We start from the raw sequence: 95,675 nt of genomic DNA on the forward strand, positions 1-95,675 counted from the left end.
ACAAGCGGAGAACACCGTATAAGTAATTTTTTATTATGGCAAATAGCGTATGCAGAGCTGTACTTTACAGATGTACTTTGGCCAGACTTTAAAGAACATCATTTAGTAGACGCAATTAAAAATTATCAGAACAGAGAACGAAGATTTGGAAAAACTAGCGAACAACTCAACTAACACAACCAAGAGAACCATTACTTTTGGTTCCATTATCACAATATTTTTTCTTTTTACAAACTTAGTCGCTTTTGCGCAAGAGACATCTTATGAAGATGGTAAAAAGTATATATTGGGTGGTATAAAAATTACCGGCGTACAAAGCTATAATGAGCAAACTGTAAAAACTTTTACTGGCTTGCGCGTTGGTCAGCCATTAACGCTTCCAGGAGAAGAAATTAGTGCTGTTATTAATAAACTTTGGGGTCTAGAGCTTTTTAGCGATATTAATTTTTATATAACAGATATTAAAGGAGAAGAAGTTTTTCTAGAACTTAATATTGTTGAACGTCCAACTTTAACAGATGTTACTGTCTACGGGGTTAAAAAACGTAAGGTAGCAGATATTATAGATGATACAGATCTTAAGAAAGGAAAAAAAATTACTCAGAGTCTTATTAATAATACCGAGAACTACTTAAAGAATAAGTATAAAAAGCAAGGGTATTTAAATACCAAGGTTACTATTGCTACAGCAACAGATACAACTGAGAGCAACGCCAGAAAAATGGTTATCAATATTAAAAAAGGTGAAAAAGTAAAAATTAGTGATATTACTTTTGATGGTAACGATGCTTTAGGCGCAAAGAAGTTACAGAAATCTTTAAAGAAGACTAAGAAGAAGAAATTTTACCGTTTCTGGAAAAAATCTAAATATATAGAAGAGGATTATAATACAGATTTAACTTCTTTGGTAGAGAAGTATGCAGAAAGTGGTTACAGGGATGCAAGGATAGTTGCAGATACAATAACTAATGTTAATGATAATAATATTGCAATTAACATAAAAGTAGAAGAGGGTAAAAAGTATTACTTTGGTGATATAGATTTTGTTGGTAATACAGTATATCCAGACAGATTTTTAGAAAGAGCTTTGGGTATAAAAAAAGGTAGTACCTATAATGGTGTATTATTAAAGAAGAGAATTGCAGATAATACAAAACCAGATCCAGACGATTTAAGTAGTTTGTATCAAAACAACGGTTATATGTTTTCTAGTATTAATCCTGTAGAAATTTCTGCGGAAAATGATACTATTAATTTTGAAATAAGAATTATAGAAGGTAAAGAAACCTTTTTAGATCACGTAACTGTTACGGGTAATGATAAAACAAATGACCACGTAATTTTTAGAGAACTAAGAACACGTCCAGGTCAAAAATATAACAAAGCAAATATTATTAGAAGTATTAGAGAATTAGGTGCTTTAGGTTATTTTGATGCAGAAAGCATTAAGCCAGATGTACTTAACCCTAATCCAGATACAGGTACTGTAGATATTAACTATGGTGTATTAGAAGCAGGTTCTAGTCAAATAGAACTACAAGGTGGCTACGGTGGTGGTGGCTTTATTGGTACATTAGGTTTGTCTTTTAGTAACTTTTCTTTAAAGAATATTTTTAATAAAAAAGCATATACTCCGGTTCCAATGGGAGACGGACAAACATTTGCTATTAGATTGCAAGCTAGTAGAACTTATAGAGTGTATAGTTTAAACTTCTCTGAGCCTTGGTTGGGAGGTAAAAAGCCAGTGCAGTTTAATATGTCATTGTCTAGAACACAACAGTTTTCTTACGATTACCAAGAAAGAGAAGTAGATAAAGATAGGCAGTTTTCTATTTCTAGTATTTCTGTTGGTTTAGCAAAAAGATTAAAATGGCCAGATGATTTCTTTGTGGCATCTCACTCATTAGCATACCAGTTATACGATTTTAAAGATTATAATATTGGTTTGTTTAATTTTGGTAACGGTTCTGCAAATTCATTTTCTTATACATTTGGTTTGTCAAGAGAATCTTTGGCAGGTGGTAAAATATTTCCACGTGGCGGTTCTAGTTTTCAGTTAAAGTTAAAAGCAACTCCACCTTATTCTTTGTTTTCTAATAAAGACTATAAAGGTTTAAAGGCTGAAAGTGATGAGATACAGGATGCTCGTACAACTAGAGCATTAACTGCTTACGAGCAAACACGTTTAGAAAAAATAGAAGAAGATAGATTTAAGTGGTTAGAATTTTATAAAGCTAGTTTCAAAGGAGATTGGTATACAACACTTACAGGAGATTTAGTTTTACGTTCTAATGCGGAATTTGGTTTCTTAGGTAGCTATAATAATGATATTGGAGATGTGCCTTTTGAGCGTTATTTTGTAGGTGGTGATGGTCTGGGTAACTTTACCTTAGATGGTAGAGAAACAATACAATTAAGAGGTTATGAAAATCAATCTTTAACGCCAGTTATTGCAAGTACAAACGAGCAAGAAGGTGGTGTTGTGTATAATAAGTTCTCTATGGAGCTTAGATATCCTATAACATTAAAACCTTCTGCATCTATATATGCACTAGGATTTTTAGAAGGAGGTAACTCTTTTAGCAATTTTAATGAATTTAATCCGTTTGAGATAAAACGATCGGCCGGAGTAGGGTTGCGCATATTTATGCCAGCTTTTGGTTTATTGGGAATTGACTTTGGTTATGGGTTTGATAAGGATAACTTACCAACCTCTACTGAACCAAGTGGATGGCAAGTTCACTTCATCATTGGTCAGCAGTTTTAATTACAGAGAATATTTTCAATTTACCATATGTTAATGTGCTTATTTTTAGCTTGTTAGTATTTTTGGCACGATATTTTCTATGTATTAAAACAATAAACAAAATGAAAACAAAAGTTCTTTTAATTTTAACTACGTTGCTACTGTCAACTAGTATTTTTGCCCAAAGAGGTGTTAGGATCGCCTATGTAGATATGGAATACATTCTTGAGAATGTAGAAGAATACAGAGACGCTAACGAACAACTGGCTAGTAAAGTTGAAAAATGGAAACTGGAGATTGAAGGTGAAAAGAAAGAGATAAGTGAAATGCGACAAGCTTTACTTGCCGAAAAAGTATTATTAACGAATGAGTTAATAGAGGAGCGCGAGGAAGATATAGCATTACTTGAAAAAGAAATGTTACAATACCAGCAAGATAGGTTTGGGCCACAAGGAGACTTGGTTATGCAAAAACTTAGATTGGTACAGCCTATACAAGATCAAGTTTTTAACGAGGTGCAGCAAATTGGACAAAATAAAAATTACGATTTTATTTTTGATAAATCTGCAGATGTTGTAATGTTGTACGCAGAAAAACGAAATGACATAAGCGAATTGGTGCTTAGGGCTATTTCTAGAACTAGAAAAGTAAGTGCTCCTAAGAAAAATGCAAGAAGTAGGTTTGATGATGAGGAAGAAGAAAAACCTATTACTGAAGCATTAAAAGAAAGACAGGAGCAAGCTAAAGCTGCAGATGCAACTAGAGCTAAAAGCGCCGAAGAGAAAAGAGCAGAACAGCTAAAGATGCGTGAAGAACGTAAAAAGGCTTACGAAGCTAGAAGAAAAAAATTATTAGAGGAAAAGGCAGCTAAACAGAAAAAGACCAAAGAAGAAAAGGACGATAATTAGAAAAAGTCTATACACTAAAATTAACTAAATACTTAAAATTAACATTCAATTACTATTATGAAACACTTAAAGAAAATAGCAGTAGCATTAGTATTATTTGTATCTGCAACGTCATTTGTAAACGCACAAGCAAAAGTTGCTCACATTAATGTTCAGCAGTTATTACAAGAGATGCCTTCAATGAAGCAAGCAGATGCAGAATTAAAAAAGTTGAACGAAACTCTAGGTGCAGATATACAAGCAAGTATGACTGAAGCTAGGAATAAAGCGACACAGTATCAAAATGAAGCTCCTTCTAAGACTGCAGAAGAAAATGCAAAAAGAGAACAAGAGATAATGACATACCAAAAAACAATTCAAACTGCACAACAAGCTGCACAACAAGAATTGCAAAAAAAGCAACAAGAATTGTTAGCTCCTATTCAGGATTCTGCAATGAAAGCTATCGAAAAGGTTGCGGCTGCTCAAGGGTATGACTACGTTATGGATGCTAGCCCTGGAGCTGGTGTTTTAGTAGCAAAAGGAAAAGATCTTTTAGCTGACGTAAAAAAGGAATTAAAGTTCTAAGAAATTAAAAGTTTTTAATATTAAAAGGCTATGCAATTTGCATAGCCTTTTTTGTTTCTTTGCAGTATATTTAAGTTTTAATATAGAAATGAATAAGCATAGTAATCCTATTGGAATTTTTGACTCTGGAGTTGGTGGCACCTCTATTTGGAAAGAAATACATAAGTTACTTCCGTTAGAGAATACAATCTATTTGGCGGATAGTAGTAATGCTCCTTATGGTGAGAAATCTGCAGAGGATATTCTACAATTGAGTATTAAGAACACTGAGTTGCTCTTACGTTACAATTGCAAGCTTATTGTTGTGGCTTGCAATACGGCTACTACTAACGCAATTGAATATTTAAGAGCTACATATAAAGATGTCTCTTTTATTGGTATAGAGCCAGCAATAAAACCAGCAGTATTGCAATCTAATTCTAAAACTGTGGGTGTTTTAGCAACAAAAGGCACCTTGTCTAGTAGTTTGTTTCATAGTACCGTTAAAAACCACGCAGAGGGCATTAAAATCATTGAAAAAGAGGGTGTGGGTCTTGTGCCTTTAATAGAAGCAGGGAAGGCATCATCAAAAGAAATAAAAGAAGTGTTAATTGCTTTATTGGAGCCTATGTTAAGTCAGAATATAGATTATCTGGTTTTAGGTTGCACACATTACCCCTACTTAATACCGGTGCTTAAAGAATTGCTTCCTGCGCACGTAAATATTATAGATTCTGGAGAAGCTGTTGCAAAGCAAACAAAGGCAGTTCTAGTTAAGGATGCTATTTTGTTAACTAAAAATTTAAAACCAACACATCAATTTTATACAAATGCCGATGTTGTTATTTTAAAGTCTTTTTTAAAAGACGTAGGTGATAAGCTATGTGTTGATTTCCTAAATTTTTAAACTATAGTTAGCATCTACGTACATATGTAATGTATGTAAAATCTAGTTTGTGTTTATCATCTTTTGGGTGGTATTCTTCAAAAACAACTTCCCAATTATCTTTAGTTAACTCTGGAAAAAATGTATCGGCCTCAAACTTAGCGTGTACTCTAGTAAGTTCTACTTTGTGTGTATATTCTAGTGCAAGTTTATAAATTTCTCCACCACCAATAATATAGGCTAAGTCTTCCTTTTTTGTTAGTTCTAAGGCAGCTTCTAGAGAGTGTACAACAATGCAATTGTCAAAAGCTATAGCGTAACTTTTGTCTCTAGTAATAACAATATGTTTTCTATTTGGTAAAGGTTTAGGGAAGCTTTCAAACGTTTTTCTGCCCATAATTATAGTATGGCCAGTAGTTAATTTTTTAAAGCGCTTAAAATCGTCAGGTAAATGCCAAAGTAAGTCATTGTCTTTACCTAATGCATTATTTTCCGCTGCAGCAGCTATAGCTATTATTTTTTGCACCTTTTATTAGTTTAAATATTATATGGCTACTTTACCTTTAATATGAGGGTGAGGATCATAACCTTCCAATGTGAAATCGTCAAAAGTAAAATCAAAAATATTTTTTACGTCAGGATTTAAAATCATCTTAGGTAATGCTCTAGGTTCTCTGCTTAATTGTAATTCAACCTGTTCTAAATGGTTGTTGTATATATGAGCATCGCCAAAAGTGTGAATAAAATCACCAGCTTCATAACCGCAAACTTGCGCCATCATCATTGTAAACAAAGCATAAGAGGCTATATTAAAGGGAACACCTAAAAATATATCTGCGCTTCTTTGGTATAGTTGGCAAGACAATTTACCATCTGCTACATAAAATTGAAAAAACGCGTGACAAGGAGGAAGTGCAGCTTTTCCGTTTGCTACGTTTTCAGAAAAAGAAACAGAGGTATCTGGTAATACGCTAGGATTCCAGGCCGTAACCATCATTCTTCTGCTGTTAGGGTTGCTCTTTAGAGTTTCGACAACTTCTTTAATCTGATCTATATCTTCACTGTTCCAGTTACGCCATTGATGACCATAAACAGGACCTAAATCTCCGTTTTCATCTGCCCATTCATTCCAAATACGAACTCCGTTTTCTTGTAAATAAGCAATATTTGTATCGCCCTTTAAAAACCAAAGTAATTCGTATATGATAGATTTTAAATGTAGTTTTTTTGTGGTAACCATAGGAAAACCTTTGCTAAGGTCAAAACGCATTTGGTGTCCAAAAACACTTATTGTTCCAGTGCCAGTACGGTCGCCTTTTTGGTTTCCTGTTTCTTGTACGTGTTTAAGTAAGTCGTGATATTGTTTCATTTTAAAGCAGCATCTTTTTTCTGTTTAAAGTCAACAGAAATTGTTTAGTCTTATGTAAAAATAAGTAATAGCCTAATAAGTTTTGAATAATGATTTAATCATATATCCAAAACTTATTAACTAGTTTATAAATTTGTTCTGTTTTAGGTTGCTGTTAGCCTAATATCATACCTGCAATAGTAGCAGAAAGTAATGATGCTATAGAGCCACCTAATACTGCTTTAAGTCCAAGCTCTGATAATGTCTTTCTTTGACCTGGCGCTAAAGAGCCAATACCACCTATCTGTATGCCAATTGAAGCAAAATTTGCAAAACCACAAAGCATGTATGTTGCCATTAAAATAGACTTGTTATATGTGAAATGAGGATTTGCAACAACATTTTTAAGTTCTGCTAATTGTTTGTAACCAATAAATTCACTTGCAGCTAATTTTACACCTAGCAATTGTCCCATAAGCATGATGTCTTCTTTAGCAACGCCAATTAACCACATTAGTGGTGCAAAGGTGTAGCCTAGAATAAATTCTAAGGATAAGCTATCATACTGGGTGTTAGTAGAAATAATAGTATTTAAAGACGTAAAGTGCCAAGAGATATTTAGGGATTCAATTGTAATTCCGTCAAAACTTGCGGCACCACCTAAAATACCATTTATCATGGCTATAAGTGCAACAAAAACTAAGAGCATTGCACCAACGTTTACTGCTAATTTTAATCCTTCTGTTGTTCCATTTGCAATGGCGTCTAATATGTTAGCTCCAATTTTATCTTGTGAAACGTGAACATCTGTATCAACTTTTTCGGTCTGTGGGTATAGTATTTTTGAAATTACAATAGCACCGGGAGCGGCCATTACAGAAGCTGCTAATAAGTGCTTGGCAAATTCTAATCTTAGGGCAGGATCATTTCCTCCTAAGAATCCAATATAAGCTGCCAATACAGCGCCAGCTACAGTAGCCATACCACCAACCATTACCAGTAAAATTTCAGACTTATTCATTTTTTCTAAATAAGCCTTTATTAATAAAGGTGCTTCAGTCTGACCTAAAAATATGTTACCAGCAACAGATAGACTTTCTGCGCCAGATATACCCAGTGTTTTTGTTAGTAATTTTGCCAATGCTTTTACAACTCTCTGGATTATACCTAAGTAAAACAATACAGAGGTTAAGGCAGAGAAAAAGATAATTGTAGGTAGTACTTGAAAAGCGAAAATGAATCCAAATTTATCCATATCCGTTACTAAGCCTTCAAATAAAAACTTACTTCCCTTTGTGGTAAAATCAAGTATGCTCACAAACACTTTACCTACGCTATCAAAAACAATAGCGATAAATTCAATTTTTAGAACACCAATCGCAATAATTAACTGTAATCCCAGACCAATACCAACGGTTTTCCAGTTTATGGCTTTGCGGTTAGCGCTAAATAAAAAGGCTATTAGTATTAAAACAGCCATTCCTAAAAGGCCACGTAAAAGGCTAGTTATAGAAAAACCTTGGTTTTCTATAATTGGAGTTATTGTATTGTTAATTGCAGTTGCATCTATAGTTTGGGCAACTTCTTGTACAGGAATAGAATCTTGTGCTATAGATGGAAATATAACAAAAAAAGTAATAAGGAAAATCCAGTAACTTTTTTTCATAATAAGTTTTGTGTAAGTTGGTTATTTTCTTTTCGAGATTTCATCTCTAAGTTTTGCTGCTTTCTCATAGTCTTCATTAGCAACAGCTTTGTTTAATTCTTCGTGCAGTTCGTTAATGTTTAACTCTCTATACGCATCAGAAGGATTAGATTCTATCTCTACAGTTTCGCCTTCTTGTAGAATTTCATCAACCATAATACTATCATCTTTATCCGGGTCTTCGTCTTCTTCTTTAGAGGAGAACTTTAGGAAAATACCAGCTTTGTCTAGTATGGTTTTATATGTAAATATTGGAGCATCAAAACGAAGAGCTAATGCAATTGCGTCACTAGTTCTTGCGTCTATAATTTCTTCGACCATATCTCTTTCACATATAATACTAGAATAGAATACACCATCAACTAGTTTGTGTATAATTACCTGTTTTATAACAATGGCAAATCTATCTGAGAAATTCTTGAAAAGATCGTGTGTTAATGGTCTTGGTGGTTTAATTTCTTTCTCCAGGGCAATCGCTATAGATTGTGCTTCAAAAGCACCAATAACTATAGGTAATTTTCTATCGCCATCTACTTCATTTAATATAAGGGCATATGCGCCATTTTGCGTTTGGCTGTATGATATTCCTTTTATTTTTAGTCGTACTAAACTCATATAAACATTTAAAATTACTAAGGGCTGCTTAAATAAAAGGGATTTCCTTGTATTTAAACAGCCCTTTAGTATGGGCACAATTTATAAAAAATTAAGCGTTTTGAGCTTTAAATTCTTTTAATTTTTCTATTAGCTTAGGAACTACTTCAAAAGCATCGCCTACAATACCGTAATCTGCAGCTTTAAAGAAAGGTGCTTCTGGGTCTGTATTTATAACAACTTTTACTTTAGAAGCGCTTATGCCGGCTAGGTGTTGTATAGCTCCAGAGATACCAATTGCAATGTATAAATTACTTGCTACTGGTTTTCCTGTTTGACCTACGTGCTCACTATGAGGTCGCCATCCTAAATCCGAAACTGGTTTAGAACAAGCTGTTGCAGCGCCAAGTACGTCTGCTAATTCTTCTATCATTCCCCAATTTTCTGGACCTTTTAATCCTCTACCACCAGATACAACGATGTCTGCATCTGCGATAGTAGCTTTGCCAACAACTTTGTCTACTTCTATAGACTTAGTAGAAAAATCTGCGTCTGATAATGTCGGAGAAAAATCTTCTGCTGTAGCTGTAATGTTATTTTCAATAGCGCCAAAAGAATTGTTAGACACACCAATAACTTTAATATCTGTGTTAATAGTTGTGTGTGCAAAACCTTTATTGCTAAAAACTGTTCTCTTTACTTTAAAAGGAGATGTGCTATCTGGAGCAGTAACTACATTAGGAGTATAACCAGCTTTTAACTTTGCTGCTACTATTGGAGCTACATATTTACTATCTGTGCTAGAGCCAATTACAATAACTTTAGATCCTTCTTTAGCTGCTGCTTCAGTTATTGCGTGTGCAAAAGCTTTGGCGTTAAAAGTTTTAAGGTTATCGCTGCTAACATTTAATACTTTAGTAACACCATAGTTACCTAAAGTGTCGTTACTATCTGCGTTAAATGAGATGGCAGTAACTGTTGTACCTAATTGTTGTGCTACAGCGTAAGCATAAGAAGCTACTTCAAAAGCACTCTTTTTAAATTTTCCGTTTTCTGATTCTGTATATACTAAAACTGACATAATTAGATTGCTTTTGCTTCGTTATGTAATAAGTTTATTAACTCGTCTATGTTGTCCGCGTCTACCAGTTTTACAGCACCTTTAGCAGCAGGCTTGTCAAAACTAACATCGTTAGTCGCAGCTTCTGCTTCTGTTGGTTCTACAACTGTTAAAGCTTTTTTACGAGCCATCATAATACCTCTCATGTTAGGTATTCTTAAGTCGCTTTCTTCAACTAAACCTTTTTGTCCGCCTATAACTAAAGGTAATGATGTGCTAATTTTTTCCTTACCACCATCAATTTCTCTAGTAGCGGTAACAGTATCACCATCAATCTCTAAACTTGTACAAGTGTTTACAAAGTTCATATCTAATAAGGTAGCTATCATTCCAGGAACCATACCTCCATTATAATCTATAGACTCACGACCTGCAATAACAAGGTCGTAGCTTCCATTTTTAATTACTTCTGCTAATTGTTGTGCTACAAAAAAACCATCTGTAGGTTCTGCGTTAACACGTATAGCTTCATCAGCACCAATTGCTAATGCTTTTCTTATGGTAGGTTCAGTTGTTGCTCCTCCAACGTTTACAACGTGTACAGTTGCTCCTTGTTTTTCTTTAAACCACATTGCTCTTGTAAGACCAAACTCATCATTTGGATTAATTACAAATTGTACACCGTTTGTATCAAACTTAGTATCTCCTTCTGTAAAGTTAATTTTAGAAGTCGTGTCTGGTACGTTACTTATGCAGACTAATATTTTCATCTTTTATCAATTTTATAATAACTTCGCTAAGATACCATTTAATTTTATAATTTACTATGCATGCATAATAAATTTTATTGTTTTTTTGCCAGCATGTTAACTGTAATTGAAAGATTATTTCCTATTTTTGCTAGCGTTTTTATCATTATATTAATTTATTCCACGTAAATGAAAACATTACAGTTTAGAGAGGCTATTGCTGAGGCTATGTCTGAAGAGATGCGAAAAGATGAATCTATCTATTTGATGGGTGAAGAAGTAGCTGAGTATAATGGAGCTTACAAAGCATCTAAAGGTATGTTAGATGAATTTGGAGCTAAAAGAGTAATAGATACTCCAATTTCTGAATTAGGCTTTACTGGTATAGCTATTGGTTCTGCAATGAACGGAAATAGACCTATAGTGGAGTTTATGACATTTAACTTTGCTTTAGTTGGTATTGACCAAATAATTAGCAATGCTGCTAAAATTAGACAAATGTCTGGTGGGCAGTTTAATTGTCCAATTGTTTTTCGTGGACCTACAGGTTCTGCGGGACAATTAGGTGCTACGCACTCACAAGCTTTTGAGAGTTGGTTTGCTAACTGTCCTGGTTTAAAAGTTGTTGTGCCATCTAATCCAATGGATGCAAAAGGGTTGTTAAAAGCAGCTATACAAGATGATGATCCTGTTATTTTTATGGAGTCTGAACAAATGTATGGTGATAAAGGTGAAGTGCCAGAAGGTGAATATACATTACCTTTAGGTGTGGCTGATATTAAAAGAGAAGGTACAGATGTTACTATTGTTTCTTTTGGTAAAATTATAAAAGAAGCTTACACAGCTGCAGATGAGTTGGCAAAAGAAGGTATTAGTTGTGAAATTATAGATTTAAGAACTGTTAAGCCTTTAGATTACGACACCGTTTTAAAGTCGGTTAAAAAAACAAACAGATTAGTAGTTTTAGAAGAAGCTTGGCCTTTTGGTAACGTTGCTACTGAAATTACATACCATATACAGTCTCATGCATTTGATTATTTAGATGCACCTGTAGAAAGAATAAATACAGCAGATACACCTGCTCCTTATTCTCCTGTTTTATTAGAAGAATGGTTGCCTAACCATACTGATGTTATTAAGGCAGTTAAAAAAGTTTTATACAAATAAGAAACTAGATTTTTTATAAAGTATTTAAGCTTTGTCATTTATGACAAGGCTTTTTTCTTTTTTTTTAAATGTAGTTCGCTTTTAAGAATTTAATGCTATGAGGAAAATTTTTTTCGTGCTATTCTGTTTTGTTACGCTTGTAAACTTTGCACAGACAAAGGTTAGTGGTGTTGTTATAGATGAATTTGGGGAGCCAGTTGCATTCGCAAACGTACTATTTAAGAACTCCACTGAAGGTACAATTACTAATGATGATGGTCGCTTTTATATGGAGTCACCAAATAATCATAGTATTCTACAAATATCATTTGTTGGTTATGAAACTTTAAATATAACATTAGAGACAAAAGTTACTTATAAAATTGAAGCGACTTTAAAGGAGTCTGGGGAGGAATTAAACGAAGTTGTGATTTTTTCGGGCAAGCTTTCTAAAAAGAATAATCCAGCGATAGATATTCTTAAGAAAATATGGGCTAAAAAAAGAGAAAACGGTTTACGTAAATACAAGCAATACGAGTATGATAAATATGAGAAAGTAGAGTTTGATCTTAACACAATAGACAGTGCTTTAATTAAAAGTAAAATGTTTAAAGGTTTAGAGTTTGTGTTTAAAGATTTAGATACTTCTAGAGTAACTGGAAAAACATATTTACCTATTTTTTTAAACGAGACTTTTCATAAAGTAAATGGTGATAATGTTTTAGGGGTTAAAAAAGAAAAGTTACAAGGGAGTAAAAATTCTGGTTTTTCTAACAATCAAGCTATAACAGCATTTGTAGAAGATCTTTATACAGACTACGATATCTACAATAACTACTTAAAGTTTTTTGATAAGAGTTTTACTAGTCCCCTTTCTAAAACAGGAATAGATGTTTATAATTACGCTTTAGCAGACAGTGCTTTTATAGATAATAAGTGGTGTTACAATATTATTTATTACCCAAGACGTAAAAACGAACTTACGTTTAAAGGAGATTTTTGGGTAAACGATTCTACATACGCCATTAAAAAAATTAACCTAGAGGTTACAAAAAGTGCCAATATAAACTGGGTCAAAGAAATTTATATAGAACAGGAGTTTGATGTTGTGAACGATTCTGTTTTTCTTTTAAAAAGAGATTATATGTTAAGCGATTTTAGCCTTAACAAAAAAGAAAATTCTAAAGGTATTTATGGTAAGCGTACTACCATTTACAACAATTATAAGTTCGATAGTCCTAAGGAAAGAAAATTCTATAAAGATACAGGAGATGAATATAGTCCTGCTGCTTTTAGTAGGGATGATGATTTTTGGACAGAAAACAGGTTAGAAAGACTTAATAAGGATGAAAAAGGAGTTTATAAACTTTTAGACACCTTAAAGACAGTCCCCAAGTTTAATACGTATTATAATATAGTTAGTATTCTAGGATCTGGTTATGTAGAGATTGATAAATGGAACTTAGATATTGGTGATGTATATAGTGTTTTTGGTTACAATGATGCAGAAGGAGTACGTGTACGTGCAGGAGCCAGAACTTATTTTGGACAGAATGACCCTTGGCGAGTAGAGGGCTATTTGGCGTACGGTTTTGATGATGATAGAGTAAAACACGGTATTTCTGGTAAATGGCTGCTCGATAAAAAGAGTAGATTAATAGTTTCTGGTGGTCATAGACAAGATATAGAGCAATTGGGTTTAAGCTTAACTGCTACTAATGATGTATTGGGTAGGAGTATTGCATCTTCATCTGTATTTACTGTAGGTTCTAATGATAGGTTAACAAATATAGATTTATCGGCCTTTAGTTTAGAGGTAGAACCCATACACAATGTAAGGTTGCGTATGGGTAGTTCTTATAGAAAACTTAGCTCGGCCTTACCAGATGCTTTTAGCTTGGATTATGTAGATGCTGAATCGTTAACTGGGGTGTCATCAGAAATAAAACAATTAGATTTTACAACTACATTAATTTACACGCCAGGTAAGCGAACTATTGGTTATGGCGTAGAACGTAAAGATATTAATGACGAGTATAGTACTTTGTTATTTAATTACTCTAAAGGTTTTAAAGGACCAATGGAGAGCGATTTTGAATTTGATAAAGTACAGTTTTCTTATGGACAACCTTGGCAAATAGGTGGTTTTGGAAGGTTGTATAGCACAGTAGAAATAGGTAAAACCTTTGGTGAAGTTCCTCTAGGGTTATTAAATGTAATTCCGGGTAACCAAACTTTGTTTTCTATTTACAACACTTTTCCTAATCTAGATTTTTACGAGTTTGTGACAGATACATATGCATCTGTACATTTAGAACATAATTTTAACGGTAGAATTTTCTCTCGTATACCATTTATGAGAAAATTAAACTTACGTGAAATAGTAGGCTTAAGAGGTGTTTGGGGTGAGTTATCATCAGAAAACATTGCTTTAAATGCACCAACGAGTATTCCTTTAATAGCACCATCGGATGAAATGTATTGGGAATATTCTTTTGGTATAGGAAATATATTTAAGGTTCTACGAGTAGATTTTAACTTTAGAGGTAATTATTTTGATAATCCAAACGCAAGACCTTTTAGCGTAACTGGCTCTTTTGGATTTAATTTTTAATACTAAAGTTTCATTAATTTAAACTAAAAAAAACTTTCTGTTACTACAGATTACACTATTTTTGTATAATAATTTATAATAAGAATGACTAAACAAGGAAAAACATCTTTTGATGTATTAATAGAGATTCCAAAAGGAAGTAGAAATAAGTACGAATACGATTTTGATTTAAAAAAAATACGCTTTGATAGAATGTTGTTTTCTTCAATGATGTATCCTGCAGATTATGGTTTTATACCAGAAACATTGGCATTAGATGGTGATCCATTAGATGTGTTAGTTTTAGGTGGTGAGCCAACTTTTCCTATGTGTGTTGTAGAAGTAAAACCAATTGGGGTTTTTCATATGGCAGACGAAAAAGGTCCAGATGAGAAAGTTATCTGTGTGCCTGTATCAGATCCAATCTGGAATATATTAAATGACTTATCTGATATGAATCCACATCAGATAAAAGAAATAGAACATTTCTTTCAAGTTTATAAGGATTTAGAAAAGAAAAAAGTAGATGTAGGTGGTTGGGGAGATGCCAAAGAAGCTTACGCTATATTAGATAAATGTATAGAAAGATATAATGAAAGTGAATTTAAAGAAAAAGACGCTTTTAAGATATAACTAGTAAATCATCAATATTTTTATCAAAAACCCTTTCATATGACAAATATGAAAGGGTTTTTTTGTTAAGTTTCATTTTATTACATTTACTAGGCTAATAATTAAACAATAATAAAATATGGAGTCAATAATGATTTACGTGCCAATTATTTTGGCAGTATTAGGACTGGTTTATATGGTTATTAAACAATCCTGGGTTATGAAACAAGATGCCGGAGATGGTAAAATGAAAGAAATTTCGGATCACATCTACGAAGGTGCTTTAGCTTTTTTAAATGCTGAGTATAAACTTTTAGCAATTTTTGTGGTAATAGTAAGTATACTGCTTACCATAGTATCTGTAGTTGTGCCCACAACACATTGGCTTATAGTTATTGCTTTTATATTTGGAGCTGTATTTTCTGCATTTGCGGGTAATATAGGGATGAAAATAGCGACCAAAACAAATGTAAGAACAACACAAGCGGCGCGTACAAGTTTGCCAAAAGCACTAAAAGTTTCTTTTGGTGGTGGTACTGTAATGGGCTTAGGTGTTGCAGGTTTAGCTGTTCTAGGTTTAACGACATTCTTTATCGTTTTCTTTCATTTCTTTATGGGCGGACAATGGACTAATACTGGAGATATGACTATAGTATTAGAGACATTAGCAGGTTTTTCTTTAGGGGCAGAATCTATTGCCTTGTTTGCCCGTGTTGGTGGTGGTATTTATACAAAGGCTGCCGATGTTGGAGCCGATTTAGTTGGTAAAGTAGAAGCTGGTATACCTGAAGATGATCCACGTAATCCTGCCACTATAGCAGATAACGTTGGTGATAATGTAGGTGATGTTGCAGGTATGGGGGCCGATTTGTTCGGGTCTTATGTAGCAACAGTTTTGGCAGCAATGGTTCTTGGTAACTATGTAATTAAAGATATGGGTGGTGCAATACAAGATGCTTTTGGCGGTATTGGTCCAATTTTGTTACCAATGGCAATAGCTGGTGTAGGAATTATTATTTCTATTATTGGTACATTATTGGTAAAGATAAAAAGTAACGATGCTAAAGAGTCTCAGGTAATGGGAGCTTTAAATCTAGGGAACTGGACATCTATAGTTTTGGTAGCAGTTTCTTGTTATGGACTAGTTACTTGGATGCTTCCAGAGACAATGAAAATGGAATTCTTTGGTGAAGGTGTATTAGAAATTTCTGCAATGCGAGTTTTCTATGCTACCTTGGTTGGTTTAGTTGTTGGAGCCGTTATTTCATCGGTAACAGAATATTATACAGGATTGGGTAAAAAACCAATTCTAAAAATAGTACAACAATCTAGTACTGGCGCCGGAACAAACATTATAGCAGGTTTAGCAACAGGGATGATATCTACTTTTCCGTCGGTATTATTATTTGCGGGTGCTATTTGGGCTTCGTATGCTTTTGCTGGTTTCTATGGAGTGGCGTTAGCAGCTTCAGCTATGATGGCAACAACGGCTATGCAATTGGCTATTGATGCTTTTGGACCAATATCAGACAATGCGGGTGGTATTGCAGAAATGAGTGAGCAAGAACCTATTGTAAGAGAGCGTACAGATATATTGGATTCAGTTGGTAATACAACAGCAGCAACTGGTAAAGGTTTTGCTATTGCTTCTGCGGCACTAACCTCGTTAGCATTATTTGCTGCCTATGTAACATTTACAGGGATAGACGGAATTAATATTTTTAAAGCACCCGTTTTAGCAATGTTATTTGTTGGTGGTATGGTGCCAGTAGTATTTTCTGCCTTAGCAATGAATGCTGTAGGTAAAGCAGCTATGGAGATGGTACAAGAAGTACGCAGACAGTTTAGAGATATTCCAGGTATTATGGAAGGTACCGGAAAACCTGAATACGATAAATGTGTTGCAATTTCTACAAAAGCATCTTTAAGAGAAATGGTATTGCCAGGATTGTTAACTATAGGTTTTCCGTTAGTTATAGCTTTTGTTCCTATGATTTTTGGAATGAATAATATGGCTATTGCAGAAATGTTAGGTGGTTATATGGCTGGTGTTACCGTAAGTGGTGTGCTTTGGGCTATTTTTCAAAATAACGCTGGTGGTGCTTGGGATAATGCCAAAAAATCTTTTGAAGCTGGAGTAGAGATTAATGGGGAAATGACCTATAAAGGATCAGATGCGCATAAGGCAGCTGTCACTGGTGATACTGTTGGTGACCCCTTTAAAGATACCTCTGGCCCATCAATGAATATTTTAATAAAATTAACGTGTTTAATTGGTTTGGTTATAGCTCCTATTTTAGGCGGACATACAGCTGATGGTACAACGTCTAACGAACATCAAACTAAAAAAGAAATACAAGTAGAACTTGCAGTGACTAATATGACAGCAACTGTAGTTGCCAATACACTAACAGATAGTAAAGGTCATGTAGAGCGTAATGTTAAAGTGTTAAATGGTCTACAAGAAGAGCAAAAAGCTAAAATAGCAGTATTAGAAGATGGAAAAAACAGTACTGTAAATAGTATAAATAATGAAAAATCTAAATTTTTGAATTAAGAATTTTCGTTTTACTAAATGATAATACAAGCTTTTCTAAAAACAAAAAAACCACACTGTTAAGTGTGGTTTTTTACTTTAAATTATAATTTTTAAGGTTTAAATAAACCGTTTATTTCTGCATCAATTTTATTAATTACAAAACCTAAGTCTTCTGGGTTGTCTACAAAGTTTAAATTATCTACATCTATAATAAGTAAATTTCCTTTTTTGTATCCGTGCGCCCAAGCTTCGTAACGTTCGTTTAATCTACTTAAATAATCAATAGAGATTGTATTTTCATATTCTCTTCCTCTTTTGTGAATCTGACTCACTAAATTAGGAATAGAGCTACGCAAGTAAATTAATAAATCTGGTGGTTGCACTAAGCTTTCCATCAATTCAAAAAGACTAGCGTAATTACTAAAATCTCTGTTTGTCATTAAGCCCATTGCGTGTAGGTTGGGTGCAAAAATAAAGGCATCCTCATAAATGGTTCTGTCTTGTATAGTGTCTTCGCCACTTTCCCTAATTTGTAGAATTTGTCTAAATCTGCTATTTAAAAAGTAAATCTGCAAATTAAAACTCCAGCGTTCCATTTGGTTGTAAAAATCATCTAAATATGGATTGTCTACTACATCTTCAAAATTTGGTTGCCAATTAAAATGTTTGGCTAGCAATCTGGTTAGTGTTGTTTTGCCTGCACCTATGTTTCCTGCTACTGCAATATGCATCTTCTGTCTGTGTTTTTTAGTTTCTTATTAACCATAATAGGGGTCGCACAATATACAAGATAAGACTAGTATCTAAAAATGTTTATACCATTAAAGCAAAAAATTTTAGTGTTTATGACTCACCTCTTCTAATTCTACAAAGTTACAACGATAATATGGCCTATAAATGCATGTTTAATATCATTTTAATTAAAATTTAACAAAGGTCAATTAAACTATGTGTATAATTTAAAGTCTAAACCTTTGAAAACTAACTATCCGACTAGGATAAAAACCTATACATAATGAGAAATATTTTTTTAGCAATTTTTACTTTAGTGTGCATTATGTACACGGGTACTGCGCAAGACTTTCAAGGAAAGGCTATTTATGAGACAAAGATTACGGGAACTCAAGATTTTGGAGGTAGAGATATGCCAGAAGCTCGTAAAAAAGAAATTATGGAGCGTATGAAAAGCGCTATGGAAAAAACATACATTTTAACTTTTAATAGAACAGAGTCTTATTATGTAGAGGATGAAAAATTAGAAGCTCCAGGAGGAGGAGGCCCAGGATGGTTACGTTTTATGAGTGGTGGTAGTACAGGTAAATATTATAAAAATATAAAAAATCAGACCTATACGAACCAAATTGAAATGTATAGTAAGAATTTTTTAATTAAGGATGAGCTAAAAAAGCCAGACTGGAAAATGGGTTCTGAAACTAAAAAAATAGGAAATTATACAGCATATAAAGCAACACTTACAACACCTATAGATACCACAGGTATGGGTGCAATGTCTAAAATGTTTAGACGTGGAGGTAATGATGCCAATAGAACAGAACGTAAAATACCTACAGAAAAAACAGTAATTGCTTGGTATACATTAGATATTCCAATTAGTCAAGGACCTGCCGAGTATTGGGGGTTACCTGGTTTAATTTTAGAAGTAGAGCAAGAGAAGTCTACTTTAATTTGTTCTAAAATTATTATGAATGCAGAAGATGTTGTTGAGGTAAAAGCACCTGAAAAAGGAAAAGATATTAATCAGGCAGATTTTGATGCTTTGATGCTAAAAAAACGTCAAGAAATGATGCAGAATTTTCAACAAAGAGGCCGTGGAGGTAGAGGTCGTTAACCAATAGCAGTATTTAATAAATTTAGCAATGAACAAATTCATAAAAATATTTATGGTTATGGCTTTTTTAGGCTTAACCGGAGCTACTTACGCTCAAAAAGTTACTGTTACAGGTGTTGTTACAGATAGTCTTAATAATCCGTTAGAAATGGCAAATGTTGTCGCCATAAATAACGAAACAAAGGGGCTGGATGGTTTTGGAATTACCAATGAAAAAGGTATTTACAAAATGAATGTAAACGAAAATACCAAGTATAATATTAAGGTAAGTTACCTAGGTTATAAAACTAGAGAGATTGTTTTAGACACCAAAACAGGTGATATAACAAAAAACTTTATATTATTAGATGAGGCCGAAAGTTTAGACGGAGTAGAGATTACCTATGAGATGCCTGTAAGCGTTAAAGGTGATACTATAGAGTACAATGCAGATTCTTTTGCAACAGGAACAGAAAAGAAATTAGAAGATATTCTTAAAAACTTACCAGGAGTAGAGGTTAATGATGATGGTGAAATAGAAGTAGAGGGTAAAGCTGTTGGTAAAGTAATGGTAGAGGGTAAAGATTTTTTTGATGGTGATAGTAAGCTAGCTTCTAAAAATATACCTGCTAACGCGTTAGATAAAATTCAGGTTTTAAAGAACTATAATGAGGTAGGTCAATTAAAAGGTGTAACAGATAATCAAGATAGTTATGCAATTAACATCAAACTAAAAGAAGGAAAAAAGAACTTCTGGTTTGGAGAAATTACTGCTGGTGTTGGTAATGATGAGCGTTATATAGCGCATCCAAAATTGTTTTACTACAATCCAAATTATAGTATAAACCTAATTACTAATTTTAACAATATTGGTGAAGTAGCCTTTAGTCGTAGAGATTATTTTAGATTTACTGGAGGTTTTGGTGGTGGAGGTAGTTCTGGTAGCGGAACTAGTTTTGATGTTGGCTCTAGTGATATGGGCTTTTTAACAGTACAAAACAATAGAGCAAAAGAAATAAATTCAAAATTTGGTGCGGCTAACTTTAGCTATTCACCTAAAAAAACTTGGGATCTTAGTGGTTTTGCCATCTATTCTGGTAACAATACAGATATGCAACAAAACACATTTAGACAATACAAGTCTATTGCAGATGGTACACAACCTTCTCCAGATGAATCTACAGAAAGTTTTACCAACCAAAAGAGTGATCTTGCTTTGGTAAAATTTAGTTCTAGTTACAAGCCTAATGCAGATAACCATTTTGATTATGATATTTTTGGTAGAATATCTAGTCAAAAAGAAGTACAAGATTTATTTTCTACCTTAACTGGTAATATAGATGAGGTTCAAAAACAAGACCCTTATAGCATAAACCAAAATGCAAATTATTACTACACTTTAAATGCTAAAAATATCTTTGCAGTAGAAGCACAGTATTTAATACAGGAAGAAGATCCTTTTTACAATGCAGCTTTAGCGCAGAGTGACCAGTTTAGATTAGACGAGGTTTTAGGAATGGAACAAAATCAAGACGGTTTTGATGTTGTGCAAGACAAACTTGTAAAAACAAATAAGCTAGATGCCAAAATAGACTACTGGTATATTACAGGAGATAAGAGTAATGTAAAATTTACTTTGGGTTCTTTGTTAAGTACACAGAAGTTCAGTTCAGAAATTTTTCAGATACTGGATAACGGAAATAAATTTACATTAGATAATGCAGTTAGTTCTGTAGATAATGATGTTAAGTATAACTTTAGCGATGTTTATTTAGCTTTTGAATATAGAGTAAAAGCAGGTATTTTTACCTTTACTCCAGGAGTTTCTGTACATAACTACACTACAAAGAATGCACAATTAGGTTCTACTGTTACAGATGATTTTGTTCGTTTGTTACCAAACTTTACAACTAGAATGCAGTTAAAAAAGAGCGAGGATATCAACTTTAATTATAGAATGACAACTAGTTTTTCTGATGTTAACCAGTTTGCATCTTCTTTTGTAATGAACAATTACAATTCACTTTTTCAAGGAAATAGAGATTTAGAAAGTGCATTATCTCATAATTTATCTCTGCGTTACAACAACTTTAATATGTTTAATTTTAGTAATATTAGAGCATCTGTATCGTATAACAAAAGAGTAGATCAAGTACGTAACATATCAGACTTTTTAAATTACGCTAATCCAGATTTTCCTGCGACTTCTAATGAAGAGTTTATACAGACATCTAACAGAATATCGTCTCCATTTAACTCTAACTTTGCAGATGAAACTTTTTCTGCAAACGGATCTTTTGAGCGTACATTTGGTAAAATAAAAGGAGGTTTAGGGGCAACTATGAACTATTCTAAGTTTAACCAAATAGTAAATAACGAGCAAGCAGTGAACGAATCTTTTACAACAAGCTATAGAGGTAGTTTAGGAACTCGTTTTTTAAATGCGCCAAACATAGAGATTGGTTATAATTTATCAATTAATAATTATGAGCAACCAAATGGTTCTAGCATTAAATATTTTACACATAGACCAAGTGTAAAATTAGATGCATCATTTTTAAAGAGTTTTATATTTAATGCAGATTACTCGTACTACAATTATAAAAACGAGGTAGAATCGTTAAATACATATACTTTTATGGATGCTTCTTTGGGGTATCAAAAGAAAGATAGTCAGTGGGAGTATATTTTGGGAGTAACAAACTTATTTAATACAAAATCGTTAAATCAAGATAGTGACAATACCTTGTTTGTAAGCACAAGCGAGTATTTTATACAACCTAGATATGTAACTTTAAAAGTAAGATACAACTTATAATAGAACAGTATTTGTTATGTAGAGGCTATGGTTTACAAATTAATTTGTAGCCATAGCCTCTTATTTTTTCGTTAAAACTATTTTAGAACCAATCTAATTTTATACTTTTGCAGTCTAAATTAAGAGGAAGGATTTGACTGATTGCAACCTCGTATACTGACACTCAGTACTACAAAAAATGCTAAAACAGATTTAGTTGATTTTTTTTCAACGCCTTTTCCTGTTTTTTTGCAATCTATCTTACGGTTTCTCTACTAACAATAGAAGTATATAATTATGGCATATTTATTCACATCAGAATCTGTAAGTGAAGGACATCCAGATAAAATTGCAGACCAAATTAGCGATGCATTATTAGATAACTTTTTAGCTTTTGATCCAGAAAGTAAAGTAGCTTGCGAAACTTTAGTAACCACAGGGCAAGTAGTACTTGCTGGTGAGGTAAAGAGTAATACCTATGTAGATTTACAAAACATAGCACGCGAGGTTATAAATAACATTGGGTATACAAAAGGAGCATACCAATTTAGTGGTGATTCTTGTGGTGTTATTTCGTTAATTCACGAACAGTCACAAGACATTAACCAAGGTGTAGATCGTGGTTCTAAAGAAGAACAAGGCGCAGGAGACCAAGGTATGATGTTTGGTTACGCAAGTAAAGAAACAGAAAACTACATGCCATTGGCGTTAGATATTTCTCATAAAATATTACAAGAACTTGCAGCATTGCGTAGAGACGGCAAAGAGATCTCTTATTTACGTCCAGACGCTAAGGCCCAAGTAACCATAGAATATTCAGACGATAACATACCACAGCGTATAGATACTATTGTTGTGTCTACACAACATGACGATTTTAATGCAGACGATACTGTAATGTTGGCGCAAATAAAATCGGATATTCTAGCTATACTATTGCCAAAAGTAATAGCGAAGTTTCCAGAAAAAGTACAAGCATTATTTACAGATAAAATAGAATACCATATTAACCCAACAGGTAAGTTTGTAATCGGTGGTCCACACGGAGATACAGGTCTTACAGGCCGTAAAATTATTGTAGATACTTACGGTGGTAAAGGTGCTCACGGTGGTGGTGCATTTAGTGGTAAAGATCCAAGTAAAGTAGACCGTAGTGCAGCGTATGCAGCAAGACACGCAGCTAAAAATTTAGTAGCAGCAGGTATTGCAGACGAGATTTTAGTACAGGTAAGTTACGCTATAGGGGTAGTAAAACCAACGTCTATCTACGTAGATACATACGGTACATCTAAAGTAAATTTAACAGACGGAGAAATAGCTAAAAAAGTAGCGGAAATTTTTGATATGCGTCCTTTTGCAATAGAAGAACGTTTAAAATTAAGAAACCCTATTTATTTAGAAACTGCAGCTTATGGCCATATGGGTAAAGAACCAAAGATCATAACTAAGGTTTTTGAGTCTCCTTACAATGGTAGAGTAGAAAGAGAAGTAGAGCTTTTTACGTGGGAAAAATTAGATATGGTAGCTACCGTAAAAACAGCTTTTAACCTATAAAATAATATTTTTCATAAAAATATAAAAGTGCTTTGCCATAATGGTAAAGCACTTTTTTTATGCTCAATTTTTTCTAATTATTTGGGTGTTACCGCAAGGGTCGGGCTTTTTGTTTCAATCTTTTTTTTGAAAAAATAAAAAAGGATTTTCACTACAATCCCTAACACAAATAAAGTTTCAATTTAAAAAATCGTTACAAAAACAAACAAAAATTATGTTTCTGTTATTTAACGGTAGTTGGAAAGCAGAATTCAATATTTTTTCAAAAAAGATTAGGATATTAAATTTTTCTGAGCATATATTTGTAGCTCAAAGTTCAAACACATATTGAATAGTTATCAAGAAAGGCGGAGGGATTAGACCCTATGAAGCCTTAGCAACCCTTTGTGCAAAACAAAGAAGGTGCTAAATTCTACCAAGTACAGCGGTACTATAGGCAGATAACGAAACAAGCTTTTTTTATTTCAAAAAAAGGCAAATTTCCAATTTCTTTTTAACTCATTTAATTTTTAATCCATCTTGCAAAGTCGGCAAGATCAGGATTGGGCTTTTTTTATTTTATCAATTTTAATAATAAAAAATTCAAAATTATGAGTACGCAAAAATTAGCAACAAACGCATTACACGCAGGTCACAATCCGTCAGAAACAGCAGGTACAAGAGCTGTGCCTATTTACCAGACATCTTCTTATGTTTTTAAAGATACAGACCACGCGGCAAATTTATTTTCTTTATCAGAATTAGGATTTATTTACACACGTTTAAATAATCCAACAAATCAAATATTACAAGACAGGCTAGCTGCTGTAGAAGGTGGTATAGGGGCAGTTGTATTTGCATCTGGTACGGCAGCAATTTCTACAGGGTTACTAACACTTTTAAGAGCTGGTGATCATATTGTAGCATCTAGCAGCTTGTACGGTGGTACATTTAATTTGCTAAATGTAACGTTACCAAGATTGGGTATTACAACTACTTTTGTAGACGCATCTAACCCAGAAAGTTTTGGTAAAGCAGTACAAGAAAATACAAGAGCCTTTTTTGTAGAGTCTTTAGGAAATCCAAAATTAGATGTGCTAGATTTAAAAGCAATTTCTAAAGAAGCAAAGGCAGCAAAAGTACCATTTATTGTAGATAATACAGTGGCATCGCCAGCATTGCTAAATCCAATAGAACACGGGGCAAACTTAGTAATACACTCTCTTACAAAATATATAGGGGGACAAGGAACTTCTTTAGGAGGTGCAATTGTAGATGCAGGTACGTTTGACTGGACTAACGGAAAATTCCCAGAGTTTACAGAGCCATCTGCTGGTTACCACGGTTTAGTCTACAGCGATGCTTTAGGTAAGGCAGCCTTTACCTATAAATTAATTTTAGAAGGTTTGCGAGATTTTGGTGGAGCTTTAAGTCCGTTTAATGCATTCCAAATTATACAAGGCTTAGAAACTTTGCCAGTGCGTATAAAGCAACATAGCGCAAATGCATTAGAGCTAGCCACTTGGTTAGAGGGTAGAGATGAGGTGGCTTGGGTAAATTACCCTGGATTAAAAAGCAATAAATACTATGACCTTGCTAAAGAATACTTACCAAAAGGGCAAAGTGGTTTAGTTACATTTGGTGTAAAAGGTGGTTTTGAAGCCGCTAAGAAATTTACAGATGCAACCAAAGTGTTTTCTCTTTTAGCAAATATTGGAGATACTAAATCTTTAATTATTCATCCGGCAAGTACAACGCATCAACAATTAACTGCAGAGCAACAAGAGTCGGCTGGTGTTGGTCAAGATTTAATTCGTTTGTCTGTTGGTTTAGAAGAAATCCAAGATTTAAAAGCTGACTTAGAAGAAGCATTTAAAGCGGTTACTTCTGCTGTTATAGCATAGTAAAAAATCTCATTATTTTATTAAAAAGAAGACTTAGAAAGGTGTCTAGGTTAAAACAACTGTATTATGTTGCATCATATCAAACTAAAAAAATATACAACGCTTAGTGGTAAAACACAAGACATAGACTTGTCTTACCAAGTATTTGGAGCAGAGTTGCACACAGCGCCAATTGTACTTGTAAATCACGCTTTAACTGGGAACTCCAATGTATCTGGTACAAACGGTTGGTGGTCTACTTTAATTGGCGACGGTAAATGTATAGATACTACAAAATATACGGTCTTGTCTTTTAATATTCCGGGCAATGGTTTTGATGGTTTTGTAATAGAAAACTACAAAGATTTTGTTGCTAGAGATATAGCGCGTCTGTTTTTGTTAGGATTAAAGGAACTAAAAATAAATTCGCTTTACGCAATTATTGGTGGTTCCTTAGGTGGTGGTATTGCTTGGGAAATGGCAGCATTACATCCAAAACTTACACAGCATTTAATTCCGGTAGCGTCTGATTGGAAATCTACAGATTGGTTAATAGGTAACTGCCAAATTCAAGAGCAATTTTTGGTAAATTCTAAGCAACCAGTACACGATGCTCGTATGCACGCAATGTTGTGTTACCGCACACCAGAATCTTTTAAGGCACGTTTTAATCGTAGTACAAATACAGAAGAACAGTTGTTTAATGTAGAAAGCTGGTTAACGCATCACGGAAAAAAACTGCAAGAACGTTTTCAACTTTCAGCCTATAAATTAATGAACCAGTTGTTAAGAACTATAGACATTACAAGAGAAGGTAATGAGGCGTTTATCAACCTACAAAATAGTAATACATCTATACATATTGTTGGTGTAGATTCAGATTTGTTTTTTACAGCTAAAGAAAATAAAGACACGTTTAAACAATTAGCGCAAGCAAATAGTAACGTGACTTATGGTGAAATACATTCGCTGCACGGACACGATGCTTTTTTAATAGAGTTTAACCAGTTAGAGCAGTTGTTAAAAGGGATTTTTAATGATCATAAAAACACAGAAGAACTTAAGGTAATTAAGTTTGGAGGTAAATCGTTAGCCAACGGAGAAGGTATTTCTAATGTTGTTGCTAAAATTAAATCTAAAGTTAACGATAAGGAAAATATTGCTATAGTGGTTTCTGCTCGTGGTGGTTCTACAGATGTACTCGAGAAATTACTAGATTTAGCAGCAGAAGGTAAAGAGTATATTTCAACTTTTGAAGATTTTAAAGTATATCAGAAAAATGGTTTAGAGTTAGATTTTTCAGCGGAGTACAAAGAAATATTGCAAATTTTAGAAGGGGTTACCTTGTTGGGTGATTATAGTCTAAAAATTAAAGATCAAATATTGGCGTATGGCGAATTATTATCGGCAGCGTATCTTGTAAAAGCATTGGAAAATAACAAAATTGAAGCTACAGTTATAGATGCTAGAAAGGTATTAAAAACAGATGCCAGTTTTGGAAATGCAAATGTGTTAGAAGAAGTGTCTAAAGAAAATATACAGGGAGTGTTTTCAAATTTGTCTAATGCAGTTGTACCGGTAATTACTGGATTTATAGGAACTACAGAAGATGGTAAAACAACAACTTTGGGTAGAAACGGTAGTAACTACTCGGCCTCTTTATTTGCAAATTTTTTAAACGCTGTAGAGTTACAAAGTTACACACACGTAGATGGTATTTTTACTGCTAATCCAGACTATGTTTTAGATGCTAAAAGAATAGAACAATTAAGTTATTCTGAGGCTAATGAGCTGGCGAATTTTGGAGCGACTATTTTACATGCAAAAACTATTATACCATTACTAGAGAAAAATATTCCACTGCGAATTTTAAATACTTTTAATGGTGACAATGAGGGTACATTAATTAGTGCAAAAACAACTAAGGAAGGTATAAAATCGCTTTCTGTGATAGAAAATGTAGCATTAATTAATTTAGAAGGTCGCGGTTTATTGGGTAAAGCTGGTATAGATGCTCGTATTTTTAAAGCTCTGGGAGATGCGCATATTAGTGTTAGTATAATTTCTCAAGGCTCATCTGAGCGTGGCATTGGTTTGGTTGTAGATGCAGTAAGTGCAGAGAAAGCAAAGTCAGTTTTAGAACACGAGTTTGCATCAGATTTCTATTCAAAAGACATTAATTTAATAACGGTTCAAAAAGATGTTTCTGTAATATCTATTGTTGGTCAGGATTTAAGCACATTTCATAAGCCGTACAATGCCCTAATAAAAAACCGAATTATACCATTGTTGTTTAACAATACAGTGTCTGGTAAAAATGTGAGTTTGGTGGTTAAAAAAGCAAGTTTGCACAAGGCTTTAAATGTAATGCACGGTCAAATATTTGGAGTAGCTAAAAAAGTAAACATAGCTATTTTTGGTCACGGTACGGTTGGTGGTACGTTAATAGCGCAACTATTAAAGTCCGCTAAAAATATAGAAGAGCGTAAAGGGATTAACCTGAATGTTTTTGCAGTTGCAAACTCTAAAAAAGTATTACTTAGTAAAAAGGGAATTGGAGAAGATTGGACTTCGAAGTTAACAGAAAAAGGAAAGTCGTACGAGCTTAAAGATATATTTGAATATTCAGAAAAGCATCATTTAGAAAATTTAATAGCAATAGATAATACAGCCAACCAGGCATTTGTATCTCATTATATAGATTTTGTAGAAAATGGATTCGACTTGGTGTCATCTAATAAAATCGCAAATACGTTGGGGTTCGATTATTATAAAAATCTTAGAGAAATCTTAGTAAAAAATCAAAAACAATATTTGTATGAGACTAATGTTGGCGCAGGTTTACCTTTAATAGATACTATTAAATTGTTGCATTTATCTGGAGAAAATATTACCAGAATCAAAGGTGTGTTCTCTGGATCTTTGAGTTATATTTTTAATACTTTTTCGGAGAGTGATGTACCTTTTTCTACCATTTTAAATGAAGCTATGGAAAATGGTTATACAGAACCAGATCCGCGAGAAGATTTATGTGGTAATGATGTTGGTAGAAAACTGCTGATTTTAGCACGTGAATTAGAGTTAAGCAATGAGTTTTCAGATATCAATATTCAGAATTTAATTCCTGAGGCATTAAGAGAAGGTAATAAAACGGAATTTTTAAGTCAGTCTGATGCTTTAGATGCAGCATTTTCTAAAATTAAGTCAGACCAAAAACCAAATCACGTTTTACGTTATGTTGGTGATTTGCACGGTAATCTTCAGGAAGAAAAAGGAATTTTAGATGTAAAACTTGTTTCTGTGCCTAAAGAAAGTGCATTAGGACAAGTAAAAGGGTCAGACTCTATTATAGAAATTTATACCGAGTCTTATGGAGAAAATCCATTAGTAATACAAGGAGCGGGAGCAGGTGCAGCTGTAACAGCAAGGGGTGTTTTTGGAGATATTTTAAGAATAGCAGAGAAGGGATAGACTTTGTTTAGAAACAAGAAACAAGAGACAAGAGACAAGAGACAAGAGACAAGAGACAAGAGACAAGAGACAAGATGTAAGAATAAAGAGTAAAGAAAATAGAGTAAAGGAAATACAGTAAATGAAATAGAGTAAAGAGTAAAGAAAATAGAGTAAAGAAAATAGAATATAGATATAGCGCTAATGGCTAATAGTAGATAGTCAATAACAAAAGAATACTATGGAAAAGAAATTTGAAACAAAGGCAATACGTACTCAGATAGAGCGCTCACAATTTTTAGAGCATTCGGCACCTTTATACTTAACATCTAGTTATGTTTTTGAAGATGCAGAGGATATGCGTGCTTCTTTTGCAGAGGAAAAAGACAGAAATATTTATTCCAGGTATTCTAATCCTAATACATCAGAATTTATAGAAAAAATTTGTCAGATGGAAGGAGCAGAGGCTGGCTTTGCTTTTGCTTCTGGTATGGCTGCTGTATTTTCAACCTTTGCTGCTTTGGTAGAGAGTGGAGATCATATTATTTCATCTAAAAGTATATTTGGTTCTACCCATAGCTTATTTGTGAACTTTTTCCCTAAATGGAATGTAAGTACAAGTTATTTTGATGCTCATAACTTAGAGAGTATTGAAGTATTAATTACTCCAAAAACTAAAATTTTGTATGCTGAGTCACCAACCAATCCGGCTGTAGATATTTTAGATTTAGAAGTACTTGGTGCTATTGCTAAAAAACACAATCTTATTTTAATTATTGATAACTGTTTTGCATCGCCCTATTTACAACAACCTATTAAGTTTGGTGCAGATTTGGTGATACATTCTGGGACAAAATTAATTGATGGTCAAGGTCGGGTATTGGCGGGTATAACGGTTGGTAGTACAGAACTAATAGACAAAGTGTATCGTTTTTCTAGAATATCAGGACCAGCATTGTCTCCTTTTAATGCGTGGATTTTATCTAAAAGTTTAGAAACATTAGCAATAAGAGTAGACAGACATTCTGAAAATGCCTTAAAGTTAGCCGAATTTTTAGAAGCGCACCCTAAAGTAAATTGGGTAAAATACCCTTTTTTAAAGTCGCATCCACAATATAAAGTCGCACTAAAGCAAATGAAAGCTGGTGGTTGTATTGTTGCCTTTGAGGTAAAGGGAGGTTTGCAAGCAGGGCAAGAATTTTTTAATGCCATTAAGTTGTTATCACTTTCTGCAAACTTAGGAGATTCTAGAAGTATTGTAACGCATCCAGCATCTACGACCCATAGTAAACTTGTAGCAGAAGATAGGATAGCAGTGGGTATTACAGATGGTACGGTTAGAGTTTCTGTAGGTTTAGAACATATAGATGATATTATTGCAGATATTAAACAAGCATTGGGGTAAATTGTAGTAATAAAGTATATATTTAGGCTTTTAATTAAAGGGTTAATTTAAAAATAGTTGCACTGTATAACTGTACTTTTTAAATCCCAATTTTGCCTATCTTTGTACTATGCTATCCAAGAAAACCAAATACGGGCTAAAGGCCTTAACATATTTAGCCAAGAAAGAAGATAGGAATCCGGTTCCTATTGGAGAAATTGCACAACAGAATAATATTTCTCAGAAATTTTTAGAGAGCATCCTATTAATGTTGCGTAGAACTGGTGTTTTGTCTTCTAAAAAAGGCAAAGGTGGTGGTTACTATCTGATAAAAGAACCAGCAGAAATTTTAATGACAGATGTTATTAGAGTTCTGGAAGGGCCTATTGCAATGGTACCTTGTGTTAGTTTAAACTTTTATGAAAAGTGTGATGATTGCCCAGATGAGGGTACGTGTTCTGTACACAAACTAATGCTAAAAGTTAGAGATAGCGCACTAGAAATTTACAGAAATACAACACTTAAGGACTTAATTTAAAACGCTCAATTTTTCTTACTCTATATAGCTACTTCCTGTTTTAGGAGGCAGATATTCTATGTCTTACAATAGATACTTCAGAATCATCAAAAAAACTTCTTATTTTTTATTAATCTACTAAAACCATAGGATTTGTATGTTTTTTAACAACTTATGTCCCTAAAAGTTTTACATTTGTAATTCCTACTAATTAAATAGGGTAATAAAAATTAACTAAATGATTGCTGATCAATTGATTTTAAATAAGGAAACTTCTAAAGGAAGCTACAAATCAGACAAACAGTCAGAGAGTCCAAAAAGGAGCATAATTAAATCTATTAGCTGGAGAATAGTTGGTACCATAGATACCGTTTTAATTTCTTGGTTTGTAACAGGAACTTTAAAATTAGCATTCTCTATTGGTGTAATAGAATTAGGGACAAAAATGGTATTGTATTTTTTTCACGAACGTGCTTGGAATTCAATTAAGTGGGGTAAATAATAACGTATAAGTATAGTATAATGGGTCTTACAGAAGATATAATTAAAAATTTAAATGCTCAGTTTAGAGGTATTCCTCCAGAAGAAATTATTTCTTGGGCTGTAGAATATGCTAGAAATGCTGTAATTACAACTAATTTTAGACCCTATGAGGTTGCTATACTAAATGCGGTTACGGCAATAAAAAAGGATATCCCTGTTGTTTGGTGTGATACAGGTTACAACACGCCAAATACATATAAACACGCAGAGGAGATAATATCTACATTAGATTTAAACGTAAAATTATACGTGCCCTTACAGACTAGTGCACACAGAGATGCCGTAATGGGTATACCATCTATAGACGATCCAAAACACAAAGAATTTACAGAGCAAGTTAAGCTAGAGCCTTTTAAAAGAGCAATGGCAGAACACAAGCCAGATGTTTGGTTTACAAACCTAAGAAAGGGACAAACGGCACTTAGAGATTCTTTAGGAATTTTAAGCTTAAGTAAAGACGGAGTTTTAAAAGTGAGCCCGTTTTACCACTGGTCAGATGTGCAGTTAGATGCATATTTAGCAGAACGTAATTTACCAAACGAACATAAATATTTTGATCCCACTAAGGTTTTAGAAAACAGAGAGTGTGGTTTACATACCTAATTAGGACTAAGGATTAAAATAAATAAAATATTAAAAAATCAAGATTTGGAAACATTGATAAACGAAATAAAAGCACAAACAACAACCAACACTTCAGTACAAGGGTTAGGTAACGCTTTAGAAAACGAAGCTATTTACATTTTTAGAGAAGTAGTAGCTCAGTTTGAAAAGCCTGTTTTACTGTTTTCTGGAGGAAAAGACAGTATTACATTGGTGCGTTTGGCTCAAAAAGCATTTTGGCCAGCAAAAATTCCTTTTCCATTAATGCATATAGATACAGGTCATAATTTTCCTGAAACTATTGCTTTTAGAGATAAATTGGTTAAAGAACTTGGCGTAGAGCTTATTGTAAGAAACGTGCAAGATTCTATAGACCAAGGTAAGGTAGTAGAAGAAACGGGTAAGTATGCTAGTAGAAATATGTTGCAGACAACCACGCTTTTAGATGCTATTGAAGAATTTAAATTTGATGCTTGTATAGGTGGTGCCCGTAGAGATGAGGAAAAAGCAAGAGCAAAAGAGCGTATTTTTTCTGTTCGTGATGATTTTGGACAATGGGATGAAAAAAACCAGCGACCAGAATTGTTTGATATGTTAAACGGTACGATAGAAATAGGACAAAATGTACGTGTTTTTCCTATTAGTAACTGGACCGAGTTAGATGTGTGGAGCTATATTCAGAAAGAAGATATAGAAATTCCATCTATCTATTTTGCACATCAAAGAAACATCTTTTTAAGAGACGGTTTAATCTGGTCTGCAGAAGACGATGTTGTTTTTAGAGCAGAAGATGAGGTTGTAGAAGAACGTTGGGTGCGATTTAGAACTGTTGGAGATATGTCTTGTACAGCTGCAGTTTTATCTAAAGCAGATTCTATAGATAAAGTAGTAGAAGAAATTAGAGACTCTAAAATATCTGAACGTGGTGCACGTATAGATGATAAACGTTCTGAAGCTGCTATGGAAAAAAGAAAACAACAAGGGTACTTTTAAAAAGTACAGCGTACTTAGTCAAAAGTATATAGGTTAAAAAGAAGTTTAAAATAAAAAAAAGTAAGAGTAATAAAGTCTTTGTACTTGCTACTTTATACTTAATACAGATAAAATGAACGTACTAAAAATAGCAACAGCAGGTAGTGTAGATGATGGTAAAAGTACCTTAATTGGTAGGTTGCTTTACGATACAAAATCGCTTACTGAAGATAAATTGGAAGCCATTAAAAAGAGCAGTGAACAACGTGGGTACGATTACCTAGATTTTTCATTGGCTACAGATGGTTTGGTTGCAGAACGTGAGCAAGGTATTACTATAGATGTTGCTCATATTTATTTTTCAACACCAACAAAAAGTTACATTATTGCAGATACTCCTGGTCACGTAGAGTATACTAGAAATATGGTTACAGGAGCATCAACTTCTCAAGTGGCTATTATTTTAATTGATGCTAGAAAAGGTGTTATAGAACAAACATACCGCCACTTTTTTATCAATAATTTACTACGTGTAAAGAATATAATTGTAGCTGTTAATAAAATGGATTTAGTAGATTATTCTGAAGAGGTGTTTAACAATATAAAAAAAGATTTTGAAGCACTAAATGCCAAGAGTACTTACGGAGAACAAATAGTTAGTTATATTCCTGTTAGTGCCTTAAAAGGTGATAATATTGTAGACAAAACAGCTGCAATGTCTTGGTACAATGGCGATACAATTTTAGGTCATTTAGAGGAGTTGGAAGCACAAGATGTCTATGACGCTGGTAAGGTTCGTTTTCCTGTACAAACAGTAATTAGACCAAAAACAGATGAGTTTCACGATTTTAGAGGGTACGCTGGTAAAATTTCTGGTGGTAGCTTAAAAGTTGGTGATGCTGTAACTGTTTTACCTTCATTAACTCAATCTAAAATAAAAGAGATTTTCTTCTTTGATACCTCTTATGACGAGGCTCCTGCAGGTAGTTCTGTAAACATCACTTTAGAGGGTGATATTAATGTTACTAGAGGAGATATGTTGGTTAAAACAGGGGAACTTCCTAAAATTGAAAAGCAAGTTACTGCTACAATTTGTTGGATGGATAGTAAAAACCTAGTTCCAGGAACAAAGTATATTGTACAGCACAACACCAACCGTGTATTATCTAAAATAGAAAGTATCAACAGTGTTATTGCTACAGATTATACAGGAGAACAAGAAAATCATAACAAGTTGTCTTTAAATGAAATAGGAGAAGTAAGTATTAAACTTAGTAAACCTATTTATTTTGATAGTTATGCAGATAATAAATCGAACGGAGCTTTTATTTTAATTGATGCACAAACCAATACAACGGCTGGTGCAGGATTTATAAATTAAGTTGAGGAAATACTAAAAAGAATGCTTTTTTTAAGCATTCTTTTGCTTAAAATCCTATTACACCTATAGGATAATAGTAATTATAAAAAGCCATAATCACAAGCAAATGCAAAGTTTTAGAACAGAAATAGAAAACCCAGTAGTAGCTAAAGATATTATAGATTTAGAAGCTAAAATTAGACAGTTTAATGACGGTAAGTTAGACGAAGAAAAGTTTAGAAGTTTGCGTTTAGCTCGTGGTATCTATGGTCAGCGTCAGCCAGGCGTACAAATGATTCGTATAAAATTACCTTACGGAAAAGTAACGTCTACGCAGCTAAAACGTATTTGTGATGTTTCTGAAGAATATTCTACAGGGCGTTTGCATATTACTACACGTCAAGACATACAAATACATTATGTAGATATAGAGCGTACACCAGAATTATGGGCACAACTAGCAAAGGATGATATTACAATTAGAGAAGCTTGTGGTAACGCAGTACGTAATATAACTGCTAGTGAAACTGCAGGTATAGATGTAGATGAACCTTTTGATGTATCTCCCTATGCACACGCAATGTTTCAATACTTTTTAAGAAATCCTATTAGTCAGGAAATGGGAAGAAAATTTAAAGTTTCTTTTTCTTCTAGTGATGCTGATACTGGACTTTCTTATATGCATGATCTTGGTTTTATAGCTAAAATTGAAAATGGAGTTAGAGGTTTTAAAGTTCTTTTAGCAGGTGGTTTAGGTTCACAACCACGCCACGCAGAAGAGTTGTATACTTTTTTAGAGGCCGATAAAATTATTCCGTTAATGGATGGTGTTATTCGTGTTTTTGATAGATACGGAGAACGTAAAAGTAGAGCTAAAGCCAGAATGAAATTTTTACTTAAAGATTTAGGTTTAGACGGATTTAGAGCATTGTTAGAAGAAGAGCAAAATGCAATTCCGCAAGATTCTTTTCCTATAGATGTAGATGCATATCCAAAGGTAAAAGTTGCAGATGCTAAAGTACCAGAAGTAACTATTAAAAATACAACTGCTTTTGAGCAATGGAAAAGCACCAATATTGTTCCTCAAAAACAACAAGGTTATGTTGCTTTAGGGATAAAAGTAAAACTAGGCGATTTTTATATTGAAGAAGCACGACAATTAGCAGATTTAGTAGATGCATATGCAGCGGGAGAATTTCGTTTGTCATTGCGTCAAAACATATTAATACCATACGTAAAAGAGGAGTTGGTTCCTTTCTTTTATACAGAGTTAGAAAAATTAGGCTTTGTAGAGGCTGGTTACAACAAAGCATTAGATATTACTGCTTGTCCTGGTACAGATACGTGTAATTTAGGTATTGCAAGTAGTACTGGTATTGCAGCAGAATTAGAGCGCGTTATTACAGCAGAATACCCACAGTATATAAACAATAAAGATGTTGTAATAAAAATTAGTGGATGTATGAATGCCTGTGGTCAGCACAATATGGCAAACATAGGTTTTCAAGGAATGTCTGTGCGTACAAAAGATAAATTAGTAGCACCTGCTTTACAGGTATTGTTAGGTGGCGGCAACTTAGGAGATGGTAATGGTGTTTTTGCAGATAAAGTTGTAAAAGTGCCAAGTAAAAGAGGTCCAGAGGCGTTGCGTTTAATCTTAAATGATTTTGATGCCAATGCAAACGGACAATCGTTTACAGCATACTACAAAGAAAAAGGAGAGCATTACTTTTATGATTTTCTAAAGCATTTAACGGATGTAGATAATTTAACTCAGGAAGATTTTATTGATTGGGGAAATACAGAACGTTATGAAAAAGCTATTGGTGTAGGGGAGTGTGCAGGTGTGGTTATAGATTTAATTGCGACTTTATTGTTCGAGAGTGAAGAAAAAATAGAAAACGCAGCAACAGCATTAGAAGATAAAAAATGGTCAGCTAGTATTTTTCATTCGTATTCTGCAATGGTAAACTCAGCTAAAGCATTGCTTACAGCACATAATACAAAAACCAATACACATATAAGTATTATTAAAGATTTTGATACTCATTTTATAAGCAACGGCTTACTAGAATTACAAACTTCTTTTGAGGATTTAGCGTTGCAAATAAAAAGCAACAAACCAACACAAGAGTTTGCAGCAGCGTACCTAAAAGATTCTAAAGTGTTTTTAGAGGTGGTACAAAAATTTAGAGAAAAAGAATTAGCAGAAGCTTAATATTATGGCAAACAAACAAAACACAAAAGGGTTACTAACAGTTGTTGGTGCAGGTCCAGGAGACCCAGAGCTTATTACGCTAAAAGCTATAAAAGCATTGCAAAATGCAGATGTTGTTTTGTTTGATGCTTTGGTGAATAAAGAGTTGCTAGAGTATGCTACAAATGCAGAGCAAATTTTTGTAGGTAAAAGAAAAGGATGTTATGCGTACCAACAAGAGCAAATTAACGAGCTTATTGTTAGCAGAGCAAAAAGTCACGGTAATGTTGTGCGTTTAAAGGGTGGCGACCCATTTATTTTTGGGCGTGGATCAGAAGAAATGGAATATGCTGCTAGTCACGGTGTAGCAGTAGCTATGGTTCCAGGTATATCGTCTTCAATAGCAGTACCAGCTTTTCAAAATATACCAGTTACAAAAAGGGGAGCTTCAGAGAGTTTTTGGGTAATTACAGGTACAACTAAAAACCATAAATTATCTACAGATGTGCACTTGGCGGCAAAGTCTAGTGCAACAGTAGTAATTTTAATGGGTATGGGTAAATTATCAGAAATAGTAGAATTATTTCAGCAACAAGGTAAAGCAGAAACACCGGTAGCTATTATACAAAACGGAACAACAGCTAATGAAAAAGTTGGCGTTGGTACTATATCAACCATAGAAAAAGTAGTGCAAGAAAATCTATTGTCTAATCCTGCAATTATTGTAATTGGGGAAGTGGTTAGACATAGAGCACAATTGCAAAAAGTACAACAACAACAACAACAACAACAACAACAACAACAAGTAAAAACAAAAGAAGTAGCAGTAAATTAAGTGTTGTAGCTAATTGGTTATTTTTGAAGAAGTAAACAAAACAGCAACACTAAAAAATAAAGTAATGGAACGTAACAATTTATATCCAGTTTTTTTAAAAACGTCTCAACTGCACGTTCTAATAGTAGGTGGTGGTAATGTGGCAGAAGAAAAACTACGTTTTTTAACAAAGTCTAGTCCAGATGCTGTGGTAACAATGGTATCTCCTTGGTATGCAGAAAAAACACTAGAACTGGCGAATAAATTTAATGTTACAACTATTACAGATGTCTACAATGTTGGTTATTTAGAAGCAAAGCATATGGTAGTTGCAACTACAGATAATGTAGAGGTTAATGTGCAAGTATATAAAGATTGTAGGGCACAATTTAAATTGGTAAACGTAGCAGATAATCCTCCGTATTGCGATTTTTATATGGGCGGCATTGTAACCAAAGGCAATGTAAAAATTGGAATATCCACCAATGGTAAGTCGCCAACAACAGCAAAACGATTGCGTCAGTTTTTTGAAGACGTAATACCAGAAGATATAAGTAAAATGGTTCAGAATTTAAACGACTACAGAAAAACCATAAAAGGTGATTTTGAAGAAAAAGTAGATAAGATGAATCAGATTACTAGTTCCCTAGTAGATAAAAAAGATAAGTAAAGCATAAAGGAGTAAACGCTCCATATTAAACATAAATTATGATTAAGACAGATATATTAATTATAGGTGCAGGACCAACAGGATTGTTTACAGTTTTTGAAGCAGGTTTATTAAAACTTAAATGTCATTTAATAGATGCATTACCGCAACCAGGCGGACAATGTTCAGAGCTTTATCCCAAAAAACCAATTTATGATATCCCTGGTTTTCCAGAAGTTTTAGCTGGCGATTTGGTTTCTAATTTAATGGAACAAATAAAATCTTTTGAACCTGGTTTTACACTAGCAGAAAGAGCAGATACTTTAGATAAATTAGAAGATGGTACGTTTGTGGTAACCACTAATAAAGGCACAAAACACAACGCTCCAGTTGTTGTAATAGCAGGTGGCTTGGGCTCTTTTGAACCAAGAAAACCACAAATAGAAAATATCCTTAATTTTGAAGATAAGGGTGTTGTTTATATGATTAAAGATCCAGAAGTTTATCGCGATAAAAAAGTGCTTATCGCTGGTGGTGGAGACTCCGCTTTAGATTGGGCAATCTTTTTAGCAGACGTGGCATCAGAAGTATCTTTAGTACACAGAAGAAATGAGTTTAGAGGTGCATTAGATTCAGTAGAAAAAGCAGCTGAGTTAGCAAAATCTGGTAAAATAAAACTGTTTACAGAAGCACAAGTTACTAAGTTATATGGAGACGATAACCTAGAAGCAGTTGTTGTAAAATATAACGACGAAGAAAAGGGAGAAAGCTACGTAGAAGTAGATAATTTTATTCCGTTATTTGGACTATCACCTAAACTAGGACCAATAGGAGATTGGGGACTAGAGATAGAAAAAAATGCCATAAAAGTAGATAACTCTTATGACTATCAAACAAATATTCCAGGTGTATACGCAATTGGCGATGTAAACACTTATAAGGGTAAATTAAAATTAATTTTATCTGGTTTCCATGAAGCTGCTGTAATGTGTCAAAGCGCATATCAAATTATAAATCCAGGTAAAAGATATGTAATGAAATACACAACGGTAGGTGGAGTAGAAGGTTTTGATGGTTCTAAAAAAGAAGCAAAAAAGGAAGTAATTCAAAGTATTTCGTAAAAATAGTACAATTTTAAGCCTATATGTGTAAAAAACACGTGTAGGCTTAAAAATTATCCGCAATATTTGGTTATAAAAAAGTTGTGCTGTTACTTTACAGCTCAATTAGTTCATTAATAGACTGAAAACGTTATCAAGAAAGGTGGAGGGATTAGACCCTATGAAACCTTAGCAACCCTTTATTCTTATTTAAAGAAGGTGCTACATTCTACTACGTTGTTACACACAACACGGCAGATAACTCACAAATTAGAAAGACATTCACGGTCTTATCTCATTTACCTTACTTGATATTTTATGTATAGCGTTCCATTTGTTTGCAAACACAAATGGCCAGGCTTTCTGCTGTATTTTTTGGTTTTAGCAAACAGGTTTTACAAACCGTTGCAACCAAAAAGATGCCGCTTCAATCCTTAACGCACAACAAAATATTATACGGTACAATGAAAAAGATACAAGACATATTAAAAGAAAGAATTTTAGTGCTAGATGGTGCCATGGGTACAATGTTACAGCGTTACAAATTCACAGAAGAAGACTTTAGAGGCGAGCGTTTTGCAGATTGGGAACACCCATTGCAAGGTAATAACGATTTACTTTCTCTAACGCAACCAGAAGCTATTGCAGAAGTACATCGTAAATATTTTGCCGCTGGTGCAGATATTGTAGAAACCAACACATTCTCTGGTACAACCATAGCAATGGCAGACTATTTTATGGAAGACTTAGTGTACGAGCTAAATTACGAGTCGGCACGTATTGCAAAACAAGTAGCAGATGAGTTTACAGCAAAAGAACCACACAAACCAAGGTTTGTAGCGGGTAGTATTGGACCTACCAATAAAACGGCAAGTATGTCTCCAGATGTAAACGACCCAGGTTTTAGAGGCGTTACTTTTGATGAACTTAGAATAGCCTACAAATTACAAGTAGAAGCTTTACTAGATGGTGGCTCAGATATTTTATTAGTAGAAACTATTTTTGATACGCTGAATGCAAAAGCAGCACTTTTTGCAATAGAAGAGGTAAAAGAAGAACGCAATATAGATGTTCCTATAATGGTAAGTGGTACAATTACAGATGCCTCTGGTAGAACGTTATCTGGCCAAACGGCAGAAGCTTTTCTAATATCTATAAGTCATATTTCTATTTTAAGTGTTGGTTTTAACTGTGCTTTAGGAGCAAACCAATTGGTACCACATTTAGAGGTCTTGGCGGCAAAAACAGGTTTTGGAGTATCTGCACATCCTAATGCGGGTTTGCCAAATGCTTTTGGCGAGTATGATGAGACTGCGGAGCAAATGGCCGCACAAATAAAAGAATATGTAGAAAAGAGTTTGGTAAATATTGTGGGCGGTTGTTGTGGTACTACACCAGAACATATTAGTGCTATTGCCAACTTGGTAAAAGATTACAAACCCAGAAGTATTTCTGCAGAAACGGTATAGTATGAAAAATGAAAAACGGAAATACCTAAAACTATCCGGACTAGAACCTTTAATTGTTACGGAAAACACCAACTTTATAAATGTAGGTGAACGTACTAATGTTGCCGGTTCTAAAAAGTTTTTAAGATTAATAAAAGAGGAAAAGTTTGACGAGGCTCTAGAAGTTGCGCGCCACCAAGTAGAAGGTGGTGCCCAAATTATAGATATTAATATGGATGACGGACTTATAGATGGCAAAGAGGCTATGGTTAAGTTCCTAAATCTAGTTATTGCAGAACCAGATATTTCTAGGGTTCCTATAATGATAGACAGTTCTAAATGGGAAATTATAGAAGCTGGTTTGCAAGTGGTACAAGGCAAGTGTGTGGTAAATTCTATTAGTCTTAAAGAGGGTGAAGCAGAATTTATGCACCACGCAAAACTTATAAAACGTTATGGTGCAGCCGTAATTGTAATGGCTTTTGATGAGGTTGGACAAGCAGATAATTATGAACGTAGAATAGAAATTGCAAAACGATCTTATGATGTTTTAGTAGAGAAAGTAAACTTTGCCCCAGAGGATATTATTTTTGATCTTAATATTTTTCCTGTTGCTACCGGTATGGACGAGCACAAGCGCAACGCCATAGATTTTATAGAAGCTACGGCTTGGGTAAAAGAGAACTTGCCGCATTGTAGCGTAAGTGGTGGTGTTAGTAATGTATCTTTTTCTTTTAGAGGTAATAATCCTGTACGTGAGGCTATGCACTCGGTTTTTTTATACCACGCCATACAAGCTGGTATGAATATGGGAATTGTAAATCCTACGATGTTAGAGGTTTACGATGATATTCCAAAAGATTTATTAGAGCGTGTAGAGGATGTAATGTTAGACCGTAGGGATGATGCTACAGAACGTTTGCTAGATTTTGCAGAGACAGTAGTTGGTAAAGCAAAAGAGAGCACGGTAGATTTATCTTGGAGAGAAGAACCTATACAAAGTAGAATAACTAGAGCCTTAGTAAAAGGTATAGATCAATATATTGTTGAAGATATAGAGGCGGCAAGGCAAAGTGTAGACAAACCAATTGAAGTTATAGAAGGTCATTTAATGACAGGGATGAACGTTGTTGGTGACTTGTTTGGTAGCGGAAAAATGTTTTTACCGCAGGTTGTAAAGTCGGCACGAGTAATGAAAAAAGCGGTTGCTTATTTACTGCCTTATATAGAAGAAGAGAAACTTAAAAATCCGCAAGAAGGAGATTCTAAAAACGCAGGTAAAATTTTAATGGCTACTGTAAAAGGAGATGTACATGATATTGGTAAAAATATTGTGGGCGTGGTCTTGGCGTGTAACAATTATGAGATTGTGGACTTAGGTGTAATGGTGCCTCCAGAAAAAATTATACAAGCTGCAAAAGAACATAATGTAGATGTTATTGGTTTAAGCGGATTAATAACACCGTCTTTAGATGAAATGGTTTTTTTAGCCAAAGAAATGGAACGCCAAAACTTTAGCGTACCCTTGCTTATTGGGGGCGCAACCACAAGTAAAGCCCATACGGCTGTAAAAATAGATCCGCAATATAAAAATGCTGTGGTGTATGTAAACGATGCATCTAGAGCAGTAACTGTTGTTGGAGATTTACTAAAGAAAGAAACAGGAAAAAAATATAAAGAAACTATAAAACTAGATTACGAAGAATTTAGAATACAGTTTTTAAAACGTACAAAACACAAAGAGTATTTGTCTATTGCTGCAGCACGTAAAAACAAGTATAAAATAGATTGGAAAACGTCTGAGATTGTAAAGCCAAATAAACTTGGAATACAAGTTATACAAGAGTACGATTTAAACAAGCTTAGAGAATTTATAGATTGGACTCCTTTTTTTAGAAGTTGGGAGTTACACGGCAAGTATCCGGATATTTTAACAGATGAAATTGTAGGCACGCAAGCCACAGATTTATTTGCTGAAGCTAAAGAAATGCTAACTAAGCTTATTGATGAGAAACTACTAACTGCAAAAGCTGTCTTTGGTTTGTTTAAAGCAAATACAGTTAATGATGATGACATTGAGCTAGAAACTCCAAATGGGAAACACACATTTAGAACCTTGCGTCAGCAGTTAAAAAAGTATGCAGGAAAACCAAATTTTGCATTGTCAGATTTTGTTGCGCCAATAGAAACAGGTGTAGAAGATTATATGGGCTGTTTTTGTGTAAGTACAGGTTTTGGTGCAGAGGAAATTGCGGAGCAATACCGTAAAGATTTAGATGATTATAATTCTATTATGGTAAAAGCTTTAGCAGATAGATTGGCAGAGGCTTTTGCAGAATGCTTGCATAAAGAGATTAGAACTGCACATTGGGGCTATGCTAGTAATGAGGCTTTAGATAATGAAGCCCTAATAAAAGAAGAGTACAAAGGTATTAGACCAGCACCAGGATATCCTGCGTGTCCAGATCATTTAGAGAAACCTACTATTTGGGATATTTTAAAAGTGAAGGAGACTATTGATGTAGAGCTTACAGATAGCTTGGCTATGTGGCCAGCGGCATCGGTGTCTGGCTATTATTTTGCAAATCCAGAGGCACGTTATTTTGGAGTTGGAAAAATAAAAGAAGATCAAGTAGCAGATTTTGCAGCTCGTAAAAATATAGAATTGGAAGTTGCTTTAAAATGGCTTGCGCCAAATATAGCAGATGATTAATGTTATGTTGTTGCGTTAGGGATTAAGGTATTGTTGAAGCTCTTTTATGGTTTTTATCCATAAAAAGCGACTACCGAAAGCCCGACCGTAGGAACGCCAAAAAATATAAAAATGAAAGTAACCGACCATATTAAAAACGCAAACGGAAAGACCTTATTTTCTTTTGAAATTATACCGCCTGTAAAGGGTAGAAATATTCAGGAATTGTACGGAAATATAGATCCGCTAATGGAATTTAAACCTCCGTTTATAGATGTTACTACGTCTAGAGAAGAGTATATTTATATAGACCGCGATGGGTTGTTAGATAAAAAACTAACGCGTATGAGGCCTGGTACAGTTGGTATTTGCGCGTCTATAAAACACAAATATGATGTAGATACGGTACCACATGTTTTATGTGGTGGTTTTACAAGGGAAGAAACCGAATATTTGTTGGTAGATTGTCATTATTTGGGTATAGATAATGTTATGGCATTACGTGGTGATGCTATGCGAGAACAGCAATATTTTGAGGCTACAAAAGGCGGACACCAATATGCTGTGAGTTTGGTAGACCAAATACAGAAACTTAATTGTGGATCTTATTTACATGAGGTTATTGAGACAGATAATTGTGCTGACTTTTGTATTGGTGTTGCTGGCTACCCAGAAAAACACATAGAGGCACCATCTTTATTAACAGACTTAAAACGCCTAAAGCAAAAGGTAGATGCTGGTGCAGATTATGTAGTTACACAAATGTTTTTTGATAATAATAAGTATTTTGAGTTTGTAAAGGCTGCTAAAGATTTTGGAATTAATGTGCCAATTATACCCGGAATTAAACCAATTGCTGTTAAAAAACACTTACAGTTACTACCACAAGTTTTTAAAATTGATGTGCCACAAGATTTAGTAGATGCTGTTGAAGATTGTAAGGATAACAAAGCGGTGCGCCAAGTTGGTATAGATTGGGCAGTGCAACAATCCAAGGAGTTAAAAGCGGCAGGTGTGCCTGTGTTGCATTATTACTCTATGGGTAAGTCTGATAATATTAAGGCTATTGCAAAGGAACTTTTTTAAATTTTGTAAGTATTAGCCTATAAAGATTTGCTATGGGTGTAAAATTGCTATTTTTGCACGCGATGAATATAAGAATCTTTTTTATTGCCCTATTTTCTGTGGGATGTTTTGCCCAACAGAAAAGTAAAATAGTCGTAGATGCTAGTCAGTTTTACGGCTCTATTGCATTACATAATAATAGTATTGCACACTTAATATCTGCGCACCCAGCTGGTTTTATTTTAAGTTACAATAAAAAAACTTTTGGTGATGAGGCTTGGGAGCAGTTGTACAATTATCCGGATTTAGGGTACTCGTTTATATACCAAGATATGAATAATAGCACCTTGGGTAAAAACTATGGTGCTTACGCGCATTATAACTTCTATTTTTTTAAGAGAAATGTACAGTTTAGAGTAGGGCAAGGTATTGCTTATACGACCAACCCGTATGATAAAGTAACTAACTTTAGAAATAATGCATATGGGTCTGATATTTTAAGTAGCACCTATGCAATGGTTAATTACCATAAAGAGAATATTTATAAAGGTTTGGGTTTTAAAGCCGGACTAACATTAATTCATTATTCTAACGCAAACTTTAAAGCGCCAAATACCTCTACAAATACCATTGCGTTAAATGCAGGTTTAACATACGATTTGGATGGTGGTGAAAAATTGCTATACAAGACTATTACAGATACTACAAATTACAACCAACCCATACATTTAAATGTTGCCTTTAGAGGTGGTATTAATGAGAGTGATGTTATTGGATTAGGTCAATCTCCTTTTTATGTTTTATCTGCTTATGCCGATAAAAGAATTGGTAGAAAAAGTGGATTTCAGTTAGGAGCAGATGTTTTCTTTTCTAAATTTTTAAAGGAATTAATTACATACAATTCTATTGCTTTTCCAGAGAAGAATGTAGATGCTAATGACGATTACAAACGTGTTGGTGTTTTTGTTGGTCACGAATTGTACATTAATCAAATGTCTGTTGTAGCGCAGTTAGGGTACTATGTGTATTATCCGTTTGATTTTGAAGGAAGAATGTACAACAGAATGGGACTGAAACGTTACTTTGGCGATAAAATGTTTGCTGCTGTTACCTTAAAATCTCACGCAGCAAAAGCAGAAGCAGTAGAATTTGGAGTTGGAATCCGTTTTTAAAAATATGAAGATGATTACAAGAAAACAGATTAAAAATATAGGATTACAAATTACGGGTAAATCTATTTTGCTATACACTTTAACACTTGTTTTAATGTATGGTTGTAATAGCGAAAATGCATCTGATTGTTTCCAAAATGCGGGTGATACTATAAAAGAAGAAATTGTAGTAGAACCTTTTACAACAATTATTGTCTTTGAAAACTCTGCCTTGGTACTAAAGGAAGGGCCAGTGCAAAAAGTTGAGGTAGAAACAGGAGAATATTTACGTAGTGATATAGATGCTAAAGTTGTGGATGGTAGGTTAGAGCTTACCAATACAAACGGATGTAATTTTACCAGAGGTTATGGTTTAACTACTTTTTATGTGACGGCACCAAACATAACATCTATACGTAGTAGTACCGGTTTTGGTATTAGTAGCGATGGAGCATTGTCTTACCCAAATTTAGCCTTACTGTCTGAAGATTTTGGTGATCCAGAAGCAGATTTTACAACTGGGTCTTTTGATTTAGAATTATCTGGCACAAAAGTTTCTTTAGTTTCTAACGGAGCTGCTTATTTTAAATTAAAAGGAACAGCAGAAAGTTTAAATGTAGTTTTTGCAGCAGGAGACTCTAGACTTGACGCAGAAAATTTAATTGCTAAAACTGTAACTGTAAGCCACCGAAGCTCTAATGATATGCTGGTACACCCGCAAGAAAGTATATCTGGTACAATTAGAGGTGTTGGTGATGTTATTAGTTTTAACAAACCGGCAGTAGTAGATGTAGAAGAGCTTTATAAAGGAAAGCTTATCTTTAAGGAGTAATAATTAAAGTTGCTTTACATTGAGTTTTAAAAGATTCTTATCTTATTTTTCTAATAGAATTAGTGGTTCTAAACCAAAAGAAACTACTAATAACATTAGCTATAGTAAGGTTGATGACTTATTGCAATCTTTAGTTAATACAGCGAAAGTTCCAGGTATTGCTATTACGGTAACAAAGCACGATAAAACTACTTTTAAAAAGGGATATGGTTTTTCTAATCTAGAAACGAAAACGCCAATAAACCCTGATGCATCTATTTTTAGAATTGCTAGTGTGTCTAAACCTATTGCAGCAACAGCTTTGGCTTTAATGGTAGAAGATGGTTTACTACAATTAGATGAATCTTTTTATACCTATGTTCCTTATTATCCTAAAAAACAGTACGACTTTACAATTAGGCAACTGGCTTGTCATACCGCAGGGATACGTGGATACAGGGGTAAAGAATATGGTTTAAATACACCATATACTATAAAAGATAGTATTGCCATTTTTAAGGACGATGATTTACTTTTTAAACCAGGAACAAGCTACCATTACAATAGTTATGATTGGGTTTTACTGTCTTTAGCAATGCAAGAAGTAAGTGGCATTCCGTTTGAAGCGTATGTGCAAAAAAGAGTGTTAGACCCTTTGCAAATGCAAAATACTCAAGCGGACGTAAAGGGAAAAGTAATTTCAAATATTACAGAGTTTTATTCTCAAAAAAGACAAGGCTTTAGAAAAGCAATGGAGGTTAATAACTATTACAAACTTGCTGGAGGCGGATTTTTATCTACGACAGCAGATATAGTAAAGCTAGGTAATGCTTATTTAAAAGGTAATTTATTAGAACAAAATACACAACAAGTGCTTTTAACTGCTCAAGAAGTAAAAGGTGAGTCTACCTACTATGGTTTAGGTTGGCAAGTAAGCACAGATAAAAAAGGCAATGCGTATTACGGCCATATTGGTAATGGCGTAGGGGGCTACTCAAACTTTTTTGTGTATCCTAAGCAAGGTTTGGTAATTAGTATATTAACCAATTGTACCAATCCTAATATACAAGATGTGTTGGATGAGGTTATACTAGAGTTTGTGGAAAAAACAAAAGTGTCTATCCAGTAATTTCTGTAAATAAACTTTCTAAATTTTTATTTTTTCTGCTTAACTGAAGTGTTTTTAACTGATTATCGTGTGCAAAGTCAAACACAGCAGGGCGCATATCTATATCAGTATTAAACGTAATTTCATAAACAAAACCAGCAGTGTTTTTAACAGCAACCACATTTGGTAATCTGTTTAGCAATTGCTCTTCAACTCTATAATCGAATTCTACTTCTATAATTTGTTCTGTTGAATCTCTAAGTTCGTTTAATTTTTTATCAGCAACAACTACACCTTTATTAATAATTACCACACGATCACAAACCGCTTCTACCTCTTTCATAATATGTGTAGATAGTAAAATGGTTTTTTCTTTACCAATTTCTTTAATTAGTTTACGTATTTCTAATAATTGATTAGGATCTAAACCGGTTGTAGGTTCATCCAAAATTAAAACTTCTGGGTTGTGCAATAAGGCTGCAGCTAAACCAACACGTTGTCTATATCCTTTAGATAGTTGTTCTATTTTTTTGTGAGCTTCAGGTGTTAAGCCAGTTTGTACTATAACTTCTTCAATTCTTGCTTTAGATACTTTATACACGTTTGCATTAAAAGCTAAGTATTCTTTTACATACATATCTAAGTACAAAGGATTATGCTCTGGTAGGTACCCAATGCTTTTTTGTACATTAATCCTATCTGTAACACTAAACTCGTTTACGGAAGCGTCTCCGCTATCTGCTAAAATATAAGTAGTCAGTATTTTCATAAGTGTAGACTTACCAGCTCCGTTTGGACCTAAAAAGCCAACAATTTCGCCCTTGTTTATGGAGAAAGAAACGTTATCTAATGCTTTTTGACTTCCAAAAGTTTTACTGATGTTTTGTACGGAAATAGACATACCTATATTTTTTTATCAAAAATAACGTAAATAAGTGAATTTTGTTTTTAAAAGGAATAGGAATTATATTCCTTTTTTAGGGTTTAAATTTAATTATCATTAACATAATTTTAAGAGTTTTAAAAATTGATATCTTAATTTTATGTTAAAAAAATAACAGTAGTATTAAATAATGTTAGATGATTGAAAAAAAATAATAATAAAATTTGTTTTTTAAATTTAATAATTACCTTAGCCATATAATACAAGAATAATGAATACAAGATATTTCTGGAACGGTTTTTATTTTTACTTCTTTTTTAAGAGAGGTGCGGGACTGTTGTAGTATATTTTAAATATAGATATAAATTAAAGTCCCGTGTATAACGGGACTTTTTTTATGCAAAAAACTGACGTTTAAGTAGATAAAAAAGTGATGGCTTTAAAAATTGCAATACAAGGAATAAAGGGTTCTAATCACCACCAAGTAGCTAATGAGTTTTTTGGTGAGGACGTAGAGTTGGTAGAATGTCTTTCTTTTGATGAGTTAATTCACCAGTTAATGACGGGTTATGCAGACAAAGCTGTTATGGCTATAGAAAACTCTATTGCGGGTTCTATAATTCCTAATTACGCCTTGGTTTACAATAATGATTTGCACATTATTGGTGAGCACTATCTTAATATACATCATCATTTAATGGCTTTAAAAGGTCAGAAAATTGAAGATATAAAAGAAGTACACTCGCATCCAATGGCATTATTACAGTGTAAAGAATTTTTAAAAGCTTATCCGCATATAAAGTTGGTTGAGTCTGTAGATACGGCAGAAACGGCACAACGTATAGAAAAGGATAGTTTAACAGGTATTGCGGCTATTGCGCCAAAAGTAGCTTCAGAATTATACAATTTAGAAGTTGTAGCATCAGAAATACAAACGATATCTAATAATGCAACACGTTTTATCATTCTTAAAAAGGAAAATAAAGAATTGCCAGAAGAAGAAATTAATAAGGCATCTCTACGTTTTGTGTTAGATCATAAAAGAGGCAGTTTAGCAGCAATTTTAAATGTAATGAGTGATTGTAACCTAAACTTAACAAAAATACAATCACTACCAGTAATAGAACAACCTTGGAAGTATTCGTTCTTTGTAGATGTTACTTTTTTAAAATATAAAGACTATAAAAAGGCCAAGGCATTATTGGAGATAATGGCAGAGGAATTTAAAATTTTAGGTGAATACAAAAATGCAAGAGGATGAAAACTGCAGATAGACTAGAGCAAATACAAGAATACTATTTTTCTAAAAAACTTAGAGAAGTACGTGGTTTAATGGCAGAGGGTAAACCTATAATAAATATGGGAATTGGTAGTCCAGATTTAGCACCTTCAAAAGTTGTTGTGGATGCCATAAAAAATGCCGTGGATGATGCAGGAGCTCATCAGTACCAGAGTTACCAAGGATTGCCAGAATTACGAGAAAGTATGGTGGCTTTTTATACAGCTAACTTTAATGTTACTGTAGATCCAGCAAATGAGATTTTGCCATTAATGGGGTCTAAAGAAGGTATTTTGCATATTAGTATGGCTTTTTTAAATGTAGGTGATGCGGCATTAATTCCAAATCCAGGATACCCTACATATACATCTGTAACTAATTTGGTGGGTGCAGAACCATTGTATTATGATTTGCTAGCAGAGAACAATTGGTTTCCAGATTTAGAAGCTCTAGAAAAACAAGATTTATCTAAAGTAAAAATAATGTGGGTGTGTTACCCGCATATGCCAACCGGTGCTGTAGCTACAAAACAACAATTACAGAAACTAGTTGCATTTGCTTTAAAAAACAATATTCTATTGGTAAATGACAATCCGTATAGTTTTGTTTTAAACAATGCGCCAACAAGTATTTTAAGTATAGAAAATGCAAAAGATTGTGCTTTAGAATTGAACTCGCTTAGTAAGACGTTTAATATGGCTGGCTGGCGTGTAGGTATGGTTTTAGGTGGTGCAGAACATTTAAATGCGGTGTTAAAAGTAAAAAGTAATATGGATTCTGGTATGTTTTATGGCATACAAAAAGGAGCAATAGCAGCTTTAAAAAGTAGTAAAGATTGGTTCTCAGATTTAAATAAAGTGTATGCTAGTCGTAGAGATTTAATTTTTCAATTAGCAGACAAATTAAATTGTACTTATGATAAAAACGCAGTAGGTATGTTTGTTTGGGCAAAGTTGCCTGCAGCTAGTGTTTCATCAGAAGAGTTTATAGATGAAGTATTATATAGTAAAGATGTTTTTATAACACCAGGAACAATTTTTGGCAGTAATGGAGAAGGCTATATACGCTTTTCACTATGTGTTACTCAAGAAAAAATAAAAGAAGCAATAAGTAGATTTTAAAAAATAAGTTAAAAGTGAGTTTGGTTAAAGTTTGTTTTACGACCAATAGCTTTTTTATCATATAAAATAAGTAATGAACGTATTTGTAATTGGCATAGGATTAATAGGTGGCTCAATGGCTAAGGATATTAAAAGAATAAATGCTGATGCTAAAATTTATGGTGTAGATATTAATGATGCACACATAGAAGAAGCATTGTCTTTAGGCGTAATAGACCAAAAGGCAAGTTATCAAGATTTGGAGTTGGCAGATGTTGTAATTGTGAGTATCCCTGTAGATGTTATGGTGGTAGAGTTGCCAAAAATATTAGATGCGGTTGCAGATACAGCTATAGTGTTAGATGCGGGTTCTACAAAGGGTTTAATTTGTAAACAAGTAGAAAATCACCCTAAAAGAAGAAATTTTATAGCGTGTCATCCAATCGCAGGAACAGAATTTTCTGGTCCGTCTGCAGCTGTAGAAAACTTGTTTAAGGGAAAAACAAATATTATCTGCGAAGTAGAAAAAACAGCTTTTAAATTACAAGAAAAAGCGTTAGATATTTTTCAGAAAATGGGAATGCGCATTAGGTATATGAATGCAGATGCACACGATAAACACATAGCATATGTGTCGCATTTATCTCACATTAGTTCTTTTATGTTAGGAAAGACAGTTATTGAGAAAGAAAAGAATGAACGTGATATATTTGATATGGCGGGGAGTGGGTTTGAGAGTACTGTACGTCTGGCAAAAAGTTCGCCAGCAATGTGGACGCCAATTTTTAAACAGAATAAAACAAATGTTCTAGAAACATTAGAAGAATATATCCAGAATCTAGAAGCCTTTAAACAGATGATTTTAGAGGATAATTATCAAGGTATTTATGATGAGATGGATAGTGCAAATAAAATAAAAGAAATATTAAACGGAATACCCCAGAATAAAAATTAAGTAAGATGGAAAATTCAAAAAAAATGAGAACTTGGTTGGATGATATGAAGCTAGATCATCCGCTAGTAATAGCAGGGCCTTGTAGTGCAGAAACAGAAGAGCAAGTATTAAAAATTGCACACCAATTAAAAGATACAGATGTAAATTATTACAGAGCTGGTATCTGGAAACCACGTACTAGACCAGGAAATTTTGAAGGTGTAGGTGCATTGGGTTTAAAATGGTTAAAGAAAGTTAAAGAAGAAACAGGACTTAAAACAGCTACCGAGGTTGCAAACAGAGCACACGTAGAATTGGCATTAGAGAATGATGTAGATTTATTGTGGATTGGTGCAAGAACTACTGTTAGTCCATTTATTATGCAAGAAATTGCAGATGCTTTAGAAGGTACAGATAAAATTGTATTGGTTAAAAATCCAATTAATCCAGATTTGTCTCTGTGGTTAGGAGGTATAGAGCGTTTGTATACGGCTAATATTAAAAATTTAGGAGCAATACACAGGGGTTTTTCTACATACGAAAAAACAAAATACAGAAACATTCCAGAATGGCAAATAGCGATTGAGTTTCAAAATAGATTTCCGGATTTACCATTAATTAGTGATCCTTCTCACATTACAGGGAACAGAGATATGATTTTTGATGTATCGCAAACGGCATTAGATCTTAATTTTGACGGATTAATGATAGAAACTCATTTTGACCCAGATAATGCTTGGAGTGATGCTGCACAACAGGTTACACCAGATAAATTAGTGCAAATTATGCGTGATTTAAAAATAAGAAAAGAATCTGATCCAGAAGCAGAGTATAATAAAGACCTAAGTAATTTACGTGCACAGATAGATGTTATAGATGCACAGTTAATTGAAACTTTAGGAAAAAGAATGAAGGTTTCTGACGGAATTGGGGCTCTTAAAAAAGAAAAGAACGTTGCTGTATTGCAGTCTACAAGATGGAACGAGATTTTAGGGGCTATGATTTTAGAAGGTGAGTCTAAAGGTTTAAGTGAAGAATTTGTTTTAAAAATGTTTAAAGCAATACACCAAGAATCTATTAACCATCAAGAAAAAATTATTAAAGGATAGTTTTTAGGTATTGAAAATCCCGATGCTTATTAAAAGCAACGGGATTTTTTTATAGAAGTTTACATTTTGGTAAAAATCCTTTTTAAGGAAACAAGTATGTTATCTTTTAAAAAAAAGGCTGTAGTATAGCGCATATATTGTTTCTTTGTAAAAAGAAAGAATACAAAATAAGAATAAATGATAGGAACTGTCTATAAATCTACTGGAAGTTGGTACACTGTTAAAGCAGACGATGGCGTATTTTACGACTGTAGAATAAAGGGTAAGTTTCGTTTAAAAGGAATAAAAAGTACCAACCCAATTGCGGTAGGGGACAGAGTTTCTTTTGATCTAGAAAAAAGTGGAGACGAGACCAATGCTACTATTACAGAAATTAAATACCGTAAAAATTACATTGTACGTAAATCTGTAAATTTATCTAAACAGACCCATATTATTGCGGCAAATTTAGACCAGGTATTTTTGATGGTAACTCTAAATAATCCGCAAACATTTACCAGTTTTATAGATCGTTTTTTAGTTACTGCAGAAGCGTATAGAATACCAGCTGTTTTGTTGTTTAATAAAATAGATTCGTATGGTGAGGAAGAGCTTTTAGATGTTAAATACTTAGCCGCATTGTACCGTAGTATTGGGTATACTTGTGTTGGTATATCTGCTAAAACAGGTAAAAATGTAGATAAGGTAAAAGAAATGATGACAGGGAAAATTAGTATGTTCTCTGGTCATTCTGGCGTCGGAAAATCTACTTTGGTAAATACTATAGATAATAATCTAGATATAAAAACTAAAGAGATATCGGAACAACACATGCAAGGGCAGCACACTACAACCTTTGCAGAAATGTACGATCTAGATTTTGATGCGCAAATTATAGACACACCAGGTATACGAGGTTTTGGTATTGTGGATATGGAAAAGGTAGAAATAGGAAACTATTTTCCTGAATTCTTTGCCCTAAAAAGTAAATGTAAGTTTAATAATTGCTTGCATATAGATGAACCAAAATGTGCTGTAAAAGATGCTTTAGAGGAAGATAAAATTGCTTGGAGCAGGTACAAGAGTTATGTGCAAATGGTAAATGGTGAGGAAGAAAACTACAGGCAAGATATTTACGGAGACAAAAAATGAGAGCAGTAATACAAAGGGTAACAAGAGCTAGTGTTACCGTAGAAGACAAAGTTATTTCTAAAATAAATTTGGGTCTTTTAATTTTACTAGGTATAGAGGCAGAAGATACCCAAGAAGATATTGAGTGGTTGTCTCGTAAAATAGCAAATCTTAGAATTTTTAATGACGAGGCTGGTGTTATGAACAAGTCTCTAATAGATGTGAATGGAGACGCTATAGTTGTAAGTCAGTTTACACTGCACGCTGCAATTAAAAAAGGCAATAGACCATCTTACATAAAGGCAGCAAGGCCTGAGGTTGCTATACCTTTATATGAGCAATTTATACTACAAGTAGAGTCTGATATAAATAAAAAAGTAGGTACAGGTATTTTTGGCGCAGATATGAAAGTAGACTTACTTAATGATGGTCCTGTTACTATTTTGATAGACACAAAAAATAAGGAATAATGAACATACAAAACGCACAGCAGGAAGTAGATAATTGGATAAAAGAACACGGAGTTCGCTATTTTAATGAGCTTACTAATATGGCACAACTTACAGAAGAAGTAGGTGAGGTTGCACGTATAATTGCGCGTCGTTATGGAGAACAAAGTGAAAAAGAATCTGATAAGAATAAAGATTTAGGAGAAGAATTAGCAGATGTTATGTTCGTTGTTTTATGCCTAGCTAATCAAACTGGTATAGATTTGCAAGATGCTTTTGACAAAAAGTTAGATCTTAAGACGAAAAGAGATCACGACCGTCATCATAACAATCAAAAATTAAAATAAGTCCCATATTATAATCATCTAAAGTATTTTACCTTGAAATTACATCTTTCCGCACCGGCATCTAGTACACTTAAGTCAGCTTTAAAAATTACAGGTAGTAAAAGCGAGTCAAATCGTTTGTTATTGCTACAGGCATTATATCCAAGTATCAAAATAGAAAACCTTTCTAATTCTGATGATGCTATTGTAATGCAAAAAGGTATAAAAGTGTCTAAAGGAGAAGTAGATATTCATCATGCAGGTACAGCAATGCGTTTTTTAACTACGTATTTTTCGTCTCAAGCAGGCAAAGAAGTAGTGCTTACAGGTTCTAAGCGTATGACGGAAAGACCAATTGGTGTTTTAGTAGATGCTTTAAAATCTTTAGGGGCAGATATTACATATTTAGAAAATGAAGGATATCCTCCTTTGCATATAAAAGGAAAAAAAATAGAAAAGAAGAAAGTAAGCTTGCCGGCAGATATTAGTAGTCAATATATATCTTCTTTGTTGTTAACAGCTCCAAGTTTAGATAATGGTTTAGAGCTAGAGCTAGTCGGTAAAATTACGTCTGTGCCTTATATAAAAATGACACTTTCTTTATTAACACAAATAGGAGTAGAAAATTCTTTTGTGGGCAATACTATAAAAGTAAATTCTAAAAAAGAAATCTCTAAGTCTACTTTAGTTGTGGAGTCAGATTGGAGCTCAGCATCGTACTATTACAGTATTGTAGCGTTATGTGCTATTGGTACAGAGATTACTTTATCAGCATATAAAAAAGACAGTTTACAAGGAGATAGTGTTTTAGCAGAAATTTATAAAGATTTTGGAGTAGAGACAACATTTTTAAAGAATAAAATTGTACTTAAAAAAGTAAGTGAAGCTGTAGAGGTTATCATTAAAAAAGATTTAAGTAATGCGCCAGACATAGCACAAACCATAGCAGTAACAACTTTTGGCTTAGGTTTGGGTTGCCATTTAACAGGTTTACACACGCTAAAAATTAAAGAGACAGATAGGTTAGAGGCGCTAAAAATAGAACTTACAAAGTTAGGTGCAGTCATTGCGGTTACAAACAATAGTTTAACTATAAAAGCATCTACTAGTATACGTAAAGATATTGCTATAGATACGTATAACGACCATAGAATGGGAATGGCTTTTGCGCCATTGGCATTAAGAACCAGTATTATTATAAACGATGCTGGAGTGGTGTCTAAATCGTATCCAGATTTCTGGACAGATTTAAAACAGCTTCAATTTGCCATAAAAGATGCCTAATAACTGATATTATGTTATTTAATTGCTCTTTTACTTGACAACGCCTATGCGAGGATAGTATATTTGCAATCGCATAAATGAAAATTAAAATTGTATGTATAAGTTGTTTAGATTTCAAATTGATTTCTAAATACTTAAAAAGTATAAAGATTGGTTTTCAAAAGGTTATGTATAACCGTTAACAAAATAAAAAATACTAAATGAAACTATCGAGCTTTAATTTTGAACTTCCAGACAATTTGTTAGCAGAATACCCATCTGAGCATAGGGACGAAGCTAAATTGATGGTAATACATAGAGAAACCGGAAAAATTGAACACAAGATGTTCAAAGACCTTATTAATTATTTTGATGAAGGTGATGTAATGGTTTTAAACAATACAAAAGTTTTTCCTGCTCGTTTATACGGTAATAAAGAAAAAACTGGAGCAAGAATAGAAGTATTTTTGTTGCGTGAGTTAAACGCAGAACAACGCTTATGGGATGTTTTAGTAGATCCAGCTCGTAAAATAAGAATTGGTAATAAGTTGTATTTTGGTGATGATGAAACACTAGTTGCAGAGGTTATAGATAACACTACATCTAGAGGTAGAACATTGCGTTTTTTATATGATGGATCTTACACAGACTTTAGACAAAAATTAAAAGACTTAGGAGAAACACCACTTCCTAAATACATTAAAAGAGATGTAGAAGAGTCTGATGAAGATAGATACCAAACAATATACGCTAAGCACGAAGGTGCAGTAGCTGCACCAACAGCAGGGTTGCACTTTTCTAAACACTTATTAAAAAGATTAGAAATAAAGGGAATAGACTTTGCAGAGTTAACATTGCATGTTGGTTTGGGTACTTTTAACCCAGTAGAGGTAGAAGATTTGTCTAAACACAAAATGGACAGCGAAGAACTAATTATAGATGAAAAAGCTACAGAGATAGTGAATTCTGCTTTAGAAAGAAAACGTAGAATATGTGCTGTAGGTACAACAGCTATGCGTGGTTTAGAAAGTGCAGTTTCTTCTAACGGACGTTTAAATACGCATGAAGGGTGGACAAACAAGTTTATATTTCCTCCATACGATTTTAGTATTGCTAATTCTATGGTTACAAACTTTCACCTACCAAAATCTACTTTGTTGATGATGGTATCTGCTTTTATTGGTCATGATCTTATGAAAAAAGCATACAAAGAGGCTATATTAGAAAGCTATAAATTTTACTCTTACGGAGATGCAATGTTAATTATATAATTGGCATTTTATTAAATACTATATAAATCCCGTCAGTTTTCTATTATGTATAGAAATTGGCGGGATTAACTTTTATCTACTACCTTTAGTACTGTGGAAACAATTAAGAAAAAAGACATACGAGCCTTAACTAAGGAACAAATAAGAGCATTTTTTGTAGCTCAAGGAGATAAAGCCTTTAGAGGTAACCAAGTATACGAGTGGTTATGGCAAAAAGGTGCGCATTCTTTTGAGGCAATGACAAACTTGTCTAAAGAAACCAGGCATCAATTAGATACTAATTTTGTTATAAATCATATCAAAGTAGATCAGATGCAACGCAGTAGTGACGGTACTATTAAAAATGCCGTGCAATTGCACGATGGCTTAATTGTAGAGTCGGTATTAATACCAACAAAAACAAGAACAACAGCCTGTGTATCTAGTCAAGTAGGTTGTAGTTTAGATTGTAGGTTTTGTGCTACGTCTAGGTTAAAGCGTATGCGTAACTTAAATCCAGATGAAATATATGATCAAGTCGTTGCTATAGATAACGAAAGTAGATTGTATTTTGATCGTAAGTTAAGTAACATTGTGTTTATGGGAATGGGAGAACCATTAATGAACTACAATAACGTTTTAAAAGCGATAGATAAAATTACGTCTCCAGAAGGTTTAGCAATGTCTCCAAAAAGAATTATTGTTTCTACTTCTGGTGTTCCTAAAATGATTAAGAAAATGGCAGATGATGAGGTTAAGTTTAAACTTGCCGTTTCTCTACATTCTGCTATAGATGAGATAAGAACTTCTATTATGCCTTTTAATGCAACGTTTCCATTAAAAGATTTAAGAGAGGCACTACAATATTGGTATTCTAAAACAAAAAGTAGAATTACATACGAGTATGTAGTTTGGGATGGTATTAACGATACACAAAATGATGCTAATGCATTGGTAGAGTTTTGCAGGTTTGCACCATCAAAAGTTAATTTAATAGAATACAACCCAATAGACGACGGGGAGTTTCAGCAGGCCTCTAATAAGGCTATAGATATGTACGTGGCTACTTTAGAGCGTAGTGGTATAACTGTTACTGTAAGGCGTTCTAGAGGTAAAGATATAGATGCAGCTTGTGGGCAACTTGCTAATAAAAGTAATTAAGGACCAAAAATAAAAAAGCAGGTGAATTAATTCACCTGCTTTCTCCAAAAAAACACATTAACCACTTTAATGATTTTTCTTATTTCATTTGAGCTTTTAACTCATCAATAGTTTTAGCCATAACAACTCCTGGTATTTTAATAGGAGCAGCAACTTCTGCTAAGAACGTACCTTTAACTTCACCTCTTTTGTACGTAGTAAAACCAACTCTGTACAAACCAGCTAATATAGCTTTTGTAGGATTTCCAATTTCACTCTTGTAACGTAGTAAAGAGTTATAGCTACTACCACTTGGTTGCTTTGGAAGTTCAGAAGTATCATCATTAGACGCTAAAGTAACCCAGTTAGCACTTTTAGCACCTTCTGTTGTAACATTTGCAGCAGAAATAATATCAGATCTTTCTAAAGTAATGTATGTATCAAAAAAGTCTTTAGTAGAAGAATGCTCATCAAAATCTGCAGATTTTACAGCATCTTTAATTTTATCTCCATTTGCAGGTGATACCATTCTTACACCTAATTCTGGAGCAGCTAATGGCACCCATACATATATGTAATAGAATTTTTTGTTGTCTTTTGTTTCATCTTCATTACCAGGGCTAGCGTAACCTAAGTAGCTAATGTTATCTGTGTAAGGAACTTTAATTGTTTTTGGACCTACTTTTTTCTCAATAGAACTACCAAATTTCTTTAGTTTTTGTGCATTAACAATAGCGCTACAGCTAAAAAGTAACATTGCAGCTACAAATAGATTTTTTTTCATCTTAGTGTGATTTAATTTTTAAATTGTTCGTTAATAATAACACTACAAAGATGCGGCTATTTAAGAAAACAAGTAGCGCTTTTTGTAGGGAAAATTGTACCCCTGTATTCAGGGGTATTCCAAGTTGTTACTAAAATGTAAATGAATGCTTAGGAATATAATATTTTAATTACTTTTACCTTTCCAAATTTAACTAACTGCCTTTTTGAAAATTGTAGCACAAATAAAGGACCCCGTAAATAAAGAGATGGAACTTTTTGAAAAAAAGTTTCATGAATCTATGTCTTCTAAGGTGGCCTTACTTAACAGAATTACCTATTACATAGTAAATAGAAAAGGGAAGCAAATGCGACCTATGTTTGTTTTTTTAACAGCAAAACTAGTTTCTGGTGGTAAGGTAAACGAGCGCACATATCGTGGAGCATCCGTTATAGAGTTAATACACACAGCTACTTTAGTGCATGACGATGTTGTAGATGATAGTAATAAGCGTCGTGGTTTTTTCTCTGTAAACGCACTTTGGAAAAACAAAATAGCAGTTCTAGTTGGCGATTATTTACTTTCTAAAGGATTGCTGCTATCTATAGATAACGAAGATTTTGACCTTTTAAAAATTATTTCTGTTGCCGTAAGAGAAATGAGTGAAGGCGAGTTGCTACAGATTGAAAAAGCAAGAAGGTTAGATATAACAGAAGATATTTATTACGAAATAATTAGACAAAAAACGGCGACTCTTATAGCGGCTTGCTGTAGTTTGGGTGCCTGTTCTGTAAATCCAGGTTCTGATGATGTAGAAACATTTAGGAAATTTGGAGAATTAATAGGTATGGCTTTTCAAATAAAAGATGATTTGTTTGATTATGGTGATGAAGCAATTGGCAAGCCTACAGGAATAGATATTAAAGAGCAAAAAATGACGCTTCCGTTAATTTATACTTTAAATAATTGCTCTAAAAAAGAAAAAAGCTGGTTAATAAATTCAGTTAAGAAGTATAACAAGGATAAAAAACGAGTTAAAGAAGTAATTAACTTTGTTAAAGAAAGTGGAGGTTTGGCATATGCAGAAGAAAAAATGCTCTCCTTTAAAGCAGAAGCACTAACCTTATTAGATAAATATCCGTCATCAGACTATAAAAGTTCGCTAGAACTAATGGTAAACTACGTAGTAGATAGAAAAAAATAATACTTTTATTTACCTGGTAATCAGTACCTTGTATTTTATTTGAAAATAAATTTATTTTTCAGGCAACATTATCCTAATGTTTGTTGTCTATACTAATAGAACACCATTACTGTGAAAATTATTAAACTCTATAATAACGAGAATACGCTTATAAAAAAGGCGATAGCATCAGACAGAGATGCACAAGAGCGTTTGTACAACAAATATGCTCCTAAAATGCTAGGCGTTTGTAGGCAGTATATCAAAGATCTTCAGTTTGCAGAGGATGTTATGGTGTGTGCATTTTTAAAAGTATTTAAACATTTAGATACCTTTAAGTTTGAGGGGAGTTTTGAGGGTTGGATTCGTAAAATTATGGTGAGAGAGAGTATTACGTTTCTTCGTAAAAAGCAACATATAATTTTTGATGATGAGGTTTACGAGCGTTCTACTCCAAAGCATATAACGAGCTCTCCAGATTTAGATGTAGAACAAGTGCAGTTATTAATAGATGCTTTGCCAGAGGGCTATAAAATGGTTTTTGTAATGTATGCCATAGAAGGGTACAAACATTCTGAAATAGCAGAACAGTTACAAATTTCGGAAAATACCTCTAGATCACAACTCTTTAAGGCTAGAAAAATGTTGCAAGAGAAGTTAGAAAAAATAAAAGAATCAGGTTCTAAAAAAATAGAATCTTAAAAGTAAATAGAATGGCACCTTTAAAATTTGAAGAACATTTAAAAGACAAGCTTCAGGGTCGGGAAATTAACCCATCTAAAAACGCTTGGTCAAAAATAGCATCGGGTTTAGACAGTGAACCTAAAAAAAACAAGAATAAAAAACCTGTGTATTATGCAATTGCTGCATGTCTTATAGGTTTGTTAATTGCTTCAGTTTGGTTTTTTAATACACCTACTAGTTTAGATATGCAGCCGCAAGTTGTAGATGGGGATAAAGTAGATGTAAACAAAGAAGCACCTTCAACTATAAAAAAAGATTCTTTTAAAAATAATGTAGAGACCAATACAGCAGTAGTTGCTACAGAAGAAGTTAAAGAATCTGATAAAAAAGATGAAATAAAAGAGGAAGCAGAAAAAATATTAAATGTTAATTTGCTAAATTCTAATGAAGATGTGGCAATAACAAAACAAAAAACTGAAATTTTACAACAAGAAACGAGTACTCCGGAAGAAGCAATTCTAGATAAGAAACTAAACGTTGTAATGGAGAAGTTGGCTTTGCTAGAAGAGCGCAATATAGCTGTAACGAATGCAGAAGTAGATTCGTTACTACGAAAAGCGCAACAAGAAATAGTTGTAGAAAAAGCATTGCAAGAAGGTATGTCTGTAGATGCTATGGCCTTACTGCTAGAGGCAGAAAGTGAACTAGATAAGAGTTTCAGAAATAAAATTTTCGACAATTTAAAAGAGCGTTACTTAAAGCTGAAAACGGCTGTAGCGACACGTACCAATTAACCAAAAAATAATCATTCATCAATCAGGGTTTTATAGTGTTCTTCTAGTGTATTGCAAACACAATATGCTAGGAGAGTAGTAAAACACATCTAAATTTTAATCATTATGAAAAAAATTACACACTACATTTTTTTATTTATTGCAGCATTTTGTATGCAAAATGCAATGGCGCAAGAAGATATAAAGTCTAAAGTTGACTTACTTTTAAAAGAGAAAGAACAAATTAGATTGTATGAGAAGGAAGCTTTAAAAGTTGAGATAGAAGCGATTGCAAAGCGTCTAGATAAAAACGAAATTACATCCAAGGATGCACAAAATTTAAAAGCGGAAGCGGCTAAAAAACGAGCGCTAAATATAGAAAATAGAATTGCTATTTTGGATAATAAAATTGCGCTGCTAGAACGCAACGGTACAGGAAAAGTAACTGCAATAGATTCTCTAGGAACTAGGGTCGAAGTTGATGTTTTTGATATTAAGTTTAATGACAAATCTATTTTTTATAGTGATACTAAAAAACAGGAGGTTAAATATGATGTTAGAACGATGTCAGAGCTTGTGTTAGCTGTTGGTTTAAATAATGCAATTATAGACGGACAAGCTTTAGATGATTCTCCGTATAAAATAGGTGGCAGTCGCTTTTTTGAAATGGGAGTTACTTGGAGAACTAGATTGTTTAAAAACTCTAATGCTGTGCGTTTGCACTATGGTTTTTCTTTTCAATTTAATGGGCTAAAAGTAGCTGATAATTTATACTTTGTTGAAAACGGAGATCAAACCGAATTGCAGGAATTTCAATATAATTTAGACAAAGCAAAGCTTAGAATGGATAATTTAGTATTTCCTGTGCACTTTGAGTTTGGGCCATCTAAAAAAGTAGTAACCGATGAGAAAATGCGTTATTACTTAGACAAAAAATTTAGGATAGGTATAGGTGCCTATGGTGGATTTAATATTGGTACGCGTCAAAAATTAAAATACAAAGAAGACGGAAAAAAAGTAAAAGATAAGTTTAAAAGGGATTATAATACATCAGACCTTATTTACGGTTTAAGTGCGTATGCAGGTTTTGGAGAAACAACGTTATATCTTAAGTACGATTTAAATCCTATTTTTAAAGATGCTCTAGTAGAGCAACATAATATTTCTTTAGGTTTGCGTTTTAACCTCTAATAGTACAAATAACTAAAAAAACTCCTAAGCAATTTGCTTAGGAGTTTTTTCGATTTTAAAATAAAGAATCTTGAACAAGAAAAACTACGGAGACAATTTTATCAAGACAAGATTCTTCTTCATCAACTAAATAAACTTTTATATGTATTTGTGGTATGTATTAAGATACTACAAACAAGAAAGAAGATACGATCATCCAAGCTCCAAGTACTAGGCCAATTAAACCAAGTTTTCCTTGTTTTGGTGCTATTTTAGCTCTCATTTCTTCAGCTTTAGCTTTTGCAGTTTCGTTTTTAGATAATACATACTTGTTAATTAAACCATACCCAAGCATAAAGCCTAAAGCAGCAGTTACAATGTTGCCAACAAGGTAAGTAATCCATAATATTGGCCATGTACTTAACCAACCAATAGTTAAAATAGCACTAACAATACCCCAGATACCCCAGAAACAGAAAACCATTCCTATCCATCCTTGGTAAGGTTCAAATTTTTCTAATAATTCTTTTGCATTTGGTTTTTTAGAAAGTAATAAAGACGGTACTGCCAAAATGCTTAATAGTATTAATGAAATTCCCCAACTCATAATTTTAATTTTTTTTAGATTAATTTTGTTTGTTATATTTTGATACAGCAAAGGTGCGATCATTATAGAGTTTAAATTACCCTTTGCCTAGCTAAAATGTACACCCTGAAAACAGGGATGGGCGTTAAAAATACATAGTTTGTTAGGCGTAGTAGTATGGATTTAGTTCATTATATTTACCCAGTTATTTAAAATTTATTTCTAAATCTAGTATAGGCCAAGTTTACGAAACTGCTCGTTTAGAGGAGATTATTGGCGATTTTATACAGTTGAAAAAATCGGGCACCAACTTTAAAGGACTAAGTCCGTTTACAGATGAGCGTTCTCCTGGTTTTATGGTGTCTCCTGTAAAACAAATTTGGAAAGATTTTAGTAGTGGAAAAGGTGGTAATGTAGTTGCTTTTTTAATGTAACACGAGCATTTTACCTATCCAGAAGCTATTAAATACTTGGCAAAAAAGTATAATATAGAGATAGAAGAAACAGAACAGACAGACGAGCAAAAAGAACAGGCAGATGAAAAGGAGAGTATGTACTTGGTGTCTGAGTATGCACAAAAGTATTTTTCAGAAGTCCTTTGGGAGCGCGAGTTGGTTAAGGCTATAGGTTTAAGCTATTTTAGAGAACGTGGCTTTACAGACGATACTATTAAAAGTTTTAGTTTAGGTTATTGTTTAGATCAGTGGGATTCTTTTACAAATACTGCTTTAGATAAAAAATATAAGTTAGAGTATTTAGAAAAAACTGGTTTGTCTATTGTTAAAAAGCAAGAAGGACAAGAGGATCGGAAATTTGATAGATTTCAATATCGTAGAAAAGATAGAAGATAAAACACTACAAATTACATTCACTAACATAAAATAGCAGAAAAGCGCAAATTACAAAGTTTGCGCTTTTCTGCTATTCATATTTTCAAGTATTACCTCCTTGAATTATAAAAATCCCTTAATAATTTTTGTTTTATTGATTGCTAATAAGTGAACGTAAACCTCAATTAATGTGAGGTTTATTTATAACTGTTTAAGCTATTTTTAAAATATCTTTGCATAGTGCTAAAAACTAGAATTTAATTATGTTTGGTACTGTGTGTTAATACCGGGCCGATAGAGACGAGGAAACTATTAAAAAAAAATATTTCCAAAAGAAATTATTGAAAATACTGTTGAAGTGCACCAATTTAAACACACTAGTAAAAGTAAAATTATCTACAGTTTTATTTTGTTAGCTTTACTTGTTGGGTTAATTTTTTTGTCTTTTATTAATGTAGTAATTTCTAACACTTCTCAAGGATTAATAAGACCAGATAAGGAAAGGATTCTTTTGCAAAACAGTAATAGTGGAAAAGTAATTTTTCATCAACTTAAAAATAATGTTCAAGTAAATAAAGGAGACACCTTGCTACTTATAAACAATTTAGCTATTACTCAAAAAATAAATATAACTAAAAGTTTATTAACTGAAACCAAAAATTTCATTGAAGATTTAAAACTATTATCCAATCAAAATGGAGTTGCTAATAAATTACAATCTTTAAAATATAAACAAGAGTTTAACTTTTATCAACAAAAATTGAGTGAGTTAAATACTCGTTATCAAAGAATAAAAGAAAACTACAATCGGAATCAAAAATTATTCGACAAAGGTGTAATAACAAAAGTGGAACTCAATAATAGTAAACTAGAATACGATTTATCTTTAAATGCCATCTATCAATATAAGAAACAACAGAATAGTAGTTTGCAAGCAGAATTAGTGAATCAACAAAACCAATTAAAGGAATTAGAAAACAATCAAGTACAACTAGAAGAAACGAATAACTTATCTGTTATTAAAGTACCAGTTTCAGGAACTTTATTAAACGTAAAAGGCATTGAGAAAGGAAGTTTTATTCAAAATGGAATTCAATTAGCAGAAATTTCACCTAAATCAGATTTAATTGTTGAATGTTATATAAGTCCATCAGATATTGGTTTATTAAAAAAAGAAAATAAAGTAGAGTTTCAAGTGAGTGCTTTTAATTATAATCAATGGGGTTTAGCCAATGGAAAAATTGAAGAAATTGGTAACGATATACAGATGATTAATAATACACCAATGTTTAAAGTTTTATGCTCATTAGATCAAAATTTTCTACAATTTAAAAAGGGATTTAAAGGGCAACTAAAAAAAGAAATGTCTGTAAATGATCGTTTTGAACTAGCAGAACGTTCTCTTTTTGATTTACTGTATGATAAAATGGATGATTGGTTAAACCCTATAAATCAAATTGCAAAAAAAATAATATGAAAAACTTAAAAACTCTAGAACGTTTGCAGCAGTTGCGCATACTAATAGAGAGCAAAACTATAGGTTCACCCAGAGAATTGGCTTGTCGTATAAATATTAGCGAACGCTAAGCATATAACCAGATAGAGAATCTAAAAGATTTTGACGCAAAAATAGTCTATGACCGTTCTAGAAAAACCTATTATTATATGAGTATCTTAAAAGAGGATATTGAAAAAAAATTAATGAAAAAAATAATAATTGATTGTTTTTATTCGTTCATAAAAAATCCAAATGAAGAGAGTGCCAATTTTGGAGTCAAATTTAAATGGTTAAATTTAGCATTAAGTTTTGTAATTTGCATCATTGGAGTAATTTTAGCCTCGATACTTTCTGTTAGTGTATTTTTTATAACTGGAGATAAAATTTTCCAACAAAGAGAATCATTTTCTATATGGAAGTCATTATTTGAAAATGCTTCAATAGTTGTATTCATTGCTCCTATCACTGAAGAAATAGCGTTTCGCTTATATTTAAAAAGAAAGAAAATTAATATATTTATATCTTTAACATTACTATGTTATTTTCTTTTGTGTTGTCTTAGTAAAATTAGTTTTTATAAATTGGATACAGCTAATTTTACAAATATATCATTATCGTTAACTTTTACCTTCTTGTTATTCATATTTGGTGTAAATAAGTATTTTGCTACTATAAAATATAAATATTTATTTTGGTTTTCATGTTCGTCATTTGCTCTAATGCATTTATTAAATTTTACTCCACTATCAACTTATCAATTTATTTTTTTTCCGTTACTAATTTTTCCGCAATTTATTTATGGTATTGTAATGGGGTATCTTAGGGTTAGACAAGGTCTAATTTGGTCAGTTTTATTACATATTTTAATAAATGGTTTGCCTTTTTGTATTAAATTTTTAACAAAATAATATTTTATTCATATTGCTTCTAAGAAATATATTTAAAAGGAGTTTTTTGAATAAAAAATATTTACTGCATTTTTTGCAGTCTTCAAAACTAAATTTACATACATAGAGTTATAATATGGCAAAAATTACTATTAAACACCACAATATTACAGATCGTGGTGCTGCTTGCTTGGCATCTATAGCAGCAAACTACCAACTACAAATGCCTATTGGGCGCATACGGCAATATGCCAGTAAAGACAAAAAAGGCACAAATGTTTTAGATTTAATCGAAGCCGCAGAAAAACTAGGTTTTGAAGCAAAAAGAGTAAGAGGAGAATTAGACAGTCTTTTTAAAATACCTAAACCAAGTATTGCTCATATTGTTGTCAAATAAGTATTACATCATTATGTAGTAATATATGAGGTCACAAAGGGCTATATTAAAATTATGGATCCTGCTACGGGTAAAATGCACAAAAAATCCCATTAATAATTTTTAAAAGAATGGACAGGGGTTTTGGTTTTGCTATTGCCCAAGGAGTATTTTGTTGTGAGTAATGAGAAAGTGTCTGTTTATAAACGTTTTGGTTTCTACTTAAACCACACAAATTTGTATTGCTCCAAGCTTTTGTAGGTGCTTTAATCTATACTTTATTAGGTTTTTCTACATCTATTTATATACAAAAAATAACAGATTATGTATTAGGTTGTGGTAATGCTAAACTCTTAAATTTATTAAGTGTTGTATTGCTTATTTTATTGGTATTACAAATTGTAATAGGTGTTTTTAAAAATATGTTTCTTATTAAAAGCGGGCAACAAATAGATGCTCGTTTAATTCTAGGGTATTACAAGCATTTACTAAAACCACATAGTTAATCATACATAACTCTAAAAAAATATAGATTTTAATTGCATTTTAGCTTTGCGTTAAAATTATCTCTTGGGTTAAGGGAATTATATTCTCTGTAAAAACAGAATCAAGCTAAAGCACACATATGTAATTAGCAAAGCTTTTTTAGGTTTAGTTCATTATATTTACCCAGTTATTTAAAATTTATTTAAAATTGATTTCTAAATCTAGTATAGACCAAGTTTACGAAACTGCTCGTTTAGAGGAGGTTATTGGCGATTTTGTACAGTTAAAAAAATCGGGCACCAACTTTAAAGGACTAAGTCCGTTTACAGATGAGCGTTCTCCTAGTTTTATGGTGTCTCCTGTAAAACAAATTTGGAAAGATTTTAGTAGTGGAAAAGGTGGTAATGTGGTTGCTTTTTTAATGGAGCACGAGCATTTTACCTATCCAGAAGCTATTAAATACTTGGCGAAAAAGTATAATATAGAGATAGAAGAAACAGAACAGACAGACGAGCAAAAAGAACAGGCAGATGAAAAGGAGAGTATGTACTTGGTGTCTGAGTATGCACAAAAGTATTTTTCAGAAGTCCTTTGGGAGCGCGAGCTGGGTAAGGCTATTGGTTTAAGCTATTTTAGAGAACGTGGCTTTACAGACGATACTATTAAAAGTTTTAGTTTAGGTTATTGTTTAGATCAGTGGGATTCTTTTACAAATACTGCTTTAGATAAAAAATATAAGTTAGAGTATTTAGAAAAAACTGGTTTGTCTATTGTTAAAAAGCAAGAAGGACAAGAGGATCGGAAATTTGATAGATTTAAAGGGCGTGTAATGTTCCCTATACAGTCTATGAGCGGTAGGGTCTTGGGTTTTGGTGGTCGTATTTTAACAAACGATAAAAAGGCAGCCAAATATTTAAATTCACCAGAGAGTGATATTTACCATAAAAGTAAAGTTCTTTACGGTATATACCACGCCAAACAAGCAATTGCAAAAGAGGATAATTGCTATTTGGTAGAAGGGTATACAGATGTAATACAATTTCATCAAAGAGGAATACATAACGTTGTAGCTTCTAGTGGTACGGCATTAACTCCAGACCAAATACGATTAGTAAATAGACTTACTAAAAATATAACTGTTTTGTTTGATGGTGATGCGGCTGGTCTAAGAGCATCTTTACGTGGTATAGATTTAATTCTAGAGCAGGGGATGAATGTTAGGGTTTGTACTTTTCCTGAAGGTGAAGATCCTGATAGCTTTGCTAAAAACAATTCATTAGAAGATGTACTTGCTTATCTAGAAAGTAACTCTAAAGATTTTATACAGTTTAAGGCTTCCCTATTAATTAAGGAAACTGCAAACGATCCTATAAAGAAAGCGGAAACCGTACGTGATATTGTAAATAGTATTTCTAAAATTCCAGACAGAATTAAGAAAGAAATTTACATACAAGAATGTGCTCAGTTAATGAATATTTCTGAAGCTGTTCTTTTTAATACGCTTGCGCAGATTGGTAAAAAAGATATTGCTGATGTAGAGAAAAAACAGAAGCAAGAGCAAAAACCTTTCCAGGTAGTTAAGAATGAAGCAGTACAAGAGAAACTAGATGTACAGTACGTTTTAGAGAAAAAAATTATAGAATTACTTTTGTTGTATGGGGATACTACGCAGGAGTTTGATGATTTATTGCTAAAGGAAGACGAGAAGGGAGACTTAATTCTAGAAAAAGAGGTAGTACAAGCTAGAGTGTTTGAGAAAATTTTCTTAGACCTTCAAGAAGATGAAATTGAACTTACAAATGCTAAGTTTAAGGATATATACTATAAGTTGATTGAAAATTTAAATGAAAAAGAACATTTTGAGGCCAATAGATTTATAGGCGAATTAAATCAGGATTTAGTATCAGAAATTTCATCAATTCTAATGGAGGAAGAAAAATATATATTGCATGACTGGGGGCGCAAAGAAATTTACCCAAAAGCAAAATCTGTTGGAGTTGGTCAATTGGTTAGTGAAACTATTTTAACATTACGCTGTTATTTAATTAAAAAACGAATAGGCGAACTGCAAGAGCAAACGCAGGATCCAAATGCAGACCATAAAGAGATCTTACAAGAAATTATGAATTACTTAAGCTTAAACTCCTTACTTGGTAAAAAGTTGGCAAGAGTATTATCTTAGATTTTTATTGTAAAATTTATTAGAATTTAGTCCACCAGTCTAAATAGGTATTGTTGTTATTTTTTACTACAATCTCTTCTCCAATTTCGGGGGTAATTACTTCTAAGTTAAGTTCGTTGGCTTTTGCTTTTAAGCGCGTAATTGGGTCTGTCCAATCATGTAACGCTAATTTAAAACCTGCCCAATGTATGGGCATTATCTTTTTAGCTTTAATATCTAAGCCTGCCTGTGCTGTTTCTTCTGGCATCATGTGTATGTCTGCCCACATTTTATTGTATTGTCCGCATTCCATTAAAGCAATATCAAACGGCCCATATTTATCACCTATTTCTTTAAAGTGTGGTGCGTAGCCGCTATCACCGCTAAAATAAATGTTATCTTCTTTAGATTGTATAACCCAAGAACTCCAAAGTGTACTTTGGTTGTTGCTAAGTTTTCTGCCAGAGAAATGTTGTGCAGGGGTACACACAAAAGTTAAACTTTCTAATGTAACATCTTGCCACCAGTCTAACTCTGTTATTTTGTTTGTTGGTACGCCCCAAGCCTCTAAATGTACGCCTACGCCAAGCGGCACATAAAAATGATTGGTCTTGTCTTTTATTTTTAATATTGTTTCGTAATCTAAGTGATCATAATGATCATGAGAGAAAAGAACAGCATCTATATGGGTTAGTTTTTCTAATGGTAAAGGAAATTCTTTATTAAATCTATTGCCGCCTAAAAGTGGGTGTGGAGCTGCCACTTTGCTAAGCATAGGATCTAGTAGTATGTTTTTACCATCGATCTGCAGTAAAAAAGAAGAGTGGCCATACCATATTAAACGCGTGTCTTTATTGTAGTTAGCAACGCTAGTAGAATCTATTTTAAGAGCTTTAATGTCTTTGTTAGGTCTGCCGTTAGGTACTTTTGTTGTAAAAAATTTATAAGCTAGCGAAAGTGTTTCAGAAAAACTTAAATCCTTAGGAACAGGTAGTTTGTTGTTAAATTTACCGTCTTTGTATTGTTCAGACTGTTGATATGTAATTTTTCGTTCTTTAGAGACATCACCACCAAAGCTTGGATAAAAACTGGTAAACAAAAAGTATATAACTATTAGTAAGCCTACTATACCTAAGATTGAAATTAACATTTTTTTTAAAATTTGTTTTAGCATATTTAAGGCTAGTACATTTTTACTGTAAATTTAAATATCTACGGGAGTTAAACAGCATTCTTTATACTAATTTTAATATTTCATTTATAAAAAGCAAAAAACCAGCGAAATGCTGGTTTTTTAATTTAGTAAGAATTTTCTTTTTGCTAGAAAATATCTAAAGCTTTTGCTTGTTGTAATAAGTCTACCATATTATCTACGTTTAATTTTTTCATTAAACGAGCTTTGTAAGTACTAATGGTTTTTTCGTTTAAACCAAGACCTAAAGCAACATCTTTGTTTCTTTTTCCGCTAGCTAGCATTTTTAAAACTTCTATCTCTCTTGTAGATAGCTTTCTAAATAATCTTCTAGGTTTTTGTGTTCCTTCATCAAAGGCTAACCTTTGAGCAAGTTCATTTGTAATAAACATTTTACCATCACTAATTTTTTCTAGTGCAGCAACTATGTAATCTAAATCTGCGTTCTTAGATAAATATCCTTGAGCACCAGCTCTAATAGAGCTAATAGCGTAAACATCTTCAGACTGTCCACTGTACATAAGTACTTTAACATCTGGATGGTTCTTCTTCATCTTTCTTAAACAAGCAATCCCATTAATTTCAGGGAAATCCATCTCTAACATTAAGACATCTGGGGTTTCTTTTTCCAGTTTCTCAAAAAGTTCTGAAGAAGATTTAGCAGTGCCAATTACTTTAAATCCCGTCTCCATACTCAACATCTGCGTAATGCCCACTTGCACAACAGGGTGACTATCTGCAATAAATACTGTTTTCATTTTTTTTGGTTTTAATTAAATTTAAGCATAACCTACCAGTATTAAACTAATTCTGACAAGTGATGTAAGGTTAAATTGTATGTTTGTTCAACAAAAATGATACTTTTTTGTTAGATTTTACTATTATTTAACTTTTTTTCGTTTTACAATACGTTATTCGGGATGACTGACTATTTTAAGTCATTTGGAATCTCACAAATAGGTATTGGATTCATTTTGTGTTGGTTAGCACTGTTTAGTTTTTTGTATAGCACAAAGACTTCTTTTTGTCTCCCTGTAAAATCATTTTCTGTTTTTTTCTTACTATCCTCTAGCATAGCCCATTCTAATTCTGGGTACGATGCTCCAATTTGGTCTTCGTCTGTTCTATCATCTCCCCAAAGTCCGTCTGTAGGAGCAGCTTTAATTATATCAGAATTAATGCCTGCTAACTCCGCAATTGCATATACTTCGCTTTTCATTAAATCAGCAATAGGACTTATATCTACACCGCCATCACCATATTTAGTATAAAAACCTACACCAAAGTCTTCTACTTTATTACCTGTACCCGCAACTAGGTAGCCGTGCAACCCAGCAAAATAGTATAAAGTTGTCATTCTTAATCTTGCTCTTGCGTTTGCTAAAGACAAAAAGCGTTCATCTTCGTTCTCAACTCCTGGTAATGTTTCAATAAAACTATCAAATACTGGTGTTAAGTTAACTTCAAGTCTTTTAACGTTGCTAAAGTTATCCTGTAGCCAGTCTATGTGTTTGCTAGCTCTGCTTACTTGGCTAAGCGCTTGGTGTATTGGCATTTCTAAGCAAAGCAACTCTAATCCTGTTTTTGCACAAAGGGTAGAAGTTACTGCAGAGTCTATTCCTCCAGATATTCCTATTACAAATCCTTTTATGTTTGCTTTGGTTGCATAATCCTTAAGCCACTGTACAATATGGTTGGTTACTTTTTCTGTTTGCATTGAATTCCTTTATTACGTTGAAAACCGTTAACTTTGTATTCCGTAAAAATAAACTGTAACATTCTAATATTAAAATGATACCGTAATTACTTTTAAATGAGACAACCATTTTATATACTTTTTTTTGTTTTTACTCTTTTTTTGAGTTGTAAACAAGAATCCAAGGAAGCAAAAGAGATAGCTAAAGTTACTGTTACCTTAGATATTTCTAGATTTGACAGAGAAATTGCTGATGCTAAACCAGCAGATATTCCTGCGCTAAAAGAGAAGTATCCTTACTTATTTCCGTTGCAATACCCAGATAGTATATGGGTCGAAAAATTAAGAGATACATTACAAATTTCTTTGTTAAAAGAAGTTAATTTAGCTTTTGGCGATTTTAAAAAGGAGTCTCAAGACTTAAAAATGTTTTACCAACACGTAAAATATTTTTTCCCAGAAGAAGTAGAGCCTAAGGTTGTTACAGTTATATCTGATGTTAACTACAATAGTCCTGTTATACTAACAGATAATCTTTTGTTATTAGGGTTAGATAATTACTTAGGTAGTGATCATATGTTTTACCAAGGATTACAAAATTACATAGCAGAAGGTCTAGATAAAAAATACCTTATTACAGATGTTGCCAATGCTTTTGCAAAAAAAGTAGTTCCTTACCCTACAAGAGACAGGACGTTTTTGGGTCAGTTGGTATATTATGGTAAGGAGTTGTACGTAAAAGATAAATTAATACCTTTTGTGACCGACGCAGAAAAAATTAAATATAGTCAAGAAGATTTAGATTGGGCCTTTGTTAATGAAGAACAGATATGGCGTAATTGTATAGAAAACCAATATTTGTACAGCACAGATAAAAATTTAAATAAGCGTTTTTTAGATCCTGCGCCTTTTTCTAAGTTTCAGTTAGAATTAGATAGTGAGTCACCAGGAAGACTAGGTCGTTTTTTAGGATGGCAAATAGTGCGTTCTTTTATGAGTAATAATGAAGTAACTTTGCAGCAGATGCTAAATTTGTCTGCTGAAGAAATTTTTAAGAAATCTAATTATAAACCGAAGAGATAATGTCAAAAATACATACATCAGAGATTAAATTAACTGTTGGGCTAGATGAAAACAGAGTACCAGAAACCTTAAACTGGTCTGCGCAAGATGGTGGTATAGAGAATGAGGAAGTAAAAGCTATGCTTTTATCTGTGTGGGATAATAAAAACCAAGAGTCTCTAAAGATAGATTTATGGACAAAGGATATGCCTGTAGATGAAATGAAGGTGTTTTTTCATCAGACACTTGTATCTATGTCTGATACATTTTTAAAGGCAACACAAGATGAGAAGATGACAGCTACAATGAAAGATTTTTGCGATTATTTTGCTGAAAAACTTGAACTTAAGAAATAAAATTATTGTTTTAAAACTAAAAACTCCCAGAGAAATCTGGGAGTTTTTTTGTGATACAAGTTGTGAGCTTATTCTACTGTAATAGAAAAAGTTTGCTCTATATCTGTTGCTCCACCGGCATCTGCAGTAGTACCATCGTTTGGCTTTTTAGGCTCGTGTCTTAACGTTACGCCTAATGTTGCTGCACCAGCATTAGTAGTAGATAGTGTAAACTTTAATCCAACAGGATTGCCATCTTCATCCATATCTGTGTAGGCTGTACCACTAATAGCTCCAGAAACAGCATAAAAGAATTGGTGATCATCATCTTCTTCTGCAACTTCTAAAGTAATATCTTCAGCAGGACTTTCAGTTTCATTAAGTAAAGTAATTGTACCATTGTAGGTTGTGTTAGCTGCTAAGTTTTCAACTGTGATTACGGGAGCGCTTGGGCCATCAGCGCCATCATCATCTTTAGACATTAGAGTAATTGCTGTTCCTCCTGCTTCCGGTGTAAGTTTTACTATTACTGTTGTTATTACTTCTTCTTCATTTAATGCTTCTGGTGTATCGTCATCATCGGAACATGAGATTAAGGCAATACTAGAGAATGCAATGATGCTTACTTTTTTAATGTTCTTGAAAATTGTGTTTGTTGTAGTCATTTTTGTTATTTGTATTAATAATTGAATTTTAGTCTAAGTGTAAAAGATCTTCCTAAATCGTCTGTAAAATAACGTTGTCTGTTAAGGTAGTCTCTGTATTCTGTATTTAATAAATTGGTAACGCCAAGTCCAACCGTTAATGCATTATTGTTATTAAAATTAAATTTCATTTCTGTGTCTAATTTTAATAAGTGATACGCATTTGGTGGTGTATTTATGTCTAATTCTACTTCTTGGTTTTGCTGCGGAGAGTAAACATTAATATTATCTAGGTACTCATTTTGGCGAAAAACATATTGGCTTTGCAGTGCAATATTAAAATTATGCCACTCTTGCTTGTTAAATGTAATACCATTCTCCATACGCGCAGAAGGGATATTAATTAAGGCTGTATTATTAGACCTTTCTCTTCCTTTAACTATAGAGAATTTATGATCTGTTCTCCAATTGTTTGTCCAGTTATTATAGATAGATGCATCTACACCAAGCAAACGTGCGTCTGTTTGTCTATATTCCCAAACAGGGAATGCGCCACGTAAAGAAAACTCTACGCCAGTTGGTTCTAAAATTATAAAGTCTGATATAAGGTTAAGGTAAGGAGCAACGTCATAACCCCAAGTGTAGGTGTCTTTTCCTAGGCTTACCGAAATTCTATGTGATGTTTCGCTCTTAATGCGTAAATCTCCTAATTCTATACGTGCGGCAGAATGATGCAGTCCGTCACTAAATAATTCAGACGGATTTGGAGCGCGTTGTGCTAAAGTGTAATTAAATCTAAACTGATTTTCAGTATTAAATTTATGCTTTAAACCAGCAGATGCAGAAAAATTATGGTAGGTTAACTCGGGGTTTGTTAAAAGCTGAGTGCCTAGATCACTAACCACTATATCGCTATAATCTTTATCATAGCCACGTTCTTCCCATCTAGATGTTTTATAAAACTTTTGAGCATCAATTTTACTGTAATCATATCTAATACCGGCATCTGCTGTAGTAAGATCAGAAAGTTTATATTCTGTAGTTGCAAAAACTCCAAAATCTACTTTGTCATAATCGGGTATTAAACGACGTACGCCAGTTTCTGGGTTCGCAAAATTTTCCTGATATCTACCTAAAACTCCAAAAGAAAATTTTTGTTTTTCAAAAGCATCAATTGTAATATCTGTAGCAAGCGTTTGGGTCGTAAGTTTAAGATCTAAAGAAGCTTTATTCTTATCTGCTCCTACACGTATGTCATACTCAAATCTGTGGTTTTGTTGTATGTCATATTGAAGATTTAATTTTCCTAAACCTTCAAAACGTTTGTAATACTTAAGTTTTCCTAAATGATGTTTTACATTTTGTCTAGGATTTTTAATGTCATAAGTAAAATCGCTTATTTTGCCAGGTTCATCACTATTAATAGCGCTAATTAAATCGTCTACATTACCTATGTGAGATGCACTTAAGATACCAATATTAGTATCAAAATAAGAATAATAAGCGCTCCATCCCTTTTCAAAGCCTAATCTACCAAAATCTACACTAGCACCAAATTGAGATACTCCTGTATTAGATAATATATAATCTGGAGCTTCTGCATCTCCTAATTTTTTGTAAGATGCTTGTCCTTTTATATAAAAACCATTTTCGTAGGCTTTAGTAAGTTCGCTAGAGATATTTCCACCACGACCATTAGAGACTCCGTTTAAAAGTGTTTTGCCATAAATGGTGTCCTTTTTTGGTATTCTATTCTGGTCAAGTAAAATAACTCCTCCAATGGCATCTCCACCATATTTTAGTGCAGCAGCTCCTTTTACAACTGTGGCTGTGTTGGCAGCGTTTACGTCTATGTTTGGTGCATGTTCTGCGCCCCATTCCATATCTTGCATGCGTATTCCATTATTTAGAATAAGTATACGGCTGCCCCCTAGACCTTGTATAATTGGTTTTACAATATTAGACCCAGTATTAAGGCTAGATACTCCGTTTATTTGTTTTAAAGCATCTCCTAAATTATTGCTTCCAAAACGCTCTAGTTGCTTTGTTTTTAATACTTTTTCTTGAGCAGAATTGGTTTCTTTAATTGTAGCACCTGTAACCTTAACTTCATCTAGTTCTTCTAAATGATGCTCTAAAGTTATTTTTTTGTGAGTATTTCCATTAATTTCTACTATTACAAAACGTGTGCTACATTCTGGATGAGAAATTTCTAGTTCTATAGAGCCGTTACATAGATTCTTTAGAGTGAACTTTCCAAATTCGTCCGAATATACTTGTTCTTTGTTTACTTTTACTTGTATAATAGCATCCGCCAAAGGTGTTTGATCATGAAAGTCTATAATTTCTCCTAAAAGAATAGTATTGCAGTCTTGAGCAAATACATATGACTGACAAACTAAAATACAGAGTATTGTTAGCGTATATCGCATAATTGTATGTGTTGTGTGTACTAAAATAAATAGTCTTCCTTATAAAATTTATAGGAAGAAAAAGATGTGGTAATTAAACGGTTGGCGGTGGCCTACTGAGGCAATAAGAAGTGAATAGATCTTTGGCATACGGTTCTTTGTAATTACTTATAAGAGGTGTATGGTTTTCTGTGTAGCTATATGGTGTACTAATAGTAGTGCATCCAAGATCTAGAAAAGAGGTATGGTTGTTTGTGTAAATAAAATCGCATTGCTCACAGTGTACAATAGCATCGCTATCATCATCTGCAGAGTGGTAAATTAGCGTATGTACGTTTTGCGATCCTAATAAAAGGAACCCAATCATTACAAGGCTAAAAACCGATAATGTAATTTCTTTTAATTTCATACCGGCTGCTAAAATACTTTATTTGCTATGGATTTAAAATTGTATTTGCTAAAATTAACAAAATATTAATTGTTTTGTATTGTAAGTGCTTCTCTTAGTTTTTGACTAAGAATGTAAAATGTAAGAGTATGTCGCAAAAAATTGTATTTGTTTATAACGCCAATTCTGGCTTAAGTAGCTCTATGTTAGATAGTGCTCATAAAATATTTAGTCCGTCTACTTACAATTGTAATTTATGTGATATTACTTTTGGAGTGTTTAAAGAGAATACGGTTTGGAAAAAGTTTAGAGAAGAAACAAACTTAGAATTTGAGTTTTTGCACAAGGATGAATTTAAAGTAAGCTACCCTGAAAGTGAATTTTTTAATACAAGTTTACCTATAATTCTAAAAGATGATCAAGGTGTATTGAAAAATTTTATACCAACAGAAGAGTTAAATCAGCTTAAAAAAGCAGAAGATTTAATTAATTTAATTAACGGTAAGGAGGCAAAGCTTACTTTGTAGCAGTAGCTTTAAAAAACTCGTCATTAATACCACCGATATACTCTAAAACCTCTTCTCTTCCTAAGTTGTTAGAAGAAGATGTGATAAAATATTGTGGTGCATCTTCCCAGATGCCGTCTAATAATGCATTTATGTATTTGTCTGCTTGCCTTTGAATTGCTTGTGGCTTTAATTTATCTGCTTTTGTGAAGATTAAAGCAAACGGAATTTGATTTTCGCCCATCCACTCTAAAAATTCTAAATCAACTTTTTGCGGTTCGTGGCGTATATCTATTAAAACAAAAGCACATACAAGTTGTACTCGTTCTTTAAAGTAATCTGTAATGTATTTCTGAAAAGTTTTCTTATCTCTTTTAGATACACGTGCATAACCGTAACCTGGTAAATCTACGAGGAACCAATTATCATTTATTCTAAAATGATTTATTAACTGTGTTTTTCCAGGTCTACCTGAAGTTTTTGCTAAGCTCTTTTTTTGCATTAGCATATTTATTAACGAAGATTTACCAACGTTAGATCTGCCAATAAAAGCATACTCAGGTATAGGGTCGCTAGGGCAAGTCCTAACATTAGAGTTACTCATTACAAAGCTAGCAGATTTTATTTTCAAGGGTAGTAGTTTTAAGTAGTTAGGCTTACAATTTATGCTCTTGCAACCATTGATCAAGTATGGAGTTAAATTTATCTGGATGCTCCATCATTGGTGCATGTCCACATTTTTCAATCCAATATAAATTAGAATTAGGTAAAAGTTTATCAAAATCTCTTGCTACGTCTGGTGGTGTAACGGTATCGTCTTCACCCCAAATAATACAAGTTGGTGTTTTCATTTTTGGTAAATCCTTAGCCATATTGTGTCTAATAGCACTTTTGGCTATGGCAAGGGTTTTTACTAATTTAATACGGTCGTTAACAGTGGCAAAAACTTCGTCTACAATTTCCTTAGTTGCAACTTCAGGATCATAAAAAACATCTTGTGCTTTTTTCTTAATAAACTCGTAATCTCCTCTTCTTGGGTAACCGTCTCCCATTGCACTTTCATACAATCCAGAACTTCCTGTAATAACCAAAGCTTTTACTGTTTCTGGGTGTAATTTGGTGTGTAATAATCCAATATGTCCACCTAAAGAGTTACCCAGTAAAATAACATCTGTAAGTCCTTTGTGTTTAATAAATTCTTGTACAAATTTGGCAAAACTTTTTACAGTTGTTTTAAGTAGAGGTTTGTCGTAAATAGGTAATTCAGGTACTAAAACTTTGTATCCCTTTGCAGGAAAATGTTCCATAACACCTTTAAAATTACTTAATCCACCCATTAAACCATGTAAAATAATCAATGGGGTACCTTCTCCAATCTCTGTATATCTGAATTTGCCTTCTGTAATAATCTTTTCTTCCATTAATAGGATAGCTCTTATGCTATTAAGTCGCAAATATAGGCATTTCCGTAAAAAGAATTGGCATTCTTTTTCAATGATAAAATTAGAAATCTACCACTACTTTACATCCTGTTTTTTAGGTTGTTAGTCTAAAAGTGTCTTCTTGGGTGGGTAAACTTATTAACAATGTGGTATTTAGTGGTAATTTGTGGTAATTATTTTTATCTTTGATATCAGTTTTAAAATTCAGCTGATTTTAAATGGTAAACTTCATAGGAACATACGAGTGCAAAGCAGACGTTAAGGGCAGGGTCATGGTACCTTCAGCTCTTAAGGGTCAGATGGCCAGTGTTCTAAATAAAGGTTTTGTGATAAAGCGTTCTGTTTTTCAGCCTTGTTTAGAGTTGTATCCTATGGAAGAATGGAATCTTCTAATGGAGAAGATGAACAAGAAAAACCGCTTCAAGAAAAAAAATAATGACTTTATACGTCGTTTTTCTGCTGGGGTTAAGATTGTAGAGTTAGATGCTACAGGGCGTCTTTTAATTCCGAAAAACTTAATAGAAATAGCAAGTATCACTAAAGAGGTGGTTTTAAGTTCTGCTATTAATATTATTGAGATTTGGGATAAGGATAGTTATGAAAAAGTAATTGAGGAAGACGCAGAAAATTTTGCGGATTTGGCAGAAGAAGTAATGGGAGGAGAAGAAGATGAGTTATCATAATCCAGTTTTATTAAAAGAATCAATAGACGGTCTTAATATTAAGGAAGACGGAGTGTATGTTGATGTGACCTTTGGTGGTGGCGGACATTCCAAAGAGATATTGAGTAGGTTAGGAGAAAAAGGAAGATTAATTGGTTTTGATCAGGATGAAGATGCTTTGGCAAATGTGCTAGAGGATGATCGGTTTTTGTTGATTAACGAGAACTTTAGGTTTTTGAAACAATTTTTGAAATTTCACGGTATTCGTAAGGTAGATGGAATTCTAGGTGATTTTGGAGTTTCTTCTCATCAGTTTGATAAAGCAGAAAGGGGATTTTCTACTCGTTTTGATGCCGATTTAGATATGAGAATGAGTCAAAAAAATACGGTTTCTGCTTTTGATGTGGTAAATAAGTATTCTTATGATGATTTAAGAAGGGTGTTGTTTCAGTATGGCGATTTAAGAAACGCTAATGCTATGGCAAATACTATTATAGAGAATAGAGTAGATGGTGGTGTTAAAACTACGGATCAATTAAAACAGATCTTAAAAAAGTACTTACCAGCATTTAAGGAGCACAAAATACTTGCGCAAATTTACCAGGCTATACGTATAGAGGTGAATCAGGAGATACAAGTAATTAAAGAGTTTTTAGAGCAAACACAAGATTTATTAGATACAGGTGGTAGGTTAAGTTTAATTAGCTACCACTCTTTAGAAGATAGATTAGTGAAAAGATTTATACGTGCTGGTCAGTTTGATGGTGAGCCGGAAAAAGATTTTTATGGGAACATAGATGTTCCGTTTAAAAAAGTAGGAGGCTTAATAGTGCCATCTAAAGAAGAAATAGCTAAAAACAATAGAGCTAGAAGTGCAAAATTAAGAATTGCCGAGCGTAAGTAATGAGAAAAGGGTTGTTAGACATATTAAAAGGTAAGTTTTTGGTGAGTGGTGACGCTCCTAAAAACTGGATGTTTATCCTTTTTGCATCTTTTTTGGCTGCATTAATGATTGCTAGTGCACATAGTGCAGATGCTAAAGTGCATAAAATAGCATTCTTAAGTGAAGAAGTTAAGGAGTTACGAAGTCAATTTTTAGACGGACGATCTAATTTACAGGAGTTAAAACTAGAGTCTTCAATAGTAGAAGAGGTGAAGAAGAGAGATTTGTATCCGTCTGAAACACCACCAAAGAAAATAAGAGTAATACCAGTTAAATAGTGCCGACAACAGAGAAAAAGATATTAACCCGTTTGTATATAGTTGCAGGCTTTCTGTTTCTATTTGCTATTGCAGTGGCTGTAAAGCTAATTAGCATACAGGTTGTTGATGGTGATAAATACCGTCAATTAGCTTTGGATCGTACAGAGCGTGTTTTTGTTATAGAGCCAAATAGAGGGAATCTAATTTCTGATGATGGTAGTTTGTTGGCTACGTCTGTTTCTAAGTATACTATTAGGTTTGATGCGGTTACGGTTCGCAATTCAGATTTTAATGAAAATATAAAGCCTTTGTCTGTTGAGTTGGGTAAAATGTTTAATAGGTCGTCTTCCTACTATCAACAACTATTAAGAAAGGCAAGGTCTAATAAAAATAGGTACAAGCTTATTGCTCGTAATCTAGATTATTCAGATTATATCAAAATAAAAAAATTCCCGCTTTTTGAGAAAGGACCAAATAGAGGTGGCATTATAGTAGAGCAAAAAACTGTTCGTGAACATCCGTTAGGGAAAATTGCCGAACGTAGTGTGGGTTATGAGCGTGTAGATGAAGAAGGTCATTATACAAGAGTTGGGTTGGAAGGAGCTTTTGGGGAGTATTTGCGTGGTACAGAAGGCAGAAGATTAAAGCAGAAAATTGCAAAAGGGCAATGGAAACCTATTGGGCCTGATAATGATGTAGAGCCAAAAGATGGGTACGATGTTGTTTCTACAATAGATATTAATATACAAGATATAGCACACCATGCTTTGTTGGGGCAGCTAGAAAAATATAGTGCAGATCACGGTTGTGTAATTGTAATGGAGGTAGCTACGGGAGAGGTAAAAGCGATATCTAATCTTGGGCGTTCGTCTAACGGAACGTATTATGAGCGTTTAAATTATGCAATTGGAGAGTCTTCTGAGCCAGGATCTACATTTAAGCTAATGTCTATGGTTGCAGCTTTAGAAGATAAAATTGTAGACACAAGTACTGTGATAGATACTGAAAATGGACGTTGGAAAATCTATGACAGAACAGTGCGTGATTCTAAATGGGGTGGTTACGGGAAAATATCTTTTGGTAAAGCTTTTGAATATTCTTCTAATACTGCTTTTGCTAAAGTAATACATAATGGGTATAAAGATAATCCAGAAAAGTTTGTGAATCGTTTAATGGAGATGAATCTAAATAGAGATTTGGATTTGCCTATTAAAGGAGAAGGAAAACCAGTAATTAGGTACCCAGGCGATAAAGGGTGGTCTGGTATTTCTTTAGCTTGGATGTCTCACGGGTACGAGGTGTCTTTAACGCCGTTACAAATACTAACTTTTTACAACGCTATTGCTAATGGCGGGGAAATGGTTAGGCCTAGATTAATTAAAGAGGTTAAAGAATGGAATAAGACCATTTATAAGTTTGATAAAGAAGTGATAAATCCTGCGGTTTGTTCAAAGGAAACGGTTAAAAAGGTACAAGCGCTATTAAAGAATGTGGTAGAAAGTAAAAAGGGTACAGGTCATAGCTTGTATTCTCCAAATTTTTCAATGGCAGGTAAAACAGGAACAGCACAGAAAAATTATGTTGCTAAGGACCCGAATAAGTTGCAGTATATATCTTCTTTTTCTGGTTACTTTCCTGCAGATGACCCTAAATACTCTTGCATTGTAGTAGTGCATGATCCAGATAAAAAAGCTGGTTTTTATGGGGCAGATGTTGCTGGTCCGGTCTTTAAATCTGTTGCGCATAAAATTTATGCAACATCACCTAAAACAGATATAGTTAAAGGTTTGGCTATGTCTAGTAAAACTTTAGATGGTAATTATATGGCGTACTATAAAAGTGCGCAAAAAAAATATAGTAAGATACCAAATGTAAAAGGCATGAGTGGTATGGATGCTGTTTCTCTTTTAGAGAATATGGGTATTAAAGTAGTAGTAAAAGGAAACGGAAAAGTAAAAGCACAATCTGTTGCTCATGGAACGGCAATAAGTGGAGTGTCTAAAATAACGTTAGAATTATCGTGAAATTATTAAAAGACATATTATATGGTGTAGGTATCGTTGCTGTTAACGGTACTACAGATGTTATGGTTAATGCCATTTGTTTTGACTCTAGAAAAGTAGGGTTAGATGATGTGTTTATTGCTGTTAAAGGAACTTTGGTAGATGGGCATAACTATATAGATACAGCATTAAAATCTGGTGCAAATGCTATTGTTTGTGAGACTTTGCCTAGTAATTTGGTAAATGGAGTAACCTATGTGCAAGTAAATAACGGTAATGCGGCTTTAGCTATTATGGCTTCTAATTTTTATGGGAATCCTTCTAAAAATTTAAAGTTAGTTGGTGTAACTGGTACAAATGGTAAAACAACAATTAGCAGTTTGTTGTATCAGTTATTTAAAAAAGCAGGATATAAGGTGGGCTTATTGTCAACTATTAAAATAATGATAGATGATAAGGAAATTAAAGCAACACATACAACTCCAGATGCTTTAACTATAAATAAGGCTTTGGCAGAGATGAATACTGTTGGGGTAGAGTTTTGTTTTATGGAAGTTAGCTCTCACGGTATTCATCAAAAAAGAATTGAAGGATTGGTTTTTGAAGGTGCAGTTTTTACAAACTTGTCCCATGATCATTTAGATTATCATAAAACATTTGCAGAGTACAGAGATACTAAAAAAATGCTTTTTGATGGCTTGCCAAAATCAGCTTTTGCGCTTACTAATATAGATGATAAAAACGGAGCAGTAATGCTTCAGAATACAAAAGCTAGGAAGCAGACATATGCTTTAAAAACATATGCAGATTTTAGAGCGCAGATTTTAGAAAATCAGTTTAATGGTCAATTGCTTAAGATTGATGATAATGAATTGTGGTCTAAATTAATTGGAGATTTTAATGCCTATAATATGTTGGCTATTTATGGTACAGCCCAATTATTAGGTTTAGAAAAAATGGAAGTTTTACGTCTTTTAAGTGAATTAGAAAACGTAGACGGAAGATTTCAATATTATATATCAGAGAAAAATATTACAGCTATAGTAGATTATGCTCATACGCCGGATGCTTTAAAAAATGTACTGAACACTATCAATGCATTAAGAACTGGGAATGAAGACGTCATCACCGTTGTGGGGTGTGGTGGCGACAGAGACAAGTCAAAACGTCCGGTTATGGGTCATATTGCATCAGAAATGAGTAGCAAAGTAATTTTTACATCAGATAATCCTAGAACGGAATCTCCTTCAGAAATAATAACTGAAATAGAAGCGGGTGTAGAAGCGCAAAACACGCGTAAAATGTTGTCTATAGAGAATAGGGAACAGGCAATAAGAACAGCTTGTCAATTGGCCAAGCCAAAAGATATAATTCTTATTGCTGGCAAAGGACATGAGACATACCAAGAAACAAATGGTGTGCGCATAGATTTTGATGATTATAAAATTGTAAAAGAACTATTGGCAAGTTTAGAAAAGTAGGAGCTAGCTATACAAGAAACAATATATGTTATATTATTTATTTGAGTTTTTAGAAAAAGAGTATCAGTTAACCGGAGCTAGTTTGTTTCAGTTTATAACTTTTAGGGCTGCTATGGCAATAATTGTTTCATTGTTGATTGCTACTGTTTATGGTAAAAAGATAATTGTTTTTCTTCAGAAAAAGCAAATTGGAGAAACGGTTAGAGATTTAGGTCTAGAAGGTCAAAAACAAAAAGCTGGTACACCAACAATGGGTGGGTTAATAATTATTTTGTCAACCTTAATTCCTGTATTGCTGTTTGCCAGATTAGATAACATATATATAATACTCCTAATAGTTACTATGCTTTGGATGGGAGTTATTGGTTTTATAGATGATTATATAAAAACGTTTAAAAAGGATAAAGAGGGATTAAAGGGTAAGTTTAAAATACTTGGTCAGGTTGTATTAGGACTTATTGTAGGTAGTACACTTTATTTTCATCCAGAAGTTACTATTAAAGAAAATGCTATTGCTGGTATTGTACAAAAAGGATCTGAGGTTATGCCAATAGCGGTGCCCGAGATTAAGTCTATGATAACGACTGTGCCTTTGATAAAAAATAATGAGCTAGACTATACAAGTTTAATTTCTTGGATGGGAGATGGTGCGGCAGATTATGGTTGGTTAATTTTTATTCCTATTGTAATTTTTATTGTAACAGCAGTGTCTAACGGTGCAAATTTAACAGACGGCATAGATGGTTTGGCAGCTGGTACGTCTGCAATTATTGTATTTACACTGGGCATTTTTGCTTGGGTTTCTGGTAATATTATTTTTTCAGATTATTTAGACATAATGTTTATTCCTAGGTCAGGAGAAGTTGTGGTCTTTATTGCCGCTTTTGTGGGGGCTCTTATTGGGTTTCTCTGGTACAATACGTATCCGGCAAGTGTATTTATGGGAGATACGGGTAGCTTAACAATTGGTGGTGTTATTGCTGTTATTGCAATAATAGTACGTAAAGAATTAATTATCCCTGTGTTATGCGGAATCTTTTTTGCCGAGTCTATTTCTGTAATGCTACAGGTTGGATATTTTAAGTATACAAAGAAAGTTTCTGGTGTGGGTAAGCGTATATTTTTAATGGCGCCTTTACATCATCACTATCAGAAAAAAGGATACCATGAGACTAAAATTGTAACCCGTTTTTGGATTGTGAGCATACTACTTGCTATTATCACTTTTGTAACCTTAAAAGTTAGATAAGGTGAAGAGACTAGTAATTCTTGGTGGTGGAGAAAGTGGTGTGGGTACAGCGCTTTTAGGATTAAAAAAAGGATACGATGTTTTTGTGTCTGATAAAGGGAAAATAAAAGATAAATATAAAGAAGTTCTTAAACATTTTGAGATAGACTGGGAAGAAGAACAGCATACGGAATCTAAAATTTTAAATGCAGATTTAGTGATGAAAAGTCCAGGTGTACCAGATAAGGTGGCGCTAGTGAAAAAGCTAGTCAAGTTAAACGTACCTGTGATTTCGGAAATTGAATTTGCAACACAATATACAGATGCAATTGTTATAGGTATAACAGGTAGTAATGGCAAGACTACTACAACAATGATGGTAAACCATATTTTTAAAGAAGCTGGTTTGCATAGTGGTATGGCTGGTAATATTGGTGATAGTTATGCTAAGATGGTTGCTGAAAACAACTTTGACTATTATGTGTTAGAGATTAGTAGTTTTCAATTAGATGGTATTGTAGATTTTAAGCCGCATATCGCAATTATTACAAACATTACGCCAGATCATTTAGATAGATATGATTATGAGTTTGACAACTATATCGCATCAAAATTTAGAATTGCAGAGAACCAAACATCGGAAGATTTTTTAATATATGATGCAGATGATGAAGTGCTCGTAAGTTGGTTAGAGAAACACCCGGTTAAATCAAAATTAATACCCTTTTCAATTGAGAGAGAACTTGAAGAAGGTGCTTGTTTAAAGAATAATAAGATACATATAACGACCCAAAATAATACAATAGAGATGACGACAGATAACTTAGCTTTAGAAGGAAAACACAATTTAAAAAATACAATGGCAGCTTCGGCAGCTTCTAAATTAGTGAACATAAGAAAAGCAACTATTAGAGCTAGTATAGAGAATTTTCAGGGTGCAGCGCACCGTTTAGAGAATGTGTTAAAGATTGCACATGTTACCTATATAAATGATTCTAAAGCTACTAATGTTAATGCCACGTATTACGCCTTAGAAAGTATGAAAACAGCTACCGTTTGGATCGTTGGTGGTGTAGATAAGGGTAACGATTATAAGTCGTTAATGCCGTTGGTAAGAGAAAAAGTTAAAGCTATTATCTGTTTGGGCGTAGATAACTCTAAAATTATAGAAGAATTTGGGAACGTTGTAGATTTAGTTGTGGAAACACAAAGAATGGATGAGGCGGTAAAAATGGCATATAAAATAGGTCAGCGCGGAGATACGGTATTGTTATCGCCAGCCTGTGCCAGTTTCGATTTATTTGAAAATTACGAGGACAGAGGAAATCAATTTAAAGCAGCAGTTAAAAGTTTATAAAAGGTGTTAGATGCTATCAAAAATATAAAGGGAGATAAGGCTATTTGGGGCATAGTTGCGCTATTGGCATTATTTTCATTTTTACCAGTCTACAGTGCTAGTAGTAATCTAGTGTATGTGGTAGGTAACGGTACGGCAGTTAGCCATTTGGTTAAACACGCTTTTCTGTTATTGCTGGGTTTTGGTATTATTTACGCAGTGCATAGAATACCAATGCATTTTTTTAAAGGCTTGTCGTTAATAGCAATGCCTATTGTTTTGTTGCTTTTGGGGTATACATTAGCTCAGGGAAAAACAATTGGTGGTGCAAACGCTAGTAGGTGGATTAGTATTCCGTTTGTGGGTGTTTCTTTTCAGACATCTACCTTGGCTGCAGTTGTTTTAATGATTTATGTTGCTCGTTATTTAGCTAAAATAAAAAATAAGACGGTAACTTTTAAAGAGAGTATTCTGCCTTTATGGATACCTGTTTTTTTAGTTGTAGTGTTAATACTGCCAGCAAACTTTTCTACAGCAGCTATTATATTTTTTATGGTATTAATGCTTACTTTTTTAGGTGGATATCCTATTAAATATTTGTTAGGTATTGTGGGTACTGGTATTGCTTGTTTAGCATTGTTTGTGCTTGTAGCTAAAGCGGTTCCGGATTTGTTTGATAATAGAATTGATACTTGGGAAAATAGAATTTCTAATTTCACTAATGGTGAAGATACAAGTGAAGATTACCAAATAGAGCGCGCTAAAATTGCAATTGCATCAGGAGGTATTTTAGGTAAGGGTTCGGGTAAAAGTGTGCAAAAAAACTTTTTGCCGCAGAGTTCTTCAGATTTTATCTATGCTATTATTGTTGAAGAATATGGATTAGTTGGTGGTTTAATAGTAATGTTTTTTTACCTCTTATTGTTGTTTAGAATAGTGGTAGTTGCGAATTCAAATCCAACAGTGTTTGGTAAATTATTAGCGGTAGGCGTAGGTTTGCCAATAGTTTTTCAGGCATTTATAAATATGGCTGTTGCAGTAGAATTATTTCCTGTAACAGGGCAAACATTGCCACTTATTAGTAGTGGTGGTACGTCTATTTGGATGACGTGTTTGGCAATAGGTATTGTGCTTAGTGCAAGTAATAAAAATCCAGAAAAAGAGATTGAAGTAGAAGACGAGTCTAATCCTTTAGAAGTGTTAAGTGGGCAATTATAAATTTATATTATCTGGCGGAGGTACAGGCGGACATATTTATCCGGCTATAGCTATAGCAAATGAGCTAAAGGATATGTATCCTGATGCCGAGTTTTTGTTTGTAGGTGCTAAAGACAGAATGGAAATGGAAAAAGTGCCACAAGCCGGCTATAAAATAGAAGGGTTGTGGATATCTGGATTGCAACGTAAGCTTACGTTTAAGAACATGCTATTTCCAATTAAATTGATTAGTAGTTTAATAAGGGCTAGAGGTATAGTAAAGAAATTTAAGCCAGATGTGGTAATTGGTACGGGTGGTTTTGCAAGCGGACCTTTATTGCGTATGGCTGCGGGTAAAGATATTCCTTGCGTATTACAAGAACAGAATTCTTATGCTGGTATTACCAATAAACTATTGGCAAATAAAGTGAAAAAAATCTGCGTTGCTTATGATGGTATGGATCGTTTTTTTCCGGCAGATAAAATTATAAAAACAGGCAACCCTGTTCGTAAAGATTTGGTAGAGATGAATGTCTCTAAGCAAGAAGCTCTAGATTTCTTTGGTTTACATACGGAGAAACCTGTTTTGCTTGTTTTGGGAGGTAGTCTAGGTGCAAGAAGAGTTAATGTGCTAATTAAAGAGCAATTGCCCTTGTTTAAGTCTTTAGGTATGCAGGTTGTTTGGCAGTGTGGTAAGTTGTATTATGATGAGTATAAAAGCTGTCAAACTGATGATGTTTTGGTTTTCGATTTTTTAAATAAAATGGATTGTGCTTATGCTGCTGCAGATGTAATTATTTCTAGAGCAGGCGCAGGTTCTGTGTCAGAATTAAGTATAGTTGGTAAGCCGGTACTGTTTATACCGTCGCCAAATGTTGCAGAAGATCATCAAACAAAAAATGCACTAGCGTATGCAGATAAAAATGCTGCGATATTGCTTAGGGAAAAAGAATTAGACTCAAATTTTAAAACTGTTTTTACTGATTTATTAGGTAGTAAAGAGCAGCAATTAAAATTAAGTGAAAATATAAAAAAGCAAGCGTTGCCAAATGCAACTAAAAACATTGCTTTAGAAGTAGAAAAGTTAATAAAAAAATGAATTTAAAAGATATACATAGCGTTTATTTTTTGGGTATAGGTGGCATAGGTATGTCTGCTTTGGCTCGCTATTTTAAATTTATTGGTAAAGAGGTTGCTGGTTACGATAAAACAGAAACTCCTTTGACAAAAGAGCTTGCTGCATCTGGGATAGAAATACATTATGAAGATAATGTAGCTGTAATACCTGAAAATTATAAAAATATAGATACTACGTTAGTTGTGTTTACACCTGCTCTGCCTAAAAATAACTTAGAGTTAAATTACTATTCAACAGAAGGTTTTAGTATTAAAAAAAGATCTGAAGTTTTAGGTCTTATTACAAAAGACACATTTTGTTTTGGTGTTGCAGGTACGCACGGTAAAACTACAACGTCTAGTATTTTAGCACATTTGTTACATGCTACAGGTACGCCAATTACTGCTTTTTTAGGTGGTATATCCGAAGATTTTAATAGTAATTTTTTATTAGAAGGAAATGATTACTCTGTAGTTGAAGCAGATGAGTTTGATAGGTCATTTTTACAGTTATCGCCAAATGTAGCTTGTGTTACTTCTATGGATGCAGATCACTTGGATATTTATGGTACAGGAGATGGTCTAAACGATGCTTTTGTGGCGTATGTAAATAGGTTAGAACCGGGAGGTAAATTATTTGTTCGTAATGGTTTGCCGTTAACAGGTATTACATACGGAATAGATGATGATTCTGATTTTTGTATTACAGATATAAAAATTAAAAATGGGTCTTATATTTTTACTATAAAAACACCAGATTCTGTTATTAATGGGGTGAAATTTAATAAACCCGGAAGGCATAATTTATTAAATGGTTTGGTTGCATTTGCTATGGCTTTAGAGGCTGGTAAATCTCCGGATGTAGTTGCTGCAGCCTTAGGTACTTTTAAGGGGGTAGAACGCAGATTTTCATATCGTATTAAGCAAGATAATTTTGTTTTTATAGATGATTATGCGCATCATCCTACAGAAATAAATGCAGTGTATGATGCTGTGTCAGAAATGCATCCAAATAAAAATACAGTTGCTATTTTTCAACCACATTTGTTTTCTAGAACAAAAGATTTTATTGAAGAATTTGCAACTAGTTTGTCGCAATTTCAGAGTATTATTTTGTTAGATATTTATCCGGCAAGAGAAGCGCCAATTGAAGGTGTTACATCTGAATGGTTGTTGAGTAAAATAAATAATCCGAATAAAAAAATCTGTTCTAAAATAGATTTAATAAATGAGATAAAAAGACAGGCTCCTGAAGTTTTAGTTGCTATGGGTGCAGGAGATATTGGGCAAGAGATTGATAAAATTAAAAATGCTTTTGTAGAATGAAGATCAATTGGAATTACATAAAACTTGGGTTTCTTTTAGTCTTGTTATCAGGAGTATACGCTTTTTGCGGAGAAAGACATCAGTCTAAAAAAATAATAAATTCTACAGTTGAGTTTATAGGTGAAGACAATTTGTTTATAACTCAGCAAACGGTTAATAAATTGTTAATACAAAATCTGGGAAGCCTTACAAACGTGCCAAAAGATGCGTTAGTTTTGAACAAAGTGGAAAAAGTTTTAGAGGCCAATGAAATGGTTAAGAGTGCTCAGGTTTATCTTACTGTAAATGGGGGGCTTACATCTAAAATTGTTCAACGCAAACCTTTAGGGCGTATAGAGGGGAATTCCAATTTTTATTTGGATGACGATGGTAAACGTATGCCTTTATCTAGCAACCATTCTGCAAGGGTGCCAATTATTACTGGTAAGATTACAGATGAAAGTCTTCAGAATTGCTTTGCTTTTCTGAATTTTATTAATGCCGATGATTTTTTAAAGAAAAACATTATTGGTATAAACGTTGTTGGTACTAATGATTTGCAATTAAAACTTCGGTTAGAAGATTATGTTGTGAATTTGGGTAGCGTTAGCAATTTAGAGGCTAAGTTTAATAATTACAAGGCTTTTTATAGTAAAGCAATAAAAGATAAAGCTTTAGGTGATTATAAAGCTGTTAGTTTAGAATATAATAATCAAGTGGTGTGCACCAAAATTTAAGTTATGGAACCAGGTAAATATTCAGTAGGATTAGACATAGGAACAACTAAGATTGTTGCCATTATTGGTAAAGAAAACGAGTACGGTAAAATTGAGGTTTTAGGTATTGGTAAATCTAAGAGTCTAGGTGTGCATAGAGGTGTAGTAAATAATATTACGCAAACTATAAAATCTATACAGCAGGCAGTAGAAGAGGCAGAAGCTGCTTCTGGTTTAAAAATAAGCTCTGTTGTTGTTGGTATTGCTGGTCAGCATATTCGTAGTTTACAGCATAGCGATTATATTACAAGACCAGATTCTGAGCAAGTTATTAATGAAGATGATGTAGATATTCTTGTAAATCAGGTTTATAAATTAATAATGCTTCCTGGCGAAGAAATTATCCATGTATTACCGCAAGAGTATAAAGTAGACGGACAAGCAGAGATTAAGGAGCCTATTGGTATGTATGGCGGTAGGTTAGAGGCCAACTTCCATGTGGTAGTAGGTCAGGTTTCGTCTATTAAAAATGTGGGCAGGTGTATTAAAAGTGCAGGCCTAGATTTGGGTAGTATTACATTAGAACCTTTGGCTTCTGCAAATGCAGTATTAAGTCAAGAAGAAAAAGAAGCAGGTATAGCTTTAATAGATATAGGGGGCGGTACAACAGATGTAGCCATTTTTAAAGATGGTATTATTAGACATACTGCTGTAATTCCTTTTGGAGGTAATGTTATTACAGAAGATATAAGAGAAGGTTGTTCTATTATAGAAAAACAAGCTGAGTTGCTAAAGATAAAATTTGGTTCTGCTTGGCCTGGAGAAAATAAGGATAATGAAATAGTTTCTATACCAGGATTAAGAGGTAGAGAACCTAAAGAAATTACACTTAAAAACCTTTCTAAAATTATACACGCCCGCGTTGTAGAAATTATAGAGCAGGTGTACATGGAAATAAAAAATTATGGACATGAAGACCAAAAGAAAAAATTAATTGGAGGTATTGTTTTAACTGGTGGTGGTAGCCAATTAAAACACTTAAAGCAATTAGTAGAGTATATAACAGGTATGGATACTAGAATAGGTTATCCTAACGAGCATTTGGCAGGAGATTCTGATCAAGATATTGCTAGCCCATTATATGCAACAGGTGTTGGTTTGTTAATGAATGCAATTGAAACCAATGCAAAAAATAAAGCTGTAGCCTTAGAAGCTAAAGAAGAAGCAGAAGAAATTGCGGCTGTAGAGAATGTAAGTGCAGGTGAGAGTGACTATAGGCAAGAAGAGGCAAGCGAAGCAGCTCCTAAAAAAGAAGTAAAAGTAGAACGTAAATCCATTTTTGAGAAATGGTCTGATAAGTTGAAAGACTTTTTAGATAATGCAGAGTAACGCATATATAGAAAATTGAAAAAAGAGTAACTCAGTAAAATAACAGTATGAGCAAGAACGCTGAATTAGAAAGTAATATTTCTTTTGATTTGCCTAAAAATCAAAGTAACGTAATAAAAGTCATTGGTGTTGGTGGCGGTGGTAGTAATGCCATTAATCACATGTTCCAAGCCGGGATAAATGGTGTGGATTTTATAGTTTGTAATACAGACTCACAAGCACTAGAAAATAGCACAGTGCCTAATAAAATAAGATTAGGTGTAACATTAACAGAAGGTTTGGGCGCAGGTGCAAATCCAGAAGTTGGTGAGCAGGCAGCTATAGAGAGTATGGAAGACATAAAAAATATGTTAGATTCTAATACTAAAATGGTCTTTATTACTGCTGGTATGGGTGGTGGTACAGGTACTGGAGCTGCTCCTGTAATAGCAAAACAAGCAAAAGGTATGGATATCCTAACTGTGGGTATTGTAACTATGCCTTTTCTGTTCGAAGGGAAAATGAGATGCCAGCAAGCTCAGACTGGTATAGAAAAACTTCGTGCTAATGTAGATTCATTAATTGTTATTAATAATAATAAACTTAGAGAAGTATACGGTAACTTAGGATTTAAAGCCGGTTTCTCTAAAGCAGATGAAGTATTAGCTACTGCTGCACGTGGTATCGCAGAAGTAATAACACATCACTATACACAAAATATAGATTTACGTGACGCTAAAACAGTACTGTCTAATAGCGGTACTGCAATAATGGGTTCTGCAAATGCATCTGGTTCTTCTAGAGCGCATGAAGCCATTACTAAAGCATTAGACTCTCCGTTATTAAATGACAATAAAATAGCGGGTGCTAAAAACGTATTATTATTAATAGTTTCTGGTGCTCAGGAGATTACTATTGATGAAATAGGTGAAATTAACGATCATATTCAAACAGAAGCAGGTCATGGAGCTAACATTATTATGGGTGTTGGTGAAGACGAAAGCCTAGGAGATGCAATCGCTGTAACGGTTATTGCTACGGGTTTTAATGTAGATCAGCAAGATGATATAGTAAACACTGAGTCTAAAAAAATAATTCACACTTTAGAAGATGAGCAAAAGGCTGTGCACAATTTAACACCTGCTACCGCTAATGTTTTATATGAAGTTGTGGAGACAGAGACTAGTCCTGTAAAAAAGGAAGTTACGCCTGCTGAGCCAGAAGTGATTAAGCATACATTGTTTGAGGAAGAAAAGCCAGAAATGGATTTAATACCAACAACAAACTTTATAAAAAACTTTAATGTTTTTTATGATGAAGTAATAGCAGAAGTACCTAAAGAAGAAGATTTTGTTATTGTAGATGTAAACGATTTTAATGTTGTAGATGCAGAAGAAGTAAAGGCTGTAAAAGATGAAGATCAATTTGCATTTAGTTTTGATGATATTCCGCGTAGAGAACAAAAAGTAGAAGAGGAAGAAAAAGAACATACAATTACATTTAGTTTAGATGAAGATGTAAATGATATGGATGTTAACGACCATGTAGAAGTTGTTCCTGTTTTAGAATATAATAAGGAGGGTGAAAAAAGATATAGTTTAGATGACTATATGGAGCTAGAGAAAGAACTTACAGGAGCTAAGTCTAAAGCAGAAAAAATTGAACCTAAGGTTGTAGATGAAGAATTGGCTTTTGAAAGAAAAACAGTTGTTCAGAAAGTAGCAGAGGCTCCAAAACCTATGCCTGCTCCGGAAGTAAAGGAGCTAGATGTAGACGTGGATCCAATGAATACGCCAATAGAACATTTGCTTAAAAATAGAGCAGATGAGCGTAGAAGAAAGTTAAAAGACTTTAATCATAAGTTTAAAAATAATATCAATAACGTAAATGATATGGAAACTAAGCCAGCTTATTTGCGTCAAGGTGTAGATTTAAATCAGAATAACACAGAGAATAGAATGTCTAGAACCACTTTAAGTGATGATGGGGATGATATTCAAATGCGTTCTAACAATTCTTATTTGCACGACAATGTAGATTAGTGTAGTTTTTTAACTATATAATTTAGTGTATAAACCCGAAAGCAATAATTGTTTTCGGGTTTATTTTTTTATCTTCGTATTCCAAAAAAATTATAGATTATGAGCTTACAACAAGATGTAATGACGGCAATGAAAATAGCTATGAAAGCTAAAGATAGCGTAGCCTTAGAATCATTACGAGCTATAAAATCTGTTTTATTAATGGCACAAACAGAATCTGGTGCTAAAACAGAGTTGAGTGAAGACGAAGAAGTAAAAATTATACAGAAGCTTGTGAAGCAACGTAAGGATAGCGCCGCTATATACACAGAGCAAGGGAGAGAAGACTTAGCTGCCCCAGAATTGGCACAAGCAGAGGTTATAGCGCAGTTTTTACCAGAACAGATGTCGGAGGATGAAATTGCAGCAGTTGTAGAAAATGTAATAGCTACAACAGGTGCAGAGGGCATGAAAGATATGGGTAAGGTTATGGGTATGGTATCTTCTCAGTTAGCTGGTAAGGCAGACGGAAAAACAATTTCTACTATCGTAAAAAATAAATTAGCTTAATTTTTTTTAGGTTGATTAAGGCCCCGTGGCGCAACTGAATAGCGCATCAGATTTCGGCTCTGAGGGTTGGGGGTTTGAATCCCTCCGGGGTCACGAATAAACAAAGAATCCAAATTTAAAAATCAAGTTTACTTGTATTTTTAAATTTGGATTCTTTGTTTTCAAAGCGGAGCTTTCGGGATCAGCGAGCGTAGCGAAGTTCATCCCCTTTGTGAA

At 33.5% G+C, this 95,675-nt stretch carries 83 protein-coding genes, 1 tRNA gene, 2 pseudogenes and 2 riboswitches (1 of these 88 running past the window's edge); of the genes and pseudogenes, 68 read left to right on the forward strand and 18 right to left on the reverse strand.

The window, feature by feature from the left end; all coding sequences use genetic code 11:
* The 5 genes from uppS to murI all read left to right on the forward strand — a co-directional run.
* Positions 1 to 174, forward strand: partial view of an undecaprenyl pyrophosphate synthase gene (gene uppS, locus M4I21_RS08330; protein ID WP_249558650.1) — the 3' end only. 567 nt of this gene lie to the left of the window's left edge; the window shows 174 of its 741 coding nt (coding positions 568-741); its start codon lies beyond the left edge, outside the window; the stop codon is at positions 172 to 174.
* A complete protein-coding gene (locus M4I21_RS08335) occupies positions 146 to 2,767 on the forward strand; it encodes a BamA/OMP85 family outer membrane protein (protein ID WP_249558651.1) in 2,622 nt (873 codons plus the stop codon). Before uppS ends, M4I21_RS08335 begins: the two co-directional genes overlap by 29 nt.
* 101 nt (positions 2,768 to 2,868) lie before the next feature.
* A complete protein-coding gene (locus M4I21_RS08340; RefSeq protein WP_249558652.1) occupies positions 2,869 to 3,654 on the forward strand; it encodes an OmpH/Skp family outer membrane protein in 786 nt (261 codons plus the stop codon).
* 57 nt (positions 3,655 to 3,711) lie between these two features.
* The gene (locus tag M4I21_RS08345) at positions 3,712 to 4,221 is read left to right on the forward strand and encodes an OmpH/Skp family outer membrane protein (protein ID WP_249558653.1); all 510 of its coding nucleotides are present in this window, start codon (positions 3,712 to 3,714) and stop codon (positions 4,219 to 4,221) included.
* Between the two features lie 88 nt (positions 4,222 to 4,309).
* Positions 4,310 to 5,107, forward strand: coding sequence for a glutamate racemase (gene murI, locus M4I21_RS08350; protein ID WP_249558654.1), 798 nt, complete (start codon positions 4,310 to 4,312; stop codon positions 5,105 to 5,107).
* 7 nt (positions 5,108 to 5,114) lie between these two features.
* Here the strand turns inward: murI and M4I21_RS08355 are convergent, their stop codons facing one another.
* The 6 genes from M4I21_RS08355 to M4I21_RS08380 all read right to left on the reverse strand — a co-directional run bounded on the left by M4I21_RS08355 (position 5,115) and on the right by M4I21_RS08380 (position 10,563).
* A complete protein-coding gene (locus M4I21_RS08355) occupies positions 5,115 to 5,612 on the reverse strand; it encodes a dihydrofolate reductase (RefSeq protein WP_249558655.1) in 498 nt (165 codons plus the stop codon).
* Between the two features lie 18 nt (positions 5,613 to 5,630).
* Entirely contained in the window at positions 5,631 to 6,455 is an 825-nt protein-coding gene (locus M4I21_RS08360; RefSeq protein ID WP_249558656.1) for a thymidylate synthase, read from the reverse strand.
* A gap of 154 nt (positions 6,456 to 6,609) precedes the next feature.
* The gene (locus M4I21_RS08365) at positions 6,610 to 8,100 is read right to left on the reverse strand and encodes a NupC/NupG family nucleoside CNT transporter (protein WP_249558657.1); all 1,491 of its coding nucleotides are present in this window, start codon (positions 8,098 to 8,100) and stop codon (positions 6,610 to 6,612) included.
* A gap of 21 nt (positions 8,101 to 8,121) precedes the next feature.
* Positions 8,122 to 8,754 carry a bifunctional nuclease family protein gene (locus tag M4I21_RS08370; protein WP_249558658.1) on the reverse strand — a complete coding sequence of 211 codons (633 nt, stop codon included), beginning with the start codon at positions 8,752 to 8,754 and terminating at the stop codon, positions 8,122 to 8,124.
* 91 nt (positions 8,755 to 8,845) lie between these two features.
* Positions 8,846 to 9,814: an electron transfer flavoprotein subunit alpha/FixB family protein gene (locus M4I21_RS08375; protein WP_249558659.1), complete on the reverse strand. Its 969-nt coding sequence runs from the start codon at positions 9,812 to 9,814 to the stop codon at positions 8,846 to 8,848.
* A 2-nt stretch (positions 9,815 to 9,816) separates the two neighbouring features.
* On the reverse strand, positions 9,817 to 10,563 hold the full coding sequence (locus M4I21_RS08380) for an electron transfer flavoprotein subunit beta/FixA family protein (protein WP_249558660.1): 747 nt from the start codon (positions 10,561 to 10,563) through the stop codon (positions 9,817 to 9,819).
* Between the two features lie 168 nt (positions 10,564 to 10,731).
* Here M4I21_RS08380 and M4I21_RS08385 point away from each other — a divergent pair, with 168 nt between their 5' ends.
* From M4I21_RS08385 to M4I21_RS08400, 4 genes are all read left to right on the forward strand, one after another.
* On the forward strand, positions 10,732 to 11,709 hold the full coding sequence (locus M4I21_RS08385; RefSeq protein ID WP_249558661.1) for a pyruvate dehydrogenase complex E1 component subunit beta: 978 nt from the start codon (positions 10,732 to 10,734) through the stop codon (positions 11,707 to 11,709).
* Between the two features lie 97 nt (positions 11,710 to 11,806).
* On the forward strand, positions 11,807 to 14,302 hold the full coding sequence (locus M4I21_RS08390) for a DUF5686 family protein (RefSeq protein ID WP_249558662.1): 2,496 nt from the start codon (positions 11,807 to 11,809) through the stop codon (positions 14,300 to 14,302).
* A gap of 84 nt (positions 14,303 to 14,386) precedes the next feature.
* Positions 14,387 to 14,914: an inorganic diphosphatase gene (locus tag M4I21_RS08395; RefSeq protein WP_072303381.1), complete on the forward strand. Its 528-nt coding sequence runs from the start codon at positions 14,387 to 14,389 to the stop codon at positions 14,912 to 14,914.
* A gap of 118 nt (positions 14,915 to 15,032) precedes the next feature.
* The gene (locus tag M4I21_RS08400) at positions 15,033 to 17,450 is read left to right on the forward strand and encodes a sodium-translocating pyrophosphatase (protein WP_249558663.1); all 2,418 of its coding nucleotides are present in this window, start codon (positions 15,033 to 15,035) and stop codon (positions 17,448 to 17,450) included.
* 92 nt (positions 17,451 to 17,542) lie between these two features.
* Here the strand turns inward: M4I21_RS08400 and M4I21_RS08405 are convergent, their stop codons facing one another.
* Positions 17,543 to 18,163: a deoxynucleoside kinase gene (locus tag M4I21_RS08405; protein ID WP_249558664.1), complete on the reverse strand. Its 621-nt coding sequence runs from the start codon at positions 18,161 to 18,163 to the stop codon at positions 17,543 to 17,545.
* Between the two features lie 284 nt (positions 18,164 to 18,447).
* On the opposite strand from M4I21_RS08405, the gene M4I21_RS08410 reads away from it, so the two are divergent.
* From M4I21_RS08410 to M4I21_RS08510, 21 genes are all read left to right on the forward strand, one after another.
* The gene (locus M4I21_RS08410; RefSeq protein WP_249558665.1) at positions 18,448 to 19,281 is read left to right on the forward strand and encodes a GLPGLI family protein; all 834 of its coding nucleotides are present in this window, start codon (positions 18,448 to 18,450) and stop codon (positions 19,279 to 19,281) included.
* A gap of 28 nt (positions 19,282 to 19,309) precedes the next feature.
* Positions 19,310 to 22,078, forward strand: a complete 2,769-nt coding sequence (locus M4I21_RS08415) for a carboxypeptidase-like regulatory domain-containing protein (protein ID WP_249558666.1) — start codon at positions 19,310 to 19,312, stop codon at positions 22,076 to 22,078.
* A 276-nt stretch (positions 22,079 to 22,354) separates the two neighbouring features.
* Positions 22,355 to 23,611 carry a methionine adenosyltransferase gene (metK, locus tag M4I21_RS08420; protein ID WP_249558667.1) on the forward strand — a complete coding sequence of 419 codons (1,257 nt, stop codon included), beginning with the start codon at positions 22,355 to 22,357 and terminating at the stop codon, positions 23,609 to 23,611.
* A gap of 332 nt (positions 23,612 to 23,943) precedes the next feature.
* A riboswitch (SAM riboswitch) is annotated at positions 23,944 to 24,058 on the forward strand.
* 143 nt (positions 24,059 to 24,201) lie between these two features.
* Positions 24,202 to 25,494, forward strand: a complete 1,293-nt coding sequence (locus M4I21_RS08425) for an O-acetylhomoserine aminocarboxypropyltransferase/cysteine synthase family protein (protein WP_249558668.1) — start codon at positions 24,202 to 24,204, stop codon at positions 25,492 to 25,494.
* A 66-nt stretch (positions 25,495 to 25,560) separates the two neighbouring features.
* Positions 25,561 to 28,944, forward strand: a complete 3,384-nt coding sequence (gene thrA / locus M4I21_RS08430; protein WP_249558669.1) for a bifunctional aspartate kinase/homoserine dehydrogenase I — start codon at positions 25,561 to 25,563, stop codon at positions 28,942 to 28,944.
* A 220-nt stretch (positions 28,945 to 29,164) separates the two neighbouring features.
* Positions 29,165 to 30,328, forward strand: coding sequence for a trans-sulfuration enzyme family protein (locus M4I21_RS08435; RefSeq protein ID WP_249558670.1), 1,164 nt, complete (start codon positions 29,165 to 29,167; stop codon positions 30,326 to 30,328).
* Between the two features lie 109 nt (positions 30,329 to 30,437).
* Positions 30,438 to 30,845 (forward strand): RrF2 family transcriptional regulator, encoded by a 408-nt coding sequence (locus M4I21_RS08440; protein ID WP_249558671.1) that lies wholly within the window; start codon positions 30,438 to 30,440, stop codon positions 30,843 to 30,845.
* A gap of 217 nt (positions 30,846 to 31,062) precedes the next feature.
* A complete protein-coding gene (locus M4I21_RS08445; RefSeq protein ID WP_249558672.1) occupies positions 31,063 to 31,326 on the forward strand; it encodes a DUF2061 domain-containing protein in 264 nt (87 codons plus the stop codon).
* A 20-nt stretch (positions 31,327 to 31,346) separates the two neighbouring features.
* Entirely contained in the window at positions 31,347 to 31,970 is a 624-nt protein-coding gene (locus M4I21_RS08450) for a phosphoadenosine phosphosulfate reductase domain-containing protein (RefSeq protein ID WP_249558673.1), read from the forward strand.
* Between the two features lie 54 nt (positions 31,971 to 32,024).
* Positions 32,025 to 32,963, forward strand: coding sequence for a sulfate adenylyltransferase subunit CysD (gene cysD, locus M4I21_RS08455; protein ID WP_283771769.1), 939 nt, complete (start codon positions 32,025 to 32,027; stop codon positions 32,961 to 32,963).
* A gap of 112 nt (positions 32,964 to 33,075) precedes the next feature.
* Entirely contained in the window at positions 33,076 to 34,323 is a 1,248-nt protein-coding gene (locus tag M4I21_RS08460; protein ID WP_249558674.1) for a sulfate adenylyltransferase subunit 1, read from the forward strand.
* Between the two features lie 106 nt (positions 34,324 to 34,429).
* Entirely contained in the window at positions 34,430 to 36,520 is a 2,091-nt protein-coding gene (locus M4I21_RS08465; protein WP_249558675.1) for a ferredoxin-like domain-containing protein, read from the forward strand.
* Positions 36,521 to 36,524: 4 nt separating this feature from the next.
* The gene (gene cobA / locus M4I21_RS08470; protein ID WP_249558676.1) at positions 36,525 to 37,334 is read left to right on the forward strand and encodes a uroporphyrinogen-III C-methyltransferase; all 810 of its coding nucleotides are present in this window, start codon (positions 36,525 to 36,527) and stop codon (positions 37,332 to 37,334) included.
* 64 nt (positions 37,335 to 37,398) lie between these two features.
* The gene (locus M4I21_RS08475; RefSeq protein ID WP_249558677.1) at positions 37,399 to 37,983 is read left to right on the forward strand and encodes a precorrin-2 dehydrogenase/sirohydrochlorin ferrochelatase family protein; all 585 of its coding nucleotides are present in this window, start codon (positions 37,399 to 37,401) and stop codon (positions 37,981 to 37,983) included.
* A 38-nt stretch (positions 37,984 to 38,021) separates the two neighbouring features.
* Positions 38,022 to 39,083, forward strand: a complete 1,062-nt coding sequence (locus tag M4I21_RS08480) for an NAD(P)/FAD-dependent oxidoreductase (RefSeq protein WP_249558678.1) — start codon at positions 38,022 to 38,024, stop codon at positions 39,081 to 39,083.
* A gap of 127 nt (positions 39,084 to 39,210) precedes the next feature.
* Positions 39,211 to 39,327: riboswitch (SAM riboswitch) on the forward strand.
* A gap of 199 nt (positions 39,328 to 39,526) precedes the next feature.
* The gene (locus tag M4I21_RS08485; RefSeq protein WP_249558679.1) at positions 39,527 to 40,531 is read left to right on the forward strand and encodes a homocysteine S-methyltransferase family protein; all 1,005 of its coding nucleotides are present in this window, start codon (positions 39,527 to 39,529) and stop codon (positions 40,529 to 40,531) included.
* Position 40,532: 1 nt separating this feature from the next.
* Positions 40,533 to 43,223, forward strand: coding sequence for a methionine synthase (gene metH / locus M4I21_RS08490; protein ID WP_249558680.1), 2,691 nt, complete (start codon positions 40,533 to 40,535; stop codon positions 43,221 to 43,223).
* Positions 43,224 to 43,334: 111 nt separating this feature from the next.
* The gene (metF, locus tag M4I21_RS08495) at positions 43,335 to 44,288 is read left to right on the forward strand and encodes a methylenetetrahydrofolate reductase [NAD(P)H] (protein WP_249558681.1); all 954 of its coding nucleotides are present in this window, start codon (positions 43,335 to 43,337) and stop codon (positions 44,286 to 44,288) included.
* A 62-nt stretch (positions 44,289 to 44,350) separates the two neighbouring features.
* On the forward strand, positions 44,351 to 45,439 hold the full coding sequence (locus M4I21_RS08500) for an acyloxyacyl hydrolase (protein ID WP_249558682.1): 1,089 nt from the start codon (positions 44,351 to 44,353) through the stop codon (positions 45,437 to 45,439).
* 10 nt (positions 45,440 to 45,449) lie between these two features.
* Positions 45,450 to 46,250, forward strand: a complete 801-nt coding sequence (locus M4I21_RS08505) for a head GIN domain-containing protein (protein ID WP_249558683.1) — start codon at positions 45,450 to 45,452, stop codon at positions 46,248 to 46,250.
* Between the two features lie 19 nt (positions 46,251 to 46,269).
* Positions 46,270 to 47,358: a serine hydrolase domain-containing protein gene (locus tag M4I21_RS08510; protein ID WP_249558684.1), complete on the forward strand. Its 1,089-nt coding sequence runs from the start codon at positions 46,270 to 46,272 to the stop codon at positions 47,356 to 47,358.
* On the opposite strand, the gene gldA is transcribed toward M4I21_RS08510, so the two are convergent.
* On the reverse strand, positions 47,348 to 48,238 hold the full coding sequence (gene gldA / locus M4I21_RS08515; RefSeq protein WP_249558685.1) for a gliding motility-associated ABC transporter ATP-binding subunit GldA: 891 nt from the start codon (positions 48,236 to 48,238) through the stop codon (positions 47,348 to 47,350). The genes M4I21_RS08510 and gldA overlap by 11 nt on opposite strands.
* Positions 48,239 to 48,653: 415 nt before the next feature.
* Here gldA and M4I21_RS08520 point away from each other — a divergent pair, with 415 nt between their 5' ends.
* From M4I21_RS08520 to rlmN, 10 genes are all read left to right on the forward strand, one after another.
* Positions 48,654 to 49,481 carry a prephenate dehydratase gene (locus M4I21_RS08520; RefSeq protein ID WP_249558686.1) on the forward strand — a complete coding sequence of 276 codons (828 nt, stop codon included), beginning with the start codon at positions 48,654 to 48,656 and terminating at the stop codon, positions 49,479 to 49,481.
* Positions 49,478 to 50,620 carry a pyridoxal phosphate-dependent aminotransferase gene (locus tag M4I21_RS08525; protein WP_249558687.1) on the forward strand — a complete coding sequence of 381 codons (1,143 nt, stop codon included), beginning with the start codon at positions 49,478 to 49,480 and terminating at the stop codon, positions 50,618 to 50,620. The genes M4I21_RS08520 and M4I21_RS08525 overlap by 4 nt, the downstream gene beginning before the upstream one ends.
* 73 nt (positions 50,621 to 50,693) lie before the next feature.
* A complete protein-coding gene (locus M4I21_RS08530; protein ID WP_249558688.1) occupies positions 50,694 to 51,554 on the forward strand; it encodes a prephenate dehydrogenase in 861 nt (286 codons plus the stop codon).
* A gap of 5 nt (positions 51,555 to 51,559) precedes the next feature.
* Positions 51,560 to 52,642, forward strand: coding sequence for a bifunctional 3-deoxy-7-phosphoheptulonate synthase/chorismate mutase type II (locus M4I21_RS08535; RefSeq protein ID WP_249558689.1), 1,083 nt, complete (start codon positions 51,560 to 51,562; stop codon positions 52,640 to 52,642).
* A gap of 177 nt (positions 52,643 to 52,819) precedes the next feature.
* Positions 52,820 to 53,773: a ribosome small subunit-dependent GTPase A gene (gene rsgA / locus M4I21_RS08540; RefSeq protein ID WP_249558690.1), complete on the forward strand. Its 954-nt coding sequence runs from the start codon at positions 52,820 to 52,822 to the stop codon at positions 53,771 to 53,773.
* Entirely contained in the window at positions 53,770 to 54,222 is a 453-nt protein-coding gene (dtd, locus tag M4I21_RS08545; RefSeq protein WP_249558691.1) for a D-aminoacyl-tRNA deacylase, read from the forward strand. The genes rsgA and dtd overlap by 4 nt, the downstream gene beginning before the upstream one ends.
* Complete coding sequence (locus tag M4I21_RS08550) at positions 54,222 to 54,548, forward strand: nucleotide pyrophosphohydrolase (protein ID WP_072303348.1); 327 nt, start codon at positions 54,222 to 54,224, stop codon at positions 54,546 to 54,548. Before dtd ends, M4I21_RS08550 begins: the two co-directional genes overlap by 1 nt.
* A gap of 33 nt (positions 54,549 to 54,581) precedes the next feature.
* Positions 54,582 to 55,811 carry a 3-phosphoshikimate 1-carboxyvinyltransferase gene (locus M4I21_RS08555; protein WP_249558692.1) on the forward strand — a complete coding sequence of 410 codons (1,230 nt, stop codon included), beginning with the start codon at positions 54,582 to 54,584 and terminating at the stop codon, positions 55,809 to 55,811.
* 200 nt (positions 55,812 to 56,011) lie between these two features.
* Entirely contained in the window at positions 56,012 to 57,061 is a 1,050-nt protein-coding gene (gene queA / locus M4I21_RS08560; protein ID WP_249558693.1) for a tRNA preQ1(34) S-adenosylmethionine ribosyltransferase-isomerase QueA, read from the forward strand.
* A 93-nt stretch (positions 57,062 to 57,154) separates the two neighbouring features.
* On the forward strand, positions 57,155 to 58,201 hold the full coding sequence (gene rlmN, locus M4I21_RS08565) for a dual-specificity RNA methyltransferase RlmN (RefSeq protein WP_249558694.1): 1,047 nt from the start codon (positions 57,155 to 57,157) through the stop codon (positions 58,199 to 58,201).
* Positions 58,202 to 58,280: 79 nt separating this feature from the next.
* On the opposite strand, the gene M4I21_RS08570 is transcribed toward rlmN, so the two are convergent.
* On the reverse strand, positions 58,281 to 58,964 hold the full coding sequence (locus M4I21_RS08570) for a Lipl32 family lipoprotein (protein ID WP_249558695.1): 684 nt from the start codon (positions 58,962 to 58,964) through the stop codon (positions 58,281 to 58,283).
* Positions 58,965 to 59,169: 205 nt separating this feature from the next.
* Between M4I21_RS08570 and M4I21_RS08575 the strand changes: the two genes are divergently transcribed.
* The 4 genes from M4I21_RS08575 (at position 59,170) to M4I21_RS08590 (ending at position 62,774) form a co-directional block, all read left to right on the forward strand.
* On the forward strand, positions 59,170 to 60,147 hold the full coding sequence (locus M4I21_RS08575; RefSeq protein WP_249558696.1) for a polyprenyl synthetase family protein: 978 nt from the start codon (positions 59,170 to 59,172) through the stop codon (positions 60,145 to 60,147).
* Between the two features lie 111 nt (positions 60,148 to 60,258).
* Positions 60,259 to 60,828, forward strand: a complete 570-nt coding sequence (locus M4I21_RS08580; protein ID WP_249558697.1) for an RNA polymerase sigma factor — start codon at positions 60,259 to 60,261, stop codon at positions 60,826 to 60,828.
* Positions 60,829 to 60,839: 11 nt separating this feature from the next.
* Positions 60,840 to 61,604 (forward strand): hypothetical protein, encoded by a 765-nt coding sequence (locus M4I21_RS08585; RefSeq protein WP_249558698.1) that lies wholly within the window; start codon positions 60,840 to 60,842, stop codon positions 61,602 to 61,604.
* A 105-nt stretch (positions 61,605 to 61,709) separates the two neighbouring features.
* Entirely contained in the window at positions 61,710 to 62,774 is a 1,065-nt protein-coding gene (locus M4I21_RS08590) for a hypothetical protein (protein ID WP_249558699.1), read from the forward strand.
* A gap of 160 nt (positions 62,775 to 62,934) precedes the next feature.
* Here M4I21_RS08590 and M4I21_RS08595 read toward each other — a convergent pair whose 3' ends face one another.
* Positions 62,935 to 63,360, reverse strand: a complete 426-nt coding sequence (locus tag M4I21_RS08595; protein ID WP_249558700.1) for a hypothetical protein — start codon at positions 63,358 to 63,360, stop codon at positions 62,935 to 62,937.
* A gap of 197 nt (positions 63,361 to 63,557) precedes the next feature.
* Between M4I21_RS08595 and M4I21_RS08600 the strand changes: the two are divergent.
* From M4I21_RS08600 to dnaG, 6 genes and pseudogenes are all read left to right on the forward strand, one after another.
* A pseudogene (locus tag M4I21_RS08600) lies at positions 63,558 to 64,172 on the forward strand (CHC2 zinc finger domain-containing protein); the annotation flags it as partial.
* Between the two features lie 406 nt (positions 64,173 to 64,578).
* Positions 64,579 to 65,646: an HlyD family secretion protein gene (locus tag M4I21_RS08605; protein ID WP_249558701.1), complete on the forward strand. Its 1,068-nt coding sequence runs from the start codon at positions 64,579 to 64,581 to the stop codon at positions 65,644 to 65,646.
* Between the two features lie 188 nt (positions 65,647 to 65,834).
* Positions 65,835 to 66,575, forward strand: coding sequence for a CPBP family glutamic-type intramembrane protease (locus tag M4I21_RS08610; protein ID WP_249558702.1), 741 nt, complete (start codon positions 65,835 to 65,837; stop codon positions 66,573 to 66,575).
* A 115-nt stretch (positions 66,576 to 66,690) separates the two neighbouring features.
* Positions 66,691 to 67,047: pseudogene (locus tag M4I21_RS08615) on the forward strand (cysteine peptidase family C39 domain-containing protein).
* A gap of 125 nt (positions 67,048 to 67,172) precedes the next feature.
* The gene (locus tag M4I21_RS08620) at positions 67,173 to 67,436 is read left to right on the forward strand and encodes an ABC transporter transmembrane domain-containing protein (RefSeq protein ID WP_249558703.1); all 264 of its coding nucleotides are present in this window, start codon (positions 67,173 to 67,175) and stop codon (positions 67,434 to 67,436) included.
* 188 nt (positions 67,437 to 67,624) lie between these two features.
* Positions 67,625 to 69,598 (forward strand): DNA primase, encoded by a 1,974-nt coding sequence (dnaG, locus tag M4I21_RS08625; RefSeq protein ID WP_249558704.1) that lies wholly within the window; start codon positions 67,625 to 67,627, stop codon positions 69,596 to 69,598.
* Positions 69,599 to 69,617: 19 nt separating this feature from the next.
* On the opposite strand, the gene M4I21_RS08630 is transcribed toward dnaG, so the two are convergent.
* The 3 genes from M4I21_RS08630 to nadE form a co-directional block, all read right to left on the reverse strand.
* The gene (locus M4I21_RS08630; protein ID WP_249558705.1) at positions 69,618 to 70,727 is read right to left on the reverse strand and encodes an MBL fold metallo-hydrolase; all 1,110 of its coding nucleotides are present in this window, start codon (positions 70,725 to 70,727) and stop codon (positions 69,618 to 69,620) included.
* Between the two features lie 170 nt (positions 70,728 to 70,897).
* Positions 70,898 to 71,527, reverse strand: a complete 630-nt coding sequence (locus M4I21_RS08635; protein WP_249558706.1) for a response regulator — start codon at positions 71,525 to 71,527, stop codon at positions 70,898 to 70,900.
* Between the two features lie 170 nt (positions 71,528 to 71,697).
* A complete protein-coding gene (gene nadE, locus M4I21_RS08640; RefSeq protein ID WP_249558707.1) occupies positions 71,698 to 72,486 on the reverse strand; it encodes an NAD(+) synthase in 789 nt (262 codons plus the stop codon).
* Positions 72,487 to 72,582: 96 nt separating this feature from the next.
* On the opposite strand from nadE, the gene gldB reads away from it, so the two are divergent.
* Positions 72,583 to 73,548, forward strand: coding sequence for a gliding motility lipoprotein GldB (gldB, locus tag M4I21_RS08645; RefSeq protein WP_283771763.1), 966 nt, complete (start codon positions 72,583 to 72,585; stop codon positions 73,546 to 73,548).
* Entirely contained in the window at positions 73,548 to 73,883 is a 336-nt protein-coding gene (gene gldC, locus M4I21_RS08650; RefSeq protein WP_249558709.1) for a gliding motility protein GldC, read from the forward strand. The genes gldB and gldC overlap by 1 nt, the downstream gene beginning before the upstream one ends.
* Before the next feature lie 68 nt (positions 73,884 to 73,951).
* Here the strand turns inward: gldC and M4I21_RS08655 are convergent, their stop codons facing one another.
* The 3 genes from M4I21_RS08655 to M4I21_RS08665 form a co-directional block, all read right to left on the reverse strand.
* On the reverse strand, positions 73,952 to 74,527 hold the full coding sequence (locus M4I21_RS08655) for a type 1 periplasmic binding fold superfamily protein (RefSeq protein WP_249558710.1): 576 nt from the start codon (positions 74,525 to 74,527) through the stop codon (positions 73,952 to 73,954).
* 14 nt (positions 74,528 to 74,541) lie between these two features.
* Positions 74,542 to 76,938: a TonB-dependent receptor gene (locus tag M4I21_RS08660; RefSeq protein WP_249558711.1), complete on the reverse strand. Its 2,397-nt coding sequence runs from the start codon at positions 76,936 to 76,938 to the stop codon at positions 74,542 to 74,544.
* Positions 76,939 to 77,011: 73 nt separating this feature from the next.
* Complete coding sequence (locus tag M4I21_RS08665; RefSeq protein WP_249558712.1) at positions 77,012 to 77,326, reverse strand: hypothetical protein; 315 nt, start codon at positions 77,324 to 77,326, stop codon at positions 77,012 to 77,014.
* 128 nt (positions 77,327 to 77,454) lie between these two features.
* On the opposite strand from M4I21_RS08665, the gene M4I21_RS08670 reads away from it, so the two are divergent.
* Positions 77,455 to 77,832: a GTPase gene (locus M4I21_RS08670; protein WP_249558713.1), complete on the forward strand. Its 378-nt coding sequence runs from the start codon at positions 77,455 to 77,457 to the stop codon at positions 77,830 to 77,832.
* Here the strand turns inward: M4I21_RS08670 and yihA are convergent.
* Both yihA and M4I21_RS08680 read right to left on the reverse strand, forming a co-directional pair.
* The gene (yihA, locus tag M4I21_RS08675) at positions 77,822 to 78,442 is read right to left on the reverse strand and encodes a ribosome biogenesis GTP-binding protein YihA/YsxC (protein WP_249558714.1); all 621 of its coding nucleotides are present in this window, start codon (positions 78,440 to 78,442) and stop codon (positions 77,822 to 77,824) included. The two genes, M4I21_RS08670 and yihA, sit on opposite strands and share 11 nt — an antisense overlap.
* 25 nt (positions 78,443 to 78,467) lie before the next feature.
* On the reverse strand, positions 78,468 to 79,232 hold the full coding sequence (locus M4I21_RS08680) for an alpha/beta fold hydrolase (protein ID WP_249558715.1): 765 nt from the start codon (positions 79,230 to 79,232) through the stop codon (positions 78,468 to 78,470).
* 239 nt (positions 79,233 to 79,471) lie between these two features.
* On the opposite strand from M4I21_RS08680, the gene mraZ reads away from it, so the two are divergent.
* The 15 genes from mraZ (at position 79,472) to M4I21_RS08755 (ending at position 95,552) form a co-directional block, all read left to right on the forward strand.
* On the forward strand, positions 79,472 to 79,936 hold the full coding sequence (gene mraZ, locus M4I21_RS08685) for a division/cell wall cluster transcriptional repressor MraZ (RefSeq protein WP_249558716.1): 465 nt from the start codon (positions 79,472 to 79,474) through the stop codon (positions 79,934 to 79,936).
* Positions 79,923 to 80,819, forward strand: a complete 897-nt coding sequence (gene rsmH / locus M4I21_RS08690) for a 16S rRNA (cytosine(1402)-N(4))-methyltransferase RsmH (RefSeq protein WP_249558717.1) — start codon at positions 79,923 to 79,925, stop codon at positions 80,817 to 80,819. The genes mraZ and rsmH overlap by 14 nt, the downstream gene beginning before the upstream one ends.
* On the forward strand, positions 80,819 to 81,136 hold the full coding sequence (locus M4I21_RS08695; protein WP_072303325.1) for an FtsL-like putative cell division protein: 318 nt from the start codon (positions 80,819 to 80,821) through the stop codon (positions 81,134 to 81,136). The genes rsmH and M4I21_RS08695 overlap by 1 nt, the downstream gene beginning before the upstream one ends.
* A complete protein-coding gene (locus tag M4I21_RS08700; RefSeq protein WP_249558718.1) occupies positions 81,136 to 83,142 on the forward strand; it encodes a PASTA domain-containing penicillin-binding protein in 2,007 nt (668 codons plus the stop codon). Before M4I21_RS08695 ends, M4I21_RS08700 begins: the two co-directional genes overlap by 1 nt.
* Positions 83,139 to 84,602: a UDP-N-acetylmuramoyl-L-alanyl-D-glutamate--2,6-diaminopimelate ligase gene (locus tag M4I21_RS08705; protein ID WP_249558719.1), complete on the forward strand. Its 1,464-nt coding sequence runs from the start codon at positions 83,139 to 83,141 to the stop codon at positions 84,600 to 84,602. The genes M4I21_RS08700 and M4I21_RS08705 overlap by 4 nt, the downstream gene beginning before the upstream one ends.
* Before the next feature lie 25 nt (positions 84,603 to 84,627).
* Entirely contained in the window at positions 84,628 to 85,851 is a 1,224-nt protein-coding gene (gene mraY / locus M4I21_RS08710) for a phospho-N-acetylmuramoyl-pentapeptide-transferase (protein WP_072303322.1), read from the forward strand.
* Position 85,852: 1 nt separating this feature from the next.
* Positions 85,853 to 87,187, forward strand: coding sequence for a UDP-N-acetylmuramoyl-L-alanine--D-glutamate ligase (murD, locus tag M4I21_RS08715; RefSeq protein ID WP_249558720.1), 1,335 nt, complete (start codon positions 85,853 to 85,855; stop codon positions 87,185 to 87,187).
* Positions 87,188 to 87,190: 3 nt separating this feature from the next.
* Positions 87,191 to 88,384 carry an FtsW/RodA/SpoVE family cell cycle protein gene (locus M4I21_RS08720; RefSeq protein WP_249558721.1) on the forward strand — a complete coding sequence of 398 codons (1,194 nt, stop codon included), beginning with the start codon at positions 87,191 to 87,193 and terminating at the stop codon, positions 88,382 to 88,384.
* Positions 88,371 to 89,462: an undecaprenyldiphospho-muramoylpentapeptide beta-N-acetylglucosaminyltransferase gene (murG, locus tag M4I21_RS08725; protein WP_249558722.1), complete on the forward strand. Its 1,092-nt coding sequence runs from the start codon at positions 88,371 to 88,373 to the stop codon at positions 89,460 to 89,462. Before M4I21_RS08720 ends, murG begins: the two co-directional genes overlap by 14 nt.
* A complete protein-coding gene (murC, locus tag M4I21_RS08730) occupies positions 89,459 to 90,805 on the forward strand; it encodes a UDP-N-acetylmuramate--L-alanine ligase (protein WP_249558723.1) in 1,347 nt (448 codons plus the stop codon). Before murG ends, murC begins: the two co-directional genes overlap by 4 nt.
* Complete coding sequence (locus tag M4I21_RS08735; protein ID WP_249558724.1) at positions 90,802 to 91,521, forward strand: cell division protein FtsQ/DivIB; 720 nt, start codon at positions 90,802 to 90,804, stop codon at positions 91,519 to 91,521. The genes murC and M4I21_RS08735 overlap by 4 nt, the downstream gene beginning before the upstream one ends.
* A 3-nt stretch (positions 91,522 to 91,524) precedes the next feature.
* Positions 91,525 to 92,889 carry a cell division protein FtsA gene (gene ftsA, locus M4I21_RS08740; protein ID WP_249558725.1) on the forward strand — a complete coding sequence of 455 codons (1,365 nt, stop codon included), beginning with the start codon at positions 91,525 to 91,527 and terminating at the stop codon, positions 92,887 to 92,889.
* A 47-nt stretch (positions 92,890 to 92,936) separates the two neighbouring features.
* A complete protein-coding gene (ftsZ, locus tag M4I21_RS08745) occupies positions 92,937 to 94,910 on the forward strand; it encodes a cell division protein FtsZ (protein WP_249558726.1) in 1,974 nt (657 codons plus the stop codon).
* A gap of 99 nt (positions 94,911 to 95,009) precedes the next feature.
* Complete coding sequence (locus tag M4I21_RS08750; protein ID WP_249558727.1) at positions 95,010 to 95,459, forward strand: GatB/YqeY domain-containing protein; 450 nt, start codon at positions 95,010 to 95,012, stop codon at positions 95,457 to 95,459.
* A gap of 19 nt (positions 95,460 to 95,478) precedes the next feature.
* Positions 95,479 to 95,552 (forward strand) — tRNA-Arg (locus tag M4I21_RS08755).
* Positions 95,553 to 95,675: the final 123 nt, after the last annotated feature.

Origin of the sequence: Cellulophaga sp. 20_2_10, assembly GCF_023476645.1 — a bacterium.
Taxonomy (GTDB): Bacteria; Bacteroidota; Bacteroidia; order Flavobacteriales; family Flavobacteriaceae; genus Cellulophaga.

What these genes read in the sequence shown, in the direction of transcription:
- M4I21_RS08340 (WP_249558652.1), top strand. Translation starts at nt 2,869, where the DNA reads ATGAAAACAAAAGTTCTTTTAATTTTAACTACGTTGCTACTGTCAACT.
- M4I21_RS08345 (WP_249558653.1), top strand. Translation starts at nt 3,712, where the DNA reads ATGAAACACTTAAAGAAAATAGCAGTAGCATTAGTATTATTTGTATCT.
- murI (WP_249558654.1), top strand. Translation starts at nt 4,310, where the DNA reads ATGAATAAGCATAGTAATCCTATTGGAATTTTTGACTCTGGAGTTGGT.
- M4I21_RS08360 (WP_249558656.1), bottom strand. Translation starts at nt 6,455, where the DNA reads ATGAAACAATATCACGACTTACTTAAACACGTACAAGAAACAGGAAAC.
- M4I21_RS08365 (WP_249558657.1), bottom strand. Translation starts at nt 8,100, where the DNA reads ATGAAAAAAAGTTACTGGATTTTCCTTATTACTTTTTTTGTTATATTT.
- M4I21_RS08370 (WP_249558658.1), bottom strand. Translation starts at nt 8,754, where the DNA reads ATGAGTTTAGTACGACTAAAAATAAAAGGAATATCATACAGCCAAACG.
- M4I21_RS08375 (WP_249558659.1), bottom strand. Translation starts at nt 9,814, where the DNA reads ATGTCAGTTTTAGTATATACAGAATCAGAAAACGGAAAATTTAAAAAG.
- M4I21_RS08380 (WP_249558660.1), bottom strand. Translation starts at nt 10,563, where the DNA reads ATGAAAATATTAGTCTGCATAAGTAACGTACCAGACACGACTTCTAAA.
- M4I21_RS08385 (WP_249558661.1), top strand. Translation starts at nt 10,732, where the DNA reads ATGAAAACATTACAGTTTAGAGAGGCTATTGCTGAGGCTATGTCTGAA.
- M4I21_RS08390 (WP_249558662.1), top strand. Translation starts at nt 11,807, where the DNA reads ATGAGGAAAATTTTTTTCGTGCTATTCTGTTTTGTTACGCTTGTAAAC.
- M4I21_RS08395 (WP_072303381.1), top strand. Translation starts at nt 14,387, where the DNA reads ATGACTAAACAAGGAAAAACATCTTTTGATGTATTAATAGAGATTCCA.
- M4I21_RS08400 (WP_249558663.1), top strand. Translation starts at nt 15,033, where the DNA reads ATGGAGTCAATAATGATTTACGTGCCAATTATTTTGGCAGTATTAGGA.
- M4I21_RS08405 (WP_249558664.1), bottom strand. Translation starts at nt 18,163, where the DNA reads ATGCATATTGCAGTAGCAGGAAACATAGGTGCAGGCAAAACAACACTA.
- M4I21_RS08410 (WP_249558665.1), top strand. Translation starts at nt 18,448, where the DNA reads ATGAGAAATATTTTTTTAGCAATTTTTACTTTAGTGTGCATTATGTAC.
- M4I21_RS08415 (WP_249558666.1), top strand. Translation starts at nt 19,310, where the DNA reads ATGAACAAATTCATAAAAATATTTATGGTTATGGCTTTTTTAGGCTTA.
- metK (WP_249558667.1), top strand. Translation starts at nt 22,355, where the DNA reads ATGGCATATTTATTCACATCAGAATCTGTAAGTGAAGGACATCCAGAT.
- M4I21_RS08425 (WP_249558668.1), top strand. Translation starts at nt 24,202, where the DNA reads ATGAGTACGCAAAAATTAGCAACAAACGCATTACACGCAGGTCACAAT.
- thrA (WP_249558669.1), top strand. Translation starts at nt 25,561, where the DNA reads ATGTTGCATCATATCAAACTAAAAAAATATACAACGCTTAGTGGTAAA.
- M4I21_RS08435 (WP_249558670.1), top strand. Translation starts at nt 29,165, where the DNA reads ATGGAAAAGAAATTTGAAACAAAGGCAATACGTACTCAGATAGAGCGC.
- M4I21_RS08440 (WP_249558671.1), top strand. Translation starts at nt 30,438, where the DNA reads ATGCTATCCAAGAAAACCAAATACGGGCTAAAGGCCTTAACATATTTA.
- M4I21_RS08445 (WP_249558672.1), top strand. Translation starts at nt 31,063, where the DNA reads ATGATTGCTGATCAATTGATTTTAAATAAGGAAACTTCTAAAGGAAGC.
- M4I21_RS08450 (WP_249558673.1), top strand. Translation starts at nt 31,347, where the DNA reads ATGGGTCTTACAGAAGATATAATTAAAAATTTAAATGCTCAGTTTAGA.
- M4I21_RS08460 (WP_249558674.1), top strand. Translation starts at nt 33,076, where the DNA reads ATGAACGTACTAAAAATAGCAACAGCAGGTAGTGTAGATGATGGTAAA.
- M4I21_RS08465 (WP_249558675.1), top strand. Translation starts at nt 34,430, where the DNA reads ATGCAAAGTTTTAGAACAGAAATAGAAAACCCAGTAGTAGCTAAAGAT.
- cobA (WP_249558676.1), top strand. Translation starts at nt 36,525, where the DNA reads ATGGCAAACAAACAAAACACAAAAGGGTTACTAACAGTTGTTGGTGCA.
- M4I21_RS08475 (WP_249558677.1), top strand. Translation starts at nt 37,399, where the DNA reads ATGGAACGTAACAATTTATATCCAGTTTTTTTAAAAACGTCTCAACTG.
- M4I21_RS08480 (WP_249558678.1), top strand. Translation starts at nt 38,022, where the DNA reads ATGATTAAGACAGATATATTAATTATAGGTGCAGGACCAACAGGATTG.
- M4I21_RS08485 (WP_249558679.1), top strand. Translation starts at nt 39,527, where the DNA reads ATGAAAAAGATACAAGACATATTAAAAGAAAGAATTTTAGTGCTAGAT.
- metH (WP_249558680.1), top strand. Translation starts at nt 40,533, where the DNA reads ATGAAAAATGAAAAACGGAAATACCTAAAACTATCCGGACTAGAACCT.
- metF (WP_249558681.1), top strand. Translation starts at nt 43,335, where the DNA reads ATGAAAGTAACCGACCATATTAAAAACGCAAACGGAAAGACCTTATTT.
- M4I21_RS08500 (WP_249558682.1), top strand. Translation starts at nt 44,351, where the DNA reads ATGAATATAAGAATCTTTTTTATTGCCCTATTTTCTGTGGGATGTTTT.
- M4I21_RS08505 (WP_249558683.1), top strand. Translation starts at nt 45,450, where the DNA reads ATGATTACAAGAAAACAGATTAAAAATATAGGATTACAAATTACGGGT.
- gldA (WP_249558685.1), bottom strand. Translation starts at nt 48,238, where the DNA reads ATGTCTATTTCCGTACAAAACATCAGTAAAACTTTTGGAAGTCAAAAA.
- M4I21_RS08520 (WP_249558686.1), top strand. Translation starts at nt 48,654, where the DNA reads ATGGCTTTAAAAATTGCAATACAAGGAATAAAGGGTTCTAATCACCAC.
- M4I21_RS08525 (WP_249558687.1), top strand. Translation starts at nt 49,478, where the DNA reads ATGAAAACTGCAGATAGACTAGAGCAAATACAAGAATACTATTTTTCT.
- M4I21_RS08530 (WP_249558688.1), top strand. Translation starts at nt 50,694, where the DNA reads ATGAACGTATTTGTAATTGGCATAGGATTAATAGGTGGCTCAATGGCT.
- M4I21_RS08535 (WP_249558689.1), top strand. Translation starts at nt 51,560, where the DNA reads ATGGAAAATTCAAAAAAAATGAGAACTTGGTTGGATGATATGAAGCTA.
- rsgA (WP_249558690.1), top strand. Translation starts at nt 52,820, where the DNA reads ATGATAGGAACTGTCTATAAATCTACTGGAAGTTGGTACACTGTTAAA.
- dtd (WP_249558691.1), top strand. Translation starts at nt 53,770, where the DNA reads ATGAGAGCAGTAATACAAAGGGTAACAAGAGCTAGTGTTACCGTAGAA.
- M4I21_RS08550 (WP_072303348.1), top strand. Translation starts at nt 54,222, where the DNA reads ATGAACATACAAAACGCACAGCAGGAAGTAGATAATTGGATAAAAGAA.
- queA (WP_249558693.1), top strand. Translation starts at nt 56,012, where the DNA reads ATGAAACTATCGAGCTTTAATTTTGAACTTCCAGACAATTTGTTAGCA.
- M4I21_RS08570 (WP_249558695.1), bottom strand. Translation starts at nt 58,964, where the DNA reads ATGAAAAAAAATCTATTTGTAGCTGCAATGTTACTTTTTAGCTGTAGC.
- M4I21_RS08585 (WP_249558698.1), top strand. Translation starts at nt 60,840, where the DNA reads ATGGCACCTTTAAAATTTGAAGAACATTTAAAAGACAAGCTTCAGGGT.
- M4I21_RS08590 (WP_249558699.1), top strand. Translation starts at nt 61,710, where the DNA reads ATGAAAAAAATTACACACTACATTTTTTTATTTATTGCAGCATTTTGT.
- M4I21_RS08595 (WP_249558700.1), bottom strand. Translation starts at nt 63,360, where the DNA reads ATGAGTTGGGGAATTTCATTAATACTATTAAGCATTTTGGCAGTACCG.
- M4I21_RS08610 (WP_249558702.1), top strand. Translation starts at nt 65,835, where the DNA reads ATGAGTATCTTAAAAGAGGATATTGAAAAAAAATTAATGAAAAAAATA.
- M4I21_RS08630 (WP_249558705.1), bottom strand. Translation starts at nt 70,727, where the DNA reads ATGTTAATTTCAATCTTAGGTATAGTAGGCTTACTAATAGTTATATAC.
- M4I21_RS08635 (WP_249558706.1), bottom strand. Translation starts at nt 71,527, where the DNA reads ATGAAAACAGTATTTATTGCAGATAGTCACCCTGTTGTGCAAGTGGGC.
- nadE (WP_249558707.1), bottom strand. Translation starts at nt 72,486, where the DNA reads ATGCAAACAGAAAAAGTAACCAACCATATTGTACAGTGGCTTAAGGAT.
- gldB (WP_283771763.1), top strand. Translation starts at nt 72,583, where the DNA reads ATGAGACAACCATTTTATATACTTTTTTTTGTTTTTACTCTTTTTTTG.
- gldC (WP_249558709.1), top strand. Translation starts at nt 73,548, where the DNA reads ATGTCAAAAATACATACATCAGAGATTAAATTAACTGTTGGGCTAGAT.
- M4I21_RS08655 (WP_249558710.1), bottom strand. Translation starts at nt 74,527, where the DNA reads ATGACTACAACAAACACAATTTTCAAGAACATTAAAAAAGTAAGCATC.
- M4I21_RS08660 (WP_249558711.1), bottom strand. Translation starts at nt 76,938, where the DNA reads ATGCGATATACGCTAACAATACTCTGTATTTTAGTTTGTCAGTCATAT.
- M4I21_RS08665 (WP_249558712.1), bottom strand. Translation starts at nt 77,326, where the DNA reads ATGAAATTAAAAGAAATTACATTATCGGTTTTTAGCCTTGTAATGATT.
- M4I21_RS08670 (WP_249558713.1), top strand. Translation starts at nt 77,455, where the DNA reads ATGTCGCAAAAAATTGTATTTGTTTATAACGCCAATTCTGGCTTAAGT.
- M4I21_RS08680 (WP_249558715.1), bottom strand. Translation starts at nt 79,232, where the DNA reads ATGGAAGAAAAGATTATTACAGAAGGCAAATTCAGATATACAGAGATT.
- mraZ (WP_249558716.1), top strand. Translation starts at nt 79,472, where the DNA reads ATGGTAAACTTCATAGGAACATACGAGTGCAAAGCAGACGTTAAGGGC.
- rsmH (WP_249558717.1), top strand. Translation starts at nt 79,923, where the DNA reads ATGAGTTATCATAATCCAGTTTTATTAAAAGAATCAATAGACGGTCTT.
- M4I21_RS08695 (WP_072303325.1), top strand. Translation starts at nt 80,819, where the DNA reads ATGAGAAAAGGGTTGTTAGACATATTAAAAGGTAAGTTTTTGGTGAGT.
- mraY (WP_072303322.1), top strand. Translation starts at nt 84,628, where the DNA reads ATGTTATATTATTTATTTGAGTTTTTAGAAAAAGAGTATCAGTTAACC.
- murC (WP_249558723.1), top strand. Translation starts at nt 89,459, where the DNA reads ATGAATTTAAAAGATATACATAGCGTTTATTTTTTGGGTATAGGTGGC.
- M4I21_RS08735 (WP_249558724.1), top strand. Translation starts at nt 90,802, where the DNA reads ATGAAGATCAATTGGAATTACATAAAACTTGGGTTTCTTTTAGTCTTG.
- ftsA (WP_249558725.1), top strand. Translation starts at nt 91,525, where the DNA reads ATGGAACCAGGTAAATATTCAGTAGGATTAGACATAGGAACAACTAAG.
- ftsZ (WP_249558726.1), top strand. Translation starts at nt 92,937, where the DNA reads ATGAGCAAGAACGCTGAATTAGAAAGTAATATTTCTTTTGATTTGCCT.
- M4I21_RS08750 (WP_249558727.1), top strand. Translation starts at nt 95,010, where the DNA reads ATGAGCTTACAACAAGATGTAATGACGGCAATGAAAATAGCTATGAAA.